Below are 115343 nucleotides of genomic sequence, written 5' to 3'. Positions count from 1 at the left end.
CCCCGCCTCGGTGCCCGGCCCGGCCCTGGCCGCCGACGCGCACGGCCAGCTGTGACCGCCACCTACCCGGCGGGCCTCGCGCGTCCCACCAGCCCCACGGAACTCGTCACCGAACTCGTCACCGACGAGGACGCCTTCGCGGCGCTGGGCCCCGCCTGGGGACGGCTGCACGCGCGGTGCGCCGCCGCGACCCCGTTCCAGAGCCATGCCTGGCTGCACTCGTGGTGGCGGTCGTACGGGCGGCGCGGGCGGCTCCGGCTGCTCGTGGTGCGCGCGGGCCGGGAGCTGGTGGCCGTCGCGCCGCTGATGCTGGTCCGCCGGCCGCTGCCCGCGCTGGTGCCGCTCGGCGGGACGATCTCCGACTACACGGACGTGCTGCTGGACGACGGCGACGACGGGCGGGCGGCCGGCGCGCTCACCGAGGCGCTCACGGACGCGGCGCGCACGGCCCTGGTCGACTTCCGCGAAGTACGGCCGGGCGGTGCGGTGGAAGGGGTCTACGCCCGCTGGCGCGGACCGCGCCGCACGCTCCGCGACTCGCCGTGCCTGGAACTACCCGCCGTGTCCATGGAGGAGCTGATCGCCCGGCTGCCGTCGAAGAAGTCGGCGCAGCGGGTGCGGGCCAAGCTGCGCCGGCTGACCGCGCTGGGCGTGCAGCGGCGGACGGTGGGCCCGGAAGAGGTCGACGCGGCGCTCGACCGGCTGCTGGAACTGCACCGGATGCAGTGGCAGGGGCGGAAGGTGACGAGCGAGCATCTGCGGCCCCGGTTCCGCGAGCACCTGGTGCGCGCGGTGGGTCCGATGGTGCGCTCGGGGGACGCGGTGGTCACCGAGTTCCGGCTGGACGACGAGGTGGTGGCCGTCGACCTGACCCTGCTCTCGGGCAGCCTGGCGGGCGGCTACCTCTACGGCGCGCATCCGGGCCTGCGGCAGCGGAAGGCGGACGTGGCGGTGATGCTGCTGGACGCCTGCACCGAGCACACGGGTGGCGGCCGGCGCCGCACGCTGAGCCTGCTGCGCGGCGACGAGCCGTACAAGCACCACTGGCGGCCCGAGCGGGTCGTCAACCGGCGGCTGCTCATGGCCCGGCGGCGCACCGCCCCGCTGCTGACGGCCGTGCTGTGCGACGCGGGAGTCCGGCAGCGGGGCCGGGAGGCGTTGCAGCGGTGGCGGGAGCGGGGTTAGCGGGTCCGCGACCACCAGTCGACGGGGAGGCAGAGGTTCGTGCCGAGCCAGTACCCGGCCCAGTCGCCCAGGCCCAGCGGCGAGCAGTCGGCCGGGGGCTCGGTGGTGGGCGCCGGCGTGGGGGCCGGGGGCGGCGTGGGCAGCGGGGCGGGCTGCTCGGTGCGGCCGTACAGGGCGGCCCGGTAGATCCGGGACGAGCGGGGATTGGCCGAGCATTGCCACACGCCGTGCGGGCAGTAGTCGGTCAGCGTGTTGTACAGCGGCTTGTGCGCGTCGATCCAGTCGAGCATGCGCCGCATGTACTCGGCGTCGTCACCGTTGCGGAAGAGCCCCCACTCCGGGTAGGAGATGGCCTTGCCGTGGGCCTTCGCGAAATCCACGTGCTGCTGGAGGCCGTACGGCTCGGTGACCTGGTCGTCGAAGGACAGCCCGCTCGGCTGGTCGTAGGAGTCCATGCCGATGACGTCGACCGTGGCGTCCCCGGGGTAGCAGTCCGTCCACGGTACGGCGTCCCGGCCGCGGCTCGGCGCGAAGTCGAACCGGAACTTCTGTCCCGGCACCGAGCGCATGGTGGCGACGATCCTGTTCCAGTACGTCTTCCAGGCCTCGGGGTCCGGTCCGCAGCGGTGGGTGTAGGTGGTGCCGTTCATCTCCCAGCCGAGCACGATCACCGTGTCCGGCACCTCCAGCTCCACCAGCCGCTGGGCGAGGGCCCTGAAGTGGTGGTCGAACGCGCCGTCCGCGGCCTGCCGCAGCAGCCACCGCACCTGGACGTCCGAGAGGTCCTCCTCGTTGCGCTCCTGCATCGGCACGTTGAGGACGAGTGTCCGGTCCGCCTTCTCGCGCCGCCACCGCGCCCATACGTCCAGGAAGCCGGGCGCTCCCTCGATGTCCTGCCAGCGGTCGCCGGGCAGATAGGTGTGGGCGACCTTCAACTCGGTCCCGCCGAGCCACTGACTCACCTCGGCCATGCGCGCGACCCCGCTCGGCCCGGAGTCGAGGAACACCCCGAAGTCCGCGACGGCCCGGCCGGACGCGGGAGGCACCGGGCTCTGCGACGGGGTGGCGGGGAGCGGGACGGGCGGTGTCACCGGTGCGGGGGCCGGTGGAACGGGCGGGGTGGAGGTGACCGCCGGGGCCGTCGGAGTCGTCGGGAGCGGGGTGGGCGGGACGGCGGCACGCGCCGTTCCGGGGCCCGCGTTGAGCCCGGGGCCGGCCGCCAGAGTGACCGACGCGACGATCGCCGCCGCGAGGACGGCGGCCGGCCGCCTGGACCGGGCCCTGCGCTGTCGCGGAGCCATGCCCGCTCCTTTCCCCACTGCCCTTCGAAGTCCCGCCCCGCGTCATGCGGCACCTGTCGCGCGGTCGTATCAATACGGCCCGGCCGGCTGGGCGCGCGTGGGGGGGCGGGCCTGGATCGCGCCGGTACGGCGAGTGGCGTGGCGGCCGGGCGCGGTCGGGTGCCGGGCCCTCGGTCCGGCACCCGGTGCGCTAGCGACGGGAGGCGGACCGGCCTCGCCGGTACAGGACGGCGCCGGCCGCGATCAGGGCGGCGCTCGCGGCCGAGGTCGCGATCATGGCCGGGCCGTCACCACCGGTGTGCGCGAGCACGGGCGGCTCCTGGGGGTACTCCCCACCAGGCGGCGTGGCGTGGCCGCCACCGGGAGGCGTGCTCTCCTCGCCACCGTAAGGAGGCGTGCTCTCCTCACCGCCGTAGGGAGGCCGGGTGGTCTCCTCACCGCCGTAGGGAGGCCGGGTGGTCTCCTCGCCACCGTAGGGAGGCGGAGTCGTCTTGCCACCGCCATGTGGAGGCTGGGTCGTCTCCTCGCCGCCGTACGGGGGCGGGGTCGTCTTGCCGCCACCATACGGAGGGGCGGAGTGGCCGCCACCGTACGGAGGCGGAGTCGTCTCCTCGCCGCCATACGCAGGCGGGGTCGTCTTGCCACCGCCGTACGGGGGCGCGGAGTGGCTGCCGCCCCCGGAGGGAGGCGTGGAGTGGTGGCCGCCCGAGTTGCCGTACCCGGAGTCGCCCGAGTCGCCGTACCCCGTGTTCCCCGAACCACCGTGACCCGAGTCCTGCGGACCGCCGCTCCCCGAGTCGGCGTGCTCCTCGTCGACGCTTTCGCTCCTCCCGCCGTGCGTGGCGCAGGAGTTGGCGAACGCCGGGTTCAGCGCGGCGGCGGCGTCGACGGAGTTGCCGCAGATGTTGACCGGGATGTTCACGGGGACCTGGATGTTGTTCCCGGACAGCACCCCGGGGGAACCCTGCGCGGCACCGTGCGCGTCGGAGTCGGCGAGTGCGGAGCCGCCGTACAAGGACAGCACGCCGGTCGCGGCGGCGGCCACGGCCATGCCCTTGCTGAGTGTCTGTCGCAATCTCGTGGTCTTTCCTGCTCGAAGAAGTGGGAAGGCCGGCCCCGGAGCGCGGAATCGACGGATCGGCGTCCGGGGCCGGCCAGTGCGCAGCCAGGGGCTGGTGCGTTGTGCCGCGTCGTCAGTCCTTTTTGACGTCACCGTTGATGCAGGTGTTGCCGGCCGCCGGGTTCAGCAGACCGATGACGCTGATCGTGTTGCCGCAGACGTTGATCGGAATGTGGATCGGGACCTGGACGACGTTTCCGGACAGGAAGCCCGGGGAGTTCGCGGCTGCGCCCTGGGCCCCGGAGTCGGCGAAGGCGGGTCCGGCCATACCCAGGGCCAGGAGGACGCCCGCAACGGCAGCAACGGTCTTCTTCATGAATGTTCCCTTCTCTGGGGCCATGCCCCATTGACGGCCAGAACCGTGTGAGCACGACGCGAACGGTCGCGGCACGGAACGAGAGATTGACACAACAGGACACCGCGGAACGCGGACCGCACGACAATCACTCGATCGCACCGCTCTCTCACGCGTTTTCCCTCGCCCTTCCTCGCCGAAATACGTGGAAAAGGCCCGGGAAGTCCGCGGACAACGCAGCGGACGACCCGGGCCCTGCCAGTTCGGCTCAGCCTTCGCCGTTGGCCGAGAGGACCGACAGGTCCTCCAGGACGTGCGAGACCGCACCGTCGCGCTTGGCGTTGGTGGAGTTGTCGTTGCACTGCTGCTGCAGGTGGTCCGACAGGATCGGGATGTCCTGGGCGGTGACGCCGATGAGCGCGTCGACCGCGACGTCGACGTCCTGGACACCGACACACGGCTTGTTGAGCGAACCCTGCACCAGCGAGAGCTGCGGGCTCATGTCGCCCTTGGTCGCCGAGTTGCCCCACGACGACGCGGCGCCGTTGCCATTCGCGACGGTCGGTCCGTCGTCGTTGCCGATGGCAAGCGCCTGCGGCGCGGCCGCCACCGCCATTCCCACGACAGAAGCGGCGGTCGCGGCGGCGACCATTGCCTTCTTGAGCACTTCGCGTTCCTTTCCTCGTAGCGACGCATGCCCTACGGCCTCATCAACCCGGTGTGTGAGGAATGGTTCCGCTGATTCACTCGGTTGGAGCGTAATTGCGCGGGGGGTGACGAGAAGTCATCAATCCGAAAAGCACACCACCAGTCCACCGCATCGGCCGACGGGGTGAACGGGAGAAACCTGGATGGGTCAGCGGAGTTGACCAGTGCGCTCCGGTGGACGGGGTTTCCTCAGAAAGGACTGGCCAGTGATCAAGAAGATTGTTGCCACTGCGGCCGTCGCCGCTTCCGCCATGGGCGCCTCCGCCGCCGCGGCACCGCAGGCGCTGGCGCTCGGGAACGACAGCGGCCCGACCGCCGCCAATGGCAACGGTGCCTGGCAGAGCTACGGCAACTCGGCCACGTACGGGAACATGAGCCCGCAGATCGCCCTGATCCAGGGCTCTTTCAACAAGCCGTGTATCGCCCTGAACGACATTCCGGTCGGCGTCGGCGCCCTCATCGGTGTCAACGTTCAGGACATCCCGATCCTCTCGGACCACATGCAGCAGCAGTGCACCGAGAACTCCTCGAACGTCAAGCGCGACGGCGCGCTGGCGCACCTGCTGGAGGACGTGTCGATCCTGTCCGAGAACTCCGACTCAGGTCACTGATCACCGGTCCCTGGAGCGGGTCGCCGAGTCCTCGGCGGCCCGCTTCGGCGTGTCCGGGGCACCCGGTGGCGTGTCAGCGCCGGTACAGCGCCTCGATCTGCTGCGCGTACGCGGCCGTCACCGCGTGCCGCTTCACCTTCAGCGACGGGGTCAGCAGCCCGTTCTCCTCGGTGAACTCGCCCTCGACCAGTGCGAACGCCCGGATCGACTCGGCGCGGGAGACCGCCTCGTTGGCGTGGTCGACCGCCTTCTGCACCTCGGCGCGCAGCCGCTCGTCGCGCACCAGCGTGGACAGCGGGGTGTCCGGTGGCAGCTTCCGTACGGACAGCCAGTGGGCGACCGCCTCCGGGTCGAGGGTGATCAGCGCGGCGACGAAGGGCCGGTTGTCGCCGACGACCAGGCACTGGCCGACGGGTGAGCGGCTGCGCAGCCGGTCCTCCAGGACGGCCGGGGAGACGTTCTTGCCGCCGGAGGTGACGAGGATGTCCTTCTTGCGGCCGGTGATGCTGAGGTAGCCGTCGTCGTCCAGCGCGCCGAGGTCACCGGTCGCGAACCAGCCGTCGTGCAGCACGGCGTCCGTGGCGGCCGGGTCGTTCCAGTACGACGCGAAGACCACCCCGCCCTTGATCAGCACCTCCCCGTCGTCGGCGAGGCGGACGCTGACGCCCGGCACCGGCCGGCCGACCGTGCCGGGGCGGGGGCTGAGCGGGGGCACGATCGTGGCGGCGGCGCTGGTCTCGGTCAGGCCGTAGCCCTCGTAGACGACGATGCCGGCCGCGAGGAAGAACAGGTTGAGGTCGCGGTCCAGCGGGGAGCCGCCGCTGATGGCGTACCGCGTCCGGCCGCCCAGTTCCTTGCGGATGCGGCGGTAGACCAGCAGGTCGTACAGCGCCCAGGCGGCGTACAGGACGGGCCCCGGGCCCTTGCCGGTGCCGAGGAACTTGTGCAGGTGGGCCTCGCCGAAGCGGACGGCGACGCGTTCGGCGCGGTCGAAGGAGGCGGCCCGGCCGAGTTTCTCCGCGGTGGCCCGCCCGGTGTCGTGGATCTTCTCGAAGAGGTACGGCACCCCGACCAGGAAGGTGGGCCGGAACTCCTTGAGCGCGGGCCGCAGTTCGCCGGGCTTCACGCTCGGGAAGTGGCCGGTCTCGATGCGGGCCAGCAGACAGGCGAGCTGGAGGGTGCGGCCGAGGATGTGGGCGAGCGGCAGGAAGAGCAGGGTGGACGCGGCCTGGCCGGTGACCGCCTGGAAGACGGGGTGCAGCAGCTCGACAGTGTTGGCTGCCTCGGCGTGCAGGTTGGCGTGGGTGAGGACGCAGCCCTTGGGGCGTCCGGTGGTGCCGGAGGTGTAGCACAGGGTGGCGATGGTGTCGGGGCCGAGCGCCCCGCGCCGCTTGGCGAGTTCGTCGTCGGGGAGGTCCCGGCCGAGGACGGCGAGGTCGCCGAGGGCGCCGGCGTCGAGCTGCCACAGGCGCGGGGGGTGCGGGTGGCCGGCCGTGCCGGTGGTGACGGTGGCGGCGTTCGCTGTGTTCTCCGTGACGACGAACCGGGCGCCGGAGTCACGGACGATCCACTCGACCTGCTCGGCGGAGGAGGTCGGGTAGACGGGCACGGACTGGCCGCCGGCCGCCCAGATCGCGAAGTCCAGGACGGTCCACTCGTAGCGGGTGCGGGACATCACCGCGACCCGGCCGCCGGGTTCGAGCCCGACGGCGACGAACCCCTTGGCGACGGCGGCGACCTCGGCGGCGAAGGCGGACGCCGTCACCGGGTGCCAGGCACCGTCGCGGTCGCGGCGGCGCAGCAGCACCGCGTCGGGGGTCTCGGCCGCGTGCGTGAACGGCAGGTCGGCCAGGGAACCGCCGGTGAGCGGGGGTGCCAGGGGCGCGGCGCGCACCTCGCGGACCGCGCCCAGGGGGTCGCGGACGATCTCCACCGCGGCGCGGTCCACGAGATCGGTGCGCTGCCGTGCCCGTTTCAGATCCCTGTGTACGCCCATGACGGCTCCCGGTGGCGGTGCGTGGCCTGCCCAAGGTTCCTACCGATGGGTCAACTTACTCGCAGGTAAGGAAAGGTCAATGGGGCCCGCGAGGGTCGCTGGGCGTTCACTCCACGGGGTCGGTGCCGCTCGCCTGGCGGATGGCGTCGGCGAGACCGCGTACGTCGGCGTCCTCGGTGGTGCGGGCCAGCCCGGCGGCCCTGCGGGCGAGGCCGGTCAGGCTGGGGGCGCCGGGGAGGGCCGGGCGGTCCGCGGAGCCGGTGCGCAGGGCGTCGGCGAAGTACGCGGCGACCGCGGTGACCTGGAAGCGGGGGCTCGCCCGCCAGACCGAGCCGGCCAGGGTCCCGGTCTCCAGGGCGCCCGACGCCTCGTGCGGGTCGCGGGTCTGCGGGTCGAGCCAGCGGACGGTGGCGGTGGCAAGGTGACCACGGGCGCCGTGCCGGGTGTGGACGGCGTACAGGGCGGTGACGGTGTGCCCGGGACCGACCTCGCCGCCGTCGGCCCGGTCGTTGCGGAAGTCCCGGTCGGCGATCTTGCGGTCGTCGTAGCCGATGAGGCGGAAGTCGGTGACGGTGTGCGGGTCGAAGGCGACCTGGGCCTTGGCGTCCCGGGCGGTCAGCTCGATGTTCCTCGGGAGCTGACCGGCGAAGACCTCGTCGGCCTCGCCGGGATCGGAGACGTAGACGGTGTGGCCGTCGCCCCGGTCGGCGAGGCGCTCCATGAGGGAGTCGCCGTAGGTGCTGCCGACACCGACGCCGAAGAGGGTGATGCCGTGTGCGCGGCGGGCGTCGTCGATCCGGCGGAGGATCGCGTCCGCGCTGGTCTCCCCCGTGTTGGCGAGGGCGTCGGAGACGAGGACGACCCGGTTGGTGGCCCCCTTGCGGGCGCCCTCCACGGCGGTGGCGTAGCCCTCCTCGACCCCCGCGCCGAGGTTGGTGGAGTTCTGCGGCTCCAGGCTGTCGACGGCGTCGCGTACCGCGCCGCGGTGGCCGCCGAGCCGGGTCATCGGCAGCACGGTCTCGGCGTCCCCGCTGAAGGTGACGAGGGCGACGGAGTCGTCGTCGCGCAGCCGGTCCGTCAGGGTGGTCAGGGCGTGCTGGGCGAGGTCCAGGCGGCCGGGTTCGCCCATGGAGCCGGATGTGTCGATGACGAAGGTGAGCGCGGCGGGCGGGCGGTGCGCGTCCGGTGCGGCGGGCCGGGTGGCGAGGCCGACCCGGACCAGCGACCAGTCCGGCTCGCCGGTGCGGGCGCCGTCGACGGTGACCGTGAAGCCGTTGCCGTCGGGCCGCCGGTAGTCCTGGCGGAAACTGTTGACGAACTCCTCCGGGCGGACGGTCCCGGGATCGGGCCTGCGGCCGTCGGCGAGGGTGCGGCGGGCGTAGGTGTAGGAGGCGGTGTCGACGTCCAGCGCGAAGGTGGACAGCCGGCCGCCGGCGTCCTGCCGGACCACGCCGGACCCGCCGTCGCGGGCCTTCTCGTCGGCCGTCTGCGCGGCGCCGCCCGCGCTGCACGCCGTCAGCAGCAGCCCGCCCGCGGCCGTGAGCGCGAGCAGCGCCCGCCGTGCCCGGTGATCCCCGTACCGCTCCATCTGGTCCTCCCCGTCGGCCTGTCGGCGCCGGACGTGTGCGTCCGCTGCCGACTGTGACGGGGCGGGGGCCCGGAACGTGCGTCCCGGGGAGTTGCGGATGGATCTCGAACCGGCCACGGCGGGGGCCCGTCGTGACCGGCGGGTGACGCGCCGGTGACCTACGAGACGACGTCCTTGCGGGCGAAACCCCGGAAGGCCAGGGCGAACAGCACCAGGGCGTACGTTACGGAGAGCGCGGTGCCCTGGATCATGCCGGACCACTCGGGGCGGGGCTGGACGGCGTCGGCCCACGCGAACTGCCAGTGCGCGGGCAGGAAGTCACGCCAGTGGCCGAGGGCGGTGACGGCGTCCAGGACGTTGCCCGCGATGGTCAGGCCGACCGCGCCGCCGACCGCGCCGAGCGGGGCGTCCGTCCTGGTGGACAGCCAGAACGCCAGCCCGGCGGTGACCAGCTGGGACACGAAGATGTACGCCACGGCCACCAGGAGCCGCTGGGCCGCCGTCCCCGTGTCGAGCGCGCCGCCGGTCGGTATCTGAAGCGGGCCCCAGCCGTAGGCGGCCGTGCCGGCGGCGAGCGCCACGAGCGGCAGCAGCACCATCGCGGCGAGGCTCATCCCGAGCGCCACCACGAGCTTGGACCACAGCAGCCGGGCCCGGGGCACCGGCGCGGCCAGCAGATAGCGCAGCGACGACCAGCTCGCCTCCGAGGCGACCGTGTCCCCGCAGAACAGAGCGACCGGGATCACCAGCAGGAAGCCCGCCGAGACGAACAGGTTCACGGCGGCGAAGTTGGCGCCGGAGGCGGTGGCCGTGTCCATCAGGGTGACCTGGTTGTTCCGGCCGCCCGGGTCGCCGCCGATCGCGAAGGCGATCAGCAGCACGAACGGCAGTACGGCCAGGACGGCGCCCATGACCAGCGTGCGGCGCCGCTTGAGCTGGCGGACCAGCTCGACCCGCAGCGGCAGGGTGCGCCCCGCCTGATAGCCGGAGGCGACCTCGGTGAGCGTGCTCATGCGGAACCTCCGATCAGGGTGAGGAAGGCGTCTTCCAGGCGGCGGTGCGGGCCGACGGAGGCGACCGGCACCTCCAGCCGCACCAGCTCCACGACCAGTCGCTCGGCGGTGCCGCCGGGTTCCAGCCGGATCAGCAGCCCGTCGTCGGTGCGCACGGCGGAGGCGACGCCGTCCAGCGCGCCCACCTTCTCCACCACGGGCTCCTGCACCGGTACGGCGGTGCCGACCAGCAGGGTGTCGCCGGAGCCGACGATCTCCCGGACCGGGCCCGCCTGCACCAGCCGGCCGCGGTCCATCACCACCAGGTGGGTGCAGGACTGCTCCACCTCGGCGAGGAGATGGCTGGAGACGATCACCGTACGGCCGCCGGCCGCGTAGCGGATCATCACCTCGCGCATCTCGCGGATCTGGGGCGGGTCCAGGCCGTTGGTGGGCTCGTCGAGGATGAGCAGGTCGGGCAGGCCCAGCATGGCCTGGGCGATGGCGAGGCGCTGCCGCATGCCCTGCGAGTACGTGCGGACCGCGCGGGCGAGCGCGTCGCCGAGCCCGGCGATCTCCAGGGCCTCGTCCAGGTGGGCGTCCTCGGGCGGGCGGCCGGTGGCCCGCCAGTACAGCTCCAGGTTCTCCCGGCCGGACAGGTGGGGCAGAAAGCCGGCGCCCTCCACGAACGCGCCGACCCGGGAGAGCACCGACGCGCCGGGCCGGATGGTGTGGCCGAAGACGCGGATCTCGCCGGCGTCCGGCCGGATGAGGCCCATCAGCATGCGCAGGGTGGTGGTCTTGCCCGCGCCGTTGGGTCCGAGCAGGCCGAGGACCTGGCCCTTCTCCACCCGGAAGGAGAGGTCCCGGACGGCGTACCGGTCGGTGGACCCGGCGTACCGCTTGCTCAGGTCCGTGATCACCAGCGGGACCTCGGCCAGCGCGGGGTCGGGCGCGGGGGCGGCCGTCCGGCGGCGGGTGGTGAGCAGCAGGGCGAGGGCGGCGACCGCACCGGCCGCGGGCAGCCACCAGACCCAGGCAGGCAGGGGCGCGGCGGCGGTGGTGACGGAGGGGGCCGTCGGCACGCTCAGGCCTCCCTTCAGGGAGACGGTGTAGGTGGCCGGGGCGGCCGGTGAGGCGTAGCCGAGGTCGGTGGAGGCGAGGACCAGGCGGAGCCGGTGGCCCTTCTGCACCTCGTGGTCGATCGCCGGGAGCGTGACGGTGACGTCCTTGCCCGTCTTGGCGCCGGTCACCCGGAACGGGGCGACGAGCCGGGCGGGCAGCACCTGCCGGGTGCCGTCGGGGCCGACGTCGTAGACCTTGCCGAACAGGACGGCGTCGTCGCGGGTGGAGGTGATGTGCACGGTGGCGGTCGGGGTGCCGGTGATGCGCAGGTCGCGGGTGAGCGGCGCCGAGTCGAACCGGGCGTACTGGCCGGGGAAGTCCAGGGAGACGCCGATGCCGAGGGCGGAGAGCTGGGCGAGGCCGCCGGAGCCGCCGAGGCCGGGCAGCGCGGAGACGCCGGGCGGGCTGGCCCCGGCCGGGTTGGCGACGCGCTGCGTGCCGCCGGTGAGCGCGATGGTGCGCGGATGGTCACGCAGGCCGGGATAGGCGGCGGCGCTCGCGCCGCGCAGCCGGGCGGTGCCGTCGGTGGAGTCGACGCCGCCGGTGCGGGTGATCCGGAAGGCCGGGCCGGTGTCGGTGCCCTTGTCGCCCTTCAGGTAGCGGTCGAACCACGCGCGCACGCGTGTCTCGACCCGGCTGGTCTCCATGTCGCCGCCGTCGTGCCCGCCCGCGATCCAGTCGACGTCGACGGGGGCGCCGTTCGCGCGGATCGCCTTCTCGGCGGCGTCGGCCTGGCCCAGCGGGAACAGGGAGTCCGTCTGCCCCTGCACCAGCAGCGTGGGCACCTTGACGCGGTCGCCGACCGCCGACGGTGAGCGTTCCTCCAGCAGCTTCCGGGCGGCCGGGTCCGGGGTCCCGGACTCGGCGACCCGCTCGTACATCCGGCACAGCGCGGGCTCGAACTTCGCGCAGCCCCCGCCGGTGTTGACGAAGACGCCGGCCCACAGCTTCTTGAACACGTCGTTCGGGAAGAGGGCGTCCGCGAGGTTCCAGTAGGTGATGGCCGGGGCGATGGCGTCGACCCGGTGGTCGTACCCGGCGGCGAGGAGGGAGATCGCGCCGCCGTAGGAGCCGCCGGCCACGCCCACGCGCGGGTCGCCGGGCTTGTCGAGCCGCACCTGGGGCTGCCTGGCCAGCCAGTCGATGAGCCGGGAGACGTCGGCGACCTCGCCCTTCGGGTCGTTCAGGCCGATCTTCCCGGTCGAGCCGCCGAAACCGCGCGCGGACCAGGTCAGGACCGCGTACCCGTCCCGGGCGAGGTCCTCGGCCTGCCGACGCATGTCGTCCTTGCTGCCGCCGAAGCCGTGCGCGAGCAGGACGGCGGGGTGCCGGCCGGCGCCGGCCGGGGTGAAGTACGAGGTGTCCAGGCGCACCCCGTCGACCGCCATGACCTGGTCGCTGCGGTGCACGGCCCGCGGGTCGTCGGAGGCGACGGCCGCCGTCCACGTCCCGGCGCCGGCGAGCACCACGACGGCGGCCCCGGCGGCCAGGAGCCGGCGGGGCCGCCGTAGCAGGCTGCGCAGGGCGGGCAGTCGAAGATCCATGCGTCAACGGTACGGGGCGGTGCTGACAACCGCTGCCGACCTGGGGTTGAACGGCGGACCCTCCCCTGGGAGTACGAGTCCGCCGTCTCCTACCGCGACCGTGGTACGGGCGGCGGCTCGGTCGCGCCGGTCTTCGGGGCGCGTGATCAGGCCTGGGCGTCCTCCGGGATCGACACCAGCCAGTGGGTGTCGCGGCGCGGGCGCAGGTACAGGGCCCAGTAGAGGGTCGCCGCCGCGGTGATGCCGCCGGTCCACAGCAGGTAGCTCGTCTCCTGCTGGGTCAGGATGTAGGCCAGGACGGCGATGAGCAGGACCGGCACCGCGGGCCACAGCGGCATCCGCCAGGCGGGGGTGTGCCGGTGGGAGCCGCGGCGGGCGAGCAGGGCGGCGACCGCGACGAGCAGGTACATGCCGGTCACCGAGACGCCGGTGACGCCGTACAGGGTGTCGAGGTTGACGAAGCAGAGCACCGCGCCGGGGACGCCGACCGCGAGGGTGGCGACCCAGGGGGAGCCGAAGCGGCCGAGCTTGGAGAAGACGGTGTTGACCGGGCCGGGCCAGGCCTTGTCGCGGGCCGAGGCGAACAGGACGCGGGAGTTCTGGATGACCATGACGATGCCCGCGTTGATGATCGCGAGGGCCACGCAGAGGCTGACGAAGGTGCCGACCGCGGAGTTGGACCAGGCGGTGACCATGGAGCTGATGTCGCCGCCGGTCAGTTCCTTGAGGTCGGAGGCGCCCATGGTGATGGCGACGACCGGCACCAGGATGACCACGGTGGAGATGGCCAGGGTGGCGAGGACCGTCCGGGCGACGTTGCGGCGCGGGTTCTCCAGTTCCTCGGAGAGGTAGACGGCGGTGGAGAAGCCCTGGGTGATGAAGAGGGCGATGGCGAGGCCGGAGACCACCAGCATGGCCGTCACGGTGTCGGTGTGGCCGTTCGCGCCGGCCACCTGCATCGAGACCAGGCTGCCCACCCCGCGGTGGCCGTGCGAGAAGCCCAGCAGGGCGACGACCCCGGCGGCGATGACCTCCAGGACCAGGAAGATGCCGGTGATCCAGGCGTTGGCACGCAGGTCCAGCAGACCGGCGAGGGTGGCCAGCAGCATCACTCCGGCGCCCGTCATGGACGGGTCAAGGTGGACGATGGGGGCGAGGTAGTCCGCGGTGCCCATCGCGATCACCGGGGGCACGATCATCACGACCAGCAGGGAGAGCACGAAGACCAGCCAGCCCGCGAGCCGTCCGGCCATCGTGGAGACCATGGCGTACTCGCCACCCGCGCTGGGGATCAGGGTGCCCAGCTCGGAGTAGCAGAACGCCACGGCGATACAGAGGAGCGAGCCGATGGCGATCGTCAGGGCGGTGGCGGTGCCGAGGGAACCGAACAGGTCGGGGACGACGACGAAGAGCGTGGAGGCGGGCGTGACGCAGGACAGCGTCAGCAGGGTGCCGCCGACGACACCGATGGAACGCTTCAGCCCCGGTGCCGGGGCCGTCGCGGTGTCTACCACGGACTTCTGGAGCGTGTCGGTCATACGGCGGTTCCGTTCGACGTGAGCGGCTGAGGTGGGGGTCGGGAGCGCTATCGCCTCCGGCGGATCGTCGTACGTTCGTCTCGTCCGCTCCCGGCGCTGCATAGAGAACCCCGACGAAAACCACCACGTCAATGGCCGCTTGCCTTCGGAATCCGCACCTCCGGACGACTGTGTGCCGCATCACTTTCCCAGGCTGTGACGCACTATAGGTGCATCCATCAAGCCCACGACTGATGTGACCTTGCTTTTGAAGGTCATCTGCTCGTAACCCCTTCGCCACCCGTTTCGTCCGGGCTGAACGGGAACCGCAGCCAAGGTTTCAAAAAAATGTCAGCCGTCCGGTATCCGGACGGGATATCCGGTCGCGTCCATGTCAGTGGTGGCCGATAGAGTGCGCCCCGCACAACAGACACACAGCTTGGGGTGGGGACATGAGGAAGAGGCACACCGCCGCGTGGGTCGCCTGCACGGCGGCAGCGCTGGTGGCGGTCTCCGGCTGCGGCACGGAGAGCGCCAGGACGGCCGTCAAGGCGGTCGACAAGGCCGATCAGGCCATGGCGGCACTGACCAGGGCGACGGACCGGACGGAGCGGCTGGGCTCGGCCGAGGTGCGGATGACGACCGACACCGGCACCAGCGGCCCGATCTCCATGAAGGGCACGTACTCCTGGGGCCACGGATACGCCTTCGACGTGGAGATGGACACCAAGGCCGCGAACATGCAGGCCATGAACCACTCCCCCACGACGCACGTCCTGTTCGTCGACGGCGTCTACTACTACGACGTCGACCGCTTCACCTCCGGCCCCTACCAGGGCAAGGACTGGATCAAGATCGACGGCTCGGTCCTCTTCGGGAAGAAGGGCGCCGAGGCCCTCAGCGGGGACAACGGCAGCCCCTCCGCCTCCATGAAGGGCCTGCGGTACGCCAAGGACGTCCAGGACCTCGGCACGCAGACCGTGAACGGGAAGCACACCACGCACTACCGCGGCGTCATCGACAGCGCCCACATGGGCAAGCTCAAGGACGTCTACGGCGAGGGCAGCCCCATGAGCAAGGCGACCGGCGCGGAGTCGATCGTCATGGACGTGTGGGTCGGCTCCGACGACCTGCCGGTCCGGCTCAAGGAGAAGATCGGCGTCATGACGATCAGCATGGACTTCGACAAGTTCGGCAGGACGGCCACCGTGCAGACCCCGCCCGCCGGGCGCGTCGCCGACCTCACCGACATGATCAAGGAGCAGCGGAGCCGTCAGGGCTGAACGCGCCGGTGCCCCGCCCGCTGCCGGGCAGCGGGCGGGGCACCGTGCCGTCCGGCTCAGTGGTTGCGCGGGAAGCCCAGGTCCACGCCCGCCGGGGCGTCGGCCGGGTCGGGCCAGCGGGTGGTGACGACCTTGCCGCGGGTGTAGAAGTGCGTGCCGTCGTTGCCGTAGATGTGGTGGTCGCCGAAGAGCGAGTCCTTCCAGCCGCCGAAGGAGTGGTAGCCCACCGGCACCGGGATCGGCACGTTGACGCCGACCATGCCGGCCTCGATCTCCAGCTGGAAGCGGCGGGCGGCGCCGCCGTCCCGGGTGAAGATCGCGGTGCCGTTGCCGAACGGCGAGGCGTTGATGAGCGCCACGCCCTCCTCGTAGGTCTCGGCGCGCAGCACGCACAGCACCGGGCCGAAGATCTCGTCCTGGTACGCCTTCGCGCTGGTCGGCACCTTGTCCAGCAGCGAGATGCCGATCCAGTGGCCGTCCTCGAAGCCCTCGACGGTGTAACCGGTGCCGTCCAGCACCACCTCGGCGCCCTCGGCGGCGGCGCCCTCCACGTACGAGGCCACCTTGTCCCGGTGCGCCTTCGTGATCAGCGGGCCCATCTCGGACGTCGGGTCGTTGCCCGGACCGATCTTGATCTTCTCGGCGCGCTCGCGGATCTTCTCCACCAGCGTGTCGCCGACGGCGCCCACCGCCACGACCGCGGAGATGGCCATGCAGCGCTCGCCCGCGGAGCCGTAGGCCGCGCTCACGGCCGCGTCGGCCGCCGCGTCCAGGTCGGCGTCGGGCAGGACCAGCATGTGGTTCTTGGCGCCGCCCAGCGCCTGCACGCGCTTGCCGTTGGCGGAGGCGGTGGTGTGGATGTAGCGGGCGATCGGGGTCGAGCCGACGAAGGAGACGGCCTTGACGTCCGGGTGCTCCAGCAGACGGTCCACGGCCACCTTGTCGCCGTGCACGACGTTGAAGACACCGTCGGGCAGACCGGCCTCGGCCAGCAGCTCGGCGAGGCGGATCGACGCCGACGGGTCCTTCTCGCTCGGCTTCAGCACGAAGGTGTTGCCGCACGCGATGGCGATCGGGAACATCCACATCGGGACCATCGCCGGGAAGTTGAACGGCGTGATGCCGGCGACGACACCGAGCGGCTGGCGGATCGAGGCCACGTCCACCCGGCTCGCGACCTGCGTGGACAGCTCGCCCTTCAGCTGGACGCTGATGCCGCACGCCAGGTCGACGATCTCCAGGCCGCGCGCCACCTCGCCCAGCGCGTCCGAGTGCACCTTGCCGTGCTCGGCGGTGATCAGCTCGGCGATCTCGTCCCGGTGCGCGTCCAGCAGCGCCCGGAACTTGAAGAGGACGGACGTGCGCTGGGCCAGGGAGGACTGGCCCCAGGCCAGGTAGGCGTCCTTGGCCGCCGCGACGGCCGCGTCCACCTCCTCGACCGACGCGAACGCGACCTTCGTGGTGACCGCGCCGGTCGCCGGGTCGGTGACCGGCCCGTACGCACCCGACGCGCCTTCGACGGTCTTCCCGCCGATCCAGTGGTTGACGATCTTCGTCATGTCCGGAGACTCCTTCTCACAGATGGCGGCGTCGGGTCGAGACGTGCCGTTCGTACAGCTCACGTGCCTTGACCGCGGCGGGGCGGGTCGCGGTCTCGGCCACAGGAACATCCCACCAGGCCTGCGCCGGAGGCGCCCCCGACACAGTGTCGGACGTTTCCGTCTCCACGTAGACACATGTGGGTGTGTCGGCCGCGCGCGCCTCCGCGAGCGCCGCGCCCAGCTCCCGTACGGTCTTCGCGCGCAGCACCCGCATGCCGAGGCTGGCCGCGTTGGCGGCGAGGTCGACGGGGAGCGGGGCGCCGGTGAAGGTGCCGTCCTCGGCGGGGTAGCGGTAGGCCGTGCCGAACCGTTCGCCGCCCACCGAGTCCGAGAGCCCGCCGATCGAGGCGTACCCGTGGTTCTGCACCAGCAGGACCTTGATCGCGATGCCCTCCTGCACGGCGGTCACGATCTCCGTCGGCATCATCAGATAGGTGCCGTCGCCGACCAGCGCCCACACGTTCCGCTCGGGCGCGGCGAGCTTCACCCCGAGGGCGGCCGGGATCTCGTAGCCCATGCAGGAGTAGCCGTACTCCAGGTGGTACTGGTCGCACGACCGGGCCCGCCACAGCTTGTGCAGGTCGCCCGGGAGCGAGCCGGCCGCGTTGATGATGACGTCCGACTCGTCCACCAGCGCGTCCAGGGCGCCGATGACCTGCGGCTGGGTCGGCCGTGCGTCGAGCTCTTCGGCCTCGAAGCAGGCGTCGACGCGCTGCTCCCAGCGTTCCTTGTCCTCGGTGTACTCGCTGACGTAGGAGTCGGCGACGCGGTGGCCGTGCATGGCCAGTGCCTCGGTCAGCTCGCCCAGACCGCTGCGGGCGTCGGCGATCAGCGGCAGCCCGGCCAGCTTGTGGCCGTCGAAGGGCGCGATGTTGAGGTTCAGGAAGCGGACGGCCGGGTTCTCGAAGAGGGTGCCGGAGGCGGTGGTGAAGTCGGTGTACCGGGTGCCGACGCCGATGACGAGGTCCGCGGTGCGGGCCAGTTCGTCGGCGGTCGCGGTGCCGGTGTGGCCGACGCCGCCGACGTCCTGCGGATGGTCGTACCGCAGGGAGCCCTTCCCGGCCTGGGTGGAGGCGACCGGGATGCGGGTCGCCGCCGCGAACTCGGCGAGGGCCTCCTCCGCGCGGCTGTGGTGGACCCCGCCGCCGGCGATGACGAGGGGCCGTGCGGCGGAGCGGATCGCCCGGACCGCCTCCGCCAGCTCGGTCGGGTCCGCGCCCGGCCGCCGTACGGTCCACACGCGCGTCGAGAAGAACTCCTCCGGCCAGTCGAAGGCCTCCGCCTGCACGTCCTGCGGCAGGGCGAGCGTGACCGCGCCGGTCTCCACGGGGTCGGTGAGGACCCGCATGGCCTGGAGGGCGCTCGGGATCAGGGCCTCCGGGCGGGTGACGCGGTCGAAGTACTTCGACACCGGGCGCAGGGTGTCGTTGACCGACACATCGCCCGCGTACGGCAGCTCCAGCTGCTGGAGGACCGGGTCGGCGGGGCGGGTGGCGAAGACGTCGCCGGGCAGGAGCAGCACCGGGAGGTGGTTGATGGTCGCGAGGGCCGCGCCGGTGACGAGGTTCGTGGCGCCGGGGCCGATCGACGTCGTGACCGCGTGCGTGGACAGGCGGTTCGACTGGCGGGCGTAGCCGACCGCCGCGTGCACCATGGACTGTTCGTTGCGGCCCTGGTGGTACGGCATCACGTCCGCGTACTCGACCAGGGCCTGGCCGAGGCCGGCGACGTTGCCGTGTCCGAAGATGCCCCAGGTGGCGCCGATCAGCCGCTGCCTGCGGCCGTCCCGCTCGGTGTACTGGGCGGCGAGGAAGCGGACGAGCGCCTGGGCGACGGTCAGCCGGATCGTCATCGGTAGCCCCCTGTGCTTTCTACGTGGTCGGGGTGGAAACAGATCCGCCATTCCCGGGTCTCGCCCGGGCCCGCCATGACGTTCAGGTAGTACATGTCGTGCCCCGGCTGGGCGATGGACGGGCCGTGCCAGCCGTCGGGGACGAGGACGGCGTCGCCGGAGCGGACCTCGGCGAGGACGTCGGCGCCGCCCTCCCGCGAGGGGAACACCCGCTGGTAGCCGAGCCCGTTCGGGCCGTCGATCTCGAAGTAGTAGATCTCCTCCAGCTCGGACTCCTCGCCCGGCCGGTGCTCGTCGTGCTTGTGCGGCGGGTACGAGGACCAGTGGCCGCCCGGCGTGATCACCTCCACGGCGATCAGCTTGTCGCAGGCGAAGGAGTCGGCGGAGGCGAAGTTGCGCACCCGGCGGGCGCAGGTGCCGCTGCCGCGCTCCTCGACGGGGACCTCCGGCGCGGGGCCGTAGCGGGCGGGGAGTCGTCGCTCGCACTTCGCTCCTGCCAGGGCGAAGCGGCCTCCCGCGCCGGAGGCGATCAGGACCTGGGCGTCCCGGGGCACGTACGCGAAGTCGGAGACATCCGCGAACACGCTTTCCCGGCCCAGGAGTTGGAACTCGTCGTGGTCCATATGTACGGTACATCCGCCTTCCAGCGGAAGCACGATCCACTCACTGTCCCCGGTGGTGAACGTATGGCTGCCACCGGGCGCCAGCTCGACGACACGCAGGCTGCTGTGCGTCCAGCCGGCCACCTTCGGGTCGATGTCGACGGCGTACCGGGAGTTCGCGGCGGCGCCCCGGGGCAGATGCAGGTCGGTGCTGGTCATGCGGCCCTCACAGCAGTCCTACGGCGGTGTCCACGGCGGCGGCCACATCGCCGTCCGCCGGGTACAGCAACGAGCGGCCGACCACCAGGCCGCGCACGGTGGGGAGTCGGAGCGCGCCGCGCCACTTCTCGTACGCGGCGACCTGGTCCTCGGGTGAGTCGCCGATGTCCCCGCCGAGCAGCACGGCGGGCAGGGTGGAGGTCTCCATCACCTGGGCCATGTCGTCGGGGTTCTCGGTGACCGGCACCTTCAGCCAGGTGTAGGCGGAGGAGCCGCCGAGGCCGGAGGCGATGGCGATGGACCGGGTGACCGCTTCGGCGGACAGGTCGTTCGTCACCTTTCCCCCGGGGGTACGGCGGCTGATGAACGGTTCCACGAACACCGGCAGCCGGCGCTCGGCCATGGCGTCGATGGCGCGGGCGGTGGACTCCAGGGTGGTCAGGGAGCCGGGGTCGCTGTAGTCGACGCGCAGCAGCAGCTTGCCCGCGTCGAAGCCGAGGCGCTCGATGTCCTGCGGGCGGTGGCCGGTGAACCGGTCGTCCAGCTCGAAGCTGGCCCCTTGCAGGCCGCCGCGGTTCATGGAGCCCATGACGACCTTGTGGTCCAGGGCGCCGAGGAGGAGCAGGTCGTCCAGGATGTCGGCGGTGGCGAGGACGCCGTCGACGCCGGGCCGGGACAGCGCGAGGCAGAGGCGTTCGAGCAGGTCGGCGCGGTTGGCCATGGCGAGCTTGCGGTCGCCGACGCCGAGCGCGCCACGGGCCGGGTGGTCGGCGGCGACGATCATCAGCCGGCCGCTGTCGTTCAGCAGCGGCCTGCGCGCCCGACGGGCAGCGGCCTCCGCGATCGCCTCGGGGTGCCGGGTACGGATCCGGACGAGTTCGCCCACGTCGACACGCCGGCGCGGGGTGCCTGCGGCGCCTTGGCGGGGGGAGGTCGCGGGGGCGTCGGGTCGGGAGGGTGCGGTGCCTGCGCGGGGAGGGGTCGGGGAGCCCTCGCCGGGAGCTTCCGCGGAGCCTGCGCGGGGAGCGGATGCGAGGGCGTCGGAGCGTGGGGGCGCGGCGCCCTCACGGGGAGGGGTGGGGGAGCCCTCGCGGGGAGCGGACGCGGTGGAGCCGGTGCCGGAGCCGTCGTCGGGGTGCGTGCCGGTGACGCGGCCGGCCCTCACAGCACCACTCCGGCGTCGAGCGCGGCGGCCACCTCGTCCGGGGTCGGCATCGCCGAGGAGCACTCCAGGCGGGAGGCGACGATGGCCCCGGCCGCGTTGGCGTGCCGCATGATCGTCTCCAGGTCCCAGCCGGCCAGCAGGCCGTGGCAGAGGGAGCCGCCGAAGGCGTCCCCGGCGCCGAGTCCGTTCAGGACGGTGACGGGCAGGGGCGGGACCTCGGCCGACTCACCCTTCTGGTTGACGGCGAGGACCCCCTTGGGGCCCTGCTTGACGACGGCCAGCTCGACCCCGGCGTCCAGCAGGGCGCGGGCGGCGGCATGCGGCTCGCGCACTCCGGTCGCGACCTCCACCTCGTCCAGGTTGCCGACGGCGACGGTGGCGTGGCGCAGGGCCTCGGCGTAGAAGGGGCGGGCGGTGCCGGGGTCCGACCAGAACATGGGGCGCCAGTCGAGGTCGAAGACGGTGATGCCCGCCTTGGCCCGGTGGGCGAGGGCCGCGAGGGTCGCCGTACGGCTCGGCTCCTCGCTCAGGCCGGTGCCGGTGACCCAGAAGATCCGGGCCTCGCGCAGGGCGTCCAGGTCCAGCTCGTGGGCGTCGATCTCCAGGTCGGGGGCCTTGGGCTGGCGGTAGAAGTAGAGCGGGAAGTCGTCCGGCGGGAAGACCTCGCAGAAGGTGACGGGGGTCGGCAGGCCGGGGACGGGGGTGACCCAGCGGTCGTCGACGCCGAAGCCGCGCAGCGCCTCGTGGAGGTAGGCGCCGAACGGGTCGTCGCCGGTACGGGTGATCACGGCGGTGCGCCGGCCGAGGCGGGCCGCGGCGACCGCCACGTTCGTCGCCGACCCGCCGAGGAACTTGCCGAAGGACGTCACCTGGGCGAGCGGGACACCGGTCTGGAGCGGGTAGAGGTCCACTCCGATCCGCCCCATGGTGATCAGGTCGTAGGCCATCGGCTTCCCTTCGTCATGGCTCTCCCCGGCTTTCTAGTCCCGCATGCCGAGCCATGTCAATGTTTTGTCCAGACATTCGGACTAGTCTCCGGCCGGGCCCCCGTCACGCGGGCGCCCTATGTGGCTGCTGTGTCACAAAGACCTCCCTCCTGTCACACATGTCACGTGTACGCGGGTTCTCGGTCACACCCGGTCGACAGAGAGGCTCGGCTGGTCACTCAACGTCGTTCACCAGGCGCAGGTTTGTGATCAGCGCAGCGCCCGGTCCCCCCGGTGGCCCTTCCCGGTCGCCGCCGCGGTGCGCGCGGGGAGGTGCAACGCATGGCCGACCGAAGGCTCTGGTCCTACAAGGAGATCGCGGCGCACATCCGGGTGCAGCCGGACACCGTACGGTCCTACCGCAAGCACGGGCTGCTGCCCCCGCCCGACCACGTCGAGGGCGGCAAGCCCTTCTGGTACGCCGACACCGTCCGCGCCTGGGTCGCCTCCCGTCCCGGCAACCGCGGTCGCAGAGAGGACTGACGCGCTCTCGCGGGCACGGTGCCGGGCAGCGGGGAGGCCGGGGGGAGCGGTGACGGGCGCTGGGCTCTCAGCTCCAGGGCTCGATGACCGTGACGCCCGCGCCCGGCGCCGTGTCCATCGCCGCGAGGGCCGCCGGAGCCGCGTCGAGCGCGATCGTCCGGGTCACCAGGAGATCCGGACGCAGTACGCCGGCGCCCACCAGGTGCAGCATGCCGGGATAGGTGTGGGCGGCCATGCCGTGGCTGCCGAGGAGTTCCAGCTCCAGGGCTGTCGCGCGGGCCAGCGGAACCGGGGTGGTGCCGTCGGGCGAGGGCAGCAGGCCGACCTGGACGTGCCGGCCGCGGCGGCGCAGACCGTTCACGGACGCCGCGCAGGTGGCCGGCGAGCCGAGGGCGTCGAGGGAGAGGTGGGCACCGCCGCCGGTCAGCTCCCGGACGACGGCGGCCGGGTCGGACACCCCGGTCGCGTCCAGGCACTCGGCGGCTCCGAACGTCCGCGCCAGCTCCAGCGCCCGGGGTGACACGTCGACCGCGACCACCCGGGCCCCCGAGGCCGCCGCGATCATCACCGCCGACAGGCCGACCCCGCCGCAGCCGTGCACCGCGACCCACTCCCCGGCCGCCACCCGGCCCTGCTGCACCACGGCCCGGAACGCGGTGGCGAAGCGGCAGCCGAGCGCGGCGGCGGTGGCGTACGTCATGCCGTCCGGCAGCGCGACGAGGTTGACGTCGGCGTGGTCGAGCGCGACGTACTCGGCGAAGGAGCCCCAGTGGGTGAACCCGGGCTGGGTCTGCCGCTCGCACACCTGCTGGTCGCCCGCCGCACAGGACGGGCAGCTGCCGCAGGCGCAGACGAACGGCACGGTGACCCGGTCGCCGGGCCGCCAGCCGGTCACCCGCGCGCCCACCGCCTCGACCACGCCGGCGAGTTCATGCCCCGGCACGTGCGGCAGGGTGATGTCCGGGTCGTGCCCCATCCAGCCGTGCCAGTCGCTGCGGCAGAGGCCGGTGGCCTCGACACGGACGACCACACCGTGCTCCGCAGGCTCCGGGTCGGGTACCTCCCGCACCTCGGCCGGCTTTCCGTACTCCTCGAACATCACGGCTCGCATGCATGCTCCTTTCAGGAACCTGCGCGAAGGCTAGGGCCTCTCGTTTGGATCATGCCGGGCTCGCGGGCCCTGGCACCGCGCCTCGCCGCGTTGTCGTCGGTTGCCATGGCTCCGCCATGGCGCCCTCCTCCGCCTTGCGATGCACGGCACCAGACCCCGCTCCCTGATCCGGCCTGATCCAAACGAAAGACCCTAGACGCTCCGGGGGCCACCAGGGTGGGTCACCAGTTCCGGTTCGTCGTGGCTGGTGACGCCGTTCCCCGCGCCGCTGCCGGGCGCTTCCCGCTCGCCCTCGCTCATGCCGAACCGGTCGTGGAAGCGCCGCAGCCGCGCCGGCGCCCACCAGGTCGCCCTGCCCGTCAGCCGCATGACGGCCGGGACCAGGAGGCCGCGGACCACCATCGCGTCCATCAGGACCGCGAGCGCGATGCCGAGGCCGAGCATCTTGGTGTTGGTCACCCGGGAGGTGCCGATCGCCACCATGACCACGGCCAGGATGACCGCCGCCGCCGTGATCAGACCGCCCGTGCGCTGGAGGCCGAGGCGGACCGCTCCCTCGTGGTCGCCCGTGCGGTCGTACTCCTCCTTGATACGCGAGAGCAGGAAGACGCCGTAGTCCATGGAGAGGCCGAAGGCCACGCAGAACATCAGCACGGGCAGGGTGGTCTCGATGGAGCCGGGGCTGGTGAAGCCGAGCGGGCCGGACAGGTGGCCGTCCTGGAAGACCCAGACGACCGCGCCGAACATCGCCGTCAGGCTGAGCGCGTTGAGCACCACGGCCTGGAGGGGTATCAGCACGCTGCCGGTCAGGAGGAAGACCAGCAGGAGCGTGACGACGGCGATGAACACGGCCGCCCAGGGCAGGCGCTCCGCTATCGCGTGCTTGGTGTCCACGAGGACGGCGGCGGTGCCGGTCACCTTGGTGGCGAACGGGGCGTGCAGCGCGCGCAGGTCGCCGACCAGCCGCTGGGCCGGCTCGCCCACGGCCTCTCCCCCGGGCTGGACCGTGAAGTAGGCGGTGTCGCCCTTGACCAGGGGGCCGTCGACGCGGACCACCTCGGGCAGGGCGGCCATCCGCTGCTTGTAGGCGGCGTACTGGGCGTCGGTGGCCCGGCCCTCGGCGAGGACTTCCAGGCCGCCGCCGGGGCTGCCGGGGAAGCCCTCGCGCAGGTGCTGCTGCACCACGTGGGACTCGGCGGTCGAGGGTAGCTGCCGGTCGTCGGCCGTACCGAACTCGACCCCCAGGAAGGGCAGTCCGAGCAGCACGAGCAGGGCGGTGGTGCCGAGGGCGAAGAGGGGGGCGCGGCGCATCACCAGGCCCGCCGTACGCGCCCAGGCGGTGCCTGCCTCGGCCGGATTCGACGCGCGGCCCCGGCGGAAGAGGCGGCGCAGGTCCAGGGAGTTGACCCGGTGGCCGAGCAGGACCAGCGCGGCCGGGAGCAGGATCAGGGCGGCTGCCGCCGCGAGGAGGACCACGGCGATGCCGGCGTAGGCGAAGGACCGCAGGAAGTACTGCGGGAAGACCATCATGGCGGCCAGGGAGACCGCGACCGTCAGGGCGGAGAAGAGCACGGTGCGGCCGGCCGTGCGCAGGGTCGTGCCCACGGCGGTCGACGGGTCGGCGCCGGTGGACAGTTCCTCGCGGTAGCGGCGGACGATGAACAGGGCGTAGTCGATGGCGAGGCCGAGCCCGAGCGCCGTGGTGAGGTTCAGCGCGAAGACGGAGACGTCGGTGAAGGCGGTCAGGCCGCGCAGCACCGCGTTCGTCCCGAGGATGGCGACGATGCCGATGCCCAGCGGGAGCAGGGCCGCCACCGCGCTGCCGAAGACCATGACCAGCAGCACCAGCGTGATCGGCAGGGCGATCAGCTCGGCGCGGGTGAGGTCCTCCTTGATGACCGTCTGCATCTCGTGCCGCACCGCGACGATGCCGCCGATCCGCACCTCGACCGGGCCGTGCGTGCCCCGGTAGTGCGGGGCGATGCGGTCCAGGGTGCGGCCCATCGCGCTCTCGTCGCCGGTGACGCGGGCGGCGATCAGCGCCTCGTGGCCGTCCTCGGCGCGCAGGGCCGGGGCCTGCGCGGGCGCGGCCTGCCAGTAGGAGCCGACGCCGGTGACGCCCGGCTCCCCCGCGAGCCGCGCGGCCAGGGCGCGGGCCTCGGCGGCCACCGCCGGGTCGTCCACCGAGGCGCGGCCCGCGTCGACCAGGAGCAGCAGGTTCGGCGCGGAGGCGGGGAACTCGCGCTCCAGCGCCTTGGTCGCATACGTCGACTCGGCGGCCGGGTCCTCCCAGCCGCCGCTGCCGAGGCGGTCCGCGACCCCGCTGCCGGCCAGCACGGCGAGCGCGGTGAGCACCAGGGCGACCAGGAGCGACAGGCGTGGCCGGGCGGTGACGAATCGGGTCCAGCCACCGACCCGGGGCGGTTGGGCCCCGGACCGCGGCGCCTTGTTGACATCGGTCATCGTGCGGTGTCCCCTTCACCGTGACCAGCGCTGACGTGTGCGCGCACGGCAGCATGGTCCAGCCATTGCCTAGACTGGCAAACACGAGAGATCGCTCGCGTTTCATCAGAATGCGAGCGACCACTCGCGTTTGTCAATCGCGTTCGGAGAGCTGGGGATAACGCGTGCCCGACACCACACAGAAGGACGGCACCCCGGAGGCCACACAGAAGGCCCGCGCCTCGGAGGCCCGCGCCTCGGAGGCCCGCGCCTCGGAGGCCGGCACCCCGGAGGCCCGCGCCTCGAAGGTCGGCGCCTCGGAGAAGGAGCAGGCGCCGCGCCGCCGCCAGGCCCGCGGTGAACGCCGTATCGCCCAGCTGCTCGAAGCCGCCGCCCAGGTCTTCTGCACCACCGGCTACACCACCGCCAGCACCAACGCCATCGCCCGCGCCGCGGGCGTCTCGCCCGGCACGCTCTACCAGTTCTTCCCGAACAAGGAAGCGATCGCGATCGAGCTGGGCGACCGGCTGATGCACGAGATGCGGGAGGCGTACGGCGAGGCACTGGCCCCCGTCGACCCCGCCACGCCGCTGGAGGAGGCGATCGGCTCGGCCGTCGACCGGTTCATGGCCTTCAACACCGACCACCCGGTCTTCTTCGCGCTGATGCACGGACCCGACGTCCCGGGCCGGATGGCCGAGGCGCACGACCAGCTGCACACGACGGTGATCGGCCGGATCGAGGCCCTGCTCGGCTCGCTCATGCCCGGCGCCGACCCGGCCGACGTCACCCGCACGGCCCGTGTCTGCCTCGGCGTCTACAAGGCCGGCCTGGAACTGGTCCTGGCCCACCAGGGCGCCGAGCGGGCCGCGTACATCCAGGAGACCAAGGACGTCCTGATCCGCTACCTGGAACCCCTGGTGGGTGACCGGCTCGGCCGCACCTGACACGCGACGCCGGCGACCCGGGCGCGAACCCCATTGGAGTCATACCCCCTAGGGGTATAGTCTGAGAAGAGATGGGGTTCCCCGCGGCCTCCATTGCCTCCGTGACCCCACTGGCCCCACACGCCTCGACGAGGAGTAACGACATGACCGCTCAGACCGACACCACGGGCCCCGTCACCACCGTCTACAAGGTGACCGGCATGAGCTGTGGCCACTGCGAGGGCTCCGTCTCCGGCGAGATCTCCCAGCTCCCGGGCGTCAGCTCGGTGAAGGCCGTCGCGTCGACCGGCGAGGTGACCGTCGTCTCCGAGGCCCCGCTGGACGAGGAGGCCGTGCGCGCCGCCGTGGACGAGGCCGGTTTCGAGCTGGCCGGCCAGGCCTGAGGAAAACCCTCCGTTTCCCCGACCCGGGCCGTGCCGACCAGCTGATACTGGATCCGTACGGCCCGGTCCGATGTCTGGAGTCCGGACATGACCAGCACCACCGCACAAGCCGCGAAGACAGCCGCGCCCACGGGCACCACCTCCGAGACCGAGCTGCTCATCGGCGGGATGACCTGCGCCTCCTGCGCCGCCCGGGTGGAGAAGAAGCTCAACCGGATGGACGGCGTCAGCGCCACCGTCAACTTCGCCACCGAGAAGGCCAAGGTCACCTTCGCCGACGGCGTCCGGGTCGCCGACCTGATCGCCACCGTGGAGAAGACCGGCTACACCGCCGAGGAGCCGCCGCCGCCCCGGCCCGCGCCCGAGACGGAACCGGAAACCCCCGCACCGGACGCCGAACTGGGCGCCCTGCGCCACCGCCTGTTCGTCTCCGTGCTCCTCGCCGCCCCCGTGGTCCTGCTCTCGATGATCCCGGCGCTCCAGTTCGACAACTGGCAGTGGCTCTCGCTCACCCTCGCCGCGCCGGTCGTCGTCTGGGGCGGCGCCCCCTTCCACCGGGCCGCCTGGACCAACCTCCGGCACGGCGCCGCCACCATGGACACCCTCGTCTCGGTCGGCACGCTGGCCGCGTTCGGCTGGTCGCTGTGGGCCCTGTTCTTCGGCGACGCCGGCATGCCCGGCATGCACGACGAGTTCCGCCTCACCGTCTCCCGCATGGACGGCGCCTCCACGATCTACCTGGAGGTGGCCGCCGGGGTCGTCGCGCTGATCCTGCTCGGCCGCTATCTGGAGGCCCGCTCCAAGCGCCGCGCGGGCGCCGCCCTGAAGGCCCTGATGGAGCTGGGCGCCAAGGACGTGGCGGTGCTGCGGGAGGGCCGCGAGGTACGGATACCGGTGTCGTCCCTGGCCGTCGGCGACCGGTTCGTCGTCCGGCCCGGTGAGAAGATCGCCACCGACGGCACGGTCGTGGAGGGCGTCTCCGCGGTCGACGCCTCCATGCTGACCGGCGAGTCGGTGCCGGTGGACGTCGGCCCCGGCGACCGGGTCACCGGCGCCACGGTCAACGCGGGCGGCCGGCTGGTCGTGGAGGCCACCCGGGTCGGCGCGGACACCCAGCTCGCCCGGATGGCGAAGCTGGTCGAGGACGCGCAGAACGGCAAGGCCGAGGTGCAGCGGCTCGCCGACCGGATCTCCGCCGTCTTCGTCCCCGTGGTCATCCTCATCGCGCTCGGCACGTTCGGCGTCTGGCTGGGCGTCACCGGCGACACGGTGGCCGCGTTCACCGCCGCCGTGGCCGTCCTGATCATCGCCTGCCCCTGCGCGCTGGGCCTGGCCACCCCGACCGCGCTGATGGTCGGCACCGGGCGCGGCGCCCAGCTCGGCATCCTGATCAAGGGCCCCGAGGTGCTGGAGTCCACCCGCCGCGTGGACACGGTCGTCCTGGACAAGACCGGCACGGTCACCACCGGCCGGATGAGCCTCCAGGCCGTGTACGTCGCCGAGGGCGAGGACGAGAAGGAGCTGCTGCGGCTCGCGGGTGCCCTGGAGCACGCCTCCGAGCACCCCGTGGCCCGTGCCGTCGCCGCCGGCGCCGAGGAACGCGCCGGAGCGCTCCCGCCGGTCGAGCACTTCGAGAACGTGCCCGGCCGGGGCGTGCGCGGGCGCGTCGACGGCCGCGAGGTGGCCGTGGGGCGCCTCTACGACGACCTCCCGCAGGAGTTGGCCCGCGCGGCCCGCGAGGCCGAGCAGGAGGGTCGTACGGCCGTCGTGGCGGGCTGGGACGGGCGGGCCCGCGGGGTCCTCGCCGTCGCCGACGCGGTCAAGCCGACCAGCACCGAGGCGATCCGCGGGCTGCGGGCGCTGGGGCTGACGCCGGTGCTGCTCACCGGGGACAACCGGACCGTCGCCGAGGCGGTCGCGCGCACGGTCGGCATCGACTCCGCGCACGTCTTCGCCGAGGTGCTGCCCGAGGACAAGGTGGACGTCGTACGCCGGCTCCAGCGCGAGGGGCGGGCCGTGGCCATGGTCGGCGACGGCGTGAACGACGCCGCCGCGCTGGCCGCGGCGGACCTGGGCCTGGCGATGGGCACCGGCACGGACGCGGCGATCGAGGCCGGCGACCTGACGCTGGTGCGCGGGGACCTGCGGGTGGCCGCGGACGCGATCCGGCTGTCCCGGCGGACGCTGGCCACCATCAAGGGCAACCTGGTGTGGGCCTTCGGCTACAACGTCGCCGCGCTGCCGCTGGCCGCCGCGGGGCTGCTCAACCCGATGATCGCGGGGGCGGCGATGGCCTTCTCCTCGGTGTTCGTGGTGACCAACAGCCTGCGGCTGCGGGCCTTCCGGTAGGGCGGGGGCGATTGCCGGGGCGGATGTCCCGGTCCCCCTGGAGTCCTGCGCGAGCCTCACATAAGCTCTACACAAGGCTCTCGCATCATCCTTACGCTTGAGCCCCGATCGCCGTATCGGGGCTCTTGCGCACCTAAGGGACATATGCAAGAGACACAGATCACAGTGATGCGAACGTAACCATCGAAGGGGTTCGAGGGTCTAAGTTGGCGATGTCAGCCCAGCGTCTTGGGGGGCGCTGACTGGCATCTGGGGATGTCTTGGGGGACTTCCTCAGAGATGCGTTGCCGGGGCACGCACACCGGGAAGCTTTGAGCGGCCCTTCCGGCGTGCGTTGTCCCGGCAGATCGCACCGCATCACTGGAGCAGGCCGGGTTTTGCTCGTTCTGCTCACAGACAGCGATTCAGGCGCTGTCCTCTCCGAGCGCCCGGCCGGATCCCGTGGGGGGAATCCGCACCGGGACATGGGAAGGCGCCCTGGTCGTCGGCCCGTGGGGGGACCGGCGTCTCAGGGCGCCTTCCGCTTGTTCCGCCTGTACCGCTACGACTCCGCGACGCCTCTGCGGTGTACCGCTACGACCCTCGGGCCCATGCGGCTACGACGCGACCGCCAGGTGCCTGGAGACTCACCGCACCCCAGGCACCCGCCGAGAAGAACTCAGCGCTCCTCGACCGGAACGAAGTCGCGCTCGACCACGCCCGTGTAGATCTGGCGCGGGCGGCCGATGCGGGAGCCCGGCTCCTTGATCATCTCGGTCCACTGGGCGATCCAGCCCGGCAGGCGGCCGAGGGCGAACAGGACCGTGAACATCTCGGTCGGGAAGCCCATGGCGCGGTAGATCAGACCGGTGTAGAAGTCCACGTTCGGGTACAGCTTGCGCTCGACGAAGTAGTCGTCGGACAGCGCGTGCTCCTCCAGCTTGAGGGCGATGTCGAGGAGCTCGTCCTCCTTGCCCAGCGCGGAGAGCACGTCGTGCGCGGCGGCCTTGATGATCTTGGCGCGGGGGTCGAAGTTCTTGTAGACCCGGTGGCCGAAGCCCATCAGGCGGACGCCGTCCTCCTTGTTCTTCACCTTGCGGATGAAGGTGTCGACGTCGGAGCCCGAGTCGCGGATGCCCTCCAGCATCTCCAGCACGGACTGGTTGGCACCGCCGTGCAGCGGGCCCCACAGGGCGCTGATGCCGGCCGAGATCGACGCGAACATGTTGGCCTGCGAGGAGCCGACCAGGCGGACCGTGGAGGTCGAACAGTTCTGCTCGTGGTCGGCGTGCAGGATCAGCAGCTTGTCCAGCGCGGCGACGACGACCGGGTCGAGCTCGAACTCCTGCGCCGGCACGGAGAAGGTCATGCGCAGGAAGTTCTCGACGTAACCGAGGTCGTTGCGCGGGTAGACGAACGGGTGGCCGATCGACTTCTTGTACGCGTACGCCGCGATCGTCGGGAGCTTGGCGAGCAGCCGGATCGTGGAGAGGTCGCGCTGCTTCTCGTCGAACGGGTTGTGGCTGTCCTGGTAGAAGGTGGACAGCGCCGAGACGACCGAGGACAGCATGGCCATCGGGTGGGCGTCGCGCGGGAAGCCCCTGTAGAAGTTCTTGACGTCCTCGTGCAGCAGCGTGTGCCGCGTGATGTCGTTCTGGAACGCCGTCAGCTGGTCGACGGTGGGCAGCTCGCCGTTGATCAGCAGGTACGCCACCTCAAGGAAGGTGGAGCGCTCGGCCAGCTGCTCGATGGGGTAGCCGCGGTAGCGGAGGATGCCCGCCTCGCCGTCGAGGTAGGTGATCGCGGATTTGTAGGCGGCGGTGTTGCCGTAGCCGCTGTCCAGAGTCACCAGACCGGTCTGGGCGCGGAGCTTCCCGATGTCGAAGCCCTTGTCACCGACGGTGCTGTCGACCACCGGGTAGGTGTACTCGCCGTCGCCGTACCGCAGTACTACAGAGTTGTCGCTCACGTCTTCCCTCACCGACGTAGTGCCTCATCTTCGAGGTGCCCTGACTGTCTCTACCATCCCCCATTTGGCTCAGGAGAGTGCACTCGGGGTCGACCATTGGGCCTATTGGCGGCACTCAGTGCCGTCAACCTGCTCATCCTGCCCCCTCGAAGGGGTAACCGGAAGTGCTCTGTGACCTTCACGACTCGTTTGATCGATCATTTTTGCCGCGGGCCCGGATTCCGTGCCGCCACCGTGACTTCGGGGCCACCGCCCGTGACTTCGGGGCCCGCCACCGGCGGCTCAGGCCCCCAGTCTGTAGTCGAGGGCCGTGCACCGCCGCCCGGCCGACACCGTGCGCACCGCCTGCCCGATCGCCTTGCGCGAACCGACGAGAACGACCAGCCGGCGGGCCCGGGTGACCGCCGTGTAGAGCAGGTTCCGCTGGAGCATCATCCATGCTCCCGTGGTGACGGGAATCACCACGGCGGGATATTCACTGCCCTGCGAGCGGTGGATGGTCACCGCGTACGCGTGGGCCAGTTCGTCCAGTTCGTCGAATTCGTACGGAACCTCCTCGTCCTCGTCCGTCAGCACGGTCAGGCGCTGGTCCACCGGATCGAGCGAGGTGACGACGCCCACGGTGCCGTTGAAGACACCGTTCTTCCCTTTCTCGTAATTGTTGCGAATCTGGGTGACCTTGTCGCCGACGCGGAAGACCCGGCCACCGAACCGCTTCTCCGGCAGATCGGGCCGCCCGGGCGTGATGGCCTGCTGGAGCAGCCCGTTGAGCGCGCCCGCACCGGCCGGCCCCCGGTGCATCGGCGCGAGCACCTGCACGTCCCGGCGCGGGTCCAGCCCGAACTTGGCCGGAATCCGCCGCGCGGCCACGTCCACGGTGAGCCGGCCGGCGGCCTCCGTGTCGTCCTCCACGAAGAGGAAGAAGTCCTTCAGCCCGTCGGTGAGCGGATGCTGCCCCGCGTTGATGCGGTGCGCGTTGGTGACGACACCGGACTGCTGGGCCTGCCGGAAGACCCGGGTGAGCCGGACGGCCGGGACGGGACTGCCGTCGGCGAGCAGATCGCGGAGGACCTCCCCCGCGCCCACGCTGGGCAACTGGTCCACGTCCCCCACGAAGAGCAGATGGGCCCCCGGCGGTACGGCCTTCACGAGCTTGTTGGCGAGGAGCAGGTCCAGCATGGATGCCTCGTCCACGACCACCAGGTCGGCGTCGAGCGGCCGGTCCCGGTCGTAGGCGGCGTCCCCGCCGGGCTTCAGCTCCAGCAGCCGGTGCACGGTGGAGGCCTCGGCTCCGGTCAGCTCGGCCAACCGCTTGGCGGCCCGTCCGGTCGGGGCGGCGAGCAGCACCTTGGCGCGCCGGGCCCGGGCCAGCTCCACGATCGAGCGCACGGTGAACGACTTTCCGCAGCCGGGCCCGCCGGTGAGGACGGCGACCTTCTCGGTCAGCGCGAGCTTCACCGCCGCCTCCTGCTCGGGCGCGAGGTCGGCGCCGGTGCGGGATCCCAGCCACCCGAGCGCCTTGCCCCAGTCCACGTCCCGGAACCCCGGCATCCGGTCCTGGTCCGTGCGCAGGAGCCGCAGCAGCTGGGCGGAGAGGGAGAGTTCGGCGCGGTGGAACGGGACGAGGTACACGGCTCTGACGGGCTCGTCGCCGCCCTCGGGTCCGGGCACCTTCTCCCGGACGACCCCCGGATCGCCTCCGTCCTCCGGTACCTGCCCCAGCTCGCCCAGGCACTCGATGACCAGCCCGGTGTCCACCTGGAGCAGCTTCACGGCGTCGGCGATCAGCCGCTCCTCCGGCAGGAAGCAGTGCCCCTGGTCGGCGGACTGCGACAGCGCGTACTGCAAGCCGGCCTTCACGCGCTCGGGACTGTCGTGCGGGATCCCGACCGACTGGGCGATCTTGTCGGCGGTGAGGAAGCCGATGCCCCAGACGTCGGCGGCGAGTTGATAGGGGCGTTCCTTCACGACGGAGATCGACGCGTCGCCGTACTTCTTGTAGATCCGCACGGCGATGGAGGTGGACACCTCGACGGTCTGGAGGAAGAGCATGACCTCCTTGATGGCCTTCTGCTCGTCCCAGGCGTCGGCGATCTTCTTGGTGCGTTTGGGGCCGAGGCCGGGGACTTCGACGAGGCGCTTGGGCTCCTCCTCGATGATCCTCAGGGTGTCGACGCCGAAGTGCTGGGTGATGCGGTCGGCGAAGACCGGCCCGATGCCCTTGACCAGCCCGGACCCCAGATAGCGCCGGATGCCCTGGACGGTGGCCGGCAGCACGGTCGTGTAGTTCTCCACGTGGAACTGTCTGCCGTACTGCGGGTGCGACCCCCAGCGGCCCTCCATCCGGAGGGATTCACCGACCTGGGCGCCGAGGAGCGCGCCGACCACCGTGAGGAGGTCCGCGGCGCCTCTGCCGGTGTCGACCCGGGCCACCGTGTACCCGTTCTCCTCGTTGGCGTACGTGATCCGCTCCAGCACGCCTTCGACCACGGCAAGACGCCGTTCGCCGGTCTGGGTCCCCGCCTGTTGAGCCATGATCCGACGGTACCGGTGAGGTCTGACAGCGGCCCACTGGTACCGTCCCTGGCCATGACCGACGCCGTCCGCGCCGTCGAGTACGAGGCGGGCGCGGGCGGCACACCGGAGTACTCCTTCTCCTCCGCCGAGGGCCACCGCCCGCCCGGGCGCTGGGCTGGCAGGAGGTCCGGCCCACGAGCGTGAAGATCGCCATGGGCTTCGGCATCCTCGGCGGCGTCGTTGCCCTGGGCACGTTGGTCGCCCTTGCCGCCGTGTTCTGGCTCTGAACGGCCGACTCGCCTACGCGGGCGGGCTCGCCTCGGACCTCTTCGCTGCGCTCAGAGGGGGTTGAGGCGGGCCTTGAGCAGGCAGAACTCGTTGCCCTCGGGGTCGGCGAGAACGTGCCAGGGCTCCTCGCCGGTCTGACCGATGTCGGCCGGGCGCGCCCCGAGCTTCAAGAGGCGTTCGAGTTCGGCGTCCTGATCACGGTCGGTGGCGTTGACGTCGATGTGCAGCCGCGACTTCCCCGGCTCCGGCTCGGCCCTGCGGCTGAGGAAGAGCGTCGGCTGCGCGCCGCCGAACCCTTCCCGCGGCCCGATCTCGACACTGCCGTCCTCTTCGCGTCCCAGCACCACGAAGTCCAGGACCTCGCACCAGAACCGCGCCAGCACCTCGGGTTCGCGGCAACCGAGCACGAGCTCACTGATACGACATGCCATGGAAGGAACCTGCTCTCAGTGGGGGACGACCGGCGCGGCCCCGCTCACCGGGTGGGCTCAGCCCGGCGGCGCGGCGGGAACACGCCGAGACCGTACCGGGCGGGGCGAGGAGGGGCGAAGAGTTTTCAAAGGTTTCGAGGCAGGTGGTGAAGGCGGGGCTGGGGCTGGTGACGGCCTGTGCGCGGTGCTCGGGTGGCAGCCGTCGACCGTAGACGTGGTTCGGGGACCGGGGAAGTACGCGTGGTGCGAACTTGCGGCGGACTCGCTCGTTGATCACGTCGTATGAAAGGAGAGCTGATGGTCGGCTCGTCGCATGAGGCGTTGCACCGGATCTTCCAGAAGGACCCGGCGTTGCTGACGCGGGCGTTACAGCGGGTGCTGGATGTGCCGTTCCCGGAGCCGCGGGAGATCGCGGCGCTGAACGTGGACCTGACGGAGATCGAGCCGGTCGAGCGCCGGGTGGACACGTTGCTGCGGGCGGAGACGGATCAGGGCACGTATCTGCTGGTGGTGGAGTCACAGGGGAAGGTGGACGACCGGAAGCGGGGCAGCTGGCCGTACTACCTGTCATACCTGTACGAGAAGTACCGGTGCGAGCCGGTGCTGATCGTGATCACGCAGAGCAGTGCGACGGCGAAGTGGGCCTCGCGTCCGATCCGGTTCGGGTTCTCGGGGTGGGACTCGCTGACGGTACGGCCACTGGTGCTGGGGCCGGACAACGTGCCGGTGATCGCGGACGAGCGGCAGGCCGAGCGGGACGTCCCTCTCGCGGTGCTCTCGGCGATGACACACGGACGTGGGCCGGGGGCGGCGGCCATACTGGAATCCCTGGCATCCGCCCTGCGGACCATCGACCCCGACAGTGCCGCGGTCTTCGTGCAGTTCGTCGACTCATGCCTGGCCGATCCCCAGGCGAAGCAGATGTGGAGGGATTTGATGACGGCGATCCAGTACTTCTGGCGACACCCCCTGGCCGAGCAGGTACGGGAAGAAGGGCGGGAGCAGGGCCTGGAGGAGGGCTTGGAGCAGGGGCTGGAACAAGGCCGGGCGGAAGCCAAGGCCGAGATGGTGCTGCACATCCTGGAATGGCGTGGCGTCCCCGTGCCCGACACCGTCCGCGAACGGGTGAACGCCTGCACGGACCTCGACCAGTTGGAGACCTGGGCCCAACGAGCCGTACACGCGGCGGACGCCACGGAGTTGTTCTCCGAGGAGTGAGCAAGTAGCCCTTGGGCCGCTCGCTTCCGGGCCAGTGTCGTGCTTCCGCGACCTGCGTCAAGGGCGCGTTCCGCGTCGCCTTCGGCGATGGGCCTCCGGCCCACCCTTGACCCGGCCCCCTGCAACACGAGGGAGAAGCGCGCGAGCGCCCCGGAACAGCGGTGGCCCGACCGGCACCGGGCCCTCGGGTCGGCTACGTCCGCATCGTGGGCATGGGTGCGCGGTCGCGCCTCGCCCGCACGCCGGGTGCGCGGAGTGGCGCGGGTCCGGCACGCTCGTGCTCCGGGCCGGTTCGATGGCTCACGGCCGGGGTTGGTGTTCGGGGCAGTTGGACGTGCGGTGACGTCCGGTGCGGCACATGGGCCGTTTCCTGACATGCCTTGGAAAAAGTTGCGGGCCGCTGTCGATCCGGCCACGTCCCGTTCGTCGTCATGGTGTGCGGCGCCTCGCTGCACGATGACGCGACAGGACTGACGAGGACACACGTGGATCAGCTGCTCAGAGTCATGAACTTCAACGTGTCGATTGACGGAATCGGTGCCGGTGAGCACCAGAGCATCGAGCGGCCGTTCGGCCACGACCATCCCGAGAGGCTGTTCGCCTGGGCCGGAGCCACGGCGAGCTGGCCCATGCGCACGGATCCCGGGGGGAGCCGGGGCCTCGACGACTACTTCACGCGGGACTTCGCGCGCAACATCGGCGCCGAGATCATGGGCCGCAACAAGTTCGGGCCCCAGCGGGGGCCCTGGCAGGACCATGAGTGGCGCGGCTGGTGGGGGGAGGAGCCCTCGTTCCACACCCCGGTGTTCGTCATGACCCACCACACGCGTCCGTCGTTCACGCTCCGCGACACCACGTTCCATTTCGTCGACGGCGACCCGGCCACGGTTCTCGAACAGGCGCGGGAGGCGGCGCAGGGCAAGGACGTCCGGCTCGGCGGCGGGGTCACCACCATCCGGCAGTTCCTTGATGCCGGCCTCGTCGACACCATGCATGTGGCGGTCTCGCCGGTGAGGCTCGGGTCCGGACTGCGGCTGTGGGAGACCCCCGACGACCTGCTCGACCGGTTCCACCTGGAGGTCGTGCCCAGCCCGAGCGGTGTGACGCACCACCTGTTCTGGCGAAGGTGACGCAAGGGACCACCCGACGAGTTCAGGCCGCGGCGGTGAGGGGGCGTGCGTCCCAGCGGATGCCCCCTCTCGCTGCGGATGCGGGCGCGTTCCTTGCGGTCGGCGGCCAGGACGTCGCGGTGGCGGGCGTTGGCTGCGCCGGCGCAGACAGACGTGCAGGGCCGTTACCGCCCGCCGAGGCCGGCAGCATCATCATGCGCCGGTAGCGCACCGAACTGGTGCCGCCCCGACGCACGATCTGCGCGAACCGCCGCCCTTCCTGGTCGGTCAGTCCGCGTACACGGACAGGCTCGGCCCCCGCGCCTCCAGCGGTCGGATCGGACGAGGATCTACCACCGCCACGACCACCAACCCCGCGAACCCGTGCGGTCAGAGCACTAGCGGCGGTGGCGGGGTTTGTCCTGGCGTGGGGGGAGCGTCAGGGTGATTTGGCGGACCAGTTGCTGGAAGCATGCCAGGGACGCGCAGGCGGGGAGGGCGGCGCCGGCGATTCCTGTGATCGTTCGGTCGGCCTGGGCCACGCACAGCATCATCGCGACGGATGAGAACAGCAGGACGATGAACCACGAGTGCAGGGCCCGGCGCTGGTGCAGGGCACTTCGCAGGATGGAGAGGGAAGCCACCATCCAGGGGCCGTACACGAGAATGGGCCACCAAGCGATCATCTCGCCGCTCGTGCCTGACGTGATGTTCCGCAGTGGCCCGTAAGCCGCCATTCCGCCGAATACGCTGACCATCGCCACGATGACGGAGACGAATGCGGCGATCACGAAGCTGCCGGTCTGCATCCATTTGACGTGGATTTTCCGAACCCGGCTCTTGCGGTGTCCGGCCCCGGCGGAAGGGCGTCGGATGGGCGGCAGCTGTGCGGTGATCCGGGCCAGGTTCTCCATCGGGTCGGCGTAGTCGGCCGGCGGTTCGCCACGAGGGGGCGGGACCACGGTCGGCTGCTCGGCCGGAACGGCCTCCTGGAGGAGGTAGGCGAGTTCCTCGGCCGGGTCCCAGCCCGAGTCGGGGGGCACCAGGAGAGCCTCTGAGTCCAGGGCGTCGACGGGGCTGCCGTGCCAGACGGTACCCACCGTGTAAGGGGGTGTGTCCGCGTACCGTTCACGCCGGGCGAAGGGGGAACCCGCATAGTCGTGATTCATGAAAATCCGCCCCCGTCACACGCGATCCGCGCGACAGTCAGAGTTTGCCTGGTCGGTCCATCGTTGATTAAGTTCCTCCTGAACCGCTTCCAATAGCGTGAGGAACTCGCGGAGCAGCGACTCGGTGGCCTGGGGTTCGACGCGTACGCCGTCCCCGCGCAAGGTGCCACGCGCCTCCAGCGAGCGTGCAACACCGGGTGTGTAAATATACCTTCCCACCGTCGCCACACGACTCGCAGACAGACTGTCTTTCCTCGCGTCGCGGTGAGGCAAGCCATGGAACCTTGCTGTCGTCATATTCGAGCTAACGCCGCCCCCTCTCCTCCAGATGCGCGGCAAATGAGTGAACATGGCACGGGGAAACGTTGGAAGTGCGTTTTTTCATTTGTGTCATTCGCTTTTCAGCGGCCCGTTTGTGGGTCGAGTGGTTTGTATTCTGAGAACCCTTCCGGTCTGATCGTCCGCCCCGCCGCCGGCGGCCCGTCCGGCGCCGGGGCGGACCGCCCCCTCACGCGCCCCCGGTCACGATTGGGTCTCGGCCACCCGGCACCCCTTGCCTCCGACCCGTGTAATCGATTCCAATCCTCCCTACGGCAGGGATGTAATCGATTCCACGAGTCCACGAGGAGGTGGGGCCGGCGATGGCGAGCATCAAGGACGTGGCCGCCGCGGCGGGGGTGTCCGTGGCCACCGTGTCGCGCGCGCTGAACGGGCATCCGTCCGTCAGTGCCGACGCGCGGGCACGGGTGATGGAGGCCGTGGACGCCCTGGGCTACCGGCCCAACGCCGTCGCCCGCTCCCTCAGGACGGATCAGACCCATACCCTCGGGCTGGTCATCAGCGACGTGCTGAATCCCTACTTCACCGAGCTGGCCCGTTCCGTCGAGGAAGAGGCCCGCGCGCTCGGCTACAGCGTGATCATCGGGAACGCCGACGAGCGGCCCGAGCTCCAGGACCACCACGTACGGACCCTGCTCGACCGGCGGATCGACGGGCTGCTCGTCTCCCCCACCGACGGCGGTTCGCCCCTGATGCTGGACGCCGCCCGGGCGGGGACGCCGATGGTGTTCGTCGACCGGTGGATCCCGGGCGTGGACGTTCCGGTGGTCCGCGCGGACGGGCAGACCGCCGTACGGGACCTCGTCGCCCATCTGTGCCGGCTCGGGCACCGCAGGCTCGCCATCATCGCCGGGCCCGCCGCCACCACCACCGGCAGTGAGCGTGTGGAGGCGTTCCGGGCCGCGCTCGCCGAGTACGGGCTCCCGCTCCCGGACGTCTACATCGGGCAGGGCGACTTCCAGGCGGAGAGCGGGCGGCGGGTCACCGAGGGGTTCCTCGATCTGCCGCAGCCGCCCGAGGTCGTCTTCGCCGCCGACAACCTGATGGCGCTCGGCGCGCTGGACGCCGTACGCGCGCGCGGGCTGCGCGTGCCCGACGACATCGCGCTGGCCGCGTTCGACGACATCCCGTGGTTCGTGCACACCGATCCGCCGGTCACCGCCATCGCCCAGCCGACCGGTGAGCTGGGTCGGGCCGCCGTACGGGCCCTGGTCGACCGGATCGAGGGGCGCACCCCGCGCTCCGTCACCCTGCCCGCGCGGCTCGTCGTACGCCGCTCCTGCGGAGAGACGCACGTGCCCTCCCAGCCCCCCGCACCCCCCACGCAGTCCCCCTCCCCAGTGCAAAGGAGCACGTCGTGAGCAACCCGGACGAGTTGCTGCGCATCGAGGGCATACGCAAGACCTTCCCCGGCGTGGTCGCGCTCGACGGCGTCGACTTCGACCTGCGCCGGGGTGAGGTCCATGTACTGCTCGGTGAGAACGGCGCCGGCAAGAGCACCCTCATCAAGATGCTCTCCGGTGCGTACACCCCCGATGCCGGCCGGATCCTCGTAGGCGGTGAGGAGGTGCGCATCCACGGTGCGCAGGACTCCGAGCGCCTCGGGATCGCCACCATCTACCAGGAGTTCAACCTCGTTCCCGATCTGACCGTCGCCGAGAACATCTTCCTGGGCCGGCAGCCGCGCCGGTTCGGGATGATCGACCGGAAGCGGATGGAGGCGGAGGCCGCGACGCTGCTGGAGCGAGTCGGGGTCGACGTCTCGCCCCGCGCGCGGGTGCGGGAACTCGGCATCGCGCGGCTCCAGATGGTCGAGATCGCCAAGGCGCTCAGCCTGGACGCGCGCGTGCTCATCATGGACGAGCCGACCGCCGTGCTCACCTCGGAGGAGGTGGAGAAGCTCTTCGCCATCGTGCGGTCGCTGCGCGAGGACGGGGTGGGGATCGTCTTCATCACCCACCACCTGGAGGAGATCGCCGCCCTGGGGGACCGGGTGACCGTCATCCGGGACGGGCGCAGTGTCGGGCAGGTGCCCGCCTCGACGCCCGAGGACGAGCTCGTACGGCTGATGGTGGGGCGCTCCATCGAGCAGCAGTACCCGCGTCAGCGTCCGGAGCGGGGCGCCGCGCTGCTGTCCGTCGAGGGGCTCGGCCGTAACGGCGTGTTCCACGACGTGAGCTTCGAGGTGCACGCCGGCGAGGTCGTCGGTATCGCGGGGCTCGTGGGGGCCGGCCGTACGGAGGTCGTCCGGGCGGTGTTCGGCGCCGATCCGTACGACCACGGGGTCGTGCGGGTCTCCGGTGCCGAGCTCAAGCGGCACGACGTGAACGCGGCGATGGCGGCCGGGATCGGGCTGGTGCCGGAGGACCGCAAGGGCCAGGGACTGGTGCTGGACGCCTCCGTCGCGGAGAACCTGGGGCTGGTGACCCTCCGGTCGGCCACCCGGGCCGGGCTGGTGGACCGCAAGGCGCAGTACTCCGCCGCCGAGCGGATCGCCGGGCAGCTGGGCGTGCGCATGGCGGGCCTCGGGCAGCACGTGCGCACCCTGTCCGGCGGCAACCAGCAGAAGGTCGTCATCGGCAAGTGGCTGCTGGCCGACACCAAGGTGCTGATCCTGGACGAGCCGACGCGCGGTATCGACGTCGGCGCCAAGGTCGAGATCTACCAGCTGATCAACGAGCTGACGGCCGCCGGTGCCGCCGTGCTGATGATCTCCAGCGATCTGCCGGAGGTGCTCGGCATGAGCGACCGGGTGCTGGTGATGGCCCAGGGCCGGATCGCCGGTGAACTCCCGGCCGACGAGGCCACCCAGGACGCCGTCATGGCGCTCGCCGTCTCCACCCCGACCGCCGGCTCGGACTCCGCCACCGGCTCCACCCCCCTCACCGACAAGGAGGCCACCCGTGGCCACTGACACGCTCAAGAGGCCGGCGGGCGCGAGTGGCGCCCCGGGCGGCCTGCGCCGGCTGCTCCTCGACAACGGCGCGCTCACCGCGCTGATCGTCCTGGTCATCGCCCTGTCGGCGCTGTCCGGCGACTTCCTGACGACGGACAACCTGCTCAACATCGGCGTCCAGGCGGCCGTGACGGCGATCCTCGCCTTCGGTGTGACCTTCGTGATTGTCTCGGCGGGCATCGACCTGTCGGTCGGCTCGGTGGCCGCGTTGTCGGCGACCGTGCTGGCCTGGAGCGCCACCTCCCACGGGGTGCCGGTCGTGCTCGCGGTGCTGATGGCGGTCGCCACCGGCATCGTCGCCGGCCTGGTGAACGGTTTCCTCATCGCCTACGGCAAGCTGCCGCCGTTCATCGCGACGCTGGCCATGCTGTCGGTGGGCCGCGGTCTCGCCCTGGTGATCTCGCAGGGCTCCCCCATCGCCTTCCCGGACTCGGTCTCCCACCTCGGCGACACCCTCGGCGGCTGGCTGCCGGTGCCGGTGCTGGTCATGGTGGTGATGGGTCTCATCGCCGCGTTCGTGCTGGGGCGGACGTACATCGGCCGGTCCATGTACGCGATCGGCGGCAACGAGGAGGCCGCGCGGCTGTCCGGTCTCCGGGTGAAGCGGCAGAAGCTCGCGATCTACGCCCTGTCCGGGCTGTTCGCCGCCGCGGCGGGCATCGTGCTCGCCTCCCGGCTGTCCTCGGCGCAGCCGCAGGCCGCCGACGGCTATGAGCTGGACGCCATCGCGGCGGTCGTCATCGGCGGCGCCTCGCTGGCGGGCGGCACCGGCAAGGCGTCCGGCACGCTGATCGGCGCGCTGATCCTGGCGGTGCTCCGCAACGGCCTCAACCTGCTCTCGGTCTCCGCGTTCTGGCAGCAGGTCGTGATCGGTGTCGTGATCGCGCTGGCGGTGCTGCTGGACACCGTGCGCCGCAAGGCCGGGGCGACCCCGGTGGCCGCCGGCACGGGCGGGCCGAAGGGCAAGCAGGCGGCCACGTACGCGCTCGCCGCCGTGGTCACCGTCGCCATCGTCGGCGCGACCTCCTTCCTGCACAGCGGTTCCTCCTCGTCCACGACCCCGAAGATGGGGCTGTCCCTGTCCACGCTCAACAACCCCTTCTTCGTGCAGATCCGGTCGGGTGCCCAGGCCGAGGCGAAGAAGCTGGGTGTGGACCTGACCGTCACCGACGCGCAGAACGACGCCTCGCAGCAGGCCAACCAGCTCCAGAACTTCACCAGTTCGGGCCTGGGCGCGATCATCGTCAACCCGGTGGACTCGGACGCGGCGAGCAACTCCGTGAAGGCCGCCGACAAGGCGAAGATCCCGGTCATCGCGGTGGACCGCGGTGTCAACCACGCGTCCGTGGACACGCTGGTGGCCTCCGACAACGTCGCCGGTGGTGAGCTGGCCGCGAAGACCATCGCCGAGAAGCTGGGCGGCAAGGGCAAGATCGTCATCCTCCAGGGCCAGGCGGGCACGTCGGCGGCCCGGGAGCGGGCGGCCGGGTTCGCCCAGGGCCTCAAGGCCTACCCGGGCATCCAGGTGCTGGCGCAGCAGCCCGCCGACTTCGACCGCACCAAGGGCCTCGACGTGATGTCGAACCTGCTCCAGGCCCACCCGGACGTGCAGGGCGTCATCGCCGCCAACGACGAGATGGCCCTGGGCGCGATCAAGGCGCTCGGCTCCAAGGCCGGCAAGTCCGTGCAGGTGGTCGGCTTCGACGGCACCCCGGACGGCCTGACCGCGGTCAAGAACGGCACGCTGTACGCGTCCGTCGCCCAGCAGCCCTCGCAGCTGGGGAAGATCGCCGTGGACAACGCCCTCAAGGCGGTCAAGGGCGACAAGGTGGACCCGACGGTGAAGGTGCCGGTGAAGGTGGTCACGAAGGACAACGTGGCCGGCTTCACCGGCTGACAACAGGCGATTCGGGCGGGCGGCCCCGGGCACTTCCGGGGCCGGCCCGCCTGGCGTCATCTCTCAGGGGAGTCAACTGATGTACGACTACGACCTTCTGGTCGTGGGATCGGCCAATGCCGACCTGGTGATCGGCGTCGAGCGGCGGCCGGCCGCCGGCGAGACGGTGCTCGGCGGCGATCTGGCCGTGCACCCGGGCGGCAAGGGCGCCAACCAGGCGGTCGCCGCGGCCCGGCTCGGTGCCGCCACGGCCCTGCTGGCGCGGGTCGGTGACGACGGCCACGGCCGGCTGCTGCTCGACTCCCTGCGCGCGGCCGGGGTCGACACGGTGGGTGTGCTGGTGGGCGGGGCCCCGACGGGGGTCGCGCTGATCACCGTCGACCCGTCCGGCGACAACAGCATCGTGGTGTCGCCGGGCGCCAACTCCCGCCTGCTGCCGGCGGACGTCCGGGCGGCGGAGGGCGTCCTGCGCGCCTCCCGCGTGGTGTCGGCGCAGCTGGAGATCCCGCTGGAGACGGTCGTGGAGGTCGTACGGAACCTGGCGCCGGGCAGTCGCTTCGTGCTGAACCCGTCGCCGCCGCGCGAGCTGCCCGCGGAGGTGCTGGCGGCGTGCGACCCGCTGATCCTCAACGAGCACGAGGCACGGGTGGTCCTCGGGGACGCCTGCGCGAGCGACGATCCCGAGGACTGGGCCCGGCTGCTGCTGGCCCGGGGGCCCCGCTCGGTGGTGGTGACGCTGGGCGCGGAGGGGGCGCTGGTGGCCGACGGCTCGGGGGCGACCCGGGTGCCGTCGGTGACGGTGGACGCGGTGGACACCACGGGTGCCGGGGACGCGTTCACGGCCGCCCTGGCCTGGAAGCTCGGGTCCGGTGCGGACCTGGCGGACGCGGCGGCCTACGCGGCCCGCGTCGGCGCGGCGGCCGTGACCAGGCGGGGCGCGCAGGAGTCGTACCCGACGGCGGAGGAGGTCGAGGCCCTGTGAAGAAGGCGGGGATCCTCAATCGTCATCTCTCCGGCGCCCTGGCCGAACTGGGCCACGGGCACGGGGTGCTGGTCTGCGACGCGGGCATGCCGATACCCGACGGCCCCCGGGTGGTGGACCTGGCCTTCCGAGCCGGTGTGCCGTCCTTCGCCGAGGTGCTGGACGGGCTGCTGGCCGAGCTGGTGGTGGAGGGGGCCACGGCGGCACAGGAGGTACGCGCGGCCAATCCGGCGGCGGCCGGGCTGCTCCAGGCCCGCTTCCCCGAGCTGGCCCTCGTCTCGCACGAGCGGCTGAAGGAGCTGTCGGCCGGGGCCCGGCTGATCGTCCGCACCGGCGAGGCCCGGCCGTACGCGAACGTCCTGCTGCGCTGCGGGGTGTTCTTCTAGGGCGAGGAAGGCCGGAACCCAGGGCGGGGACGGCCGGAACGTTTCGAGGGGGCCTCCCCGGCCCGTAGGCCCGGGACGCCCCCTCGGCGTTCCCCTCCCCTGCCGGAACCCGATCCCCCCCGGGGTCCCCCGTGGTTCCGACGACAGGTACGACACGGCAGGCGGCAAAATGGTTGCACCCGCTTCCGCGCGTTCCTCCGCGGGGTGCGCTAGCGGATCACGTGCTCCACGAACCGCTGCGCCGTCTCCGCCAGCACCTCTCGCCCGTCCCGCGCCCACAGCCGCTCGTTGAACAGCTCGACCTCGATGGGGCCGGTGTACCCGGCGGCCTCCACACACCTCTTCCACTCGCGCATGTCGACCGCTCCGTCGCCGAGCTGACCGCGCCCGTTGAGGACGCCCTCGGGCAGGGGGGTGGTCCAGTCGGCGAGCTGGAAGGTGTGGATGCGGCCCGCCGCGCCCGCGCGGGCGATCTGCGCGGGCGCCTGGTCGTCCCACCAGACGTGGTACGTGTCCACGGCCACCCCGACCTGGTGCGCGGGGAAGCGCTCGGCGAGGTCCAGGGCCTGGGCGAGGGTGGAGACCACACAGCGGTCGGACGCGTACATGGGGTGCAGCGGCTCGATGGCGAGACGTACGCCGCGCTGGGCCGCGTAGGGGGCGAGGACGGCCAGCGCGTCGGCGATGCGCTCCCGGGCGCCGCGCAGGTCCCTGCTGCCGGCGGGGAGTCCGCCGGAGACCAGGACCAGGGTGTCGGTGCCGAGGGTGGCGGCCTCGTCGATCGCCGCGTGGTTGTCGCCCAGCGCCTCGGCCCGCTCGACGGGGTCGGTCGCCGTGAGGAAGCCGCCCCGGCACAGTGTCGTCACCGTCAGGCCCGCGTCCCCCACCAGCTCGGCCGCGGCCTGAACGCCGTACCGCCGCACCGGCTCCCGCCACAGGCCGACCCCGGGGACGCCCAGCGCGACACAGGCGTCGACCAGGTCCGGGAGGGACAGCTGCCTGACCGTCATCTGGTTGACGGAGAAGCGCGCGAGGTCCGCCGTGCTCACTGGTCCACCCCGTACAGCGACAGAAGGGTCTTCATCCGTTCCTCCGCGAGCTTCGGGTCCGGGAACAGGCCGAGGCCGTCGGCGAGTTCGTAGGCGCGGGCGAGGTGCGGCAGGGAGCGGGCCGACTGGAGGCCGCCGACCATGGCGAAGTGGCTCTGGTGGCCGGCGAGCCAGGCGAGGAACACCACCCCCGTCTTGTAGAAGCGGGTGGGCGGCTGGAACAGGTGGCGGGACAACTCCACCGTGGGGTCGAGGAGTGCGCGGAAGCCCTGGACGTCGCCCGCGTCCAGGAGCCGTACCGCCCCGGCGGCGAGCGGGCCCAGCGGATCGAAGATGCCGAGCAGGGCGTGGCTGAAGCCCTGCTCGTCGCCCGCGATCAGCTCCGGGTAGTGGAAGTCGTCGCCGGTGTAGCAGCGCACGCCCCGCGGCAGCCGCCGTCTGAGCTCGACCTCGCGCCGCGCGTCCAGCAGGGAGATCTTGACACCGTCGACCTTGTCGGGGTGTGCGGCGATCACCTCCAGGAAGGTGCCGGTGGCCGCGTCCAGGTCGGACGAGCCCCAGTAGCCCTCCAGGGCCGGGTCGAACATCGGGCCGAGCCAGTGCAGGACCACCGGTTCGGCGGCCTGGCGCAGGAGGTGGCCGTAGACCTCCAGGTAGTCCTCGGGTCCCTGCGCCGTCGCGGCCAGTGCCCGGGACGCCATGAGGACGGCCTGGGCGCCCGCCTCCTCCACGACCGCGAGCTGCTCCTCGTACGCGGCCCGGATCCGGGCGAGGGTGCCCCCGGCGAGCTGGTCCGTGCCGACGCCGCAGGCGATACGGCCGCCGACCGCGCGCGCCTCCGCGGCGCCGCGCCGGATCAGTTCGGCGGCGCCCGCCCAGTCCAGGCCCATCCCGCGCTGGGCGGTGTCCATCGCCTCGGCGACACCGAGCCCGTGCGACCACAGGTGGCGGCGGAAGGCGAGGGTGGCGTCCCAGTCGATCGCGGCGGGGGCGTCGGGCGAGACGTCGGCGAACGGGTCGGCGACGACATGGGCCGCCGAGAAGACCGTGCGGGAGCCGAAGGGGGTGCCGGGGACGAGGGAGAGGGGTGCGGTGCGCGGCTCGTACGTGCGCAGGGTGCCGTCCGCCGCGGGGAGTCGGATGGTCACAGGGAGATCTCCGGTACGTCGATGCGGCGGCCCTCGGCGGAGGACTTCAGGCCCAGTTCGGCGAGTTGGACGCCCCGGGCGCCGGCCAGCAGGTCCCAGTGGTAGGGGGCGTCGGCGTAGACGTGTTTGAGGAACAGCTCCCACTGGGCCTTGAAGCCGTTGTCGAACTCGGCGTTGTCGGGGACCTCCTGCCACTGGTCGCGGAAGACCTCGGTGGCGGGGACGTCCGGGTTCCACACCGGCTTGGGGGTGGCGCCGCGGTGCTGGACGCGGCATCCGCGCAGGCCGGCGACGGCCGAGCCCTCGGTGCCGTCGACCTGGAACTCGACCAGTTCGTCGCGGTGGACGCGGACCGCCCAGGAGGAGTTGATCTGGGCGACGGCACCGCCTTCGAGTTCGAAGACGCCGTAGGCGGCGTCGTCGGCGGTGGCGTCGTAGGGCTTGCCGTTCTCGTCCCAGCGCTGGGGGATGTGGGTGGCGGCGAGGGCCTGGACGGAGGTGACCCGGCCGAACAGCTCGTGCAGCACGTAGTCCCAGTGCGGGAACATGTCGAGGACGATGCCCCCGCCGTCCTCGGCACGGTAGTTCCAGGAGGGGCGCTGGGCGGGCTGCCAGTCGCCCTCGAAGACCCAGTAGCCGAACTCGCCGCGCACGGAGAGGATCCGGCCGAAGAAGCCGCCGTCGACGAGGCGCTTCAGCTTCCGCAGGCCCGGCAGGAAGATCTTGTCCTGGACGACGCCGTGCTTGACGCCCTTGTCGTGGGCGAGGCGGGCGAGGGCGAGGGCGCCGTCGAGACCGGTGGCGGTGGGCTTCTCGGTGTAGACGTGCTTGCCGGCCGCGATCGCCTTCGTGAGGGCCTCCTCGCGGGCGGAGGTGACCTGGGCGTCGAAGTAGATGTCGACGGACGGGTCGGCGAGGACGGCGTCCACGTCGGTGGAGACCCGGTCCAGGCCGTGCCGCTCGGCGATCTCCCGCAGGGCGTGCTCGCGCCGGCCGAGCAGGACCGGTTCGGGCCAGAGCACGGTGCCGTCACCGAGGTCGAGGCCGCCCTGTTCGCGCAGGGCGAGGATCGACCGGACGAGGTGCTGGCGGTAGCCCATGCGCCCGGTCACGCCGTTCATGGCGATACGCACCGTCTTGCGTGTCACGTGAGTCCCCTTCGCGGGCCGGTGGAGCAAGCAGTTCGACCATCGGATAGCAAGCGCTTTCTAGGTGAGGAGAAGCTAGCCTCCGGACGTGGTCTGTACAAGACCGTGTCCGCTTCGGGTTGTTCGAGGGGGCGAACAACCCGGGTCCGTGGCCTTAAGGTCGGCTCGGAACCAGGTCGGACGCCTGGCTGTCTACGAGGGCGTACCACATGACGCGTGACCGGAGGACGACGAGATGACGGTGACCCTGGCGGACGTGGCGGCCCGCGCCCAGGTCTCCCCCGCGACGGTGTCGCGCGTGCTGAACGGCAACTACCCGGTCGCCGCGTCCACCCGCGAGCGGGTGCTGCGCGCGGTGGACGAGCTGGACTACGTCCTCAACGGCCCCGCCAGCGCGCTGGCCGCGGCCACCTCCGACCTGGTCGGCATCCTCGTCAACGACATCGCCGACCCGTTCTTCGGGATCATGGCGAGCGCGATCCAGGCGGAGATCGGGGGCCCGGGCGGGCGCGCGGGCGGCGAACGCCTCGCGGTCGTCTGCAACACCGGCGGCTGCCCCGAGCGCGAGCTGACGTATCTGACCCTGCTCCAGCGGCAGCGGGCCGCGGCCGTGGTGCTGACCGGCGGGGCCGTGGAGGACGCGCCGCACGCGGCCGCGGTCGCGGCGAAGCTGCGCAAGCTGGCGGACGCCGGGACCCGGGTGGTGCTGTGCGGGCGCCCGCCGGCGCCGGACACCGAGGCTGTCGCACTGACCTTCGACAACCGGGGCGGCGCCCGCGCGCTGACCGACCACCTCATCGGCCTCGGCCACCGCCGGCTCGGCTACATCGCCGGCCCCGAGGAGCGCACGACCACCCGGCACCGTCTGGAGGGCCACCGCGCGGCGCTCGCGGCGGCGGGCGTCGAGGAGGACCCGCGCTGGACGGTCCACGGCCGCTACGACCGCCGGTCCGGTCACGAGGCCACGCTGGAACTGCTGCGCCGCGATCCCTCGTTGACGGCGATCGTGGCCGCGAACGACTCCGTCGCCCTCGGCGCCTGCGCCGCGCTGCGGGAGTCCGGGCTGCGGATTCCCGAGGACGTCTCGGTGGCCGGCTTCGACGACCTGCCGTTCAGCATCGACGCCGTGCCGTCCCTCACGACGGTCCGGTTGCCGCTGGCGGAGGCGGGAGCGCGGGCCGGGCGCATCGCGATGGGGCGGGAGGAGCCGCCGCCCGGGGGGATCGCCTCGGTGCGGGGGGAGTTGATGGTGCGGGGGTCCTCCGGGGTGCCGCGGGAGTAAGGGCGCGGGGTGCCGGGCCGCGCCCCCGAGGGCGGTCGGGCCGCCGTTTTCCTGCTCGGCACCGATGAGTTTTCGAGGTGCCGGGCGTCTTCATCATCGTAAGCAACGGACACTTGCCGAGGAGCGGATCCATGCGTGTCGTCGTCACCGAGTTCATCAGCCTTGACGGAGTCGTGCAGGCCCCGGGCGGGCCAGAGGAGGACACCGACGGGGGGTTCGCGCACGGTGGGTGGTCGCATCCGTTCTTCGACCCGGAGGTCGTGGGCGGGGCGTTCGCCGCGGGGCTGGAGAAGGCCGAGGCGCTGCTGTACGGGCGGCGGACGTACCTGACGATGGCCGCCGCGTGGCCGGAGCGGGCGGGGGACCCCTTCGCTGACCGGCTGAACTCCATGAAGAAGTACGTCGTGTCCGACACGCCCGGCGAGTCCGAGCTGAGCTGGGAGAACACCGTGCGCATCCCGGGGGCGCGGGCCCTGGAGACGGTACGGGAGCTGCGGGCCGCCGAGGGCGGGGACCTGGCGATGATGGGCAGCCCCACGCTGGTGCGGGCGCTGATCGCGGCGGAGCTCGTGGACGAGTTGCGGCTCGTCGTCATGCCCGTGCTGCTTGGCGGCGGGAAGTCGGTCTTCCCCGCCGACGGGGGGCTGCGCAGCTGGGAACTGGTGTCGTCGGCCACCGCGAAGACCGGGGCGCAGGTGAACGTGTACCGGCCGGCCGGGCGGTCGTAGGCGTGGACGGGGGCGCGCGGGGCGGCCTAGGCTCGCAGGAGCAGGGTCTCTGACTGGGTCAAGCATCCGGGGGCGACCATGACCGTCCAGGACGTCCGCGCTTTCAACCGCTTCTACACCGGTGTGATCGGCGCCCTCGACTACGAGCGCCACCTGTACGCCCCGTACACCCTGACCGAGGCCCGCGTGCTCTACGAACTCGCGCACGCGCCGTACCTGGACGCGGCCGACGTGCGCGCTGGGCTGGGGCTCGACGCCGGGTACCTGAGCCGGATCCTGAACCGTTTCGAGGAGGACGGGCTTGTCCGGCGGGAGCCGTCCCAGGAGGACCCGCGGCGGCGCCGGATCATGCTGACCGCGCGCGGGCGGGGGACCGCCGCGCTGCTGGACGAGCGGGCCCGGGGGTCCGTCGCCGCGCTGCTCGACGGCATCGCTCCGGCGGACCGGGCCCGGCTGACCGAGGCCATGCGGACCATCCGGGACATCCTGGGCGGCCGGAAGCGGGCCGCGGACGTGGTGGTGCGGGAGCCGCGGGCCGGGGAGCTGGGGTGGATCGTGCAGCGCAACGGCGCGCTGTACGCGGTCGAGTACGGGTGGAACGCCGAGTACGAGGGGCTCGTCGCCCGGATCGTCGCCGACTACGCGGCAGATCACGATCCGCGTCTGGAGCGGGTGTGGATCGCCGAGCTGGCCGGGCGGCCCGTGGGCTGTGTGATGTGCGTACGGGACGACGCGCCCGGCACCGCGCGGCTGCGGCTGCTGCTCGTGGAGCCCGAGGCGCGCGGGCACGGCGTCGGGGACCGGCTGGTGCGGACCGTGATCGACTTCGCCCGCGGGGCCGGCTACCGGGAACTGGTGCTGTGGACCAACGACGTGCTCGACAGCGCCCGCCGCCTCTACCAGCGGCACGGGTTCGCCCTGGTCGCCGAGCGGCCCCACCGCTCCTTCGGCAAGGACCTGGTCGGCCAGGACTGGCGGCTGACGCTGCGCGGACCGGGCGAGTGACGCACGGTCCCCGGACGGCACCGAAGGGCCCCACCGCCTCGGTGGGTCACGGTCCGCGGGAGCCCGGCCGCACCCGGCGAGTGACGTGGGGGCCGCGGGCCCCAGCCGACCTGTCGAGCTGGACCGGCGACTCCCTGCCACAATCCCGCCGGCCAGGACCGGCGACTCCCTGCCACCACCCCACCGACCAAGACCGGCGACTCACCCGGGCACGCCCCCCAGCCGGGCAAGATCAGGCACACGCACCGCCCGCCCCAGCCGGGCGAGACCAGCCGCACGCGCCACCTGCCCCGAGCCGGCGAGGCACGACCACCCGGCCCCCAGCCGACCAGTCGACCAGGACCGACGACTGACGGCCACCACCCCCTCAGCCAGGACCAGCCGCTCCCTCCCCCGTCGACCAGGGACCGACGGCTCCCCGCCGCGCCCCCGTCGACCAGGATTCGCGGCTCCTCGGCACGACCCGCCGGCCAGGACCCGCACTCCCTGCCACCACCCCACCTGCCAAGACCGGCGGCTCACCCGGCCACGCCCCAGTCGGCCGAGACCAGGCGCACGCGCCGCCCGCCCCAGCCAGCGACGCACGACAACCCGGACCCCAGCCGACCAGCATTGGCGGCTGCCCGCCTCCACCCCCTCAGCCAAGACCAGGCGCCCCCTCCCCCGTCAACCAGAGGCCGACGGCTCCCCGCCACGCCCCCGTCGACCAGGACCAGCCCCTCCCCGCCACCACCTCCCCGGCCAGGACCGCCGGCTCCCCCGCCCGCGACCCCACCGGCCAGGACCAGCCCCTCCCCGCCACCACTCCCTCAGCCAGGACCAGCCCCTCCCCGCCCCGCCCCCAGGCCAGAACCGCCGCCCCGGCCACGCCCCGCCAAAGCCAAGCGCACGCGCCCCCGTCGCGGGTGAGTGGCGCACGGCGATCCGGGTACCAGTCGGCCGAAGGTGGCGGCTCGCGCTGGGGGGATCGAGCGGGGGGCGGGCGGGGCGAGTAGGGTCCCTGCCCATGAAGCTGGCGTTCTCCACTCTCGGTGTCCCTGGCCTGCCCGTCCCGGAGGTCGTCGCGCTCGCGACCGCGCACGGCTACCACGGTGTCGAGTTGCGCGCCCATCCCGAGGAGCCGGTGCACGCCGGCCTGGCACCCGCCCAGCGCGCCGAGACCGCGGCCCTGTTCCGGGACGCCGGGGTCGAGCTGCTGGGCCTCGCCGGCTACGCGCGCGTCGCCGCTCCGGGTGACGACGCGCCCGTGCTGGCGGAGATCCGGGACCTCCTGCGGCTGGCCCACGACCTCGGCGCACCCTTCGTCCGGGTCTTTCCCGGCGCCGACCCGGACCGGCCCCGCGAGGAGTCGGACGCGATCGCCGCCCGGCGGCTCGGCACCGCCGCCGAGGACGCCGCCGCCCTGGGTGTCCGGATCCTGCTGGAGACCCACGACTCGCACCGCACCGGCGCCGACGCGATCCGGATCCTCGGCCCGGTCGGACACCGGCAGGTGGGCGCGCTGTGGGACGTGATGCACACCTGGCTGGGCGGTGAGCAGCCGTCGGACACCTACGCGGCCCTCGCCCCGCACCTGGGCTACGTCCAGGTCAAGGACATCGCCTCCGCCGAGGACACCACCCCGCTGCCGCTCGGCGCCGGAGTGCTGCCGCTCGGGGAGTGCGTGGACGTGCTGTCCCGGCACCACTGGGACGGCTGGCTGTGCTGGGAGTACGAGAAGCGCTGGTACGAGGGGGCCGCACCGCTTCCGGGTCTGCTCGGCGCCGGCCGCGAGCATCTGCTGAGGGTGCTGGGCGAAGCGGCCTAGCCCCCGCCGGCCCATCCGAGGAGGGCCGTCGCCCGCGCGGAATTCGCTGGCCGGGGCGTCGGCGTCCGGTTACCCTCCCCCGGTGATCCAGCCACCGGGGCCGTGCGCCCGCTTCCGCTCATGAGCCTCGCCCGCTCGCTCATCGACGTACGCCCCCTGCGCACCTCACCCGTCTTCCGGCGGCTGCTGATCGGCCGGACCGTGTCCGTGCTCGGCGGGTTCATGACCATGGTGACGGTCATGTACCAGGTCTGGGACCAGACCCGCAGCACCGCGTGGACCGGTGCCGTCGGGCTGGCCCAGGCGCTGCCGCTGGTGGTGTTCGGGCTGTTCGCCGGGGCGTGGGTGGACCGGGCCGACCGGCGCCGCGTGTTCCTCGCGGCGACCGTCGGCCAGGCGGTCTGCTCGCTGCTGCTCGCCGTGCAGGGCTTCACCGGGCACGTGCCGCCGGCGGTCGTCCTGCTGCTCGTCGCCGTGCAGTCGGGCTTCGGCGCGCTGGGCGCCCCGGCCGCCGGGGTGTTCGTACCACGGCTGCTGCCCAAGGAGCAGGTGGCCGCCGGGCTGGCGCTCCAGCAGGTGACCGGTCAGTCGATGATGCTGCTCGGCCCCGCCCTGGCCGGGCTGCTGCTCGGCTGGTTCGGCATCGGCGTCTGCTACCTGCTGGACGCCCTCAGCTTCGGCCTCGCCTTCTACGGCGCCCGCGGACTGCCGGCGCTGCCGCCGCAGGGCGAGCCGTCGCGGGCCGGGCTGCACGGGGTGCTGGACGGGCTGCGGTTCCTGGCCGGGCACCGGGTGGTGCGGGGCGCGCTGGTCACCGATCTCGCCGCGACCGTGCTGTCGTTCCCGGTGAGCCTGTTCCCGCTGGTGAACGCCGAGCGGTTCGGCGACGATCCGCGCACCCTCGGCCTGTTCCTGTCGGCGCTGGCGGTGGGCGGGGTCACCGCGACCGCGCTGTCCGGCCCGCTGACCCGGCTCGCCCGGCCGGGCCCGGTGATGCTGTGCGCGTCCGCCACCTGGGGCGCGGCCCTGGTGCTGTTCGGCCTGGCCGGCAACCCCTGGCTGGGCCTGGCCCTGCTCGCGCTGGCCGGTGCGGCGGACGCCACGGCCGTGGTCTCCCGCTCCACGATCGTGCAGACCCGCACCCCGGACGCGCTGCTCGGCCGGGTCACGGCGGCCGAGCAGATCGTCGGCCAGGCGGGTCCCAGCCTCGGCAACGCGCGTGGCGGTCTGCTGGCCGGCTGGACCTCGGGCACGACCGCCCTGATCAGCGGCGGCCTGCTGTGCGTGCTGGCGGTGGCGGCGGTCGCGACGACGACACCCGAACTGCGCGACGGGGTCAGCGCGGTGCCGGACGCCCCGTGAGCGGTGCGGTGCCGCTGACGCACCAGTCGAGGACCGCCGGCCAGGGGCCGTACCCGGCGTCCAGGTCGAGGTGGGCGGCGCCGGGCAGGATGTCGGCGGGGATGCCGAGCGGCTCGGCGAAGACCGTGTCCGCGCCCCCGGGGCAGTACGGGTCGTCGTCGCCCGCGACCAGCCGCGTCTTCCCGGGCAGGGTGAAGTCGAGCGCGGGCGGGGCGAAGGCGGCCACCTCCGGGTACCGGGCGAGGACGGGACCGGACGGCGGGGAGACGAGCAGCACCCGGTCCGCGTACCGCTGCTGCTCCATGCCCCGGGCGGCGGCGTGCAGCCACAGCACGGCGGACAGGCTGTGGGCCACCACGACCCGCTCCTCCGGCCCGTTCAACTCCTCCAGGTGACGGGCGAGTTCGGCGAGCCAGACGTCCAGGTCGGGGTCGTCGGCGTCGGGTAGCTGCGGGTAGCCGACCCGGTGGCCGAGTGCGGTGAGCCGGCCGGCGAGCCAGTGCTGCCAGTGCTCGGGCGGACGGTGGTTCTGCCAGCCGTGCAGGATCAGGTACGCGCGTGTGGTCATGCCGGAGATCCTCCACGGCCCGCGTCCACCGGTCCAGCGAGCCCCTTCGAAGCCGGGGAACGGCCGGACGCGCCCCGAGAATGCCCGGTCGGCCGCCCCTTCGTGGTTACTGTGCATCCCTTGACGGAAAGAAACTTCCCGGATATTGGTGATTCCTCGGAAGTTTCCTTCAGCGGTTCTCCTCCGGAAGGAGCGCACGTGCACCACACCAGCACGGGTAGCGGCACCGGCACGGGTAGCGGCACCGGTACGGCAGGCACGGAGAACTCCGCGAGCGCGGGCAGACGCGCCGCACGACCGTCCAGACGCGCCGTCCTCGCCGCGACCGCGGGCCTCACCGCCGCGCTGACCGTACCGACGACCGCCCACGCCGCCGCCCCCGACGACCGCCGGCTGCGCGCCCTGATCTCCCGCATGTCGCTGGAGGAGAAGGTCGGCCAGCTCTTCGTGATGCGGGTCTACGGCCACTCCGCCACCGCACCGGACCAGGCGGACGTCGACGCCAACCTCCAGGAGATCGGCGTCCGCACCGCGGCCGAGCTGATCGCCAAGTACCGGGTCGGCGGCATCATCTACTTCGCCTGGGCCCACAACACCCGCGACCCGCACCAGATCGCCGAGCTGTCCAACGGCATCCAGCGGGCCTCCCTGGACCAGCCGCGCGGCCTGCCGGTGCTCATCGCCACCGACCAGGAGCACGGCGCGGTGTGCCGGATCGGCAAGCCCGCCACCCTCTTCCCCGGCGCCATGGCGATCGGCGCGGGCGGCTCCCGCTCCGACGCCCGCGCCCTCGGCCGGATCTCCGGGGCCGAGCTGCGCGCGATGGGCGTCAACCAGGACTACTCCCCCGACGCCGACGTGAACGTCAACCCGGCCAACCCGGTCATCGGCGTCCGCTCCTTCGGCGCCGACCCGGAGGCCGTGGCCGCCCTGGTCGCCGCCGAGGTGAAGGGCTATCAGGCCGCCGGTGTCGCCGCGACCGCCAAGCACTTCCCGGGCCACGGGGACACCGCCGTCGACAGCCACTACGGCTTCCCGGTCATCACCCACAGCCGCGAGCAGTGGGAGGAGCTGGACGCCGTACCCTTCCGGGCCGCGATCCGCGCGGGCATCGACTCGATCATGACCGCGCACATCCAGTTCCCGGCGCTGGACGACTCCGGCGACCCGGCGACCCTCTCCCGCCCGATCCTGACCGGCATCCTGCGCGAGGAACTCGGCTACGACGGTGTCGTGATCACCGACTCGCTCGGCATGCAGGGCGTGCGCACCAAGTACGGCGACGACCGGGTGCCGGTGCTCGCGCTCAAGGCCGGCGTGGACCAGTTGCTCAACCCGCCGTCGCTGGACGTGGCCTGGAACGCGGTGCTGAAGGCCGTGCGGGAGGGCGAGCTGACCGAGGCCCGCCTGGACGAATCGATCCTGCGCATCCTGCGCCTGAAGGCCCGGCGCGGACTCTTCGACCGCCCCTGGGCCGACCCGGCGGACGTCGACCGCACGGTGGGCACCAAGGCCCACCTGGCGACGGCCGACCGCATCGCCGAACGCACCACCACCCTGCTGGTCAACGAGGACTCCACCCTGCCCCTCGACCGCCGCACGCGGCGCAGGCTCCTGGTCGTCGGCGCCGACCCGGCCTCCCCGTCCGGCACCACCGGGCCGCCCACCGGCGTCCTGGCCGCCGCCCTCACCGAACTGGGCTTCACCGCCACGGCCCTGTCCACCGGCACCGCCCCGTCCGCCGCGGCCATCGACCAGGCGGTCACCGCCGCGCGGGACGCGGACGCGGTGATCGTGGCCACGTACAACGTGACGGCCTCCAGCACCCAGCGCACCCTGGTGGACCGCCTGCTGGCCACGGGCAGGCCGGTGGTCGCGCTGGCCGTCCGCAACCCGTACGACATCGCGCAGCTCCCCGGCGTCCGCGCCTGCCTGGCCGCGTACTGCTGGACGGACGTCGAACTGCGCGCCGCCGCACGGGTGATCGCGGGCCGGGTGAGACCGCGCGGGAAGCTGCCGGTGCCGGTGCAGCGGGCGGACGACCCCACGCGGGTGCTGTACCCGATCGGCCATGGGCTGACCTACTAGGGGCACCGCGGGGCCGGTCGGCAGGCGCCGTCCGCCGACCGGCCGCCCGTGCTCACGGCCGCAGCGCCGGCTCCCGCTCCGCGTCCCGTACGTCCAGCTTCGCGTCGTACCCGGCCAGCGGCTTCGCCTCGGCCACGGCGGCCGGGGAGACACCCGCCCAGTCCAGGATGCGGGCGGTGGCCAGGGACTTCTGGTCCGGTACCAGGCCGGCCACGTTCGCGCCGTGGTTCGCCCCGGGTGCCGTGAAGACGTACGCGTCACGGGCGCCCGCGCCGAGGCGGAAGCGCTCCGAGCCCCAGGGGTCGTTCTGGCCGTAGACGAAGAGCATGTGGCGGGCGTGGTGGCGGACCCACGTGTCCACGTCCCGCATGGCGTCCGGCTGGAAGCGCATCGGGATGGAGCGGGGGACGAAGTTGCGCGGGGGCTGGTAGCCGTAGCGGATCAACTTCCGTTCGATGTGGGGGAAGTGGATCGTCGGGGCGCCCAGCTGCGTGCCCGCCTGGTAGTAGTACGGGGTGTACGTCTCCAGGCCCTGGTCGGTGTAGGCGGAGAAGCCGGAGATCGTGTCGACGGAGTTCCAGATCTCCTCGTCGGTCGCGGTCGCCGCGTCCGCCGGAACGGTGTCGCAGTCCTTCAGGAGGCTGTACTGCCAGAAGCCCCAGACGTAGTCGAGGACGACCGCCTCGTAGGCCTTGTCGAGGCCGCCGATGGTGGTGAAGGTGTAGCCGTTCTCGGCGGCGTACGCGGCGTACTTCTTCTCCAGCGGTCCGCGCCGAACCAGCGCCTCCCGCTGGACGGCGTTCAGCCGGTCCCGGCACTCCTTGGTGCCGACCCGCTCGAAGAAGCGGTCGTACGCCGAGTCCTCCTTGTTCACGACGTCGTTGGGGGCGACGTAGGCCACCACGCCGTCCATGTCACGGGGGTAGAAGCGCTCGTAGTACGTGGCCGTCATGCCGCCCTTGGAGCCGCCGGTGGCCAGCCAGTTGGCGGAGTAGAGGGGCTTGAGGGCCTCGTACACGCGGTGCTGGTCGCTCGCCGCCTGCCAGATGTCGAGCGTGCTCCAGTCGGCCGGGGCGGGGCGGGACGGGGTGAAGAAGCGGTATTCCAGGGAGACCTGGTTGCCGTCCACGATCTGGGTGGGCTCGCGGCGCGAGGGCGTCGTGGAGACGTTGTAGCCGCTGGTGTAGAAGACCGTGGGGCGGCTGGTGTCCTTGTGCAGCACGGTGATGCGCTGCTGGAAGGTGCCCCGGTCGGGGTGGCGGTGGTCGACCGGCTGCGTGTAGTTCAGGACGAAGTAGCGGTAGCCGGGGTACGGCTTCTCCTGGAGGAGGCTCATGCCGGGTATCGACAGGAGCCGGTCCTTGATGTCGGTGGGCTCGGGCTCGGCGGCGGTGGCCGCGCCGGCCGCCGTGCCCAGGGTTCCCAGGAACACCGTGAGCGCCAGCAGCCATCTGAGCGCCTTGCGCATGCGCACTCTCCCCTGTGAGACAGATGTGCGCCGGAAGCTATCCCAGCAACTGCCGTCCCACCAGAGGGAATTGAGCGCTCCGGTTCACCTGCCGGGCGCGGTGGCCGCGGTCAGCACAGGATCCAGCCCGAGCTGACCGAGTACTTGCCCACCGAGCCCTTGATCCACACGCAGCGGTGGCCGGCGTGCACGGTCACCGGGCCGGCGTGGTGCTTGTAGCGGCCCTTGTCGACGACCGGCCGGTTGCCGCGGGCCTGCACGCTGACCGACATGGTCCGGGTGGGTCCGGGCTGTCTGGCGACGGTGACGGCGCAGACGTAGCCGTCGCGCTTGAAGACGTGGGTGACGCCGGACGCGAACGGGAGCGTGCGCACCTCGCGCCCGGCGCAGCCGCTCGCCGAATCGGCCCGCGCCGTCCCCGTCGCCGTCAGCCCCAGCACCCCGGACGCGGCCAGCACGGCCGCGGCGAGCGCCAGCCGCCTGCGCGGCCGGCGTATCGCACCACTGTCCACTGTCGTCCTCCCCGTCCCGGTCACACCCCCGTGTCCGTACTGATGTACGGACGCACAGGTGTGTCGGATGGTTGCACGACCGTCAGGGAGACGACCCGGCGGGAGGGCTCAGCGGGAGGCGCCGACCGGCTCCTCCGGCTCGGACTGGCCGACGAAGGTCCGCCACAGCTCGGCGTACCGGCCGCCGCGGGCCAGCAGATCCTCGTGGGTGCCGTCCTCCGCGACCCGGCCGTGGTCCATCACCACCACCCGGTCCGCGCGGGCGGCGGTGGTCAGCCGGTGGGCGACCACCAGGGTCGTACGACGGCCCGCCAGACGGTCGGTGGCCTGGTTGACCTGCGCCTCGGTGGCCAGGTCCAGGGCCGCCGTGGCCTCGTCCAGGAGCAGGATGTCCGGGTCGACCAGTTCCGCGCGGGCGAGGGCGATCAGCTGGCGCTGGCCCGCCGAGAGGTTGCGGCCGCGCTCGGCGACCTCGTGCAGGTAGCCGCCCTCCAGCGTGGCGATCATCTCGTGCGCGCCGACCGCGCGGGCCGCCGCCTCCACCTCGGCGTCGGTGGCGTCGGGCCGGCCGTAGGCGATGGCGTCGCGCACGGTGCCCGGGAAGAGGTAGGCCTCCTGCGGGACGACCCCGAGCCGGTGGCGGTACGACGTGAGGTCCAGGGCGCGCAGGTCCGTGCCGTCGACCGTGACCCGCCCGGCGGTCGGGTCGTAGAACCGGGCCACCAGCTTCACCAGCGTCGACTTGCCCGCGCCCGTCTCGCCGACGAACGCGACCGTCTGCCCGGCCGGGATCGTCAGGTCGATGCCGGACAGCGCCTCCTCCTCGTCGCCGTACGCGAAGCGCACGCCCTCGAAGGCGATGTCACCGCGCAGGGACAGCACGTCGAGGGGTTCGTCGGCGGTCCGTGTGGACGTCGGCTCGCGCAGCAGCTCCTGGATGCGGCCCAGCGAGACCGTGGCCTGCTGGTAGCCGTCGAAGACCTGGGAGAGCTGCTGGACGGGCGCGAAGAACAGGTCGATGTAGAGCAGGTACGCCACCAGGGCGCCCGTGGTCAGCGTGGCCGCCTCCACCCGGCCCGCGCCCGCGACCAGCACGGCCGCCGCGGCCACCGAGGACAGCAACTGCACGAACGGGAAGTAGACGGATATCAGCCGCTGGCCGCGGATGCGGGCGCTGCGGTAGGCGTCGCTGCGCTCGGCGAACCGCCGCCCGCCGTCCCGCTCCCGCCGGAAGGCCTGCACGATGCGCAGCCCGGCCATGGTCTCCTGGAGGTCGGCGTTCACCGTCGACACCCGCTCGCGGGCGAGTTCGTACGCCTTCACGCTCGCCCGGCGGAAGAAGAAGGTGGCCACGATCAGCGGGGGCAGGGTGGCGAAGACGACGAGCGCGAGCTGGAGGTCGAGCACCAGCAGCGCGACCATGATCCCGAAGAAGGTGACGACCGAGACGAACGCCGTGACCAGGCCGGTTTGCAGGAAGGTGGAGAGCGCGTCGACGTCCGTCGTCATCCGGGTCATGATCCGGCCGGTCAGCTCGCGCTCGTAGTAGTCCAGGCCGAGCCGCTGGAGCTGGGCGAAGATCTTCAGCCGCAGCGTGTACAGCACGCGTTCGCCGGTACGGCCGGTCATCCGGGTCTCGCCGATCTGCGCGGCCCACTGGACGAGCACGGTCAGCAGGCCGAGCAGCGCCGCCGACCAGACCGCGCCGATCGCCATCTTGGTGACGCCCGAGTCGATGCCGTGCCGGATCAGCACCGGCAGCAGCAGGCCCGCGCCCGCGTCGACGGCGACCAGCAGCAGGCTGACCAGGAGGGGCAGGCGGAAGCCGCGCAGCAGGCGGCGCAGGCCGTAGGAGTCCTCGGGCAGGACGGCGCGGACCTCGTCGACGTCCGGGGTGTCGGTGGCCGGGGGCAGCGCCTCGACCTGGGTGAGCAGTTCCGGGGTGGCCGGGGTGCCGGTCAGGGCTGTGTTCTCGGCGTTCTTGGGCTCGCGGTCACCGGTCCACAGCCGGGGGGTGACGCCCCGCTCCGCGTCGAACTCGGCCTCCAGTTCGTCGCGGACGGAGGTGTCCTCCCGGGGCTCGGCCGGCAGGGCGCGGCCCGGAGAGACCCCGCCCAGCTCGTCCGGGTCGGTGAGCAGGCGGCGGTAGAGGGCCGAGCGCTCCTGGAGCTCCTCGTGGGTGCCGATGTCGGCGAGCCGGCCGCCGTCGAGCACGGCGATGCGGTCGGCGAGGTTGAGGGTGGAGCGGCGGTGGGCGATGAGCAGGGTCGTGCGGCCCCGCATCACCTGCTTCAGGGCCTCGTGGATCTCGTGCTCGACGCGGGCGTCCACGGCCGAGGTGGCGTCGTCCAGGACCAGCAGGCGCGGGTCGGTGAGCAGGGCGCGGGCGAGGGCGATGCGCTGGCGCTGGCCGCCGGAGAGGGTGAGGCCCTGCTCGCCGACCTTGGTGTCGTAGCCGTCGGGCAGCTCTCTGATGAAACGGTCCGCCTGGGCGGCGCGGGCGGCGGCCTCGATCTCCTCCTGGGAGGCGTCCGGGCGGCCGTAGGCGATGTTGTCGCGGACGGTGTCGGAGAAGAGGAACGAATCCTCCGGGACCAGTCCGATGGCGGCCCGCAGCGAGTCCAGGGTCAGCTCGCGCACGTCGTGGCCGCCGATCAGGACGGCGCCGTGGGTGACGTCGTAGAAGCGCGGCAGGAGCAGGGAGACGGTGGACTTGCCGGAGCCGGAGGAGCCGACGACGGCGAGGGTCTCGCCGGGCCGGATCTCGAAGCTCAGCCCCTCCAGCACGGGACGCTCGTGGTCGTAGCCGAAGGACACGTCGTCGAACTCGACGGTCGCGGGCGCGTCGGCGGGGAGGGTCTTGGTGCCGTCCTTGAGGGTCGGCTCGGTGTCGACGAGCTCCAGGACGCGCTCGGTGCCGGCGCGGGCCTGCTGGGCGACGGTGAGGAACATCGCGAGCATGCGGACCGGGCCGACCAGCTGGGCCAGGTAGGTGGAGAAGGCCACGAAGGTGCCGAGCGTGATGTGCCCGCGTACGGCGAGCCAGCCGCCGAGGGCCAGCATGGCGACCTGGCCGAGCGCGGGCACGGCCTGGAGGGCCGGGGTGTACTTGCTGTTCAGGCGGATCGTGCGCAGGCGCCCCGCGAACAGCCGGCGGCCGACCTCGCGCAGCTTGTTCGTCTCCTGGTCCTCCTGCCCGAAGCCCTTCACCACGCGGACGCCGCTCACCGCGCCGTCCACCACACCGGCCACGGCGGCAGCCTGGGCCTGGGCGTACCAGGTGGCCGGGTGCAGCCTGCTGCGGCTGCGCTTGGCGATCCAGCCGAGGGCGGGCGCGACGGCGAGGGCGACCAGGGTCAGCGGCAGCGAGAGCCACGCCATGATCACCAGGGAGAGCAGGAAGAGCAGGAGGTTCCCGATGGTCATCGGGAGCATGAAGAGCAGGCCCTGGATCAGCTGGAGGTCGCTGGTGGCACGGCCGACGACCTGCCCGGTGGACAGCTCGTCCTGGCGGCGGCCGTCCAGCCGGGTGATCGTGCCGTACATCTCGGTCCGCAGGTCGTACTGGACGTCGAGGGCGAGCCGGCCGCCGTAGAAGCGGCGGATGTAGGTGAGGGCGTAGACCAGGACGGCGGCGCCCACGAGGGCGCCGGCCCAGGGGGCCATGGCGCGGGTGTGGGCGCCGATCACGTCGTCGATGATCACCTTGGTGAGCAGCGGGACGACCGCCAGGACGGCCATGCCGGCGAGCGAGGAGCCGAGGGCGAGGACGACGTCCTTCGGATACCGCCAGGCGTATGCCGCCAGACGCCGTGCCCATCCCCGTTGCGCTGCCACGCCGGTGCCTCCTGTTTTGGCCGTGCTCTACCAGAAGGCGTCAACGCCGGCTGATGCGGATTTCATCCCTCCGCAACAAACCGAGGCAGCGGTCAGACACGTACCCGGAGGTAGTAGAACCTGGTCGTCTGGGCCGCGTTCTGGTTGTCGTCGCTCACCAGGAGGACCTTCAGGCGGCCGGTGTGGTCGCGGCCCGTGATCGTCATGCCCTCGATGTTGTCCAGGAGGGGGTTGGGCTGGGGCTGCTTCGCCGTGGCGCCGAGGGAGGGGCAGCCGGCGATGTCGGCCAGGAGCGTCTTCTCGGCCAGGCGCACCCCCGGCTGGCCGGTGAGGTTCTCGATGCCGCTCGTGTCCGTGGCGTGGCGGAGGTCGGCCAGGTAGAGGCGGACGGTGTTGCCGACGCCGGCGGTGAAGCCGCGCTCCAGGACGAGGAGGCGGCCGTCGGGGGTCGCCTGGACCTCGGGGACGCCGAGGCCGGCGTCGGTGCGGTAGGCGTACTGGGCGCCGGGCGTGAAGCGGCCGTGGTGGCGGGTCCAGGTCTGGAAGCGGACGATGCCGGCGGAGTCGCCCGAGAGCGCGTACTCCATGGAGGCCAGCAGGGTGTGGCCGCCGGGCAGCATGGTCAGGCCCTCGAAGGTCTGGTTGGCGGTGGCGCGGCCGGCCGGGGCGACCTGGAGGGCGGGCGGGACCGGGAGGCGGTCGAGGATCGCGCCGTCGCGGGAGTAGCGGCGGATGGACGGCTCGGTCTCGGAGGAGATCAGCCGGGTGCCGTCCCGGTCGATCACGAGGCCCTCGGAGTCCAGGTCGGCGCCCTTCTCGTCGGCGAGGTGCACGGCCGCCCGCGGCTGGAGCGTACGGGCGTCCAGGCGGAAGAGCGACGAGCGGTCGGCCAGGGCCGCCAGCGAGCCGTCCCGGTCGACCGCGAGGGCGGAGAAGTTGCCGACGAAGGTGCCGTCGTACGTCGTCTTGTCGAGCGCGTCGGAGAAGCGGTCGATCGACACGGCGGCCGAGCAGGCGTGGCGCGCGGCGGTGCCGGCGGCGGCCGGCCCGGCGGCGGCCAGACAGGTGGCCGCCGCCAGGCCGGCGGTGAGGGTGGCGAGTACGGTTCTCAGGCGCATGGCTCTCACCGTAGGACTCGTCGGTGACGTGCGCGAGACCGCCTCGTGAAGGGTCAGCTCCGCGGCGGTACGGCGACGAACGCCTCGCGCGGCTGGCTGGTCGGGGTGTAGCGGGTGACGCCGCTGGTGGTCGGCACCAGGTCCTTGTGGATCGCCTTGGCGACGTTCTGGATCGTGGTGACGCCGTAGCTCATGGTGCTGTTGTCCTGCGTCAGCACGGTGATCATGTAGTCGCGGCCGGCGCCGTTGAAGGTGCCCAGGCTGTGCACCCGCCAGCCGTGCGTGGAACGCTGCAACCAGCCGTTCTTCACGTGCACGGAGACCGAGGACGGCGCGCCGGCCGGGGTGCCCCAGCGCTGCGAGGAGACGACCTGGCCCATCAGCTTCAGGATGTAGGCGCGGGAGTTGTCGCTCAGCACGCTGTTCTTGGCGGTGACGAGCTTGAGGAGCTTCTGCTCGTCGTTGACGTTCTCCTGGGTCAGACCCCAGTAGCCGTTCGCGCCCGGCACGGTCTTGGTCATGCCGGCGGCGGCCAGGAAGCCCTTGATCTTGGTCATGCCGAGCTGCTTCCAGAGCTTGCTGGTCGCGTTGTTGTCGGACTGGGTGATCATGGCCTTGGCGAGCGACTGCTCGGTGCTCGTCAGGTACCGGTTGTGCTTCTTCGCGTCCCACAGCAGCGTGGCGAGCACGGTGACCTTGACCGTGCTGGCCGAGTCGTACGCGCTGGTGGCCCGCAGGGTGCAGGTGGTCTTGGTGCCGCGGTCGTACAGGCCGATGGCGACCGTGCCCTTGCGGTTGGCGAGGGCCGCCGTGATGTCCTTCTTCAGCTTGGCGGCCAGGCCCGCCTTGGCGGACGTACAGGTCACGGTGGGCGTGGCCGCGGCGGCCGGGGCGGCGGCGGTGACCGCCGGCACGAGCAGCGCGGCGCTGACGGCAGCCGCGAGCACGCCGGCCCGGCCGGATATCCGGTGAGTCATGGAGGTTCCCCCTTGAACGTCGTACTGGCGTCCCCCTGAACGCCGTTGAGCGCACCTGTGCGCTGCATGACTGGACTCGCCGAGGCGATCGATAGTTGTACGCGCGTTCGGAGATGCGGAGTTGCTCACAATGAGCAGGAACATGCCAACGCAAGAGCGAGGGCTCCCTGCGGTCCTACTAGTCCCACTTCTTCCCTCACACCGGCGACGGCCGTCCGGCCGCCGGGCGTGTCCCGCCGGCCGGCCCCCACCATGGCGGTGCCCGGCGCGCTGCCGGGCGTCCCGACTCCCCTTCCTGGAGAGCCACATGAAGCAACAGCTCCGCGCCTGGACGCTGGCCGCCGCCCTCGCCCTGACCGCCGCGCTCGTGCCCGCCGGGACCGCGACGGCCCGCGCCGCCCAGCCCTCCTGCCCCGACGGCTCCGTCTGCCTCTGGAGCGGCGAGGGCTTCGGCGGCTCGTACTGGGAGTGGACGGCCCGCAGCGGCTACCGCGACCTGCCGCCGAGCCTCCACGACCACGTGGGCTCCTTCGTCGCCTCGACCCGCGCCTGCTTCATCAACTGGGGTCCGGTGGAGAAGCGGGACGTCTTCAACGGCGACTGGCGCTCCCGCTACCTCGGCGACTTCGGCGGCCGGATGGACGGATTGGGACCGGGCGGCTGCTGACGGGAGGCTGTGCCACCCGGACGTTCGCCCGATCCCGGGAACCGTACAGTGGCGTCAGGATCGCGACGGTGCCCCGCACCCACCGGGAAAGCGGTTCCGGCTCGCGTTCTTCGGTGCCACGCCTTCTCCGGCAAGCCGCTTGGGCGCGAGCCCGGTCGGCCGATCAGCTGTCCGGCCGACCCAGGTGCGTCGGCGCGAACATCCGCAGCACGGCCGGGAGTACGACCACCGACGGGCCCGGGGTCGCCAGGGCCTTCGTCAGGTCCTGTTCCAGCGTCTCCGGGGTGGTGCGCGCCCCCGGCACGCCGAAGGACTCCGCGAGGGCCACGTAGTCGGGGCGGGTCAGTTCCGTCGCCGTCGCCTGGCCGAAGGCGTCCGTCATGTACTCGCGCAGGATGCCGTAGCCGCCGTCGTCGACGATCAGCCAGGTGACGTTCAGGCCGTACTGCTTCGCCGTGGCCAGTTCGGCGATCGAGTAGAGCGCTCCGCCGTCGCCGGACACCGCCAGGACCGGGCGCGTCGGATCCGCCGCCGCCCCGCCCAGGGCCGCCGGGAAGCCGTAGCCGAGGCCGCCCGCGCCCTGGGCCGAGTGCATGGTGTTCGGGCCCTGCGCGTCGAACGCGGACCACGCCCAGTAGGCCAGGATCGTCATGTCCCAGAAGGACGGGGAGCCGGCGGGCAGGGCGCGGCGGACGGAGGCCAGCACGTCCTGTTCCAGGGTGAGTTCCTGGGCGGCTATGCGCTCCGACACCCGGGCCAGGAGGTCCCGCACCCGCTCGGGCGCGGACTCGTCCGTGCGCTCCTCCACCGTCTCCAGCAGTGCCTGGAGGGCGAGGCGGGCGTCCGCGTGGATGCCGAGGGCCGGGTGGTTGGACTCCAGCTTGCCGAGGTCCGCCTCGATCTGGATCACCCGTCCCCGGGGCTGGAACGTGTGGTAGTTGGAGGACAGTTCGCCGAGGCCCGAGCCGACCACCAGCAGGACGTCGGCGTCCTCCAGGAAGTCCGTCGTGTGCCGGTCCTCCAGCCAGGACTGCAACGACAGGGGGTGGTGCCACGGGAAGGCGCCCTTGCCGCCGAAGGTCGTCACGACCGGCGCCTGGAGCTTCTCGGCCAGCCGGAGCAGCTTGCCCGACGCGTCCGCGCGGACGACCCCGCCGCCCGCGATGATCGCCGGACGGGCGGCGCGGGAGAGCAGGTCGGCCGCCACCGCCGTCAGTTCCGGGCGCGGGACCAGTTCGTCCGGGGTGGCGTCCATCGCCGTCACCACGGGCAGCGAGGTCTCGGCCAGCAGGACGTCCTGCGGGATCTCCACCCACACCGGGCCGTGCGGGGCCGTCAGCGCCGACTTCCAGGCCGCCGCGAGGGCGGAGGGGATCTGCGAGGGGGTGCGGACCGTGTGGACCGACTTCACCACGCCCCGGAACGAGGCCGCCTGGTCGGGGAGTTCGTGGAGGTAGCCGTGCCGGCCGCCGCCCAGGCCCGCCGTCGGGATCTGGCTGCTGATCGCCAGCACCGGGGCGCTGGCCGCCGCCGCCTCCTGGAGCGCGGCCAGGGACGTCAGCGCGCCCGGACCCGTCGAGAGCAGCAGCGGCGCCGCCTCGCCCGTGATCCTGCCGTACGCGTCCGCCGCGAAGCCCGCGTTGTTCTCCACCCGCAGGCCCACGTAGCGCAGGGAGGAGCGGCGGAGCGCGTCGAACATGCCGAGGGCGTGCTGGCCGGGGAGGCCGAAGACGGTCGTCGCGCCCAGCCCGGCCAGCGTCTCCACGACCAGGTCTCCGCCGTTGCGCCCCGGGGGAGGGTTCAGGGCCGCGGTGATCTGCGCCGGCGTCGGGCGGAGTACCAGGTCGTGGTCGTGGGTCACTTCGCTTCCGCGTCCTTCCGGGCCGCCGCGATCCGGCGGCTCATGATGGTGGTCAGTTCGTACGCCGTGTGGGAGGCGGCGACCGAGGTGATCTCGGCGTGGTCGTACGCCGGGGCCACCTCGACGACGTCCGCCGACACCAGGTTGCAGCCGGCCAGCCCGCACAGGATCTCCAGCAGCTCGCGGGAGGTCATGCCGCCCGCCTCCGGCGTGCCGGTGCCGGGGGCGTGGGCCGGGTCGAGGCAGTCGATGTCGATGGAGATGTACAGCGGTCGGTCGCCGATGCGCTGGCGCAGCTGGTCGGCCACCTCGTCGGCGCCCCGGCGGTAGACGTCGGCGGAGGTGACGATGCCGAAGCCCATCTTCTCGTCGTCCGTCAGGTCCTGCTTGCCGTACAGCGGGCCGCGGGTGCCGACGTGGGACAGGGCGGAGGTGTCGAGGATGCCCTCCTCGACCGCGCGGCGGAACGGGGTGCCGTGCGTGTACTCGGCGCCGAAGTAGGTGTCCCAGGTGTCCAGGTGGGCGTCGAAGTGCAGCAGGGCGACCGGGCCGTGCTTCTTCGCCACCGAGCGCAGCAGCGGCAGCGCGATGGTGTGGTCGCCGCCGAGGGTCATCAGACGGGCGCCGGTGCCGAGCAGGTCGTCGGCGGCGGCCTCGATGGTCTCGACGGCCTCGTTGATGTTGAAGGGGTTCACGGCGATGTCGCCGCCGTCCGCGACCTGGGCGAGGGCGAACGGGGAGGCGTCCTGCGCCGGGTTGTAGGGGCGCAGCAGCCGGGACGCCTCGCGGATGGCGTTGCCGCCGAAGCGGGCGCCCGGCCGGTACGAGACGCCGGAGTCGAACGGCACGCCCACGACGGCGACGTCGGCGGTGCCGACCTCGTCCAGGCGGGGCAGCCGGGCGAAGGTCGCGGGTCCGGCGTACCGCGGGACGCGGGAGGAGTCGACGGGGCCGCGGGGCGTCTCGTTGCTGCTCATGGTGAAATGCCTTCTTTCCAGCGCTTCGTCGCGCTTGTACTGCTTTCCCTATGACTCTACTGGTGAGCCGGGACCGGTTCGGACGGGAGTTCGGGGGAGCGTCCGGCGAGGCGCTCGCGCCAGGTGGCGAGGACCGTCTCGTCGGTGGGCCGCGTGGCCAGGGAGACGGCGACGTAGGCCGCGAGGGAGGCCAGCAGGCCGTAGTAGACGGGCTCGTTGGCGAGGATGCCGTAGCCGGCCATCAGGCCGACGACGGCGAGGCCGCCGACGATCACGGAGGCCAGCGCGCCCTGGACCGTGCCGCGCTTCCACAGCAGGCCGCCCAGGATGGGCACGAGCAGACCGCCGACGAGGAGGTTGTACGCCACGGTGAGCGCCTCGACCACGTTGTTCAGGGCGATCGCCGTGCCGATCACGACGAGGCCCATGACCAGGATGAACACGCGGTTGCCCGTGACCTCGTCGTGGTCGTCGCCGTCCCGTCGCACGACCCCGCGCAGGCGGGACCAGATGTCGTTGTTGGCGACCGTGGCGCAGGCGATCAGGGCTCCGGAGGACGTCGACATCACGGCGGCGAGGGCGGCGGCCAGGACCAGTCCGCGCACGCCGACGGGGAGTTCGTCCTTGACGATGGTGGCGAAGGCGTCGTCGGGGCTGCCCAGCTTGGGGTAGAGCACCTTGGCGGCCGTGCCGATCACCGCGCCGGCCAGGGCGTAGGCCAGGCAGTAGGTGCCGGCCACCGTGCCGCCCCACTTGGCGGTCCTGTCGTTGCGGGCGGTGAACACGCGCTGCCAGATGTCCTGGCCGATCAGCATGCCGAACGTGTAGATCAGGACGTACGTGAAGATCGTCTCGCCGCCGATGCCCAGCGGGTCGAAGTACCCGGTGGGCAGCTTGGCCTTCATCTCGGAGAAGCCGCCCGCCTTGACGACCGCGATCGGCAGGAGCAGGAGCAGCACGCCGATGGTCTTGACGACGAACTGGACCATGTCGGTCAGGGTGATGGACCACATGCCGCCGAGGGTCGAGTAGGCGACGACGATCGAGCCGCCGAGGATGATCGCGACCGTGCGGTTCATGTCGAAGAGCACGTCGAAGATCGTGGCGTAGGCGATGGTGGAGGTCACCGCGAGCATGAGGGTGTACGCCCACATGACGACGCCGGAGATCACGCCGGCCCGGCCGCCGTAGCGCAGGTCGAGCATCTCGGAGACCGTGTACACCTTCAGGCGGGCGATCCGGGCCGAGAAGAAGACGGAGAGGGCGAGCAGGCCGAGGCCGATGGTGAAGACCATCCAGGCGCCGGAGAGGCCGTACTGGTAACCGAGGCCCACACCGCCGATGGTGGAGGCGCCGCCGAGGACGATCGCCGCCATGGTGCCGGAGTACATGGCGGGCCCGAGGCGGCGGCCGGCCACCAGGAACTCGCTCTTGGACTTGGCGCGGCGCATCCCCCACCAGCCCATGGCGAGCATGCCGGCGAGATAGACGACGATCACTGTGTAGTCGACGGCCATGGGGCCCTCCTTCGCGCACTGTCCGGTGGCGTGTCGTGCAGGTTCTTCGGGGATGTGCCGGCAGCGGCTCGCGGGGACATCCGCCCGTACCCGCGGCTGCCGTGCCCCTTGAGGCTAGGTGGCCGGAAAGCGACTGCGAAGTGTACGTTTCATCCAGATGAACGGGGCGGGATGGAAGGAACGCACACCATGCCCGAGACGATCACCCCGGCGGTCCCGCCCACCCCACCGGTCACGCTCCAGGCGCTGCTGGCCCGGGACGACCTCGCCCTGCGGCAGATCGCCGGGCCGGCGGACCCGGGGACCGTGATCCACTGGGCGCACACCTCGGAGATGGCCGACCCCTACCCCTATCTGCTGGGCGGCGAGCTGCTGCTCACGGCCGGGGTGCACATCCCCGAGGCGGCCGGCTCGGGCACCTACTTCGACGACTACGTCTCCCGGATCGTGGCGGCGGGCGGCGCGGCCCTCGGCTTCGGGGTGGCCCCGGTGCACGACACGGTCCCGCGCGCCCTGGTCGCCGCCTGCGACCGGTACGGCCTGCCGCTGCTGGAGGTCCCGCCGCAGACCACGTTCTCCGCGGTGGCCCGCGCGGTCTGGCAGCTGATGGCACAGGCCCGGCTGGCCGAGCTGCGCCGGGTCACCGAGGCCCAGCAGAGTCTGGCCGCTGCCGCCTCCCGCCCGGATCCGGTCCCCGCGGTGCTGCGCCAGCTGGCCCAGCGCCTGGGCGGCCGGGCGGTGCTCTACGGGCCCGACGGAACGGAGATCGCGGGGGCGGGCCGGGAGACACCCGAGGGCGCGCGCAGGGCGCTGGCGGAGCTGGCGGGGGTGGTCAGGCACCCGACCGCTCCCCCACCGGCCGCTCCCCGCGGCGGACCGCACCCGACCCCTTCCGCACCGAGCGCACCGAAGGTGCCGAACGCACCGGGCACGCCGGCCCCCCGCCCGCACCCCACCTCCGCCACCGACACCCACGGCGCCACCCACCTCGCCGTCTACGCCCTCGGGGCCGGGGAAGGGTTCGTGCTCGGGGTGGCCGCCCCCCGCCGTGACCCGGGTGATCACACCATCGCCTCCGTCGCCGCCGTCCTGCTGGCCCTGCTGACCGGTGAGCACCAGAGCGGGGCCGGGGCGGCCCGGTCCTCCGCGCTCGTCCGGCTGCTGCTGGGCGCCCAGCCCGAGGAGGTGGCGCCACTGCTCGGCACCGGGCAGTGGCTCGTGGTGCACGCGCGGCCGGAGGCCCAGGCCCCGGACGCGGTCGCCGCCTCCGCGCTGGGCGCCGCCCTGGGTTCGCCCCTGGTCGACCTCGCCCGCGACGTGGTACGCGTGCTGGTGCCGGCGGACCGGGAACCGGGGCCGCAGCCCGGCTGGACGCTCGGGGTGAGTGCCGCGGCCGGGCCCCGGGAGTGGCCGGCCGCCGACACCCAGGCCGCCCGTGCCCTCGCCCGGGCCCGCGCCACCCGCACCCCGCTGGTCCGGCACGCGGCCCGGCCTGCGCTGGCGGACCTGGTGCCGCGGGCGGACGCCGAGACCCACGCCCGTACGCTGCTCGCCCCCCTCGCGGGGCAGGCCGCGCTCGCCGACACCCTGCGCACCTGGCTGTCCCTGCACGGCAGTTGGGACCGTACGGCGGTGGCGCTCGGCGTGCACCGCAACACCGTGCGGCAGCGGATCGCCCGCTGCTCCGCCCTGTTGGCCGCCGACCTGGACGATCCGGACGTGCGCATGGAGCTGTGGTTCGCGCTGCGCCGTGACTGACGGCGACCGTGCGTGGCCCCCGTCCCAGCGGGCGATATGCCGAGGACGCGCGCCGGGCACTGCCCCACAATGGGAGGCATGCCGATATCCGGGACACCCAGCCGCGCCCAGCTCGTCGACCACCTGGTGCGCACGCGTATCGCGGGGGACGTCGCCACGCCCCGCGAGAACAACCTCTCCCACTACCGCCAGCTCGCCAACGGTGTCCGCAACTACTGGCTCGGCCTGGAACTGGGCGACCGCTGGACGGACGAGCAGGACGTGCTCGCGGTCATGGCCGAGCGGGTGGGCGTCAACGACGACCCGGAGTACCGGTACGGGCAGGACACCATCGACCCCGAGTTGACGGTGGACGCCCTCGACCGCATGGCGGCGCGGCTGCGCAAGGCGGCCGAGGACCGGCAGCGGGTGCTGTTCGCGACCGGGCACCCGGGCGGCCTGCTGGACGTCCACCGGGCCACGGCCGCCGCGCTGCGCGCCGCCGGCTGCGAGATCGTCGTCATCCCGGACGGGCTCCAGACGGACGAGGGGTACGTGATGCAGTTCGCGGACGTGGCCGTGCTGGAACACGGGGCGACGCTGTGGCACACCCACTCCGGTGAGCCGATGCGGGCCATCCTCAAGGGACTTGAGCGGGAGGGGCGCCCGCTGCCGGACCTGGTGGTCGCCGACCACGGCTGGGCCGGGTACGCGGGACAGCACGGGGTCGACTCCGTGGGGTACGCCGACTGCAACGACCCGGCGCTGTTCCTCGCCGAGTCCGAGGGCACCGTGCAGGTCGTCGTCCCGCTGGACGACCATGTGGTGAGCCCGCGGCACTACGACCCGATGACGGCCTACCTGCTCGCCGCGGCGGGCCTCGTCTGACAGCGCGCCACGCGGGACGTCTGATGCTCCCTCAACACTGAGGTGCGGCCCCGCAGGACGGGGCCGCACGTCGTCAGTTCCTGGTCGGCTCAGTGACCGCCGCCACCGCCACCGCCGCCGTGGCCTCCGCCACCGCCGCCGTGACCGCCGCCGCCACCACCGTGGCCGCCGCCGCCACCACCGTGACCGCCGCCACCGCCGTGACCGCCGCCACCACCGCCGTGGCCTCCGCCACCGCCGTGGTCACCGCCGCCACCGTGGTCACCGCCGCCACCGTGGTCACCGCCACCGTGGTCGCCTCCACCGTGGTCGCCTCCACCGTGGTCACCGCCACCATGGTCACCGCCACCGTGGTCGCCGCCATAGTCCCTGCTGTAGGAACTCTGGTCGGTGTGGTCCGCGGCTGAGGCGGTTGCGGCCGTGCCGATCGCGGCTCCTCCGGCCAGCAGCACACCGCTGGCGGAGATCGCGACGAGACGCCTCGCTCGCTGTGATCGCATGGGAATACCTTCCATTTCCATCGTCTCTCCCGGCTCCCTGGGGGAGGCGCGAGGTGGATGGCCGTCGCCGCTGCGAAAGGGGAAGAACGCGGCGCGGTCTTCAGGTGTCGCCGCAGCCAGGAGGAACTGGGGAACGAAACGGCGCCGGGCACCTCGTAACGGGTCTGCCGGGCATGCCGTTCACTGCGGCTTTCACTCAGAGAGCCTAGTCCGACATAGGTCACGCGTCATCTCGGAGAGCACCCGGGTCACGGCCGTCTCGGCACCCGGACAACACCCTCCTGGATGACCGAGACGGCGAGCTGCCCGTCCTGGGTGTAGATGCGGGCCTGGCCGAGGCCCCGGCCGCCGTGCGCGGACGGTGACTCCTGGTCGTACAGCAGCCATTCGTCGGCCCGGAAGGGGCGGTGGAACCACATCGCGTGGTCCAGGGAGGCGCCGACGACGTCCCCGACGGCCCAGCCGCCGCGCCCGTGCGCGAGCAGCACGGAGTCGAGCAGGGTCATGTCGGAGACGTAGGTGGCGAGGACGACGTGCAGCAGGGGTTCGTCGACGGCGCCGCCGAGCTTGCCGTTGGTGCGGAACCACACCTGGGAGTGCGGCTCCCGCGGCTCGCCGTACCGCCCGTACGGCGGCTCGTCCACGTACCTGAGGTCGATCGCCTCGCGCGCCTGGAGGAACCGCTCCACGACATCGGGGGCGAGGTGGCCGTAGCCGCCCAGCCGCTCCTGGGAGGTCGGCAGCGTCGCCGGGTCGGGCGCGGCGGGCATGGGCGCCTGGTGCTCCAGCCCGTCCTCGTACACCTGGAAGGACGCCGACAGGTGGAAGATCGGCTTGCCGTGCTGGACGGCGACCACCCGGCGGGTGGTGAAGGACCGGCCGTCACGGATGCGGTCCACGGTGTACACGATCGGCGCGCCCGGGTCGCCGGGGCGCAGGAAGTACGCGTGCAGGGAGTGGGCGGGCCGGTCCGCGGGGACCGTCCGCCCGGCGGCGACCAGCGCCTGCGCCGCGACCTGCCCGCCGAAGACGCGGGGGACGACGGCGGAGCGGGACCGGCCGCGGAAGATGTTCTCCTCGATCTGCTCCAGGTCGAGCAGATCGAGGAGATCCTGGAGTGCCTGGCTCATGGTGTGCGGTTGTACCGGCCGGTGATCGCGCGCCGGTGTCCGGGGCCTTACAGGCCCATGTCCTTGGCGATGATCGTCTTCATGATCTCGCTGGTACCGCCGTAGATGCGGTTGACGCGGTTGTCCGCGTACAGGCGGGCGATCGGGTACTCGTTCATGTAGCCGTAGCCGCCGTGGAGCTGGAGGCAGCGGTCGATCACGCGGTGGGCGACCTCGGTGCAGAAGAGCTTCGCGGAGGCGGCCTCGGCGGGGGTCAGCTCACCGGCGTCCAGGGCCTCCAGGGCGCGGTCGGCGACCGCCTCGGCGGCGTCCACCTCGGCCTGGCAGGCGGCCAGCTCGAACTTGGTGTTCTGGAAGTGGGCGACCGGCTTGCCGAAGACGGTGCGCTCCTGCACGTAGCTCTTGGCGAACCGGACGGCGGCCTTGGCCTGGGCGTAGGCGCCGAAGGCGATGCCCCAGCGCTCGGAGGCCAGGTTGTGGCCGAGGTAGGAGAAGCCCTTGTTCTCCTCGCCGAGCAGGTCCTCGACCGGGACCTTGACGTCAACGAAGGCCAGCTCGGCGGTGTCGGAGGTGCGCAGGCCCAGCTTGTCCAGCTTGCGGCCGATGGAGTAGCCCTCGGACTTGGTGTCCACGGCGAACAGGGAGATGCCGTGGCGGCGGTCCTCGGCGGTCGGCGCGGCCGTGCGGGCGCAGACGATCACCTTGTCGGCGTGCACACCGCCGGTGATGAAGGTCTTGGCGCCGTTGAGGACGTAGTGCGTACCGTCCTCGGAGAGCTTGGCGGTGGTCTTCATGCCCGCGAGGTCGGAGCCGGTGCCCGGCTCGGTCATCGCGATGGCCCACATCTCCTCGCCGGTGACGAACTTCGGCAGGTAGCGCTTCTTCTGCTCGTCGGTGGCGAGCATCTTGATGTAGGGCAGGGCGAGCAGCACGTGCACGCCGGAGCCGCCGAACTGCACGCCGGCGCGGGCGGTCTCCTCGTAGAGGACGGCCTCGAACTTGTGGGTGTCCAGGCCCGCGCCGCCGAACTCCTCGGGCACGCTGATGCCGAAGATGCCCAGCTCGCCGAGCTTGTAGTAGAAGTCGCGCGGCGCCTGGCCGGCGGCGAACCACTCGTCGTACACCGGCACGACCTCGGCCTCGATGAAGGCGCGAAGGGTCTCCCGGAACGCCTCGTGATCCTCGTTGAACACCGTACGGCGCACGCCGTCACCTCCACGTACCTGACATCGGCATGTCTAAGCGCTTGCTCACTCACCGTACCGGCGAGTACGGAATCCCGTCCAGGGGGGTCCCGCCGTAACGCTCGTCACGCTTCCCTCAGGGGCCGTGCCGATCGTCACGGCTCGCCCAGCCATCGGCGCACGCCGGCCTGCGTGAACAGCGCGGGCGGGCTACTCCTCGCCCGCCGCCTCGAAGGCGCCCCGCGCCATGCGGTGCAGCAGGGCCGCCGTCGTGCCCCGGCCGGGCAGCGTGCCGGCGCGGCCGAGGTGGGGGGTGGAGTTGAGCAGGCCGAAGACCGAATGGACGGCCGAGCGGGCGGCCGGTTCGGTCAGGCCCGGGTACACCGCGCGGACCACCTCCACCCACAGCTCCACGTACTGCCGCTGGAGCTGCCGCACCAGCTTGCGGTCGCTGTCCCGCAGGCGGTCCAGCTCGCGGTCGTGCAGGGTGATCAGCGGGCGGTCGTCCAGGGCGAAGTCGATGTGGCCCTCGATCAGGGAGTCGAGGATGCGGGTCGCGGGGACCCCGTCGGCCTCCGCCAGCCGGCGCTTGGCCCCGGTCAGCAACTGCCCGCTGATGCCGACCAGCAGCTCGGCGAGCATCGCGTCCTTGCCCGGGAAGTGCCGGTAGAGGCCGGGGCCGCTGATGCCGACCGCGGCGCCTATCTCGTCGACGCCGACGCCGTGGAACCCACGCTCGGCGAACAGCCGGGCGGCCTCCTTGAGGATCTGCTCACGGCGGGTGGGGGCGTCGGTTCTGGTGGCCATGCCGACAATTCTAGACAGCGAGGTTAGCGGTCGTTAACCTGGTGGTGATGGTTAACGCTCATTAACAGGTTCGATCACCGGTGAGGGGAACCGCAGGATGCAGGAGGCACCGGAGCTTCACAGCGCGGCAGATCCCGCGTCGGAGGCCTGGCGGGCCAATGAACAGGCGCATCTCGCCCTCGTGGAGGAGCTGCGCGCCAAGCTGGCCGCGGCGGCTCTCGGCGGCGGCGAGAAGGCGCGGGCCCGGCACACCGCGCGCGGCAAGCTGCTGCCGAGGGACAGGGTGGACACGCTGCTCGACCCGGGCTCGCCCTTCCTGGAGCTGGCCCCGCTCGCGGCCGACGGGATGTACGAGGGACAGGCCCCGGCCGCCGGGGTGATCGCCGGGATCGGCCGGGTCAGCGGACGCGAGTGCGTGATCGTGGCGAACGACGCCACGGTCAAGGGCGGCACGTACTACCCGATGACGGTGAAGAAGCACCTGCGCGCCCAGGAGGTGGCCCTCGACAACCGGCTGCCGTGCGTCTACCTGGTCGACTCCGGCGGGGCCTTCCTGCCGATGCAGGACGAGGTCTTCCCGGACCGGGACCACTTCGGGCGGATCTTCTACAACCAGGCCCGGATGTCCGGCGCGGGCATCCCGCAGATCGCGGCCGTGCTCGGCTCCTGCACGGCCGGCGGGGCGTACGTCCCGGCCATGAGCGACGAGGCCGTGATCGTGCGCGGCCAGGGCACGATCTTCCTGGGCGGCCCGCCCCTGGTGAAGGCGGCCACCGGCGAGGTCGTGACGGCGGAGGAGCTGGGCGGCGGCGAGGTCCACTCCCGGGTCTCCGGGGTCACCGACCACCTCGCCGAGGACGACGCGCACGCGCTCAGGATCGTCCGGAACATCGTCGCCACGCTCCCGGTCCGGCAGTCCCCGCCCTGGGAGGTCACGCCCGTCACCGAGCCGAAGGTGGACCCCTACGGGCTCTACGGCGCGGTCCCCGTCGACTCCCGCACCCCCTACGACGTCCGCGAGATCATCGCGCGCGTGGTCGACGGCTCCCGGTTCGCCGAGTTCAAGAGCGAGTTCGGGCAGACCCTGGTCACCGGCTTCGCGCGCATCCACGGCCACCCGGTCGGGATCGTCGCCAACAACGGCATCCTGTTCTCCGAGTCCGCCCAGAAGGGCGCGCACTTCATCGAGCTGTGCGACCAGCGCGGCATCCCGCTGGTGTTCCTCCAGAACATCTCCGGCTTCATGGTCGGCAAGGACTACGAGGCCGGCGGCATCGCCAAGCACGGCGCCAAGATGGTGACCGCGGTCGCCTGCACGCGCGTGCCGAAGCTGACGGTCGTGGTCGGCGGTTCCTACGGCGCGGGCAACTACTCGATGTGCGGCCGGGCCTACTCCCCCCGCTTCCTGTGGATGTGGCCCAACGCCAAGATCTCCGTCATGGGCGGCGAGCAGGCCGCGTCCGTGCTGGCGACCGTCAAGCGGGACCAGCTGGAGGCGCGCGGGGAGTCCTGGCCCGCCGAGGACGAGGAGGCGTTCAAGGCACCCGTCCGCGCGCAGTACGAACGCCAGGGCAACGCCTACTACGCCACCGCCCGGCTCTGGGACGACGGGGTCATCGACCCGCTGGAGACCCGTCAGGTGCTGGGCCTCGCCCTGACGGCCTGCGCCAACGCGCCCCTGGGAGACCCCCAGTTCGGCGTCTTCCGGATGTGAGGAGGGGAACCGTGTTCGACACAGTGCTGGTGGCCAACCGGGGCGAGATCGCCGTACGCGTCATCCGTACGCTCCGCTCGCTGGGCGTGCGCTCGGTGGCGGTCTTCTCCGACGCCGACGCCGACGCGCGGCACGTCCGGGAGGCCGACACGGCGGTACGGATCGGTCCGGCGCCGGCCGCCGAGAGCTATCTGTCGGTGGAGCGGCTGCTTCAGGCCGCCGCCCGCACCGGCGCCCAGGCCGTCCACCCCGGCTACGGCTTCCTCGCGGAGAACGCGGGCTTCGCGCGCGCCTGCGAGGAGGCGGGGCTGGTGTTCATCGGCCCGCCGGCGGACGCCATCGCGCTCATGGGCGACAAGATCCGCGCCAAGGAGACGGTGCAGGCGGCCGGGGTGCCGGTGGTGCCGGGCGGCCGGGACCCCGAGCTCGCCGAGGCGGCCCGCGCCCTGGGCGCCCCCGTGCTGCTCAAGCCGTCCGCCGGGGGCGGCGGCAAGGGCATGCGGCTGGTGCGGGACATGACCATGCTGGAGGAGGAGATCGCCGCCGCCCGCCGCGAGGCCCGCGCCTCCTTCGGCGACGACACCCTGCTGGTGGAGCGGTGGGTCGACCGGCCCCGGCACATCGAGATCCAGGTGCTGGCCGACGGCCACGGCAACGTGGTCCACCTGGGCGAGCGCGAGTGCTCCCTCCAGCGGCGCCACCAGAAGATCATCGAGGAGGCGCCGAGCGTGCTCCTCGACGAGGAGACCCGGGCCGCGATGGGCGAGGCGGCCGTACAGGCGGCCCGCTCGTGCGGGTACCGGGGCGCGGGCACGGTGGAGTTCATCGTCCCGGGCGGCGACCCTTCGCAGTACTACTTCATGGAGATGAACACCCGCCTCCAGGTGGAGCACCCGGTCACCGAACTCGTCACCGGGCTGGACCTGGTGGAGTGGCAGCTGCGGGTGGCCGCCGGGGAGCCGCTGGGGTTCGCGCAGGAGGACCTGCGGCTGACCGGCCACGCGGTGGAGGCCCGGATCTGCGCGGAGGACCCCGCGCGCGGGTTCCTGCCGTCCGGTGGCACGGTCCTGCTGCTGGACGAACCGCAGGGCGACGGCGTGCGCACCGACTCCGGGCTCACCGAGGGCACCGAGGTGGGCAGCCTGTACGACCCGATGCTGTCCAAGGTGATCGCGTACGGCCCCGACCGCGAGACGGCGCTCAGGAAGCTCCGCTCGGCGCTCGCGGAGACGGTCATCCTGGGCGTGCAGACCAACGCCGGGTTCCTGCGCCGGCTGCTCGCCCATCCGGCGGTCGTCGCGGGCGAGTTGGACACGGGCCTGGTCGAACGCGTCGTGGACGACCTGGTCTCCACGGACGTGCCCGAGGAGGTCTACGAGGCCGCGGCGGCCGTACGCCTGGAGCGGCTCAAGCCGCGCGCGGAGGGCTGGACCGACCCCTTCTCCGTGCCGAGCGGCTGGCGCCTCGGCGGCACCCCGAAGCCGCCCGTCTTCCACCTGCGGGCGCAGGACCCGGTGACGTACTCGCCCCGCGGCACCCACACCGTCGGCGGCGACCGCGTGACCGTCACCCTCGACGGCGTCCGGCACACGTTCCACCGGGCCGGTGACTGGATCGGCCGCGACGGGGACGCCTGGCAGGTGCGCGACCACGACCCGGTGGCCGCGTCGCTGAACCGCGCGGCCCACGCGGGTGCCGATTCGCTCACCGCGCCCATGCCCGGCACGGTGACGGTGGTCAAGGTGGCCGTCGGCGACGAAGTGGCCGCCGGGCAGAGCCTGCTGGTGGTGGAGGCGATGAAGATGGAGCACGTCATCTCCGCCCCGCACGCCGGCACGGTCGCCGAGCTGGACGTGACACCCGGCACGACGGTCGCCATGGACCAGGTGCTGGCCGTCATCACCCCCAAGGAGGCGGCGGAATGAGCGTTGACGGTCTGCCCATGGTCGTACCGGCCCCGGGCCTGCCCGCGCGGGTGCGGATCCACGAGGTCGGCGCGCGGGACGGGTTGCAGAACGAGAAGACGGCCGTGCCGACGGCGGTGAAGGCGGAGTTCATCCGGCGGCTGGCCGGCGCGGGCCTGACGACGATCGAGGCGACGAGCTTCGTGCACCCCAAGTGGGTGCCCCAGCTCGCGGACGCCGATGAGCTGTTCCCGCTGGTGAGCGACCTTCCGGGAGCAGCCCTGCCGGTGCTGGTCCCCAACCGGCGCGGCCTGGACCGGGCGCTGGCCCTCGGCGCCGAGCGCGTCGCCGTGTTCGCCAGCGCCACCGAGTCCTTCGCGAAGGCCAACCTCAACCGCACGCTGGACGAGTCGCTGGCGGTGTTCGAGCCGGTGGTGCGGCAGGCCAAGGACCAGGGCGTGCACGTGCGCGGCTATGTGTCCATGTGCTTCGGCGACCCGTGGGAGGGCCCGGTGCCGCCGCACCAGGTGGCCCGGGTGTGCACGGCCCTGCGGGACATGGGCTGTGACGAGCTGAGCCTCGGCGACACGATCGGCGTGGCCACGGCCGGTCAGGTGCGCGAGCTGCTCGGGCTGCTGAACGAGCGGGGCGTGCCGACGGAGGTGATCGGCGTGCACTTCCACGACACCTACGGCCAGGCGCTCGCCAACACGCTGGCGGCGCTCCAGCACGGCGTCACCACGGTCGACGCCTCCGCCGGCGGCCTCGGCGGCTGCCCGTACGCCAAGTCCGCCACCGGCAACCTCGCCACCGAGGACCTCGTCTGGATGCTGCGCGGGCTCGGCATCGAGACTGGTGTCGACCTCGGCCGTCTGACCGCCACGAGCGTGTGGATGGCCGAACAGCTGGGCCGCCCCAGCCCGTCCCGTACCGTCCGCGCTCTCTCCCACAAGGACCAGTGATCAGCATGGACCACCGTCTCAGCCCCGAGCTGGAGGACCTCCGCCGTACGGTGGAGGAGTTCGCGCACGATGTCGTGGCGCCGAAGATCGGCGACTTCTACGAGCGGCACGAGTTCCCGTACGAGATCGTCCGGGAGATGGGCCGCATGGGCCTGTTCGGGCTGCCGTTCCCGGAGGAGTACGGCGGTATGGGCGGTGACTACCTGGCGCTCGGCATCGCGCTGGAGGAACTGGCCCGCGTCGACTCGTCGGTGGCCATCACCCTGGAGGCGGGGGTCTCGCTGGGCGCGATGCCGCTGCACCTGTTCGGCACGCAGGAGCAGAAGCGCCAGTGGCTGCCCCGGCTGTGCGCGGGCGAGATCCTGGGCGCGTTCGGCCTCACGGAACCCGACGGCGGCAGCGACGCGGGGGCGACCCGTACGACGGCGCGCCTCGACCCGGACACGGACGAGTGGGTGATCAACGGCACGAAGTGCTTCATCACCAACTCGGGCACGGACATCACGGAACTGGTGACCGTCACCGCCGTCACCGGCCGCAAGCCGGACGGCCGGCCGGAGATCTCGGCGATCATCGTCCCGTCGGGCACGCCGGGCTTCACGGTGGCGGCGCCCTACTCGAAGGTCGGCTGGAACGCGTCGGACACCCGTGAGCTGTCGTTCGCCGACGTCCGGGTCCCCGCCGCCAACCTGCTGGGCGAACAGGGCCGGGGCTACGCCCAGTTCCTGCGCATCCTGGACGAGGGCCGCATCGCCATCGCGGCCCTGGCGACGGGCCTGGCCCAGGGCTGCGTGGACGAATCGGTCAAGTACGCCAAGGAACGCCACGCCTTCGGCAAGCCCATCGGCGCCAACCAGGCGATCCAGTTCAAGATCGCCGACATGGAGATGAAGGCCCACACGGCCCGCCTCGCCTGGCGCGACGCCGCCAGCCGGCTGGTGGCCGGCGAGCCCTTCAAGAAGGAGGCGGCCCTGGCCAAGCTCTACTCCTCCACGGTCGCCGTCGACAACGCCCGCGAGGCCACCCAGATCCACGGCGGCTACGGCTTCATGAACGAGTACCCGGTGGCCCGTATGTGGCGCGACTCCAAGATCCTGGAGATCGGCGAGGGCACGAGCGAGGTCCAGCGGATGCTGATCGCCCGCGAACTGGGCCTGGTGAGCTGACCCGGAGCCCGGCCCACCCGCACGGGACCGGCGGCACCGGCTGCCGGTCCCGTGTCATCGCGCACTGTCCCCGCCGTCGTCCGTGCGCGAACGCCGGGCCTCGTCCACGACACGCCGCCAGGACCGGATCACTTCGGGCACCTGGTCCAAAAGCCCCTTCAGGGCGGACAGAGCCGCGGACACGACGCCCGCCGCGCCGAGAATCGCCAGGGTGATCTGTAGATCCACGCTCGGGTTCCTCCTGAGCCGGAGGGTGGCCGAGCCGAGGGATGACCGCGTACGCGAGGGCAGGTGTCTCAGGCCGACCACCCTGAATACGGATGACCAACTGAGGCCCTGCCGACGTACAGGCCGTGTATGCGGTTGTCGCGATTGACGCGGGGTCGGCTCACGCCGGCCACCACGCCCGAAAGGGACGTCGGACCCATTCCCGTCGCAGCCGGCTGTACCGGCCGTGCGGTGCCGACTGTAGCCGCGCGGACCCCGGCCTGTCCGCCGTACCGCCAACTCCGGGCCCGTCGGCGGTTGTCCGCCTGGCGTGCACCGGTCGAACGGGCAGGTACCCGCCCCCTGGACATCAGCTGAGGTTAGGCTAACCTACCTTCGAACTTGTCCGGCGGGCGCTCCGCCCCGTTCGAAAGCAGTCATACCCATGCCCCACGCCCGTGTCACCCACCTCACTCGCCGCGGCCTGCTCGCCGCAGGCGGCGCCCTCGGACTCGGTGCCGCGCTCGCCGCCTGCGGGGACGACAAGGGCAAAGACAGCGGCTCCGGCACGGAGGCGAAGGGCGGCACGTCCGGGCCCTGGTCCTTCAAGGACGACCGCGGCACGACCGTGAAGCTGGACAAGGTCCCCGCGAACATCGTCGCGTTCACCGGGGTCGGCGCCGCGCTGTACGACTACGGCATCCAGGTGAAGGGCGTCTTCGGCCCGACGAGGACCACCGCCGGCAAGCCCGATGTCCAGGCCGGCGACATGGACATCAGCAAGGTGACGGTCCTCGGCAACACCTGGGGCCAGTTCAGCGTCGAGAAGTACGCCTCCCTCGCCCCGGACGTGCTCATCTCCACGATGTTCGACGGCGCCGGCACCCTCTGGTACGTCCCCGAGGAGTCGAAGGAGAAGATCGCCCAACTGGCCCCCAGCGTCGGCATCTCCGTCTACGACCGCCAGCTCACCGAGCCGCTCCAGCGCATGTGGGACCTCGCCGGGTCGCTCGGCGCGGACATGAAGGCCGCCAAGGTCACCGACGCCAAGAAGCGGTTCGAGGACGCCGCCGCCCGGCTGCGCGCCGCCGCCAAGGCCAAGCCCGGCATCAAGGTGATGGCCGGCAGCGCCAGCGACCAGCTGTTCTACGTCTCCGGCACCAACCTCTCCATCGACCTGGAGTACTTCAAGGCCCTGGGCGTGAACTTCGTGGAGCCGCCGGAGAGCGCCAAGAAGCAGGGCGGCGGCTGGTACGAGTCGCTGAGCTGGGAGAACGTCGACAAGTACCAGGCCGACATCATCATGATGGACGACCGCACCTCGGCCATCCAGCCCGCCGACATCACCAAGGCCACCTGGAAGAAGCTGCCGGCGGTGAAGGCGGGTCAGGTCATCGCCCGCTCCCCCGAGCCGATCCTGTCGTACGACAAGTGCGTGCCGCTGCTGACGAACCTGGCCGAGGCCCTGGAGAAGGCCAAGAAGGTCGGCTAGACGCTCCGCCGCGAGGGCCGACGCAGCGCCGTGGGGTCCCTCGCAGTCGGTGGACCGCCGGCCGGCCGCGGCTGGTCGCGCGGTTCCCCGCGCCCCTTCCGGGCGCGCACCACAGCCCCCTGAAACAGACTCAGGAGCTCCCTATGACGACGGCCGTAGCCGCCCCGTTCCGTTTCTTCTCCCTCCAGGTCGTACGGACGAGGCGGCTCGGTCCGTCCCTGGTCCGGGTCACCTTCGGCGGAGCCGATCTGCACGCCTTCCACTCGCACGGGCGCGACCAGTCCCTGTCGCTCTTCCTGCCGCATCCCGGGCAGACCGAACCCGTCGTCCCGCTGGAACTGGGCGAGGGCTGGTGGCAGGGGTGGCGGGAACTCCCGGACGACGTACGGGCGGTGATGCGCTCGTACACGCTGCGGGCACTGCGCCGCGACCCCGACGAGATCGACATCGACTTCGCCCTGCACGGCGTGGAGCCGGGCGCGGCCACACCCGCCGGCCCCGCCTCCCGGTGGGCCGCCCGTGCCGCCGCCGGCGACCGGGTGCTGCTGCTCGGCCCGGCCGTCGCCGACAACCGGGCGATCCGGTTCCGTCCGCCCGAGGACACCGGTCCCGTCGTGCTGTGCGGTGACGAGACCGCCGTACCCGCCGCGACCGCGATCCTCGAAGCCCTCCCCGCCGGCACCCGGGCCCGGGCCTGGCTGGAGGTGCCGCACGCCGGTGACATCCAGGACGTCCGCACACAGGCGGACGCGGAGATCACGTGGCTCGTACGGCACGACGGGTCCCCCCTGGCCGTCGACGCCGTACGAGCCGCCGCCCTGCCGGACGCCGAGCGGGCCTACGTGTGGATCGCGGGCGAGTCCGGTCAGGTGAAGGCGCTGCGGCGGCACTTCGTCGGTGAGCGCGGGGTGGACCGGCGGCGCGTCACCTTCGTCGGCTACTGGCGGCAGGGGATGACGGAGGAACAGCTCCGGGCCGCGGAATAAACCTGACTTGTCGTGACATCGGTCACGGGTCGCGGCATGTCCCGACCCGCCGAACTTAGGTTAGGCTAACCTAAGTTGATCTCGCACGGACCGTCCCCTCGGAGGACCCCCACATGCGCTCGCACCTGCTCAATGGCCTCACCGCGGAGCACTACCGCCGCTCCGTGACCGAAGGAGTCGAGCGGGTGGCGGCCAAACTCGCCACCACCGACCGTCCGTTCACCGGCGTCACCGTGGACGCCCTCTCCCCCACCGTCGACGCGATCGACCTCGACCGCCCGCTGGGCGACACCGCCGCCGTGCTGGACGAACTGGAGGAGGTCTACCTCCGGGACGCGGTCTACTTCCACCACCCCCGCTACCTCGCCCACCTCAACTGCCCGGTCGTCATCCCGGCGGTGCTGGCCGAGGCCGTGCTCTGCGCGGTCAACTCCTCACTGGACACCTGGGACCAGTCGGCCGGCGGCACCCTCATCGAGCGCAAGCTCATCGACTGGACGGCCGCCCGCATCGGCCTCGGCCCGGCCGCCGACGGCGTCTTCACCTCCGGCGGCACCCAGTCCAACCTCCAGGCGCTGCTGCTGGCCCGGGAGGAGGCCAAGAGCGACGACCTGGCGAAACTGCGCGTCTTCGCCTCCGAGGTCAGTCACTTCAGCGTCAGGAAGTCCGCGAAACTGCTCGGGCTCGGACCGGACGCCGTCGTCACCGTCCCCGTCGACCACGACAAGCGCATGCGGACGGTCGCCCTCGCCCATGAGCTGGAGCGCTGCCGGCAGGACGGCCTGATCCCCATGGCCGTCGTCGCGACCGCCGGCACCACCGACTTCGGCTCCATCGACCCGCTCCCGGAGATCGCCGGGCTGTGCGCCCAGTACGGCGTCTGGATGCACGTCGACGCGGCCTACGGCTGCGGCCTGCTCGCCTCCCTGAAGTACCGGGACCGCATCGGCGGCATCGAGCGCGCCGACTCGGTCACCGTCGACTACCACAAGTCCTTCTTCCAGCCGGTCAGTTCGTCCGCCGTGCTGGTCCGGGACGCGGCCACCCTGCGGCACGCCACCTACCACGCGGAGTACCTCAACCCGCGCCGCATGGTGGAGGAACGCATCCCCAACCAGGTCGACAAGTCCCTCCAGACCACCCGCCGCTTCGACGCCCTCAAGCTGTGGATGACGCTGCGCACGATGGGCGCCGACGGCATCGGGCAGCTCTTCGACGAGGTCTGCGACCTGGCCCGGGAGGGCTGGAAGATGCTCGCGGCCGACCCCCGCTACGACGTCGTCGTCGAGCCCGGCCTGTCCACCCTCGTCTTCCGCTACGTCCCGGCGGCCGTCACCGACCCGGCCGAGATCGACCGCGCCAACCTGTACGCCCGCAAGGCCCTGTTCGCCTCCGGTGACGCCGTCGTCGCGGGCACCAAGGTGGGGGGCCGCCACTACCTGAAGTTCACCCTGCTCAACCCCGAGACACAGACGGCCGACATCGCCGCCGTCCTCGATCTGATCGCCGGCCACGCCGAGCAGTACCTGGGAGAGTCCCTTGACCGCGCGTCCTGAAGCCCACAGCGAGACCTACGACTTCGTCGGGATCGGGCTCGGCCCCTTCAACCTCGGACTCGCCTGTCTCACCGAGCCGATCCCCGAACTGGACGGCGTCTTCCTGGAGTCCAAGCCCGACTTCGAGTGGCACGCCGGCATGTTCCTGGACGGCGCCCACCTCCAGACCCCGTTCATGTCGGACCTGGTCACCCTGGCCGACCCGACCTCGCCGTACTCCTTCCTGAACTACCTGAAGGAGAAGGGCAGGCTGTACTCGTTCTACATCCGCGAGAACTTCTACCCGCTGCGGGTCGAGTACGACGACTACTGCCGCTGGGCCGCGAACAAGCTGAGCAGCGTCCGCTTCGGCACCACGGTCACCGAGGTGACGTACGAGGACGAGCGGTACGTCGTGCGCACCGGCGCCGGGGAGACCTACCGGGCCCGGCACCTGGTCCTCGGCACCGGCACGGTCCCCTTCGTGCCGGAGGCGTGCCGGGGACTGGGCGGCGACGTCCTGCACACCTCCCAGTACATGCACCGCAAGGCGGAGCTGCTGGAGAAGAGCTCCATCACGATCGTCGGCAGCGGCCAGAGCGCGGCCGAGATCTACCACGAACTGCTCGCCGGGATCGACGTCCACGGCTACCGGCTCAACTGGGTCACCCGCTCCCCGCGGTTCTTCCCGCTGGAGTACACCAAGCTGACCCTGGAGATGACCTCACCGGACTACGTCGACTACTTCCGGGCGCTGCCCGAGGAGACCCGCTACCGGCTGGAGAAGCAGCAGAAGGGCCTGTTCAAGGGCATCAACTCGGACCTCATCGACGCGATCTTCGACCTGCTGTACCAGAAGAACGTCGAGAGCGGCGACCGCCCGGTCCCCACCCGGCTGCTCACCAACTCCTCGCTGCGCACGGCGACGTACCAGGACGGCACGTACACGCTCGGCTTCCACCAGGACGAGCAGGGCAAGGACTTCGAGATCCGCACCGAGGGCCTGGTCCTGGCCACCGGCTACCACTACACCCCGCCGGCCTTCCTCGCCCCGGTCCGCGACCGGCTCCGCTTCGACGGCCACGGCCGCTTCGACGTCGCCCGCAACTACTCCGTCGACGTCACCGGCCGCGGGGTCTTCCTCCAGAACGCCGGCGTCCACACCCACAGCATCACCAGCCCCGACCTGGGCATGGGCGCGTACCGGAACGCGTACATCATCCGGGAACTGCTCGGCACGGAGTACTACCCGGTGGAGAAGACCATCGCCTTCCAGGAGTTCGCGGTATGACCGGCACGACCATGACCTTCACGTTCCGTCCCGTCGACCCGCTGACCGACGCCGAGCTTCTGCACTCCTGGGTCACGCACCCCAAGGCGGCGTTCTGGATGATGCAGGACGCGCGGCTGGAGGACGTCGAGCGCACCTACATGGAGATCGCGGCGGACGAGCACCACCACGCCCTGCTCGGGCTGCGCGACGGCACCCCCTCCTTCCTGATGGAGGCGTACGACCCCGCGCACCGGGAGCTGGCCGGGCTGTACGAGGCGCGGCCGGGCGATGTCGGGATGCACTTCCTGACCCCGGCCACCGACACCCCCGAGCACGGGTTCACCAGGGCCGTCATCACCGCCGTCATGGCCCGTCTCTTCGAGGACCCGGCGGTGCGGCGGGTCGTCGTCGAGCCGGACGTCCGCAACACGGCCGTGCACGCCCTGAACGCGGCCGTCGGGTTCGTGCCCGAGCGGGAGATCGACAAGCCGGAGAAGCGGGCGCTGCTGAGCTTCTGCACCCGCGAGCAGTTCGAGAAGGCGGTGACCGCATGACCCTGGCCGACGCCGTGGCCCATCTGTCCCCCGAGCGCTGGGCGACCGCCACCCGGCTGCTGCTGCGCAAGGCGCTCGCCGAGTTCGCGCACGAGCGGCTGATCACGCCCGAGGAGGACGGCGGCCGGTACGTCGTCCGCAGCGACGACGGGCTCACCGCCTACCGGTTCGGCGCCGTGCGCAGGGCCCTTGACCACTGGGAGATCGACGCCGGCTCCCTCACCCGGCACCGCGAGGGCGCCGAACTCCCGCTGGCCGCGCTGGACTTCTTCATCGAGCTGAAGGAGTCGCTGGGGCTGAGCGACGAGATCCTGCCGGTCTACCTGGAGGAGATCTCCTCGACCCTCTCGGGCACCTGCTACAAGCTCACCAAGCCCCGCGTGACCTCGGCCGAGCTGGCCGGCAGTGACTTCCAGGCGATCGAGACCGGGATGACCGAGGGCCACCCGTGCTTCGTCGCGAACAACGGGCGGCTCGGCTTCGGTGTCCACGAGTACCTGTCGTACGCGCCGGAGACGGCGAGTCCGGTACGGCTGGTGTGGCTGGCCGCGCACCGCTCGCGGGCCGCGTTCACGGCCGGGGCCGGGATCGAGTACGAGTCCTTCCTGCGGGACGAGCTCGGCGAGGAGACGGTGGAGCGGTTCCGCGCCGTCCTCACCGAACAGGGCCTGGACCCCGCCGACTACCTGTTCATCCCGGTCCACCCCTGGCAGTGGTGGAACAAGCTCAGCGTCACGTTCGCCGCCGAGGTGGCCCGTCGGCACCTGGTCTGCCTGGGCGAGGGCGACGACGAGTACCTGGCCCAGCAGTCGATCCGCACCTTCTTCAACACCAGCGACCCGCGCAAGCACTATGTGAAGACCGCCCTGTCGGTCCTCAACATGGGCTTCATGCGGGGCCTGTCCGCCGCCTACATGGAGGCGACCCCGGCCATCAACGACTGGCTGGCCCGGCTGATCGACAGCGACCCGGTACTCAAGGCGACCGGCCTCACGATCATCCGGGAGCGGGCCGCCGTCGGTTACCGGCACCTGGAGTACGAGCGGGCCACCGACCGCTACTCGCCGTACCGCAAGATGCTGGCCGCGCTGTGGCGGGAGAGCCCCGTGCCCTCGCTGCGGGACGGCGAGACCCTCGCCACCATGGCCTCGCTGCTGCACGTGGACGACGAGGGCGCCTCCTTCGCGGGCGCCCTGATCGAACGCTCGGGCCTGGCTCCCACCGAGTGGCTGCGGCGGTACCTGCGGGCCTACTACACCCCGCTGCTGCACAGCTTCTACGCCTACGACCTGGTGTTCATGCCGCACGGCGAGAACACGATCCTGGTCCTGCGGGACGGGGCCGTGCAGCGGGCGGTCTACAAGGACATCGCCGAGGAGATCGCCGTCATGGACCCGGACGCGGCCCTGCCGCCGCAGGTGCGCCGGATCCGTGTCGAGGTCCCCGAGGACAAGAAGCTGCTGTCCATCTTCACGGACGTCTTCGACTGCTTCTTCCGCTTCCTCGCCGCCCGCCTCGCCGCCGAGGGCATCCTGGAGGAGGACGGCTTCTGGCGCACGGTCGCCGAGGTCACCCGCGAGTACCAGGAGGCCAATCCCCAGCTGGCCGGCAGGTTCCGCCAGTACGACATGTTCGCCCCCGAGTTCGCGCTGTCCTGCCTGAACCGTCTCCAGCTGCGCGACAACAGGCAGATGGTGGACCTCGCCGACCCGTCCGGCGCGCTCCAGCTCGTCGGCACCCTGAAGAACCCGATCGCCGGGTTCTGACGGCACACCGGACCTGACGGGCACCCCGCAGTACGGTCCTGCGGGGTGCCCGTCGGACGGGTCAGCGGGCCGGCCAGGGCACCTGCGGTGAGCGGTAGTAGTGGATGCCGAGGGCGTCCCAGCGGGGGCCCTGGGCCGCCAGCCGGACCCGGTAGGCGTTCCAGTCGTGGCCGGCCGCCGGTGACCAGCCCAGCTCGGCCGCGCCGGCGAGTCGGGGGAACGCCATGTACTCGATCTCGGCGGTGTCCGTCACGTTCTCCGTCCACAGGGGTGCCTCGACGCCCCGGACCGCGGAGGCTGGCACCCCGGCGAGATAGGCGCCCGGATCCCAGTCGTAGGACCGCTTCACCTCGACCAGGCCCGCCCAGTCCTGACCGGGGCCGGTGTCGCGCGTGTACTTCATGTCGAGGTAGGTCCGGTCGGCCGGGGACAGGATCAGGCCCGTGCCGTTCCGGGCGGCCTCCGCGACCTGCGCCTTCTCGGCCGCGCTGGTGTCGTCCAGGCCCCAGTACTGGGCGAGGGCGCCCTTCGCCGGGTGCGCGCCGGTGAGCTGGTGCCAGCCGATGACCGTCTTGCCGTAGCGGGCGACGACCGGCTGCACCCGGTCCATGAACGTCACGTAGTCCGCGTGGCTGGTGGAGTGCGCCTCGTCGCCGCCGATGTGCAGGTAGCGGCCGGGGGTGAGGGCGGCCAGCTCCCGGACGACGTCGTCGACGAAGTCGTAGGTGGCCTCCTTGGCCACGCACAGCGAGCTGAAGCCGACCTCGGTGCCGGTGTACAGCGGGGGTGCCACGCCGTCGCAGTTGAGCCGCGCGTAGGAGGCGAGGGCCGCGTTGGTGTGGCCGGGCATGTCGATCTCGGGCACGACCTCCAGGTAGCGGGAGGCCGCGTACCGCACGATCTCCCGGTAGTCGGCCTTGGTGTAGAAACCGCCCCGGCCGCCGCCGACCTGGGTGGAGCCGCCGTAGGAGGCCAGGCGCGGCCAGGAGTCGACCGCGATGCGCCAGCCCTGGTCGTCGCTGAGGTGCAGATGCAGCTCGTTGACCTTGTAGAGCGCCAACTGGTCGATGTACCGCTTCACTTGGGGGACCGTGAAGAAGTGCCGGGAGACGTCGAGCATGGCGCCCCGGTAGGCGTAGCGGGGACGGTCCCGCACGGTGCCGCCGGCGACCGGCCAGGGGCCGGGCTGGACGGTCTTCTTCTCGACGGCCGCCGGGAGGAGCTGGCGCAGGGTCTGGACGCCGTGGAAGAGGCCGGCGGGGGTGCGCGCGGTGAGGGTGACACCGCCCGCGCCGCTGTGCAGCCGGTAGCCCTCGGCGCCGAAGTCGCCCCGCGTCAGGCTGAGTCGGATACCGCCGGCGCCGTGGTCGGTGACCGGCAGCGGATAGCCGGTGGCCGGGCGCAGCAGTGCGGCCAGGTAGCCGCCGACGCGGCGGACCTCGGCCGATCCGTCGACGCGGACCCGGGTGTCCCGGGTGATGCGGTACGGCGTTCCGCCGGGCGTGACCGAGGCGGGGGCCGGGACCACCCGGTCCAGGGGGGTCGGGGCGGCGGCCTGCGCCGTGTGGTCCGCGCCGAGGGTGGCGACGCCGGCCGCCGCGAGCAGCAGCAGGGAACCGAGGACGTGGGTCAGGCGGGGAGTCGTGCTGTGGTTCCGTCTCACAAGCGCTCCCTTCGGAAGGGGGTGACCGTCAGACTTGGTCGAGACCACTGTCCCGCAGATCGGGTGGAACAATCCCCGCATGGCGGAAATCATCCAGAAGGACGGTACTTGGGCCTTCGACGGGGACGCCCTGCGCCTCACCCCGGGCCGGGACAAGAACGTGGGCCTGCTCCGCCGCGAGCTGGGCGAACTCATCGTACCGCTCGGCGCGTTGGCCGGTGTCTCCTTCGAACAGGGCCGGAAGTCGGGGCGGCTCAGGCTGCGGCTGCGCGCCGGCGCCGACCCGCTGCTGCACGCCACCGGTGGCCGGCTCGCCGAGCCGCACGACCCGTACCGGCTGGCGGTGGAGCCCGACCGCTACGGCGTCGCCGAGTACGTCGCCGACGAGGTGCGCAACGCCCTGCTGCTGGACGGGGTGCCGCCGGAGCCGGTCGACGGGTACCTGCTGCCGGGCCCGTCCGTGCCGGTGTCCGCCTCGGCCGGGGACGGCACGGCGGGCTTCGACGGGGAGCGGGTGCGGCTGGAGTGGAACTGGAAGACCGAGGAGGCCAAGGCCGCCGCCGGGCCGCGCACGATCCCCCTCGCGGACATCACCGGCGTCGAGTGGCAGCCGGCGGCCGGCCTGGAGAACGGGCACCTGCGGTTCCTGGTGCGCGGCGCCCCGGTCACCGCACCGCCCAAGTACGACCCGAACGCGGTCGAGCTGTGGGGCTTCAAGAGGGATCCGCTGATGGCCCTGGTCGCGGCGGCGGTGCAGGCGCGCCTGCCGCATCCCTCGGCGGCGGAGCCGGACGTGCGGCAGGACGCGCCCCCGCCGGCCGGCGAGCCCGCCGGGGACGACCACGACGTGCCGCTGCGCCGGCTGCGCGAGCTGGGTGAGCTGCACCGTGACGGGGTGCTGACGGACGAGGAGTTCGCCGTGGCCAAGCGGGCGGTCCTCAAGCGCCTGTGAGGAAGGCGCCGGCGACAGAAGCGCCGGTGGGGACCGCCCGCTCGCCCGGGGCCTACTTGGCCTTGCGGGACACCGTGAAGTGGTCGATGCGGTCGCCGGTCTCGGCGATGCCCGACACCGTCAGCGTGGTCTGCCGGCCCTTCGGCGCGGGGGCGACGTCCACGCGCAGGAAGGAGTAGTTGAGGTAACGCACCCGGGACCAGGTGACGGTCTCGTTGACCTTGCCGTCCTTGGTGTTGACGAACGAGGCCACGGAGTCGGTCTCGTGCTCGTGCCCCTCGTAGGAGTCCGGCGCGGAGAACGCGTACAGGCTGCGGCCGGCGGCGCCCGCGGTGACGTAGACCACGCCGTCGGTCTCGGGGTAGGCCGTGCCGCCGATCGGCAGCTTCTTGGTGACCTTGCCCGCCTTGATGACGTCGGTGCGCTCGTACTGGTGGTTGTGGCCGTTGATGACCAGATCCACCGTGTACTTCTCGAACAGCGGCACCCACTCCTGGCGCACTCCCCCCTCCGAGGCGTGCGCGGTGGAGGTGCAGTAGGCGCAGTGGTGGAAGAAGACGACGATGAAGTCGACGTCCTTGGCGGCGCGGAACTTCTTCAGCTGGCCTTCCAGCCACGTGGTCTGGGTTCCGCCGGATATGCCCAGGTTCGCCGGGATCTCGAAGGAGACGTCGTTGGCGTCGAGCGAGATGACCGCCGTGTTGCCGTAGACGAAGGAGTAGACGCCCGGCAGGTTCTTCTTGTCGGGGCCGTTGTCCGGGAGGGTCCAGCGGGCCTCCTCGCCGCCGTAGCCGTTGGGCGAGTACCAGGCCTCCATGTCGTGGTTGCCGTACGCGGGCATCCACGGGATCTGCTTGGCGACCGACTCGGTCTGGGCGAGGAAGGAGTCCCAGGTGCGCGAGTCGAAGCCGGTGTCGGCGGTCTTGCCGGCGCCGGCCGGGTCGGCGTAGGCGATGTCGCCGGCGTGCAGGTGGAAGGCCGGGTTCTGGCCGAGGAGCAGGCTGTTGTTGGCCAGGCCGTGGTAGCCGACGCCCTCGTCGCCGAAGGCGGTGAAGGTGAACGGCGCCTTGTGGGCGGGGGCGGTGGTGAACGTGCCGACCGTGCCCAGCAGGTGCGGCTCGGCCGGGTCGAAGCCCTCGTGGCCGACGCCGTAGTAGTAGGTCTTGCCGGGGCGCAGGTGGGTCAGCTTGGCGTGCAGGTAGTACTGGGTGTGGTCGCCGCTCGCGCCGACACCGGCCGGGGTGTAGAGGGTGCGGACCTCGGCGTCGATCTTGCGCGAGAGGTCCCAGGGGTGGGCGCCGACGCGGATGAACGGCTTCTTGACGGCGACCGGGACCTGCCAGGAGACGGTGATCTCGGTGCGCGGGTCGTTGCCCCAGGCCAGGTGGCGGCCGAAGGGGGCGACGAGGGCGCCGTCGACGTGCTGGGCGGCGGGGGCGGTTTGCCGGGTCGGCACGGCCGCCTGGGCGGTGGCGCCCGGCACGAACGCGCCACCCGCTACGGCGCCCAGCGTGACCGCGCCGCCCCTGATCATGGTGCGCCGCGAGAATCTGGCGCGCAGGTACTCATGCTGCTCGGCCATGCTCATGCGCGCGGCCAGCTTCTCGGGTACTCCCATACGAGGAATGTCCATGGCGTCTGAAACTCGTCTGTTCGGGCAACGAGTCGCAGGACACGGGATGGACAGCTCGCGAACAGAGCCCCATAAGAGTTTCAACAGTCGCTTGCCCGGAATCGGGCACGATTCTTGCGAAACAGGCGCCGGTACTCCAGGATCTACCGGGTGCACGACGAACTCCTTGATCACCTGACGCGGTCCACGCCCCTCAGCCGGGGCGAGGCGCTGCGCGTGGTCCAGGACGTGCTCGCCTACTTCGACGAGACGACCCAGGAGTTCGTCCGCCGCCGCCACCGCGAACTCCAGGCCCAGGGCCTGGTGAACGCGGAGATCTTCGAACGGATCGGGGCGGACCTGAAGTACCGGGCGGTGGCGCCGCCGGAGCTGACGCTCAGGCAGCTGCGCCGCATGGTCTACGGCTGAAACCAGCCGGAACCCGGCCGGCGGCAGCCCGGCCCAGCGACAGCCAAGGGATACCTCTATACATGTGCGGAATTGTCGGATACATCGGGAAGCGTGACGTCGCTCCCCTCCTCCTGGAGGGCCTCCAGCGCCTGGAGTACCGCGGCTACGACTCCGCGGGCGTCGTCGTCACCTCCCCGAAGACGCCCGGCCTGAAGATGGTCAAGGCCAAGGGCCGGGTGCGCGACCTGGAGGCCAAGGTCCCGGCGCGCTTCAAGGGCACCACCGGCATCGCCCACACCCGCTGGGCCACCCACGGCGCCCCGTCCGACGTGAACGCCCACCCGCACATGTCGGCCGACAACAAGGTCGCCGTCGTCCACAACGGCATCATTGACAACGCCGCCGACCTGCGCCGCAAGCTGGAGGCGGACGGCGTCGAGTTCCTCTCCGAGACCGACACCGAGGTCCTCACCCACCTGATCGCCCGCTCGCAGGCCGAGAAGCTGGAGGACAAGGTCCGCGAGGCCCTGCGGGTGGTCGAGGGCACGTACGGCATCGCGGTCATGCACGCCGACTTCTCCGACCGCATCGTGGTGGCCCGCAACGGCTCCCCGGTCGTCCTCGGCATCGGCGAGAAGGAGATGTTCGTCGCATCGGACATCGCCGCCCTGGTCGCCCACACCCGGCAGATAGTGACGCTGGACGACGGCGAGATGGCCACCCTCAAGGCCGACGACTTCCGCACGTACACCACCGAGGGCACCCGCACCTCGGCCGAGCCGACCACCGTGGAGTGGGAGGCGGCCTCCTACGACATGGGCGGCCACGACACCTACATGCACAAGGAGATCCACGAGCAGGCCGACGCCGTGGACCGCGTGCTGCGCGGCCGCATCGACGACCGCTTCTCCACCGTGCACCTGGGCGGCCTCAACCTGGACGCCCGCGAGGCCCGGCAGATCCGCCGCGTGAAGATCCTCGGCTGCGGCACCTCGTACCACGCGGGCATGATCGGCGCCCAGATGATCGAGGAGCTGGCCCGCATCCCCGCCGACGCCGAGCCCGCCTCCGAGTTCCGCTACCGCAACGCGGTCGTCGACCCCGACACCCTGTACATCGCGGTCTCCCAGTCCGGTGAGACGTACGACGTCCTGGCCGCCGTGCAGGAGCTCAAGCGCAAGGGCGCGCGGGTCCTCGGCGTGGTCAACGTCGTCGGCTCCGCGATCGCCCGCGAGGCCGACGGCGGCATCTACGTCCACGCGGGCCCCGAGGTCTGCGTGGTCTCCACGAAGTGCTTCACCAACACCACGGTCGCCTTCGCGCTGCTCGCCCTGCACCTCGGCCGCACCCGCGACCTCTCGGTCCGCGACGGCAAGCGGATCATCGAGGGCCTGCGCAGGCTGCCCCAGCAGATCACCGAGATCCTGGACCAGGAGGAGGAGATCAAGAAGCTGGCGGAGAGCTACGCCGACGCCCGCTCGATGCTCTTCATCGGCCGCGTCCGGGGCTACCCGGTGGCCCGCGAGGCCTCCCTGAAGCTCAAGGAGGTCTCCTACATCCACGCCGAGGCCTACCCCGCCTCCGAGCTGAAGCACGGCCCGCTGGCCCTCATCGAGCCGGCCCTGCCCACGGTCGCGATCGTCCCCGACGACGACCTGCTGGAGAAGAACCGCGCGGCCCTGGAGGAGATCAAGGCCCGCGAGGGCAAGATCCTGGCGGTGGCCCACCAGCACCAGGAGAAGGCGGACCAGACGATCCTCGTCCCGAAGAACGAGGACGAGCTGGACCCGATCCTGATGGGCATCCCCCTCCAGCTCCTGGCGTACCACACGGCGAAGGCCCTGGGCCGGGACATAGACAAGCCGAGGAACCTCGCCAAGTCGGTGACGGTCGAGTAGCGGACACAGAACGGACCCCCACGTGTGCCACCTAGCACGTGGGGGTCCTTTCCGTGCTGCTCGATCTCAGCCGGCGGCCGTCACCCCCCGGCCCGCAGCCGACCGGTATATGCCCTTCACAAGGGCACGAACCACCTCTACGCACGAGTAGTTTCGCGCCGCACCAAGGGAGTTGACGAAGCGTGGGACGTCAGGGGATGACGATCACGGGCCGCTGCGCCCGCTTGGCGAGCCGCCCCGCGACCGAGCCGAAGATCCGGCCGACGATGCCGTGCGTGGAGCCGACCACGATCGCGTCGGCCTCGTACTCGCGGCCGACCTCTTCGAGTTCGTGACAGATGTCCCCGCCCCGCTCGACCAGGATCCACGGGACCTCGGCCAGGTAGTCCGCGCAGGCCAGCTCCAGGCCCAGGACCTCCGTGCGGTGGTCCGGGACGTCCACGAAGACGGGCGGCTCGCAGCCGGCCCACACCGTGGTGGGCAGCCGGTTGGCGACATGCACGATGATCAGACCGGAACGGGAGCGGTGGGCCATGCCGATCGCGTAGGCGAGGGCGCGCTCACTGGAGGTGGAGCCGTCGAAACCGACGACGACTCCGTGCCGGAAGGCGGGGTCGCAGGACGGGCGTGGCTCCGCCGCCGCCAGGGGATCGGCCGCCGTGGGGTCGGCGACCGGCCGCTTGCGGTCCGCGGGTTCGGAGAATTCGTGACCGGCCATGGCTGTCTCGGCGTTGTGATCCTTTATGGGTGGGACGACAGTGTGCTGCGGAAGCGTGCTGCGGAGCTGTGTCCGGGAAACATCTTCCCAAGCCCATACCCCCAAGGGTACGGCGGCACGCCTCCTGAGCCCAGATCCCGCGCACGCTCCGTGAGCGGTCCCCGACGTCCGTAGGGGTTCACCGGAGCATGCACGAGCCGCGCCCGCAGCGCAATGGTTGCTGCCCCGTACAGGCGGTTTGCACGGGATTCACAGATGCGCGTTCGGTGACCGACCGGTCGGACGGACGTTGAACCGGGGTGAGCCACCGCCACAGGGAGTACGAGATGCCCGGAGCCCGACCCCGCCGCGACCCGCGCCCCGCACCGGACAGCGTGAGCGATGTGATCCGCTGGGCCGCCTTCAGCTGCGTGCTCGTGCCCGTGGTCCTCCTCTGGTACGGCACCTCGCTGGCCGGCGCCACGGGCACCGCGCTGGGCCTCGCCGCCGTCACGGCCGCTTGCCGGGTGCTGCTGCGCCGTTCCGAGCGGTGCGCCGAGCGTTGCGCCGCGCAAAGAGGCGGACGTCACACCCGGGAGCAGACACCGGTCGACTGACCTGTTTCCGTATCTGCGAGCGCTGCTTTTCAGCCAACTTCTGGATATCGACCAGGAGGGGTCCGAACCACCCCCCAACCCCCGTTCCACCTGCACGGAAAGGGTCTACGGGCCGCTGTGCACCCTACGCGGTTTGGCCACTGCGACAAGGCGCACTTCCCTGCACGCCTCGCGAGTGCAACGCTTCGTGATCGAATGCTTCACGCCAAGTTGTCATGTCGACAATGTGCCGCGTGTGGAACTGGTCACCGCGTGATCGCGGGAGCCAGTAGATTCGATCTTGACTGTCTTACGGCGGGGGACTCGTGCAGGACCGAGGGGAAACGTGCAGGAGCGACACAACCGAGGAGCCGCGACCACCGAGGGGGGCTTAGCAGTATGAGCCACGACTCCACTGCCTCGCCGGACGCCGCAGCCCGGAAACTGTCCGGGCGACGCCGCAAGGAGATCGTCGCGGTGCTGCTGTTCAGCGGCGGCCCCATCTTCGAGAGTTCCATTCCGCTGTCGGTGTTCGGGATCGACCGCCAGGACGCCGGCGTGCCGCGCTACCGCCTTCTGGTGTGTGCCGGCGAGGAAGGCCCGCTGCGGACCACAGGGGGCCTGGAACTCACCGCGCCGCATGGGCTGGAGGCGATCTCACGCGCCGGGACGGTCGTCGTACCGGCCTGGCGTTCGATCACCTCGCCGCCGCCGGAGGAAGCACTGGACGCGCTGCGCCGGGCCCACGAGGAGGGCGCCCGCATCGTCGGGCTGTGCACGGGCGCGTTCGTGCTCGCGGCGGCCGGACTGCTGGACGGCCGCCCGGCGACCACGCACTGGATGTACGCGCCGACGCTGGCCAAGCGCTATCCGTCGGTGCACGTCGATCCGCGCGAGCTGTTCGTCGACGACGGCGACGTGTTGACGAGCGCGGGTACGGCGGCCGGAATCGATCTCTGTCTCCACATCGTGCGGACGGACCACGGCAACGAGGCGGCCGGAGCGCTCGCCCGGCGCCTGGTGGTCCCGCCGCGCCGGTCGGGCGGCCAGGAGCGCTATCTCGACCGGTCTTTACCGGAGGAGATCGGCGCCGACCCGCTCGCCGAGGTCGTCGCCTGGGCGCTGGAACACCTCCACGAGCAGTTCGACGTGGAGACGCTGGCGGCACGCGCCTACATGAGCCGCCGTACGTTCGACCGCCGGTTCCGCTCGCTGACGGGCAGCGCGCCGCTCCAGTGGCTGATCACCCAGCGCGTGCTCCAGGCCCAGCGCCTGCTGGAGACGTCGGACTACTCCGTGGACGAGGTGGCGGGCCGGTGCGGGTTCCGCTCGCCGGTGGCCCTGCGCGGCCACTTCCGCCGCCAGCTCGGCTCCTCCCCCGCCGCCTACCGGGCCGCCTACCGGGCCCGCCGGCCGCAGGGCGACAAGCCGGGTGAGGCGGAGCCGTCCGTGCCGCCGGCCGGCCAGCAGGGCGCGCCCTCGGGTCTGCCGGGTCCCGGCCCGGTGAACCCGGCCCCCCTGCTCCACGAGCACCGCGACAGCGGGGTGCCCCTCCAGAGCCGCCGCGCCACGGCGGGCGCGGTGGGCCTGCTGCCGGGTCCGCGCAGCGGTAACTGAGCGCGACGGGAAGGGGGCGGGAGCATCCCGCCCCCTTCCCGCGCCGAACACGGGGGCACGCAAAACCTCAGGCCCGCTTTAGGGTGGTCGCATGAACGATCGCATGGTGTGGATCGACTGCGAGATGACCGGCCTCTCGCTGTCCGACGACGCTCTCATCGAGGTGGCCGCCCTCGTCACCGACTCCGAGCTGAACGTACTCGGCGAGGGGGTGGACATCGTCATCCGCCCGCCGGACCGGGCGCTGGAGACGATGCCGGAGGTGGTGCGTCGGATGCACACCGCGTCCGGGCTGCTCGCCGAGCTGGAGAGCGGCACGACCCTTGAGGACGCCGAGGAGCAGGTCCTCGCCTACGTCCGGGAGCACGTGAAGGAGCCAGGCAAGGCCCCGCTGTGCGGCAACTCGGTCGGCACCGACCGCGGGTTCCTCCTGCGGGACATGCCGACCCTGGAGGACTACCTCCACTACCGCATCGTCGACGTCTCCTCGATCAAGGAGCTGGCCCGCCGCTGGTACCCGCGGGCGTACTTCAACAGCCCGGAGAAGAACGGCAACCACCGGGCCCTCGCCGACATCCGCGAGTCGATCGCCGAGCTGCGCTACTACCGCGAGGCCATCTTCGTGCCGCAGCCCGGGCCGGACTCCGACACCGCGAAGGCGATCGCCGCCAAGCACGTCCTGCCCGCCCGGTAGCCGCCACGGGGGCCGCGCGAAAACCTGTGCGCGAGCACCCCTTCGGACCCTGTAGACTTCTTCTCGGCCGGTCGGGGAGAGCACTCCTCGGACAGCCGGTCGTGGTGGGTGTAGCTCAGCTGGTAGAGCACCTGGTTGTGGTCCAGGATGTCGCGGGTTCGAGTCCCGTCACTCACCCTGAGTAATCAGCCGGTGACTCCGTCGCAAGACGGGTCACCGGCTGTTTCGTTGTCCGGGCCCCCGCGCGCCGCCGTCCCGCACCGGCCGGGGCCGGCCGTGCGGGACGTCACGACGACGCCCGGACCACCAGTTCCGTCGGCAGGACCGCCTGATGGCGGTCGACGCCCCGGGACGCCGCCGGGCGGCGGTCGGCGATCTCCGTGAGGAGGAGGTCGATCATCGCGCGGCCCATCTCCTCGATGGGCTGGCGGACGCTGGTGAGCGGCGGGTCCATGTGCCGGGCGATGGCGGAGTCGTCGTACCCGACCAGCGCGACGTCGTCGGGGATGCGCCGGCCCGCCTCGCGCAGCACCTGCCGGGCGCCGGCCGCCATCACGTCCGAGCCGGCGAAGACGGCGTCCAGGTCGGGGTGGCGGGACAGCAGGGTCGTCATCGCCCGGCGCCCGCCCTCGTCGGTGAAGTCACCCGGCACGATCAGCAGTTCGTCCACCGGGTGGCCCGCGTCGCGCAGGGCGTCGCGGTAGCCGTCGACGCGGCGCTGGGCGCCGTAGACGTCCAGGCGGCCGGTGATGTGCGCGATCCGGCGGCGGCCCCGGCCCAGCAGGTGCTCCACCGCCGAGCGGGCGCCGCCGTAGTTGTCGGAGTCCACCGAGGGGAGCGACTCGGCCGCCGAGCGGGGGCCGCTGATCACGGCCGGGATCTCCAGCTGGGCGAGCAGGTCCGGGAGCGGGTCGTCGGCGTGGACGGAGACCAGGAGGACGCCGTCGACGCGGTGGGCCGCCAGGTACTGGGCCAGGCGCTGCCGCTCGCGGTCGCTGCCGGCGAAGATCAGCAGCAACTGCATCTCGGTGTCGGAGAGTTCGGCGCCGACCCCGCGCAGCATGTCGGAGAAGTACGGCTCGGCGAAGAACCGGGTCTCCGGTTCGGGGACGACCAGGGCGATGGCGTCGGTGCGGTTGGCCGCGAGGGCGCGGGCGGCGGTGTTGGGCACGTAGCCGAGTTCGGCGACGGCGGCCTCCACCGCGGCGCGGGTGGCGTCGCTGACCCGGGGCGAGCCGTTGATCACCCGGGAGACGGTGCCCCGCCCGACCCCGGCCCGGGCGGCGACCTCTTCCAGGGTCGGCCGCCGGCCGCCCCGGCCTCTCCCACCGTTGCCTGCCATGGTCGCCGCCTTCCGTTCACCGCCGTTCAGGCCAGGAATGTAACAGCCGTGACCGGGGCGCTTCCGCTTCCGTCCGCGGCGGCGGGCACGGCCGGTGTCCCGGCCGGGCCCGCCGCGGGCGCCGGTCAGGCGGGCAGGGCGTTGTTCCGGATCACCTCGGCGTACCAGTGGGCGCTGGCCTTGGGGATGCGGCGCTGGGTGGCGTAGTCGACGTAGACGGTGCCGAAGCGCTTCGAATAGCCGTAGGACCACTCGAAGTTGTCCAGCAGCGACCACAGGAAGTAGCCGCGCACGTCGGCGCCGTCGGCGATGGCGCGGCGGACGGCGTCCAGGTGGGAGTGGAGATAGGCGATGCGCTGCGGGTCGTTGACCCGTCCCTCCGGGGAGACGTAGTCGTCGAAGGCGGCGCCGTTCTCGGTGACCATCAGCGGAAGCCGCGGGTGCGAGGCCGCCAGCCCGGTCAGCAGCGTGTGCAGTCCGCTCGCGTCGATGGCCCAGTTCATCGCCGTCAGATCGTCGTTGGCGAGGTGGAAGGCGACGTGCTCGGAGCCGGTCCACGGGGAGTGGTCGCTGGCGCCGTGGCCGTCGTTGCGGGTGCTGGCGGCTCCGTCGGCGGGCAGCGAGACCACGGTCGGCGAGTAGTAGTTGACGCCGAGCACGTCGATGGGCCGGGAGATCTCCGCCAGGTCCCCGTCGTGCACCAGCTCCGCCCAGTCGACCAGGTGGGCGGTGTCGGCCAGCAGGTCCTCGGGGTAGGCGCCGTCCAGGAGGGGCCCGGTGAAGATCCGGTTGCCGACCGCGTCGATGCGGCGGGCGGCCTCGGCATCCTCGGGGCTGCCGGTGAGCGGGCGCACCTGGTGCAGGTTGAGGGTGATCGAGGTCTGGGCGGACGACGGCAGGGCGGCGCGCAGGGCGCCGACGGCCCGGCCGTGGGCCAGGTTCAGGTGGTGCGCGGCGCGCAGGGTGGCGGCCGGGTCGGTCCGCCCGGGCGCGTGCACGCCGGAACCGTAGCCCAGGAACGCCGAGCACCACGGTTCGTTGAGGGTGGTCCACACGCCGACCCGGTCGCCGAGGGCGCGGGCCATGATGTCGGCGTAGTCGGCGAAGCGGTGGGCGGTGTCGCGGTGCGGCCAGCCGCCGACGTCCTCCAGCTCCTGCGGCAGGTCCCAGTGGTAGAGGGTGGCGACGGGCGTGATGCCCGCCTCCAGGAGCTCGTCGGTGAGGCGGCGGTAGAAGTCCAGGCCGCGCTCGACGGCGGGCCCGCGGCCGGTGGGCTGCACCCGGGACCAGGAGATGGAGAAGCGGTAGGCCTTGAGGCCGAGTTCCTTCATCAGGGCGACGTCGTCGCGGTACCGGTGGTAGTGGTCGGCGGCGATGTCACCGGTGTCGCCGTTGCGCACCTTGCCGGGGGTGTGGCTGAAGGTGTCCCAGATGGAGGGGGTGCGGCCGTCCTCGGCGGCGGCGCCCTCCACCTGGTAGGCGGCGGTGGCGGCACCCCAGACGAAGCCGGTCGGGAAGGAGGTGTCCGAGGCCGGCTGGGCCGTGGTCTCGGGTCGTACGGCGGTCATGGTGAGAACGCTCCCAAAGGGGGGTGAGAAACGGACGACGGACGGCGGTCCGGCGGTGCGGGAGTGAAGGGGGAGGGAGGGCGGGGCGCGGCGGGGTGGTGCCCGGTCCGGTACGGCCCGCTGCGGGGCGGCCTGTGCGGGCGGTACCGGACCGGAGACGAGGGCGGGCCGACGGGACGCGGCGCGCGCCGGCCAGGGGGGCGGGGCCGGCATCGTGGCGTGGCGGCCCCGCGGCACCGGCAGGGCTCAGCCCTTGACGGCGCCCGCCATGATCCCTCCGACGATCTGCTTGCCGAAGATCACGAAGACCAGCAGCAGCGGCAGGGTGCTGATCAGCGCACCGGCCATGACGATGCTCTGATCGGGGGTGTAGGAGGCGCTGAGCTGGCCGAGCGCCACCTGGATGGTGGGGTTCTCCTGGTTCAGCGCGAGGAAGGGCCAGAAGAAGTCGTTCCACGCCTGGACGAAGGTGAGCATGCCCAGCACCATCATCGCGGGCCGGGCCACGGGCAGCACCACGCTCCACACGATGCGGAAGTTGCTCGCCCCGTCGACCTTGGCCGCCTCGATCAGCTCGTACGGCAGGGCCTCGATCAGGTACTGGCGCATGAAGAAGACGCCGAACGCGCCGACCAGGGTCGGGAAGATCACCGACTCCAGCTTTCCGCCCCACCCGATGTCCGACATCATCATGAACAGCGGGACGACGCTGAGCTGGGGCGGGATCGTCAGCGTGGCGATCACCGCGGTCATCAGCACGCCACGGCCCCGGAAGCGCATCTTGGCGAAGGCGTAGCCGGCGAGGGTGCAGAAGAACAGGGTGGCGACGGTGATGCAGCCGGCCACGATGACGCTGTTGACGATGGCCTTGCCCAGGTGGGCCTGCTCCCAGGCCGCCTGGAGGTTGTGCCACAGTTTGCCGCCCGGCACGAGCGGCGGCGGGGTGTCCAGGACCCGCTGCTGGTCGTGCGAGGCGGCCACCAGGGTCCAGTACAGCGGGAAGATCGATCCGAGGCCGACGACGACGAGGGCGACGTAGGTGAACGGACCGCCCCTGAGCTGCTGGCCGGCTCCTATCTTGAAGCGGGCGCGGCCCTTGCCGGGCGCGGTGGGAAGCGGTGCCGGGCCGAGGTCCGGCGCGGTCGTGGTGGGACTGGTCGTGGTCATCGATGTCGCTCCCGTCAGGCCGCGCTCTTGCGCATGAACCGGCCGACGATCCAGTTGATCAGGGCGATGAGCAGCAGCAGGACGAGCATGGCCCAGGCCACGGCCGCCGCCGGACCCAGGTGGCCCAGCTTCCAGCCGTAGTTGAAGAGGTAGATGCTGAGTGTCTCGTACTGGTGCTCGCTGCCGCCGATCGAGCCGAGGGTGCCGCCCTGGAGCAGCAGCGGCTCACCGAACAGCTGCATCGAGCCGATGGTGGAGATCACGATGGTGAACAGGATCGTGGGCCGCAGCGAGGGGATGGTCACCTTGCGGAACTGCTGCCACCGGCTCGCTCCGTCGATGGAGGCGGCCTCGTACAGGTCGGTGGGGACCGCCTGCATGGCCGCCAGGTAGATCAGCGCGTTGTAGCCGGTCCACCGCCAGATGATGATGACCGAGATGGCGATCTTGGAGGTCCACTCCCCGTCGGCCCAGTCGATGTTGCCGGCGCCGAAGAAGTGCAGCACCCAGTTGAGGATGCCGCCGTCGGCGCGGAAGACCAGCGCGAAGACCAGGGCGGCCGTGGCCACCGAGGTGGCGTACGGGGTGAGGATGATCGTGCGCCAGAAGGTGCTGGCGCGCAGCTTGTAGTTGAGCAGATGGGCCAGGCCCAGCGCCACGAGCAGCTGCGGGACGGTGGAGATGACACCGATGACGAAGGTGTTGGTGACGGCCGTCCAGAACTCGGAGTCCTGGAGGATCTTGGCGAAGTTGTCCCAGCCGACCCACTGGGACTGGTCCAGGCTCGTCATCTCCACCCGGTGCAGGGCGATCCAGCCCGTGTACAGCAGTGGGTAGAGCCCGAAGGCGCCGAAGATCAGGAAGAAGGGGGCTATGTAGGCGTACGGCGAGGCCTTGTCGTCGAAGCGCCACAGCCGGCTGCGCCAGGTGCCGCGTCCGTTCGACGCGGCACCGGTGCCGCCGGGCGGCGGGGTGTAGGCGCCCCGGGCGGGGGTTGTCGTTGCCACGGAGGGAGTCCTTCCCTGGAGGTTTCGGCCGGGTGGGGCGGGAAGCGCGTTCGGGGACCGGGGTCGGTCCGCCCCTCCCCGCGCGGATCGGTACGGTGGCGAACGGCCCACGCCGCGGCCTGACGTGCGTGTGGGGCGGAGCCCCGGCCGTCGGCTGCCGGGTCCCGCCGGGTGGTGCCGTGGGCGGCGCCCGCCGTCGGGCACCGCTCACGTCGTCGAGCGCGTGGGGGCGCGGGCGCCCGGTGGGCCCCCGCACCCGGTACGGCTAGCCGAGCGCCTTGTCGATCGAGTCGGTCGCGGCCTTCCACGCGTCGGCGGGCTTGGTGCCCCGCTTCTCCATGTTGTTGATCTGGTTGGAGATCGTGTCCTTGATCACGCCGTCCTTCGCGCCGAGCACCGCCTCGGGGATGGACTTGGCCTCCTCGGCGTAGATCTGGCCGATGGGGGCGTCGCTGAAGTACGGCAGCTTGGCGCTCTTCACGTCGGCCAGCTCGTAGGCGCCCTTGTTGGACGGGAAGACACCGATCGCCTTGAACACCGCGGCCTGCTGCTCCGGGGCGGTCAGCCACTTGACGAGCTCCGTGGCCTCCTTGACGTGCTTGCCGCTCTTCGGGACGGCGAGGAAGCTGCCGCCCCAGTTGGCCGCGGTCGAGCCGGGGGCGCGGGAGATGTCCCACTTGCCCTTGAAGGAGTCGCCGGAGTTGACGGAGATCTGGGCGGCCATCCAGGCGGGGCAGGCCACGGTGGCCACGGTGCCCTTGCGGAGGGCCGCGGTCCAGGCGTCGGTGAACTGCGGCAGGCCCTGGGTCAGCTTCTTGTCGGCGGCCTCGGCGGCCAGGTTCCAGCCCTGCTGCACGGACGGGCTGTCCTTGTAGACCGGCTTGCCGTCGGCGTCGTAGTACTGCTGGGCGGAGGAGCTGACGACCGCGTTGTACATGGCGGACGCGGAGTCCATGAAGTAGGTGCCGGAGGGCGCCTTCTTCTTGTACTGCTCGCCGAGCTTGAGGTAGTCCTCCCAGCCGCCGGCGACGGCCTTGGCGACGGCCTCGCGGTCGCTGGGCAGGCCGGCCTCCTTGAAGAGGTCCTTGCGGTAGCACAGGGACATGGGGCCGATGTCGGTACCGGCGCCGATCACCGTGCCGTCCTTGGCGGTGGCCTGCTTCTCCTTCCAGGACACCCAGTCGTTCACGTTGATCGTCTTGCTGAGGTCGGCGAACTTGGCCGACTGGGTGTCCACGACCTCCTTGATGCGCCCGACCTCGATGCCCGTGACGTCCGCGAGGCCGCTGCCCGTGTTCAGCTGCTGAAGGAGCTTCGGGTAGTAGTCCTGCTCGTTGGCGGTGGTCTCTTCCTTGACCGTGATCTTCGGGTGCAGCTCGTGGTACTTGGCGAACAGTCCGGCCTCCTTGTAGCCGAACTGCCCGAAGTCGGCCACCGTGAGGGTGATGTTCCCGTTGGCGTCCGTGTCCGAGTCGTCGTCGCTGCTGCAACCGGTCAGCAGCAGCGCGGAGGCCGTCAGGACCGTCGTGGCCAGCGTCGCGGTTCTGCGGCCGTGACCACCGCCGGTACGGGTGATGCGCATTCCACTACTCCTTGTTCCAGTGGGGAACGGGACCTCAGGAATCGGACCGTCAGGCCTGACGGTCCGGACCTGCCCTCTCGGTTCGAGCAGCGGCTAGCCAACAGCACACGGCGTGCGGCGGGAACGTGCTGGTCAACGGTGTGCCATGCAAGGTAGAGGGGAAGGCCATGGGTGATTCGATCCAAGCGGAAGAGACCCCGGTCACCCCGTGGGACCGCTCCCACGCGGCATGCCGGAAGACTCGTCGGTGCCGGGCCCGGGTGTCAAGACTTGAATACGGGCTTGTTGCCTAAGCGTGTTCCGCGTGTCACGCGAACGTGTTGCGCGACCCGGCGCAACCGGCCCGTCATCTGGCCGTTCCCCGCAGCGTCGTAGCAGGTCACCGGCGGGTCGCTCCCCGTTCACGGCCAACTGCGCCCACGCGCCCACCCCTTGCCGGACGCCCTGGGTCAGAATGAAGCGCCCCTCAACCGGACCGCCGGAAGGTGAACGATGAGCCCTGCCGAACAGCCGCAGCCGCACAGGACCGCGGACGTCCGGCGCCCGACCCTGAACGCGGTGGCCGCGCGCGCCGGGGTGGGCCGCGGAACGGTCTCGCGGGTGATCAACGGCTCCCCCAAGGTCAGCGCACGCTCCCGGGCGGCCGTGGAACAGGCCATCGCGGAACTCGGCTACGTCCCCAACCGCGCCGCCCGTTCGCTCGCCACCCGGCGCACGGACGCGGTCGCGCTGGTCGTGCCCGACGCCGAGACCCGGCTCTTCTCGGAACCGTACTTCTCCGGGATCATCCGGGGCGTGTCCACCGGACTCGCCGGTGCCGGCATGCAGTTGCTGCTCGTCCTCACGGGCGACGAGAAGGAGCACGGCCGGCTCGCCGCCTACCTGGCCGCCCACCGGGTGGACGGCGTCCTGATGATGGCGGTCCACGGGGACGACACCCTGCCCGACCGGCTGGAGGAACTGGCCGTGCCGACCGTGCTGGCCGGGCGGCGCAGCGACCGCGAGCGGCTGGGCCACGTCCGCGCGGACAACCGGGGCGGCGCCCGGCTCGCCGTCCGGCATCTGCTGGCGGGCGGACGCCGGTCCATCGGCACCATCACCGGCCCGCTGGACATGGATGTGGCGCGGGCGCGGCTCGACGGCTACCGGGAGGCGCTGTACGAGGCCGGGGTCGCCGTCGTGGACGACCTCATCGCGGCGGGCGACTTCACCGAGGAGGGCGGACGCGTGGCCATGCGGGAACTGCTGCGCCGGCGCCCGGACCTGGACGCCGTCTTCGCCGCCTCCGACGTGATGGCGTCCGGCGCGGTGCTGGAACTGCGCGCGGCGGGGCGGCGGGTGCCGCACGACGTGGCGCTGATCGGCTTCGACGACTCCATCGTGGCCCGGCACATCGATCCCCCGTTGACCAGCGTGCGCCAGCCGCTGGAGGAGATGGGCCGCACGATGGCGAGCCTGCTGCTGGAGGAGATCGCCCACCATGGCACCGGCCGCCGCGAAGTGGTCCTGCCGACGGAACTGGTGGTGCGCGGGTCGGCGTGAGGGGGTGGGGGGTTGGGGTTCGGGGGCTGGGGTTCGGGTTGGGGTTCCGGGGCTGGGGTTGAGGGTTGGGGGCTGGGGGCCGGGGTTCCGGGGTTGGCCTGAGACGCCGTGCGGCGGACAGGAGGACGCGGGTCAGCCGAGAGGCCGAACCTCGGCCCGAGAAGTCGCAGTTCAGCCCGAGAAGCCGCGCGGCGACCGACCGGACACGGGACGGTCTGCGAAGTCGGGCGTCGGCCCGAGGAGTTGCCCCCGGGCATATCGATCGCGGTCGGCCCCTTTCGCCGTGGGAGCGCTCCCATGCATAATGCGTGCACTCGACCCCTGGGAGAGCCCTCATGCCCGAACCGACGACCGTGGCCTTTCCTCCCGCCTTCCTCTTCGGCGCCGCGACCTCGGCGTACCAGATCGAGGGGGCGGTGCGGGAGGACGGCCGCACCCCCTCGATCTGGGACACCTTCAGCCATACGCCGGGCAGGACGGCCGGCGGCGAGACCGGGGACATCGCCGTCGACCACTACCACCGCTACCGCGACGACGTGGCGCTCATGGCGGAGCTGGGCCTGACCGCGTACCGCTTCTCCGTCTCCTGGTCCCGGGTGCAGCCGACGGGCCGGGGGCCGGCGGTCCAGCGGGGCCTGGACTTCTACCGCCGCCTGGTCGACGAGTTGCTCGCGCGGGGCATCACACCGGCGCTCACCCTCTACCACTGGGACCTGCCGCAGGAGCTGGAGGACGCGGGCGGCTGGCCGGAGCGGGACACCGCGTTCCGGTTCGCCGAGTACGCGCAGCTCGTCGGCGAGGCGCTGGGCGACCGGGTGGAGCAGTGGATCACCCTCAACGAGCCGTGGTGCAGCGCCTTCCTGGGCTACGCCTCCGGGGTGCACGCCCCCGGCCGGACCGACCCGGCGGCCTCGCTGCGCGCGGCCCACCACCTCAACCTCGGGCACGGACTGGCGGTTTCCGCCCTCCGCGCGGCGATGCCGACCGGCAACCGGATCGCGATCAGCCTCAACTCCTCCGTCGTACGGCCCCTTTCCCAGGACCCGGCCGACCTGGCCGCGGCCCGCCGGATCGACGACCTGGCCAACGGTGTGTTCCACGGGCCGATCCTGCACGGGGCGTACCCGTCGTCGCTCTTCGAGGCCACGCGCTCGGTCACCGACTGGTCGTACGTCCTGGACGGCGACGTCCGCACGATCAACGCCCCGCTGGACGCGCTGGGCCTGAACTACTACACCCCGACGCTGGTCTCGGCCGCGTCCGGCGGGGCCAGGGGCCCGCGGGCGGACGGCCACGGCTCCAGCGACCACTCGCCCTGGCCGGCCGCCGACGACGTCCTGTTCCACCAGACCCCCGGCGACCGCACGGAGATGGGCTGGACGGTCGATCCGACGGGCCTGTACGACCTGCTCATGCGCTACACGCGCGAGGCGCCCGGCCTCCCCCTCCACATCACCGAGAACGGCGCGGCCTACGACGACAAACCCGACCCCGACGGCCGGGTGCACGACCCCGAGCGCATCGCCTACCTGCACGCCCACCTGGCGGAGGCGCGCCGCGCCATCGCCGACGGCGCCGACGTACGCGGCTACTACCTGTGGTCCCTGATGGACAACTTCGAGTGGGCGTACGGGTACGGCAAGCGGTTCGGCGCGGTGTACGTGGACTACGCCACGCTGGAGCGGACGCCGAAGTCGAGCGCGCGGTGGTACGGGGAGGCGGCGCGGACGCGGGTGCTCCCGCCGGTGGCTCCGGGGGCCTGAGAGCGGGGCGGGGCCCGGCGGGTGTGATCCGCCGGGCCCCTCGCCCGGTCATCGGTGGGCGGCGCGCCTACTTGTACGCCCCGAACGCCTTGGAGAAGGCGAGCGGTTCCTGGGTGACGGAGCTGCACGTGGCGTCGGCGGTGGGCTTGGTGCCACCGGCGCACTGCTTGTCGCGGGTCGCCGACCACATCGACAGCCAGCCGAGCCCCTTGGACCGGGCGAAGTCCACCAGCTGGGCGGCGTCGTCGACCTTGAAGACCTCGGAGGAGACGTCGTTGACGCCGATCATCGGGGTGACGGCCACGGCCTTCCAGGCGGCGGAGTCGGACAGCCCCAGCACGCTCTTGACCTGGGCCTGCGTAGCGGTCGCGGCCTGCTCGGCGTAGGTGCCCATGTCGCCGCTGTACGAGGCGCCGTAGTCCATCGCCATGATGTTGACGGTGTTGATCCGCACGCCGTTGGACTTGGCGTTGGCGAGGAGGTTCACGCCGTCCTGGGTGAGGCCCTCGGGCATCACCGGGAGGGTGAAGGAGACGTCCAGGCCCGGGTGCTGCGCCTGGAGCTTGGCGATGGCCTGGGCGCGGCGGGTGTTGGCGGCGGTGTCGGGCAGCGCTCCGCCCTCGACGTCGAAGTCGACCTTGGTCAGCCGATACGAGTCGACCGCTTTGCCGTACGCCGCCGCCAGCGCGTCCGCGGAGGAGCAGGTGGTGGCCAGTTCGGAGCCGGAGGCCCCGCCGAAGGAGACCCGGACGTCACCGCCCTTGGCGCGCAGCGCGCCGATCTGCGCGGCCACGGCGTCACTGGTGAGGTCCGTGACCCCGCCCCACTTGGGGGTGCAGCCGCCGCCGTCGGTGAGGAAGGCGAGGTTGTAGTTCTTCACGCCGGTCGCGTCGGCGGCGCCGAGGAGGTCGAAGGCCGGGTAGAGGCTGGTGTCGACGTAGGGGGCGAAGCCGGCGGAGGCGGTGGTGCCGGATCCGGTGCTGCCGGTGGGGGTGGGGGTCGCGCTCTGGGTGGCGGGTGCGCTCTGGGTGGGGGCCGAGGTGGACGTGGAGGTGGGGGCCGGGGTCGGTGGCTGGGTGGTCTGCGGCGGCCGGCCGCTCGGCTCGGGGGTCGCGCCGCCGTCCGCGGAACACCGCGCGTCGTCGATACGGCAACCCGTCGGGTCGCCGCTGCCGTTGACCACGAAGCCGACGGTCACCGACTTGCCGGGGGCCAGGCCGTCGGTGTCCCAGGTGGCCGGCTTCACGGTGACGTGCTGACCGCTGACGCTCGACTCGCCGTTCCACAGGGAGCTGAGCCGGGCGCCCGCCGGGAGGTCGAACTCCAGCGTCCAGGTCTTCTCTGCCTGGCCGGTGTTGTTGGTGACGACGTACTGGGCGGTGTAGCCCGTGGACCAGTCGCTGGTCCTGGTGTAGGCGGCGTTCACACCGGCCGCGTTGGCGGTGCCGGTGAGCAGGACCGCGCCGCCGCCGATCACGGCCGCGGTCACCAGGCCGCCTATCGCCTTGTTCCTGCCACTGATCCTGCGCCGGTGCGTGCTCATGCGCGTGCCTGCCTTCGCTGTTCACGGGGTGAGGTGCGGCAGCACGCTAGCGATCACGAACGGGACGAACCGCTTGTTCGGGGCGTCCGTCGCAGACCTTAGGGTTCGCTTAAGGAAGCGATCGGGGACGGTTAAAGGTGGAGCCCGATTTGCCCGATCGGCGTCTGCGTACGGCCCCCCGCCGTACGCGCCCCACCCGCTTTTGCGCGTCCAGCTGGAACCAGATCCGCACCTCGGTGCCGCCCAGCACCGAGGAGCCGATGCGGACGTCTCCGCCGGTGGACTCGGCGAGCCGGCGGACGATGTCCAGGCCCAGGCCGGTGGAGCCGGTGTGTCCGGAGCCCCGGCCACGGGCCATCGCCGCCTCGGGATCGGCTATGCCGGGGCCCGCGTCGGAGACGAGCACGATCACCGCGTCCTCGCCGTTGTGCACGTCGACCGCGAAGGCGGTGCCCTCGGCGGTGTGCCGGAAGACGTTGCCGAGCAGGGCGTCGAGCGCGGCGGCCAGGTCGGCGCGGGCCACGGGTACGCGCACCGGCCGGTCGACGCCGGCCACCCGCCACTTGCGGCCCTCGTCCTCCGCCAGCGCGGACCAGAACTCCATGCGTTCGCGGACCACTTCGGCCGCGTCGCAGCCCGCGCCGGGTCCGGCGGCGGCCGTCTGCGGCTTGGCCTCGCGGGCCGTGCGGATGATGGTGTCGACCTCGCGCTCCAACTGGGCGACGGCGGCCCGGGTCTGCTCGGCGGCCGGTCCGGCGCCGAGGGAGGCCGCGTTCAGCCGGAGCACGGTGAGCGGGGTGCGCAGCCGGTGCGAGAGGTCGGCGGCCAGCTCCCGTTCGTTGGCGAGGAGCTGGACGACCTGGTCGGCCATGGAGTTGAACGCGACGGCGGCCAGCCGCAGTTCGCTCGGGCCGTCCTCCGGCACCCGGGCGCCCAGCTTGCCCTCGCCCAGCTCGTGCGCGCCCTCGACGAGCCGCCGCGCGGGCCGCACCATGCGCACGCCGAGCCGGTCGGCGACCGCGACCGAGCCGACGATCAGCGCGAGGCCGACGGCCGCGAGCACCGCCCAGGCCGTGCCCACGCCGTGGGTCACCTCGGACTCGGGGACGTACACCTCGACCACGGCTATCGCGCCGGAGCCGAGCGCAACCGGCTGGAGCAGGGTGGAGCCGCCGGTGACGGTGGTGGTGGAGGCGCGGCCGAGTCGTCGTACGGCCTCGATGTCGGCTCCCGCGGCGCGCTGCCGGCCGAGGTCGAGCGCGGCCCGGCCGCCCTCGGCGGGCAGGTGGACCGCCATCCCGGAGTCGGCGCCGGCCGAGGCCACCACCCGCTCCAGCTGGTCCCGGTCGGTGGTGATGGACAGCGCGGGCGCGACCGCCGCGGCCTTGCGCTCGGCGCCTGAGAACGCGCGGTCGCGGGCCATCTCCTTGACGACCAGGCCGAGCGGCACGGCGAAGGCGACCACGACCATCGTGGTGACCGCGAGGCAGACCTTGACCAGAGCCCATCTCATCGCGGGGCCTGCCCGTCCGAGGGGGGTTCCAGCTTCACCCCGACGCCCCGCAGCGTGTGCAGATAGCGCGGGCGGGCGGCCGTCTCCCCCAGTTTGCGGCGCAGCCAGGACAGATGGACGTCGATGGTCTGGTCGTCGCCGTAGGACTGCTGCCAGACCTCGACGAGGAGTTCCTTGCGCGGGACGACGACGCCCGGCCGTGCGGCCAGGAAGGCCAGCAGGTCGAACTCGCGGCGGGTGAGGTCGAGCCGGGCCCCGTCCAACTCGGCCTGGCGGCGCAGCGGGTCGACGGTCAGGCCGCCGACGCGCAGCACGGAGGAGGACGGGGCCTCGCCGCCGCCGGCACGGGCCCGGCGCAGCACGGCGGCGATCCGGGCGGAGAGGTGTTCGACGGAGAACGGCTTGGTCAGATAGTCGTCCGCCCCGGCGTTCAGCAGCCGGACGATCTCCGTCTCGTCGTCCCGGGCGGTGGCGATGATGACGGGTACGTCGGTGATCCCGCGCAGCATCTTCAGGGCCTCGGAGCCGTCCAGGTCGGGCAGTCCGAGGTCCAGGATGACCAGGTCGAAACGGAAATGGGCGACCTCGCGCAGCGCCTCCAGTGCCGTACCGACGCTGCGCACGGTGTGTGCGGCGTCGGTCAGATGCCGGATGAGCGCCGAGCGTACGAACTGGTCGTCCTCGACCACGAGCACACGTGCCATGCGCCGCACCGTACGCCATGCCGACAGCACCGGGCGGACGCCTGTGGACAACTCGGGGCATGTGCGAACGGCGGTACCCCTGGGGCAGTATGGCCCGCGATGCGCAGAGGACTCGTACACGTACTGGCGTGGCTGCTCGCGACGGGAGCGGCGGTCACGCTGTCGTGGTGGGGTGTCCACACGGTGATGACGGGGACGGCGTACGACCCGCCGCGCGCGCTTCCGGTCACGACCGCCGGCACGGACACCCGGGACGTGACGTCCGCGTCACCGGAGCGCTCCGCGTCGCCGACCCCGTCGCGCGAGCGGCCGGTCAGGCCGACGGCGACGCCGGCGCCCGCGCGCACGCCGGCCCGCACACCGACCCCGCCCCCGTCCCCCACCGTCACCCCCACCGCGTCCGGCCGGATCAAGTCCTACGACACCGACGGCGGCCGGGCGGTGTTCGACCTGCGGCCGGCCGACGCCTCGCTCGTGTCGGCGACCCCGGGGACGGGCTGGTCGATACAGGTGTGGAAGACGGAGAGCTGGATCCGGGTGGAGTTCAGCCGGGGCGCGGACCGGGTGTCGGTGTTCTGCACCTGGCACGACGGGCCGCCGCGGGTCGAGGTGGGCACGTACTGACCCACCGGGCGAGATTCTCCGGGCGGAGGCCCTAGCGGAACACCGAGGGCGGCGGGGCCGGGGAGGCCACCGCGGCATCGTCCGTCACGGGCACCGCGCCACCCGTGAAGTCGGTGAGGCGCCTGCCGTGTTCGACCCGGCCGGGGTGCGGGTCGGAGGCGGCGCGGCGGGTGAGTTCGGCGAGCGGCAGCGGGAGGTCGGAGGCGACCAGGATCGCGTTGCCGAAGCGCTTGCCGCGCAGCACGGCCGCGTCGGCGATCAGCGCGAGTTCGCCGAACCGGGCGGCGGCGGTGGCGATCTGGCCGCGCAGGTGCGCGAGCGGCGGGCCGTCGGCGAGGTTGGCCGTGTAGACACCGGAGGGCTTCAGGGCGCGCCGGACCTCGTCCAGGAACTCGGTGGAGGTGAGGTGGGCGGGGGTGCGGGCGCCGCTGAAGACGTCGGCGACGACCAGGTCGGCCCAGCCGTCCGGCACCTTGGCGAGCCCCGCGCGGGCGTCGGTGGCCCGCACCCGGATGCGCGCGCCCGGGTCCAGCGGCAGCTCCCGGCGGACGAGCCGCACCAGGCTCTCGTCCCGCTCCACGACCTGCTGGGTGGAGCGGGGGCGGGTCGCGGCGACGTACCGGGCGAGGGTGAGCGCGCCGCCGCCGAGGTGCACGGCGTGTACGGGCTTGCCGGGCGGGGCGGCGAGGTCGATGACGTGGCCGAGGCGGCGCTGGTACTCGAAGGACAGGTACGCCGGGTCGTCCAGGTCGACGTGCGACTGGGGCGCGCCGTCGATCAGCAGCGTCCAGGCCCGGGCGCGGTCCGGGTCGGGCACGAGCTGCGCGAGCCCGCCGTCGACCGGCTCCTCGACCGCGGCTGCGGCGGCCGACCCGCGCCGTGTGTTCCTCGACCTGCCCATCCCCCCATTTTCGCAGCCGCCGGGGGCAGGCGCGTCACCGGCAGTTGTCGGCCGCCTCGATCAGGCGGGCCGCCTCGCCCAGGGCCCGGCGCAGGACCACCGGGTCGGTGGCGAGGTCCGCCTCGCCGGGCGGCAGCAGCCAGTCGGAGCCCTCCACCGGCGGCTCGGGGTTCAGCCGCAGCCCGCGGCCGTCGGTCTCGGTGCAGGTGCTGCCCGGCACGTCCCAGCCGGCGGCGGTACCGGCCGGCACCAGGAAGCCGAGGGTGCCGCAGCCGTCGTCGTGCAGCACGGGCCCGACCGCGTCCGCCGCGCCCCGCCGCAGGATGTCGACCGCCTCCAGCCCCTGCCGGGTCGGTACCGTCACGAGGTCGCATCTCG

Annotated in this window: 94 protein-coding genes and 1 tRNA gene (2 of these 95 only partly in view); 46 read left to right on the top strand and 49 right to left on the bottom strand. The window is 72.1% G+C overall.

What is annotated here, in order from left to right; translation table 11 throughout:
- Both AQJ11_RS01385 and AQJ11_RS01380 read left to right on the top strand, forming a co-directional pair.
- On the top strand, positions 1–55 hold the 3' end of the coding sequence (locus AQJ11_RS01385; protein WP_059261546.1) for a YveK family protein. The gene continues 596 nt to the left of window position 1, outside the view; 55 of the gene's 651 nt are visible here — the last part of the coding sequence; its start codon lies beyond the left edge, outside the window; its stop codon occupies positions 53–55.
- Positions 52–1185, top strand: coding sequence for a GNAT family N-acetyltransferase (locus AQJ11_RS01380; RefSeq protein ID WP_059261545.1), 1134 nt, complete (start codon positions 52–54; stop codon positions 1183–1185). The genes AQJ11_RS01385 and AQJ11_RS01380 overlap by 4 nt, the downstream gene beginning before the upstream one ends.
- Here AQJ11_RS01380 and AQJ11_RS01375 read toward each other — a convergent pair.
- The 4 genes from AQJ11_RS01375 to AQJ11_RS01360 form a co-directional block, all read right to left on the bottom strand.
- Entirely contained in the window at positions 1182–2486 is a 1305-nt protein-coding gene (locus tag AQJ11_RS01375) for a glycoside hydrolase family 26 protein (protein ID WP_208616419.1), read from the bottom strand. The two genes, AQJ11_RS01380 and AQJ11_RS01375, sit on opposite strands and share 4 nt — an antisense overlap.
- A 190-nt stretch (positions 2487–2676) precedes the next feature.
- A complete protein-coding gene (locus AQJ11_RS01370; RefSeq protein ID WP_059261544.1) occupies positions 2677–3561 on the bottom strand; it encodes a chaplin in 885 nt (294 codons plus the stop codon).
- Positions 3562–3679: 118 nt separating this feature from the next.
- Positions 3680–3922 (bottom strand): chaplin, encoded by a 243-nt coding sequence (locus AQJ11_RS01365; RefSeq protein WP_059261543.1) that lies wholly within the window; start codon positions 3920–3922, stop codon positions 3680–3682.
- 247 nt (positions 3923–4169) lie between these two features.
- A complete protein-coding gene (locus AQJ11_RS01360; protein WP_014672821.1) occupies positions 4170–4568 on the bottom strand; it encodes a rodlin in 399 nt (132 codons plus the stop codon).
- 247 nt (positions 4569–4815) lie between these two features.
- On the opposite strand from AQJ11_RS01360, the gene AQJ11_RS01355 reads away from it, so the two are divergent.
- A complete protein-coding gene (locus AQJ11_RS01355; protein ID WP_014672822.1) occupies positions 4816–5220 on the top strand; it encodes a rodlin in 405 nt (134 codons plus the stop codon).
- A gap of 73 nt (positions 5221–5293) precedes the next feature.
- Here AQJ11_RS01355 and AQJ11_RS01350 read toward each other — a convergent pair whose 3' ends face one another.
- From AQJ11_RS01350 to AQJ11_RS01330, 5 genes are all read right to left on the bottom strand, one after another.
- Positions 5294–7216, bottom strand: a complete 1923-nt coding sequence (locus AQJ11_RS01350; RefSeq protein ID WP_059261542.1) for an AMP-dependent synthetase/ligase — start codon at positions 7214–7216, stop codon at positions 5294–5296.
- Between the two features lie 106 nt (positions 7217–7322).
- Positions 7323–8804, bottom strand: a complete 1482-nt coding sequence (locus AQJ11_RS01345) for a vWA domain-containing protein (RefSeq protein WP_059261541.1) — start codon at positions 8802–8804, stop codon at positions 7323–7325.
- Between the two features lie 158 nt (positions 8805–8962).
- On the bottom strand, positions 8963–9817 hold the full coding sequence (locus AQJ11_RS01340; protein WP_058080593.1) for an ABC transporter permease: 855 nt from the start codon (positions 9815–9817) through the stop codon (positions 8963–8965).
- On the bottom strand, positions 9814–12465 hold the full coding sequence (locus AQJ11_RS01335) for a CocE/NonD family hydrolase (protein WP_059261540.1): 2652 nt from the start codon (positions 12463–12465) through the stop codon (positions 9814–9816). The genes AQJ11_RS01340 and AQJ11_RS01335 overlap by 4 nt, the downstream gene beginning before the upstream one ends.
- 146 nt (positions 12466–12611) lie before the next feature.
- Positions 12612–14003 (bottom strand): APC family permease, encoded by a 1392-nt coding sequence (locus tag AQJ11_RS01330; protein WP_014672827.1) that lies wholly within the window; start codon positions 14001–14003, stop codon positions 12612–12614.
- A 431-nt stretch (positions 14004–14434) separates the two neighbouring features.
- On the opposite strand from AQJ11_RS01330, the gene AQJ11_RS01325 reads away from it, so the two are divergent.
- Positions 14435–15265: an SCO4651 family lipoprotein gene (locus AQJ11_RS01325; protein ID WP_059261539.1), complete on the top strand. Its 831-nt coding sequence runs from the start codon at positions 14435–14437 to the stop codon at positions 15263–15265.
- A gap of 56 nt (positions 15266–15321) precedes the next feature.
- Here the strand turns inward: AQJ11_RS01325 and mmsA are convergent, their stop codons facing one another.
- The 5 genes from mmsA to iolC form a co-directional block, all read right to left on the bottom strand.
- A complete protein-coding gene (gene mmsA, locus AQJ11_RS01320) occupies positions 15322–16824 on the bottom strand; it encodes a CoA-acylating methylmalonate-semialdehyde dehydrogenase (RefSeq protein WP_059261538.1) in 1503 nt (500 codons plus the stop codon).
- A 16-nt stretch (positions 16825–16840) separates the two neighbouring features.
- Positions 16841–18718, bottom strand: a complete 1878-nt coding sequence (gene iolD / locus AQJ11_RS01315) for a 3D-(3,5/4)-trihydroxycyclohexane-1,2-dione acylhydrolase (decyclizing) (protein WP_059261537.1) — start codon at positions 18716–18718, stop codon at positions 16841–16843.
- A complete protein-coding gene (gene iolB, locus AQJ11_RS01310; RefSeq protein ID WP_014672832.1) occupies positions 18715–19539 on the bottom strand; it encodes a 5-deoxy-glucuronate isomerase in 825 nt (274 codons plus the stop codon). Before iolB ends, iolD begins: the two co-directional genes overlap by 4 nt.
- A 7-nt stretch (positions 19540–19546) precedes the next feature.
- Positions 19547–20425, bottom strand: a complete 879-nt coding sequence (locus AQJ11_RS01305) for a Cgl0159 family (beta/alpha)8-fold protein (protein WP_014672833.1) — start codon at positions 20423–20425, stop codon at positions 19547–19549.
- Between the two features lie 275 nt (positions 20426–20700).
- Entirely contained in the window at positions 20701–21651 is a 951-nt protein-coding gene (iolC, locus tag AQJ11_RS01300; protein WP_059261536.1) for a 5-dehydro-2-deoxygluconokinase, read from the bottom strand.
- A 321-nt stretch (positions 21652–21972) separates the two neighbouring features.
- On the opposite strand from iolC, the gene AQJ11_RS01295 reads away from it, so the two are divergent.
- Complete coding sequence (locus tag AQJ11_RS01295) at positions 21973–22173, top strand: helix-turn-helix transcriptional regulator (RefSeq protein WP_014672835.1); 201 nt, start codon at positions 21973–21975, stop codon at positions 22171–22173.
- 67 nt (positions 22174–22240) lie between these two features.
- On the opposite strand, the gene AQJ11_RS01290 is transcribed toward AQJ11_RS01295, so the two are convergent.
- Positions 22241–23284: a zinc-dependent alcohol dehydrogenase family protein gene (locus tag AQJ11_RS01290; protein ID WP_059261535.1), complete on the bottom strand. Its 1044-nt coding sequence runs from the start codon at positions 23282–23284 to the stop codon at positions 22241–22243.
- Between the two features lie 192 nt (positions 23285–23476).
- Entirely contained in the window at positions 23477–25747 is a 2271-nt protein-coding gene (locus AQJ11_RS01285) for an MMPL family transporter (protein WP_059261534.1), read from the bottom strand.
- Between the two features lie 164 nt (positions 25748–25911).
- On the opposite strand from AQJ11_RS01285, the gene AQJ11_RS01280 reads away from it, so the two are divergent.
- The 3 genes from AQJ11_RS01280 (at position 25912) to AQJ11_RS01270 (ending at position 29405) form a co-directional block, all read left to right on the top strand.
- Positions 25912–26673 (top strand): TetR/AcrR family transcriptional regulator, encoded by a 762-nt coding sequence (locus AQJ11_RS01280; RefSeq protein WP_059261533.1) that lies wholly within the window; start codon positions 25912–25914, stop codon positions 26671–26673.
- A gap of 143 nt (positions 26674–26816) precedes the next feature.
- A complete protein-coding gene (locus AQJ11_RS01275; RefSeq protein WP_014672839.1) occupies positions 26817–27056 on the top strand; it encodes a heavy-metal-associated domain-containing protein in 240 nt (79 codons plus the stop codon).
- Positions 27057–27143: 87 nt separating this feature from the next.
- Positions 27144–29405 carry a heavy metal translocating P-type ATPase gene (locus AQJ11_RS01270; RefSeq protein WP_059261532.1) on the top strand — a complete coding sequence of 754 codons (2262 nt, stop codon included), beginning with the start codon at positions 27144–27146 and terminating at the stop codon, positions 29403–29405.
- 658 nt (positions 29406–30063) lie between these two features.
- Here the strand turns inward: AQJ11_RS01270 and AQJ11_RS01265 are convergent.
- Positions 30064–31353, bottom strand: a complete 1290-nt coding sequence (locus tag AQJ11_RS01265) for a citrate synthase (RefSeq protein ID WP_041665198.1) — start codon at positions 31351–31353, stop codon at positions 30064–30066.
- 282 nt (positions 31354–31635) lie between these two features.
- The gene (gene recD2 / locus AQJ11_RS01260; RefSeq protein WP_208616418.1) at positions 31636–33888 is read right to left on the bottom strand and encodes an SF1B family DNA helicase RecD2; all 2253 of its coding nucleotides are present in this window, start codon (positions 33886–33888) and stop codon (positions 31636–31638) included.
- 54 nt (positions 33889–33942) lie between these two features.
- On the opposite strand from recD2, the gene AQJ11_RS52070 reads away from it, so the two are divergent.
- Positions 33943–34074, top strand: a complete 132-nt coding sequence (locus AQJ11_RS52070) for a hypothetical protein (RefSeq protein ID WP_279616932.1) — start codon at positions 33943–33945, stop codon at positions 34072–34074.
- A gap of 134 nt (positions 34075–34208) precedes the next feature.
- Here the strand turns inward: AQJ11_RS52070 and AQJ11_RS01255 are convergent, their stop codons facing one another.
- Positions 34209–34589 (bottom strand): VOC family protein, encoded by a 381-nt coding sequence (locus tag AQJ11_RS01255; RefSeq protein WP_059261530.1) that lies wholly within the window; start codon positions 34587–34589, stop codon positions 34209–34211.
- A 297-nt stretch (positions 34590–34886) separates the two neighbouring features.
- Between AQJ11_RS01255 and AQJ11_RS01250 the strand changes: the two genes are divergently transcribed.
- Positions 34887–35807: an RpnC/YadD family protein gene (locus AQJ11_RS01250; RefSeq protein ID WP_014672845.1), complete on the top strand. Its 921-nt coding sequence runs from the start codon at positions 34887–34889 to the stop codon at positions 35805–35807.
- 485 nt (positions 35808–36292) lie between these two features.
- Positions 36293–36937 carry a dihydrofolate reductase family protein gene (locus AQJ11_RS01245; protein ID WP_059261529.1) on the top strand — a complete coding sequence of 215 codons (645 nt, stop codon included), beginning with the start codon at positions 36293–36295 and terminating at the stop codon, positions 36935–36937.
- Between the two features lie 377 nt (positions 36938–37314).
- Here AQJ11_RS01245 and AQJ11_RS01240 read toward each other — a convergent pair whose 3' ends face one another.
- Entirely contained in the window at positions 37315–38016 is a 702-nt protein-coding gene (locus AQJ11_RS01240; protein WP_014672847.1) for a DUF2637 domain-containing protein, read from the bottom strand.
- Positions 38017–38726: 710 nt separating this feature from the next.
- Here AQJ11_RS01240 and AQJ11_RS01235 point away from each other — a divergent pair.
- The 5 genes from AQJ11_RS01235 to rbsD all read left to right on the top strand — a co-directional run bounded on the left by AQJ11_RS01235 (position 38727) and on the right by rbsD (position 44645).
- Entirely contained in the window at positions 38727–39785 is a 1059-nt protein-coding gene (locus AQJ11_RS01235) for a LacI family DNA-binding transcriptional regulator (RefSeq protein WP_059261528.1), read from the top strand.
- The gene (locus AQJ11_RS01230; protein WP_059261527.1) at positions 39782–41338 is read left to right on the top strand and encodes a sugar ABC transporter ATP-binding protein; all 1557 of its coding nucleotides are present in this window, start codon (positions 39782–39784) and stop codon (positions 41336–41338) included. Before AQJ11_RS01235 ends, AQJ11_RS01230 begins: the two co-directional genes overlap by 4 nt.
- Entirely contained in the window at positions 41328–43277 is a 1950-nt protein-coding gene (locus tag AQJ11_RS01225) for an ABC transporter permease/substrate-binding protein (RefSeq protein WP_014672850.1), read from the top strand. The genes AQJ11_RS01230 and AQJ11_RS01225 overlap by 11 nt, the downstream gene beginning before the upstream one ends.
- Before the next feature lie 79 nt (positions 43278–43356).
- Positions 43357–44259 carry a ribokinase gene (locus AQJ11_RS01220; RefSeq protein ID WP_059261526.1) on the top strand — a complete coding sequence of 301 codons (903 nt, stop codon included), beginning with the start codon at positions 43357–43359 and terminating at the stop codon, positions 44257–44259.
- Positions 44256–44645, top strand: coding sequence for a D-ribose pyranase (gene rbsD, locus AQJ11_RS01215; protein WP_059261525.1), 390 nt, complete (start codon positions 44256–44258; stop codon positions 44643–44645). Before AQJ11_RS01220 ends, rbsD begins: the two co-directional genes overlap by 4 nt.
- A 209-nt stretch (positions 44646–44854) precedes the next feature.
- Here rbsD and AQJ11_RS01210 read toward each other — a convergent pair whose 3' ends face one another.
- The 3 genes from AQJ11_RS01210 to AQJ11_RS01200 are packed head-to-tail and all read right to left on the bottom strand — an operon-like array spanning position 44855 to position 47990.
- Positions 44855–45655: a sugar phosphate isomerase/epimerase family protein gene (locus tag AQJ11_RS01210; RefSeq protein WP_398780055.1), complete on the bottom strand. Its 801-nt coding sequence runs from the start codon at positions 45653–45655 to the stop codon at positions 44855–44857.
- 35 nt (positions 45656–45690) lie between these two features.
- Positions 45691–46842, bottom strand: a complete 1152-nt coding sequence (locus AQJ11_RS01205; protein ID WP_059261523.1) for a dihydrodipicolinate synthase family protein — start codon at positions 46840–46842, stop codon at positions 45691–45693.
- The gene (locus AQJ11_RS01200; RefSeq protein WP_059261522.1) at positions 46839–47990 is read right to left on the bottom strand and encodes a Gfo/Idh/MocA family protein; all 1152 of its coding nucleotides are present in this window, start codon (positions 47988–47990) and stop codon (positions 46839–46841) included. The genes AQJ11_RS01205 and AQJ11_RS01200 overlap by 4 nt, the downstream gene beginning before the upstream one ends.
- Positions 47991–48225: 235 nt before the next feature.
- On the opposite strand from AQJ11_RS01200, the gene AQJ11_RS01195 reads away from it, so the two are divergent.
- The 5 genes from AQJ11_RS01195 to AQJ11_RS01170 all read left to right on the top strand — a co-directional run bounded on the left by AQJ11_RS01195 (position 48226) and on the right by AQJ11_RS01170 (position 54174).
- Complete coding sequence (locus tag AQJ11_RS01195) at positions 48226–49272, top strand: LacI family DNA-binding transcriptional regulator (protein ID WP_058080612.1); 1047 nt, start codon at positions 48226–48228, stop codon at positions 49270–49272.
- Positions 49273–49403: 131 nt separating this feature from the next.
- Positions 49404–50000 carry a dihydrofolate reductase family protein gene (locus AQJ11_RS01190; RefSeq protein ID WP_059261521.1) on the top strand — a complete coding sequence of 199 codons (597 nt, stop codon included), beginning with the start codon at positions 49404–49406 and terminating at the stop codon, positions 49998–50000.
- 78 nt (positions 50001–50078) lie between these two features.
- Positions 50079–51005 carry a bifunctional helix-turn-helix transcriptional regulator/GNAT family N-acetyltransferase gene (locus AQJ11_RS01185; RefSeq protein ID WP_059261520.1) on the top strand — a complete coding sequence of 309 codons (927 nt, stop codon included), beginning with the start codon at positions 50079–50081 and terminating at the stop codon, positions 51003–51005.
- A 1006-nt stretch (positions 51006–52011) separates the two neighbouring features.
- Positions 52012–52812 (top strand): sugar phosphate isomerase/epimerase family protein, encoded by an 801-nt coding sequence (locus tag AQJ11_RS01175; protein WP_014672859.1) that lies wholly within the window; start codon positions 52012–52014, stop codon positions 52810–52812.
- Positions 52813–52932: 120 nt separating this feature from the next.
- On the top strand, positions 52933–54174 hold the full coding sequence (locus tag AQJ11_RS01170) for an MFS transporter (protein WP_058080614.1): 1242 nt from the start codon (positions 52933–52935) through the stop codon (positions 54172–54174).
- On the opposite strand, the gene AQJ11_RS01165 is transcribed toward AQJ11_RS01170, so the two are convergent.
- Complete coding sequence (locus AQJ11_RS01165; RefSeq protein ID WP_059261518.1) at positions 54149–54742, bottom strand: RBBP9/YdeN family alpha/beta hydrolase; 594 nt, start codon at positions 54740–54742, stop codon at positions 54149–54151. The two genes, AQJ11_RS01170 and AQJ11_RS01165, sit on opposite strands and share 26 nt — an antisense overlap.
- A 198-nt stretch (positions 54743–54940) precedes the next feature.
- Here AQJ11_RS01165 and AQJ11_RS01160 point away from each other — a divergent pair, with 198 nt between their 5' ends.
- Positions 54941–56830, top strand: a complete 1890-nt coding sequence (locus tag AQJ11_RS01160; protein ID WP_059261517.1) for a glycoside hydrolase family 3 protein — start codon at positions 54941–54943, stop codon at positions 56828–56830.
- A 52-nt stretch (positions 56831–56882) separates the two neighbouring features.
- Here AQJ11_RS01160 and AQJ11_RS01155 read toward each other — a convergent pair whose 3' ends face one another.
- The 5 genes from AQJ11_RS01155 to AQJ11_RS01135 form a co-directional block, all read right to left on the bottom strand.
- Positions 56883–58298 (bottom strand): S28 family serine protease, encoded by a 1416-nt coding sequence (locus AQJ11_RS01155; RefSeq protein ID WP_059261516.1) that lies wholly within the window; start codon positions 58296–58298, stop codon positions 56883–56885.
- 110 nt (positions 58299–58408) lie between these two features.
- A complete protein-coding gene (locus AQJ11_RS01150) occupies positions 58409–58810 on the bottom strand; it encodes a hypothetical protein (protein ID WP_059261515.1) in 402 nt (133 codons plus the stop codon).
- A 108-nt stretch (positions 58811–58918) separates the two neighbouring features.
- Positions 58919–62647, bottom strand: coding sequence for an ABC transporter ATP-binding protein (locus AQJ11_RS01145; RefSeq protein ID WP_059261514.1), 3729 nt, complete (start codon positions 62645–62647; stop codon positions 58919–58921).
- Between the two features lie 92 nt (positions 62648–62739).
- Positions 62740–63765, bottom strand: coding sequence for an esterase-like activity of phytase family protein (locus tag AQJ11_RS01140; RefSeq protein WP_059261513.1), 1026 nt, complete (start codon positions 63763–63765; stop codon positions 62740–62742).
- 53 nt (positions 63766–63818) lie between these two features.
- On the bottom strand, positions 63819–64742 hold the full coding sequence (locus AQJ11_RS01135) for a serine hydrolase (protein WP_014672868.1): 924 nt from the start codon (positions 64740–64742) through the stop codon (positions 63819–63821).
- 307 nt (positions 64743–65049) lie between these two features.
- On the opposite strand from AQJ11_RS01135, the gene AQJ11_RS01130 reads away from it, so the two are divergent.
- On the top strand, positions 65050–65409 hold the full coding sequence (locus tag AQJ11_RS01130) for a peptidase inhibitor family I36 protein (protein WP_014672869.1): 360 nt from the start codon (positions 65050–65052) through the stop codon (positions 65407–65409).
- A 163-nt stretch (positions 65410–65572) separates the two neighbouring features.
- On the opposite strand, the gene AQJ11_RS01125 is transcribed toward AQJ11_RS01130, so the two are convergent.
- Genes AQJ11_RS01125 through AQJ11_RS01115 form a run of 3 tightly spaced genes read right to left on the bottom strand, consistent with a single transcriptional unit; the run spans position 65573 to position 69764 of the window.
- Entirely contained in the window at positions 65573–67270 is a 1698-nt protein-coding gene (locus AQJ11_RS01125) for a thiamine pyrophosphate-binding protein (RefSeq protein WP_014672870.1), read from the bottom strand.
- Entirely contained in the window at positions 67267–68247 is a 981-nt protein-coding gene (gene speB, locus AQJ11_RS01120) for an agmatinase (protein ID WP_059261512.1), read from the bottom strand. The genes AQJ11_RS01125 and speB overlap by 4 nt, the downstream gene beginning before the upstream one ends.
- Positions 68248–68303: 56 nt before the next feature.
- A complete protein-coding gene (locus AQJ11_RS01115; protein ID WP_059261511.1) occupies positions 68304–69764 on the bottom strand; it encodes a sodium:solute symporter family protein in 1461 nt (486 codons plus the stop codon).
- A 171-nt stretch (positions 69765–69935) separates the two neighbouring features.
- On the opposite strand from AQJ11_RS01115, the gene AQJ11_RS01110 reads away from it, so the two are divergent.
- The 3 genes from AQJ11_RS01110 to AQJ11_RS50260 all read left to right on the top strand — a co-directional run bounded on the left by AQJ11_RS01110 (position 69936) and on the right by AQJ11_RS50260 (position 72796).
- On the top strand, positions 69936–71522 hold the full coding sequence (locus AQJ11_RS01110) for a PucR family transcriptional regulator (protein ID WP_059261510.1): 1587 nt from the start codon (positions 69936–69938) through the stop codon (positions 71520–71522).
- A gap of 78 nt (positions 71523–71600) precedes the next feature.
- A complete protein-coding gene (locus AQJ11_RS01105) occupies positions 71601–72389 on the top strand; it encodes a phosphatase (RefSeq protein ID WP_014672874.1) in 789 nt (262 codons plus the stop codon).
- Positions 72390–72481: 92 nt separating this feature from the next.
- On the top strand, positions 72482–72796 hold the full coding sequence (locus AQJ11_RS50260; RefSeq protein WP_059261509.1) for a hypothetical protein: 315 nt from the start codon (positions 72482–72484) through the stop codon (positions 72794–72796).
- 341 nt (positions 72797–73137) lie between these two features.
- On the opposite strand, the gene AQJ11_RS01095 is transcribed toward AQJ11_RS50260, so the two are convergent.
- From AQJ11_RS01095 to AQJ11_RS01085, 3 genes are all read right to left on the bottom strand, one after another.
- Positions 73138–74019, bottom strand: a complete 882-nt coding sequence (locus tag AQJ11_RS01095; RefSeq protein WP_014672876.1) for an acyl-CoA thioesterase — start codon at positions 74017–74019, stop codon at positions 73138–73140.
- A gap of 47 nt (positions 74020–74066) precedes the next feature.
- Positions 74067–75224, bottom strand: coding sequence for an acyl-CoA dehydrogenase family protein (locus AQJ11_RS01090; protein ID WP_014672877.1), 1158 nt, complete (start codon positions 75222–75224; stop codon positions 74067–74069).
- A gap of 189 nt (positions 75225–75413) precedes the next feature.
- The gene (locus AQJ11_RS01085; RefSeq protein WP_014672878.1) at positions 75414–76010 is read right to left on the bottom strand and encodes an SACE_7040 family transcriptional regulator; all 597 of its coding nucleotides are present in this window, start codon (positions 76008–76010) and stop codon (positions 75414–75416) included.
- Between the two features lie 97 nt (positions 76011–76107).
- Between AQJ11_RS01085 and AQJ11_RS01080 the strand changes: the two genes are divergently transcribed.
- The 4 genes from AQJ11_RS01080 to AQJ11_RS01065 are packed head-to-tail and all read left to right on the top strand — an operon-like array spanning position 76108 to position 81756.
- Complete coding sequence (locus AQJ11_RS01080; protein WP_014672879.1) at positions 76108–77724, top strand: carboxyl transferase domain-containing protein; 1617 nt, start codon at positions 76108–76110, stop codon at positions 77722–77724.
- An 11-nt stretch (positions 77725–77735) separates the two neighbouring features.
- Positions 77736–79649, top strand: a complete 1914-nt coding sequence (locus tag AQJ11_RS01075; protein WP_059261508.1) for an acetyl/propionyl/methylcrotonyl-CoA carboxylase subunit alpha — start codon at positions 77736–77738, stop codon at positions 79647–79649.
- Positions 79646–80590, top strand: coding sequence for a hydroxymethylglutaryl-CoA lyase (locus AQJ11_RS01070; protein ID WP_059261507.1), 945 nt, complete (start codon positions 79646–79648; stop codon positions 80588–80590). Before AQJ11_RS01075 ends, AQJ11_RS01070 begins: the two co-directional genes overlap by 4 nt.
- A gap of 5 nt (positions 80591–80595) precedes the next feature.
- Positions 80596–81756, top strand: coding sequence for an acyl-CoA dehydrogenase family protein (locus tag AQJ11_RS01065; protein ID WP_014672882.1), 1161 nt, complete (start codon positions 80596–80598; stop codon positions 81754–81756).
- A gap of 54 nt (positions 81757–81810) precedes the next feature.
- Here AQJ11_RS01065 and AQJ11_RS49660 read toward each other — a convergent pair whose 3' ends face one another.
- Complete coding sequence (locus AQJ11_RS49660) at positions 81811–81984, bottom strand: hypothetical protein (protein WP_014672883.1); 174 nt, start codon at positions 81982–81984, stop codon at positions 81811–81813.
- A gap of 424 nt (positions 81985–82408) precedes the next feature.
- On the opposite strand from AQJ11_RS49660, the gene AQJ11_RS01060 reads away from it, so the two are divergent.
- The 6 genes from AQJ11_RS01060 (at position 82409) to AQJ11_RS01035 (ending at position 89569) form a co-directional block, all read left to right on the top strand.
- A complete protein-coding gene (locus AQJ11_RS01060) occupies positions 82409–83455 on the top strand; it encodes an ABC transporter substrate-binding protein (protein ID WP_014672884.1) in 1047 nt (348 codons plus the stop codon).
- 143 nt (positions 83456–83598) lie between these two features.
- Positions 83599–84441 carry a siderophore-interacting protein gene (locus tag AQJ11_RS01055; protein ID WP_059261506.1) on the top strand — a complete coding sequence of 281 codons (843 nt, stop codon included), beginning with the start codon at positions 83599–83601 and terminating at the stop codon, positions 84439–84441.
- A gap of 113 nt (positions 84442–84554) precedes the next feature.
- A complete protein-coding gene (gene desA / locus AQJ11_RS01050; protein ID WP_059261505.1) occupies positions 84555–85997 on the top strand; it encodes a lysine decarboxylase DesA in 1443 nt (480 codons plus the stop codon).
- Positions 85981–87267, top strand: coding sequence for a lysine N(6)-hydroxylase/L-ornithine N(5)-oxygenase family protein (locus tag AQJ11_RS01045; protein ID WP_059261504.1), 1287 nt, complete (start codon positions 85981–85983; stop codon positions 87265–87267). Before desA ends, AQJ11_RS01045 begins: the two co-directional genes overlap by 17 nt.
- Complete coding sequence (locus AQJ11_RS01040; RefSeq protein ID WP_059261503.1) at positions 87264–87803, top strand: GNAT family N-acetyltransferase; 540 nt, start codon at positions 87264–87266, stop codon at positions 87801–87803. The genes AQJ11_RS01045 and AQJ11_RS01040 overlap by 4 nt, the downstream gene beginning before the upstream one ends.
- A complete protein-coding gene (locus AQJ11_RS01035; RefSeq protein WP_059261502.1) occupies positions 87800–89569 on the top strand; it encodes an IucA/IucC family protein in 1770 nt (589 codons plus the stop codon). Before AQJ11_RS01040 ends, AQJ11_RS01035 begins: the two co-directional genes overlap by 4 nt.
- Before the next feature lie 61 nt (positions 89570–89630).
- Here the strand turns inward: AQJ11_RS01035 and AQJ11_RS01030 are convergent, their stop codons facing one another.
- On the bottom strand, positions 89631–91232 hold the full coding sequence (locus AQJ11_RS01030; RefSeq protein ID WP_059261501.1) for a beta-N-acetylhexosaminidase: 1602 nt from the start codon (positions 91230–91232) through the stop codon (positions 89631–89633).
- A 79-nt stretch (positions 91233–91311) separates the two neighbouring features.
- Between AQJ11_RS01030 and AQJ11_RS01025 the strand changes: the two genes are divergently transcribed.
- Entirely contained in the window at positions 91312–92184 is an 873-nt protein-coding gene (locus AQJ11_RS01025) for a DUF4429 domain-containing protein (protein WP_079082187.1), read from the top strand.
- Positions 92185–92236: 52 nt separating this feature from the next.
- Here the strand turns inward: AQJ11_RS01025 and AQJ11_RS01020 are convergent, their stop codons facing one another.
- Positions 92237–93802, bottom strand: a complete 1566-nt coding sequence (locus tag AQJ11_RS01020) for a purple acid phosphatase family protein (RefSeq protein ID WP_208616416.1) — start codon at positions 93800–93802, stop codon at positions 92237–92239.
- Positions 93803–93967: 165 nt separating this feature from the next.
- On the opposite strand from AQJ11_RS01020, the gene AQJ11_RS01015 reads away from it, so the two are divergent.
- Positions 93968–94225: a hypothetical protein gene (locus tag AQJ11_RS01015; RefSeq protein WP_014672893.1), complete on the top strand. Its 258-nt coding sequence runs from the start codon at positions 93968–93970 to the stop codon at positions 94223–94225.
- A 62-nt stretch (positions 94226–94287) separates the two neighbouring features.
- Complete coding sequence (gene glmS / locus AQJ11_RS01010) at positions 94288–96105, top strand: glutamine--fructose-6-phosphate transaminase (isomerizing) (RefSeq protein WP_058080643.1); 1818 nt, start codon at positions 94288–94290, stop codon at positions 96103–96105.
- Positions 96106–96295: 190 nt separating this feature from the next.
- On the opposite strand, the gene AQJ11_RS01005 is transcribed toward glmS, so the two are convergent.
- Positions 96296–96823, bottom strand: coding sequence for a universal stress protein (locus AQJ11_RS01005; RefSeq protein WP_014672895.1), 528 nt, complete (start codon positions 96821–96823; stop codon positions 96296–96298).
- Between the two features lie 326 nt (positions 96824–97149).
- On the opposite strand from AQJ11_RS01005, the gene AQJ11_RS01000 reads away from it, so the two are divergent.
- The 4 genes from AQJ11_RS01000 (at position 97150) to AQJ11_RS00985 (ending at position 99886) form a co-directional block, all read left to right on the top strand.
- Positions 97150–97419 carry a hypothetical protein gene (locus AQJ11_RS01000; protein ID WP_058080644.1) on the top strand — a complete coding sequence of 90 codons (270 nt, stop codon included), beginning with the start codon at positions 97150–97152 and terminating at the stop codon, positions 97417–97419.
- Positions 97420–97797: 378 nt separating this feature from the next.
- Positions 97798–99015: a helix-turn-helix domain-containing protein gene (locus AQJ11_RS00995; protein ID WP_014672897.1), complete on the top strand. Its 1218-nt coding sequence runs from the start codon at positions 97798–97800 to the stop codon at positions 99013–99015.
- Positions 99016–99106: 91 nt separating this feature from the next.
- Positions 99107–99709 carry an oligoribonuclease gene (orn, locus tag AQJ11_RS00990; protein WP_014672898.1) on the top strand — a complete coding sequence of 201 codons (603 nt, stop codon included), beginning with the start codon at positions 99107–99109 and terminating at the stop codon, positions 99707–99709.
- Between the two features lie 104 nt (positions 99710–99813).
- Positions 99814–99886, top strand: a tRNA-His gene (locus AQJ11_RS00985).
- A gap of 109 nt (positions 99887–99995) precedes the next feature.
- Here AQJ11_RS00985 and AQJ11_RS00980 read toward each other — a convergent pair.
- The 5 genes from AQJ11_RS00980 to AQJ11_RS00960 all read right to left on the bottom strand — a co-directional run bounded on the left by AQJ11_RS00980 (position 99996) and on the right by AQJ11_RS00960 (position 106375).
- The gene (locus AQJ11_RS00980; protein WP_014672899.1) at positions 99996–101051 is read right to left on the bottom strand and encodes a LacI family DNA-binding transcriptional regulator; all 1056 of its coding nucleotides are present in this window, start codon (positions 101049–101051) and stop codon (positions 99996–99998) included.
- 125 nt (positions 101052–101176) lie between these two features.
- Positions 101177–102619, bottom strand: coding sequence for a GH1 family beta-glucosidase (locus tag AQJ11_RS00975; RefSeq protein WP_014672900.1), 1443 nt, complete (start codon positions 102617–102619; stop codon positions 101177–101179).
- A gap of 246 nt (positions 102620–102865) precedes the next feature.
- Entirely contained in the window at positions 102866–103786 is a 921-nt protein-coding gene (locus AQJ11_RS00970; RefSeq protein WP_014672901.1) for a carbohydrate ABC transporter permease, read from the bottom strand.
- Between the two features lie 14 nt (positions 103787–103800).
- Positions 103801–104793 carry a carbohydrate ABC transporter permease gene (locus AQJ11_RS00965; protein WP_014672902.1) on the bottom strand — a complete coding sequence of 331 codons (993 nt, stop codon included), beginning with the start codon at positions 104791–104793 and terminating at the stop codon, positions 103801–103803.
- A 265-nt stretch (positions 104794–105058) separates the two neighbouring features.
- Complete coding sequence (locus tag AQJ11_RS00960) at positions 105059–106375, bottom strand: ABC transporter substrate-binding protein (RefSeq protein ID WP_014672903.1); 1317 nt, start codon at positions 106373–106375, stop codon at positions 105059–105061.
- Between the two features lie 492 nt (positions 106376–106867).
- On the opposite strand from AQJ11_RS00960, the gene AQJ11_RS00955 reads away from it, so the two are divergent.
- Entirely contained in the window at positions 106868–107917 is a 1050-nt protein-coding gene (locus AQJ11_RS00955; RefSeq protein ID WP_059261499.1) for a LacI family DNA-binding transcriptional regulator, read from the top strand.
- A 335-nt stretch (positions 107918–108252) separates the two neighbouring features.
- Complete coding sequence (locus AQJ11_RS00950; protein WP_059261498.1) at positions 108253–109680, top strand: GH1 family beta-glucosidase; 1428 nt, start codon at positions 108253–108255, stop codon at positions 109678–109680.
- A gap of 67 nt (positions 109681–109747) precedes the next feature.
- On the opposite strand, the gene AQJ11_RS00945 is transcribed toward AQJ11_RS00950, so the two are convergent.
- The 3 genes from AQJ11_RS00945 to AQJ11_RS00935 all read right to left on the bottom strand — a co-directional run bounded on the left by AQJ11_RS00945 (position 109748) and on the right by AQJ11_RS00935 (position 113440).
- Positions 109748–111223: a glycoside hydrolase family 18 protein gene (locus tag AQJ11_RS00945; RefSeq protein WP_059261497.1), complete on the bottom strand. Its 1476-nt coding sequence runs from the start codon at positions 111221–111223 to the stop codon at positions 109748–109750.
- Positions 111224–111332: 109 nt separating this feature from the next.
- Positions 111333–112736 carry a sensor histidine kinase gene (locus AQJ11_RS00940; protein ID WP_014672907.1) on the bottom strand — a complete coding sequence of 468 codons (1404 nt, stop codon included), beginning with the start codon at positions 112734–112736 and terminating at the stop codon, positions 111333–111335.
- Entirely contained in the window at positions 112733–113440 is a 708-nt protein-coding gene (locus tag AQJ11_RS00935) for a response regulator transcription factor (protein WP_059261496.1), read from the bottom strand. Before AQJ11_RS00935 ends, AQJ11_RS00940 begins: the two co-directional genes overlap by 4 nt.
- 99 nt (positions 113441–113539) lie before the next feature.
- Between AQJ11_RS00935 and AQJ11_RS00930 the strand changes: the two genes are divergently transcribed.
- Positions 113540–114064, top strand: coding sequence for a hypothetical protein (locus AQJ11_RS00930; RefSeq protein WP_059261495.1), 525 nt, complete (start codon positions 113540–113542; stop codon positions 114062–114064).
- Between the two features lie 31 nt (positions 114065–114095).
- On the opposite strand, the gene AQJ11_RS00925 is transcribed toward AQJ11_RS00930, so the two are convergent.
- Together AQJ11_RS00925 and AQJ11_RS00920 are read right to left on the bottom strand one after the other, a co-directional pair.
- A complete protein-coding gene (locus tag AQJ11_RS00925) occupies positions 114096–114965 on the bottom strand; it encodes a spermidine synthase (protein WP_014672910.1) in 870 nt (289 codons plus the stop codon).
- Positions 114966–114999: 34 nt separating this feature from the next.
- A protein-coding gene (locus AQJ11_RS00920; protein WP_015493253.1) for a hypothetical protein crosses the window boundary here: on the bottom strand, positions 115000–115343 show its 3' portion. Its footprint extends 67 nt past the window's final position; 344 of the gene's 411 nt are visible here — the last part of the coding sequence; its start codon lies off the right edge, out of view; the stop codon is at positions 115000–115002.

The sequence above is a fragment of the Streptomyces corchorusii genome, from assembly GCF_001514055.1.
GTDB lineage: Bacteria > Actinomycetota > Actinomycetes > Streptomycetales > Streptomycetaceae > Streptomyces > Streptomyces olivaceoviridis.
Note: the sequence above shows the minus strand (reverse complement) of the source record. Positions and strands in the feature narration are given on the sequence as shown.

What these genes read in the sequence shown, in the direction of transcription:
- AQJ11_RS00955 (WP_059261499.1), top strand. Translation starts at nt 106,868, where the DNA reads ATGAGCCCTGCCGAACAGCCGCAGCCGCACAGGACCGCGGACGTCCGG.
- AQJ11_RS01110 (WP_059261510.1), top strand. Translation starts at nt 69,936, where the DNA reads ATGGAAGGAACGCACACCATGCCCGAGACGATCACCCCGGCGGTCCCG.
- AQJ11_RS01065 (WP_014672882.1), top strand. Translation starts at nt 80,596, where the DNA reads ATGGACCACCGTCTCAGCCCCGAGCTGGAGGACCTCCGCCGTACGGTG.
- speB (WP_059261512.1), bottom strand. Translation starts at nt 68,247, where the DNA reads ATGAGCAGCAACGAGACGCCCCGCGGCCCCGTCGACTCCTCCCGCGTC.
- AQJ11_RS00930 (WP_059261495.1), top strand. Translation starts at nt 113,540, where the DNA reads ATGCGCAGAGGACTCGTACACGTACTGGCGTGGCTGCTCGCGACGGGA.
- AQJ11_RS01085 (WP_014672878.1), bottom strand. Translation starts at nt 76,010, where the DNA reads ATGGCCACCAGAACCGACGCCCCCACCCGCCGTGAGCAGATCCTCAAG.
- AQJ11_RS01270 (WP_059261532.1), top strand. Translation starts at nt 27,144, where the DNA reads ATGACCAGCACCACCGCACAAGCCGCGAAGACAGCCGCGCCCACGGGC.
- AQJ11_RS01105 (WP_014672874.1), top strand. Translation starts at nt 71,601, where the DNA reads ATGCCGATATCCGGGACACCCAGCCGCGCCCAGCTCGTCGACCACCTG.
- AQJ11_RS01335 (WP_059261540.1), bottom strand. Translation starts at nt 12,465, where the DNA reads ATGGATCTTCGACTGCCCGCCCTGCGCAGCCTGCTACGGCGGCCCCGC.
- AQJ11_RS00970 (WP_014672901.1), bottom strand. Translation starts at nt 103,786, where the DNA reads ATGACCACGACCAGTCCCACCACGACCGCGCCGGACCTCGGCCCGGCA.
- AQJ11_RS00925 (WP_014672910.1), bottom strand. Translation starts at nt 114,965, where the DNA reads ATGGGCAGGTCGAGGAACACACGGCGCGGGTCGGCCGCCGCAGCCGCG.
- iolB (WP_014672832.1), bottom strand. Translation starts at nt 19,539, where the DNA reads ATGACCAGCACCGACCTGCATCTGCCCCGGGGCGCCGCCGCGAACTCC.
- AQJ11_RS01080 (WP_014672879.1), top strand. Translation starts at nt 76,108, where the DNA reads ATGCAGGAGGCACCGGAGCTTCACAGCGCGGCAGATCCCGCGTCGGAG.
- AQJ11_RS01115 (WP_059261511.1), bottom strand. Translation starts at nt 69,764, where the DNA reads ATGGCCGTCGACTACACAGTGATCGTCGTCTATCTCGCCGGCATGCTC.
- AQJ11_RS01275 (WP_014672839.1), top strand. Translation starts at nt 26,817, where the DNA reads ATGACCGCTCAGACCGACACCACGGGCCCCGTCACCACCGTCTACAAG.
- AQJ11_RS01375 (WP_208616419.1), bottom strand. Translation starts at nt 2,486, where the DNA reads ATGGCTCCGCGACAGCGCAGGGCCCGGTCCAGGCGGCCGGCCGCCGTC.
- AQJ11_RS01185 (WP_059261520.1), top strand. Translation starts at nt 50,079, where the DNA reads ATGACCGTCCAGGACGTCCGCGCTTTCAACCGCTTCTACACCGGTGTG.
- AQJ11_RS01195 (WP_058080612.1), top strand. Translation starts at nt 48,226, where the DNA reads ATGACGGTGACCCTGGCGGACGTGGCGGCCCGCGCCCAGGTCTCCCCC.
- glmS (WP_058080643.1), top strand. Translation starts at nt 94,288, where the DNA reads ATGTGCGGAATTGTCGGATACATCGGGAAGCGTGACGTCGCTCCCCTC.
- AQJ11_RS01330 (WP_014672827.1), bottom strand. Translation starts at nt 14,003, where the DNA reads ATGACCGACACGCTCCAGAAGTCCGTGGTAGACACCGCGACGGCCCCG.
- AQJ11_RS01255 (WP_059261530.1), bottom strand. Translation starts at nt 34,589, where the DNA reads ATGGCATGTCGTATCAGTGAGCTCGTGCTCGGTTGCCGCGAACCCGAG.
- AQJ11_RS01350 (WP_059261542.1), bottom strand. Translation starts at nt 7,216, where the DNA reads ATGGGCGTACACAGGGATCTGAAACGGGCACGGCAGCGCACCGATCTC.
- AQJ11_RS00935 (WP_059261496.1), bottom strand. Translation starts at nt 113,440, where the DNA reads ATGGCACGTGTGCTCGTGGTCGAGGACGACCAGTTCGTACGCTCGGCG.
- AQJ11_RS00950 (WP_059261498.1), top strand. Translation starts at nt 108,253, where the DNA reads ATGCCCGAACCGACGACCGTGGCCTTTCCTCCCGCCTTCCTCTTCGGC.
- AQJ11_RS01140 (WP_059261513.1), bottom strand. Translation starts at nt 63,765, where the DNA reads ATGCGCCTGAGAACCGTACTCGCCACCCTCACCGCCGGCCTGGCGGCG.
- iolD (WP_059261537.1), bottom strand. Translation starts at nt 18,718, where the DNA reads ATGACGATCCGGCTGACCGTCGCCCAGGCGCTCGTCCGCTTCCTCGCC.
- AQJ11_RS01325 (WP_059261539.1), top strand. Translation starts at nt 14,435, where the DNA reads ATGAGGAAGAGGCACACCGCCGCGTGGGTCGCCTGCACGGCGGCAGCG.
- AQJ11_RS01095 (WP_014672876.1), bottom strand. Translation starts at nt 74,019, where the DNA reads ATGAGCCAGGCACTCCAGGATCTCCTCGATCTGCTCGACCTGGAGCAG.
- AQJ11_RS01165 (WP_059261518.1), bottom strand. Translation starts at nt 54,742, where the DNA reads ATGACCACACGCGCGTACCTGATCCTGCACGGCTGGCAGAACCACCGT.
- AQJ11_RS01155 (WP_059261516.1), bottom strand. Translation starts at nt 58,298, where the DNA reads ATGCGCAAGGCGCTCAGATGGCTGCTGGCGCTCACGGTGTTCCTGGGA.
- orn (WP_014672898.1), top strand. Translation starts at nt 99,107, where the DNA reads ATGAACGATCGCATGGTGTGGATCGACTGCGAGATGACCGGCCTCTCG.
- AQJ11_RS01210 (WP_398780055.1), bottom strand. Translation starts at nt 45,655, where the DNA reads ATGACGGTCAGGCAGCTGTCCCTCCCGGACCTGGTCGACGCCTGTGTC.
- AQJ11_RS00945 (WP_059261497.1), bottom strand. Translation starts at nt 111,223, where the DNA reads ATGAGCACGCACCGGCGCAGGATCAGTGGCAGGAACAAGGCGATAGGC.
- AQJ11_RS00975 (WP_014672900.1), bottom strand. Translation starts at nt 102,619, where the DNA reads ATGACCGCCGTACGACCCGAGACCACGGCCCAGCCGGCCTCGGACACC.
- AQJ11_RS01340 (WP_058080593.1), bottom strand. Translation starts at nt 9,817, where the DNA reads ATGAGCACGCTCACCGAGGTCGCCTCCGGCTATCAGGCGGGGCGCACC.
- AQJ11_RS01025 (WP_079082187.1), top strand. Translation starts at nt 91,312, where the DNA reads ATGGCGGAAATCATCCAGAAGGACGGTACTTGGGCCTTCGACGGGGAC.
- recD2 (WP_208616418.1), bottom strand. Translation starts at nt 33,888, where the DNA reads ATGGCTCAACAGGCGGGGACCCAGACCGGCGAACGGCGTCTTGCCGTG.
- AQJ11_RS01285 (WP_059261534.1), bottom strand. Translation starts at nt 25,747, where the DNA reads ATGACCGATGTCAACAAGGCGCCGCGGTCCGGGGCCCAACCGCCCCGG.
- AQJ11_RS01250 (WP_014672845.1), top strand. Translation starts at nt 34,887, where the DNA reads ATGGTCGGCTCGTCGCATGAGGCGTTGCACCGGATCTTCCAGAAGGAC.
- AQJ11_RS00960 (WP_014672903.1), bottom strand. Translation starts at nt 106,375, where the DNA reads ATGCGCATCACCCGTACCGGCGGTGGTCACGGCCGCAGAACCGCGACG.
- AQJ11_RS52070 (WP_279616932.1), top strand. Translation starts at nt 33,943, where the DNA reads ATGACCGACGCCGTCCGCGCCGTCGAGTACGAGGCGGGCGCGGGCGGC.
- AQJ11_RS01005 (WP_014672895.1), bottom strand. Translation starts at nt 96,823, where the DNA reads ATGGCCGGTCACGAATTCTCCGAACCCGCGGACCGCAAGCGGCCGGTC.
- mmsA (WP_059261538.1), bottom strand. Translation starts at nt 16,824, where the DNA reads ATGACGAAGATCGTCAACCACTGGATCGGCGGGAAGACCGTCGAAGGC.
- AQJ11_RS01235 (WP_059261528.1), top strand. Translation starts at nt 38,727, where the DNA reads ATGGCGAGCATCAAGGACGTGGCCGCCGCGGCGGGGGTGTCCGTGGCC.
- AQJ11_RS01365 (WP_059261543.1), bottom strand. Translation starts at nt 3,922, where the DNA reads ATGAAGAAGACCGTTGCTGCCGTTGCGGGCGTCCTCCTGGCCCTGGGT.
- AQJ11_RS00980 (WP_014672899.1), bottom strand. Translation starts at nt 101,051, where the DNA reads ATGGCAGGCAACGGTGGGAGAGGCCGGGGCGGCCGGCGGCCGACCCTG.
- AQJ11_RS01055 (WP_059261506.1), top strand. Translation starts at nt 83,599, where the DNA reads ATGACGACGGCCGTAGCCGCCCCGTTCCGTTTCTTCTCCCTCCAGGTC.
- AQJ11_RS01000 (WP_058080644.1), top strand. Translation starts at nt 97,150, where the DNA reads ATGCCCGGAGCCCGACCCCGCCGCGACCCGCGCCCCGCACCGGACAGC.
- AQJ11_RS00995 (WP_014672897.1), top strand. Translation starts at nt 97,798, where the DNA reads ATGAGCCACGACTCCACTGCCTCGCCGGACGCCGCAGCCCGGAAACTG.
- AQJ11_RS01070 (WP_059261507.1), top strand. Translation starts at nt 79,646, where the DNA reads ATGAGCGTTGACGGTCTGCCCATGGTCGTACCGGCCCCGGGCCTGCCC.
- AQJ11_RS00940 (WP_014672907.1), bottom strand. Translation starts at nt 112,736, where the DNA reads ATGAGATGGGCTCTGGTCAAGGTCTGCCTCGCGGTCACCACGATGGTC.
- AQJ11_RS01060 (WP_014672884.1), top strand. Translation starts at nt 82,409, where the DNA reads ATGCCCCACGCCCGTGTCACCCACCTCACTCGCCGCGGCCTGCTCGCC.
- AQJ11_RS01020 (WP_208616416.1), bottom strand. Translation starts at nt 93,802, where the DNA reads ATGGGAGTACCCGAGAAGCTGGCCGCGCGCATGAGCATGGCCGAGCAG.
- AQJ11_RS01135 (WP_014672868.1), bottom strand. Translation starts at nt 64,742, where the DNA reads ATGACTCACCGGATATCCGGCCGGGCCGGCGTGCTCGCGGCTGCCGTC.
- AQJ11_RS01035 (WP_059261502.1), top strand. Translation starts at nt 87,800, where the DNA reads ATGACCCTGGCCGACGCCGTGGCCCATCTGTCCCCCGAGCGCTGGGCG.
- AQJ11_RS01040 (WP_059261503.1), top strand. Translation starts at nt 87,264, where the DNA reads ATGACCGGCACGACCATGACCTTCACGTTCCGTCCCGTCGACCCGCTG.
- AQJ11_RS01170 (WP_058080614.1), top strand. Translation starts at nt 52,933, where the DNA reads ATGAGCCTCGCCCGCTCGCTCATCGACGTACGCCCCCTGCGCACCTCA.
- AQJ11_RS01130 (WP_014672869.1), top strand. Translation starts at nt 65,050, where the DNA reads ATGAAGCAACAGCTCCGCGCCTGGACGCTGGCCGCCGCCCTCGCCCTG.
- AQJ11_RS01345 (WP_059261541.1), bottom strand. Translation starts at nt 8,804, where the DNA reads ATGGAGCGGTACGGGGATCACCGGGCACGGCGGGCGCTGCTCGCGCTC.
- desA (WP_059261505.1), top strand. Translation starts at nt 84,555, where the DNA reads ATGCGCTCGCACCTGCTCAATGGCCTCACCGCGGAGCACTACCGCCGC.
- AQJ11_RS01290 (WP_059261535.1), bottom strand. Translation starts at nt 23,284, where the DNA reads ATGCGAGCCGTGATGTTCGAGGAGTACGGAAAGCCGGCCGAGGTGCGG.
- AQJ11_RS01175 (WP_014672859.1), top strand. Translation starts at nt 52,012, where the DNA reads ATGAAGCTGGCGTTCTCCACTCTCGGTGTCCCTGGCCTGCCCGTCCCG.
- iolC (WP_059261536.1), bottom strand. Translation starts at nt 21,651, where the DNA reads ATGGCCTACGACCTGATCACCATGGGGCGGATCGGAGTGGACCTCTAC.
- AQJ11_RS01220 (WP_059261526.1), top strand. Translation starts at nt 43,357, where the DNA reads ATGTACGACTACGACCTTCTGGTCGTGGGATCGGCCAATGCCGACCTG.
- AQJ11_RS01190 (WP_059261521.1), top strand. Translation starts at nt 49,404, where the DNA reads ATGCGTGTCGTCGTCACCGAGTTCATCAGCCTTGACGGAGTCGTGCAG.
- AQJ11_RS01295 (WP_014672835.1), top strand. Translation starts at nt 21,973, where the DNA reads ATGGCCGACCGAAGGCTCTGGTCCTACAAGGAGATCGCGGCGCACATC.